This is a genomic window from Streptomyces sp. SAS_281 (assembly GCF_052542855.1).
This window is the reverse complement of record NZ_JBMNDO010000006.1, coordinates 1-110899: the sequence shown is the minus strand read 5'-3', so window position 1 is coordinate 110899 and position 110899 is coordinate 1. Positions and strand designations below refer to the sequence as shown.

At 72.9% G+C, this 110899-nt stretch carries 94 protein-coding genes and 2 pseudogenes; 46 read left to right on the top strand and 50 right to left on the bottom strand.

All coding sequences use genetic code 11. From position 1 onward, the window contains the following. Nucleotides 1–153: 153 nt before the first annotated feature. Nucleotides 154–1452: a DUF6986 family protein gene (locus tag ACN6LM_RS04485; RefSeq protein WP_445063946.1), complete on the top strand. Its 1299-nt coding sequence runs from the start codon at nucleotides 154–156 to the stop codon at nucleotides 1450–1452. A 9-nt stretch (nucleotides 1453–1461) separates the two neighbouring features. On the opposite strand, the gene ACN6LM_RS04480 is transcribed toward ACN6LM_RS04485, so the two are convergent. After that, nucleotides 1462–2490 (bottom strand): LacI family DNA-binding transcriptional regulator, encoded by a 1029-nt coding sequence (locus ACN6LM_RS04480; RefSeq protein WP_445063945.1) that lies wholly within the window; start codon nucleotides 2488–2490, stop codon nucleotides 1462–1464. A gap of 175 nt (nucleotides 2491–2665) precedes the next feature. Between ACN6LM_RS04480 and ACN6LM_RS04475 the strand changes: the two genes are divergently transcribed. Further along, the gene (locus ACN6LM_RS04475) at nucleotides 2666–3625 is read left to right on the top strand and encodes an ROK family protein (protein WP_445063944.1); all 960 of its coding nucleotides are present in this window, start codon (nucleotides 2666–2668) and stop codon (nucleotides 3623–3625) included. On the opposite strand, the gene ACN6LM_RS04470 is transcribed toward ACN6LM_RS04475, so the two are convergent. Continuing rightward, entirely contained in the window at nucleotides 3615–5651 is a 2037-nt protein-coding gene (locus ACN6LM_RS04470; RefSeq protein ID WP_445063943.1) for an NPCBM/NEW2 domain-containing protein, read from the bottom strand. The genes ACN6LM_RS04475 and ACN6LM_RS04470 overlap by 11 nt on opposite strands. Nucleotides 5652–5914: 263 nt before the next feature. Here ACN6LM_RS04470 and ACN6LM_RS04465 point away from each other — a divergent pair, with 263 nt between their 5' ends. From ACN6LM_RS04465 to ACN6LM_RS04455, 3 genes are read left to right on the top strand one after another with little or no spacing between them, the layout of a single operon-like run. Continuing rightward, the gene (locus ACN6LM_RS04465; protein WP_445063950.1) at nucleotides 5915–7204 is read left to right on the top strand and encodes an ABC transporter substrate-binding protein; all 1290 of its coding nucleotides are present in this window, start codon (nucleotides 5915–5917) and stop codon (nucleotides 7202–7204) included. A gap of 16 nt (nucleotides 7205–7220) precedes the next feature. Next, on the top strand, nucleotides 7221–8135 hold the full coding sequence (locus ACN6LM_RS04460) for a carbohydrate ABC transporter permease (protein ID WP_445063942.1): 915 nt from the start codon (nucleotides 7221–7223) through the stop codon (nucleotides 8133–8135). Next, nucleotides 8132–9046 (top strand): carbohydrate ABC transporter permease, encoded by a 915-nt coding sequence (locus ACN6LM_RS04455; RefSeq protein WP_445063941.1) that lies wholly within the window; start codon nucleotides 8132–8134, stop codon nucleotides 9044–9046. Before ACN6LM_RS04460 ends, ACN6LM_RS04455 begins: the two co-directional genes overlap by 4 nt. Before the next feature lie 41 nt (nucleotides 9047–9087). Here ACN6LM_RS04455 and ACN6LM_RS04450 read toward each other — a convergent pair whose 3' ends face one another. After that, nucleotides 9088–9645, bottom strand: a complete 558-nt coding sequence (locus ACN6LM_RS04450) for an excalibur calcium-binding domain-containing protein (RefSeq protein WP_445063940.1) — start codon at nucleotides 9643–9645, stop codon at nucleotides 9088–9090. 165 nt (nucleotides 9646–9810) lie between these two features. On the opposite strand from ACN6LM_RS04450, the gene ACN6LM_RS04445 reads away from it, so the two are divergent. Together ACN6LM_RS04445 and ACN6LM_RS04440 are read left to right on the top strand one after the other, a co-directional pair. Further along, nucleotides 9811–10077 carry a hypothetical protein gene (locus tag ACN6LM_RS04445; RefSeq protein ID WP_445063939.1) on the top strand — a complete coding sequence of 89 codons (267 nt, stop codon included), beginning with the start codon at nucleotides 9811–9813 and terminating at the stop codon, nucleotides 10075–10077. Between the two features lie 110 nt (nucleotides 10078–10187). Next, a complete protein-coding gene (locus ACN6LM_RS04440) occupies nucleotides 10188–11225 on the top strand; it encodes an NUDIX domain-containing protein (RefSeq protein WP_445063938.1) in 1038 nt (345 codons plus the stop codon). Here ACN6LM_RS04440 and ACN6LM_RS04435 read toward each other — a convergent pair. Together ACN6LM_RS04435 and ACN6LM_RS04430 are read right to left on the bottom strand one after the other, a co-directional pair. Further along, nucleotides 11184–11894, bottom strand: a complete 711-nt coding sequence (locus ACN6LM_RS04435; protein WP_445063937.1) for an MBL fold metallo-hydrolase — start codon at nucleotides 11892–11894, stop codon at nucleotides 11184–11186. The two genes, ACN6LM_RS04440 and ACN6LM_RS04435, sit on opposite strands and share 42 nt — an antisense overlap. Nucleotides 11895–11983: 89 nt before the next feature. Then, nucleotides 11984–13348 carry a dipeptidase gene (locus ACN6LM_RS04430; protein ID WP_445063936.1) on the bottom strand — a complete coding sequence of 455 codons (1365 nt, stop codon included), beginning with the start codon at nucleotides 13346–13348 and terminating at the stop codon, nucleotides 11984–11986. 184 nt (nucleotides 13349–13532) lie between these two features. Here ACN6LM_RS04430 and ACN6LM_RS04425 point away from each other — a divergent pair, with 184 nt between their 5' ends. Next, a complete protein-coding gene (locus ACN6LM_RS04425; protein ID WP_383300891.1) occupies nucleotides 13533–14747 on the top strand; it encodes a geranylgeranyl reductase family protein in 1215 nt (404 codons plus the stop codon). Here ACN6LM_RS04425 and ACN6LM_RS04420 read toward each other — a convergent pair. Continuing rightward, a complete protein-coding gene (locus tag ACN6LM_RS04420) occupies nucleotides 14744–15250 on the bottom strand; it encodes a nitroreductase/quinone reductase family protein (RefSeq protein WP_445063935.1) in 507 nt (168 codons plus the stop codon). The genes ACN6LM_RS04425 and ACN6LM_RS04420 overlap by 4 nt on opposite strands. Nucleotides 15251–15392: 142 nt before the next feature. Between ACN6LM_RS04420 and ACN6LM_RS04415 the strand changes: the two genes are divergently transcribed. Next, on the top strand, nucleotides 15393–16106 hold the full coding sequence (locus ACN6LM_RS04415; RefSeq protein WP_445063934.1) for a TetR/AcrR family transcriptional regulator: 714 nt from the start codon (nucleotides 15393–15395) through the stop codon (nucleotides 16104–16106). Between the two features lie 12 nt (nucleotides 16107–16118). Here the strand turns inward: ACN6LM_RS04415 and ACN6LM_RS04410 are convergent, their stop codons facing one another. The 3 genes and pseudogenes from ACN6LM_RS04410 to ACN6LM_RS04400 all read right to left on the bottom strand — a co-directional run bounded on the left by ACN6LM_RS04410 (nucleotide 16119) and on the right by ACN6LM_RS04400 (nucleotide 18525). Further along, nucleotides 16119–16874, bottom strand: a complete 756-nt coding sequence (locus ACN6LM_RS04410) for a maleylpyruvate isomerase family mycothiol-dependent enzyme (RefSeq protein ID WP_445063933.1) — start codon at nucleotides 16872–16874, stop codon at nucleotides 16119–16121. Between the two features lie 46 nt (nucleotides 16875–16920). Continuing rightward, nucleotides 16921–17286, bottom strand: a complete 366-nt coding sequence (locus tag ACN6LM_RS04405) for an SCO4225 family membrane protein (protein ID WP_445063932.1) — start codon at nucleotides 17284–17286, stop codon at nucleotides 16921–16923. Between the two features lie 79 nt (nucleotides 17287–17365). Further along, nucleotides 17366–18525: pseudogene (locus tag ACN6LM_RS04400) on the bottom strand (MFS transporter). Between the two features lie 251 nt (nucleotides 18526–18776). Between ACN6LM_RS04400 and ACN6LM_RS04395 the strand changes: the two are divergent. Next, entirely contained in the window at nucleotides 18777–19991 is a 1215-nt protein-coding gene (locus tag ACN6LM_RS04395; RefSeq protein ID WP_445063931.1) for an ROK family protein, read from the top strand. Between the two features lie 6 nt (nucleotides 19992–19997). On the opposite strand, the gene ACN6LM_RS04390 is transcribed toward ACN6LM_RS04395, so the two are convergent. From ACN6LM_RS04390 to ACN6LM_RS04365, 6 genes are all read right to left on the bottom strand, one after another. After that, entirely contained in the window at nucleotides 19998–20897 is a 900-nt protein-coding gene (locus ACN6LM_RS04390; RefSeq protein ID WP_445063930.1) for a phosphotriesterase family protein, read from the bottom strand. Next, entirely contained in the window at nucleotides 20891–21472 is a 582-nt protein-coding gene (locus ACN6LM_RS04385) for a DUF4865 family protein (RefSeq protein WP_445063929.1), read from the bottom strand. The genes ACN6LM_RS04390 and ACN6LM_RS04385 overlap by 7 nt, the downstream gene beginning before the upstream one ends. Nucleotides 21473–21482: 10 nt before the next feature. Next, nucleotides 21483–21881: a (R)-mandelonitrile lyase gene (locus ACN6LM_RS04380; RefSeq protein WP_445063928.1), complete on the bottom strand. Its 399-nt coding sequence runs from the start codon at nucleotides 21879–21881 to the stop codon at nucleotides 21483–21485. 30 nt (nucleotides 21882–21911) lie between these two features. Beyond that, nucleotides 21912–22472: a TetR/AcrR family transcriptional regulator gene (locus tag ACN6LM_RS04375; RefSeq protein ID WP_445063927.1), complete on the bottom strand. Its 561-nt coding sequence runs from the start codon at nucleotides 22470–22472 to the stop codon at nucleotides 21912–21914. Between the two features lie 96 nt (nucleotides 22473–22568). Then, nucleotides 22569–23087, bottom strand: a complete 519-nt coding sequence (locus tag ACN6LM_RS04370; protein WP_445063926.1) for an ATP-binding protein — start codon at nucleotides 23085–23087, stop codon at nucleotides 22569–22571. 187 nt (nucleotides 23088–23274) lie between these two features. After that, nucleotides 23275–23616 (bottom strand): hypothetical protein, encoded by a 342-nt coding sequence (locus ACN6LM_RS04365; protein WP_445063925.1) that lies wholly within the window; start codon nucleotides 23614–23616, stop codon nucleotides 23275–23277. Nucleotides 23617–23843: 227 nt separating this feature from the next. Between ACN6LM_RS04365 and cds1 the strand changes: the two genes are divergently transcribed. Further along, a complete protein-coding gene (cds1, locus tag ACN6LM_RS04360) occupies nucleotides 23844–24980 on the top strand; it encodes an L-cysteine desulfhydrase Cds1 (RefSeq protein WP_445063924.1) in 1137 nt (378 codons plus the stop codon). 4 nt (nucleotides 24981–24984) lie between these two features. Here the strand turns inward: cds1 and ACN6LM_RS04355 are convergent, their stop codons facing one another. Next, complete coding sequence (locus ACN6LM_RS04355) at nucleotides 24985–25437, bottom strand: SRPBCC family protein (RefSeq protein WP_445063923.1); 453 nt, start codon at nucleotides 25435–25437, stop codon at nucleotides 24985–24987. Between the two features lie 49 nt (nucleotides 25438–25486). Then, a complete protein-coding gene (locus tag ACN6LM_RS04350) occupies nucleotides 25487–26320 on the bottom strand; it encodes a DeoR/GlpR family DNA-binding transcription regulator (protein ID WP_445063922.1) in 834 nt (277 codons plus the stop codon). Between the two features lie 240 nt (nucleotides 26321–26560). Between ACN6LM_RS04350 and ACN6LM_RS04345 the strand changes: the two are divergent. Then, nucleotides 26561–28842 (top strand): annotated as a pseudogene (locus ACN6LM_RS04345) (hypothetical protein); the annotation flags it as partial. Here the strand turns inward: ACN6LM_RS04345 and ACN6LM_RS04340 are convergent. The 3 genes from ACN6LM_RS04340 to ACN6LM_RS04330 form a co-directional block, all read right to left on the bottom strand. After that, nucleotides 28815–31235: a right-handed parallel beta-helix repeat-containing protein gene (locus ACN6LM_RS04340; RefSeq protein ID WP_445063921.1), complete on the bottom strand. Its 2421-nt coding sequence runs from the start codon at nucleotides 31233–31235 to the stop codon at nucleotides 28815–28817. The pseudogene ACN6LM_RS04345 and the gene ACN6LM_RS04340 sit on opposite strands and share 28 nt — an antisense overlap. Nucleotides 31236–31470: 235 nt before the next feature. Then, entirely contained in the window at nucleotides 31471–32067 is a 597-nt protein-coding gene (locus ACN6LM_RS04335) for an Rv1733c family protein (protein WP_445063920.1), read from the bottom strand. A gap of 224 nt (nucleotides 32068–32291) precedes the next feature. Further along, nucleotides 32292–32768 carry a DUF6643 family protein gene (locus tag ACN6LM_RS04330; protein ID WP_445063919.1) on the bottom strand — a complete coding sequence of 159 codons (477 nt, stop codon included), beginning with the start codon at nucleotides 32766–32768 and terminating at the stop codon, nucleotides 32292–32294. A 727-nt stretch (nucleotides 32769–33495) separates the two neighbouring features. Between ACN6LM_RS04330 and ACN6LM_RS04325 the strand changes: the two genes are divergently transcribed. Both ACN6LM_RS04325 and ACN6LM_RS04320 read left to right on the top strand, forming a co-directional pair. Next, nucleotides 33496–34602, top strand: coding sequence for a DUF5954 family protein (locus ACN6LM_RS04325; protein ID WP_445063918.1), 1107 nt, complete (start codon nucleotides 33496–33498; stop codon nucleotides 34600–34602). 121 nt (nucleotides 34603–34723) lie between these two features. Further along, nucleotides 34724–36079 carry a TerD family protein gene (locus tag ACN6LM_RS04320; RefSeq protein WP_445063917.1) on the top strand — a complete coding sequence of 452 codons (1356 nt, stop codon included), beginning with the start codon at nucleotides 34724–34726 and terminating at the stop codon, nucleotides 36077–36079. A gap of 21 nt (nucleotides 36080–36100) precedes the next feature. Here the strand turns inward: ACN6LM_RS04320 and ACN6LM_RS04315 are convergent, their stop codons facing one another. Continuing rightward, nucleotides 36101–37273, bottom strand: coding sequence for a glycosyltransferase (locus ACN6LM_RS04315; protein WP_445063916.1), 1173 nt, complete (start codon nucleotides 37271–37273; stop codon nucleotides 36101–36103). A gap of 58 nt (nucleotides 37274–37331) precedes the next feature. Between ACN6LM_RS04315 and ACN6LM_RS04310 the strand changes: the two genes are divergently transcribed. Both ACN6LM_RS04310 and ACN6LM_RS04305 read left to right on the top strand, forming a co-directional pair. Further along, entirely contained in the window at nucleotides 37332–38114 is a 783-nt protein-coding gene (locus tag ACN6LM_RS04310; RefSeq protein ID WP_445063915.1) for a glutamate racemase, read from the top strand. 69 nt (nucleotides 38115–38183) lie between these two features. Continuing rightward, on the top strand, nucleotides 38184–38747 hold the full coding sequence (locus ACN6LM_RS04305; protein WP_018102770.1) for a hypothetical protein: 564 nt from the start codon (nucleotides 38184–38186) through the stop codon (nucleotides 38745–38747). On the opposite strand, the gene ACN6LM_RS04300 is transcribed toward ACN6LM_RS04305, so the two are convergent. Continuing rightward, nucleotides 38695–39807, bottom strand: coding sequence for an O-antigen ligase family protein (locus tag ACN6LM_RS04300; protein ID WP_445063914.1), 1113 nt, complete (start codon nucleotides 39805–39807; stop codon nucleotides 38695–38697). The two genes, ACN6LM_RS04305 and ACN6LM_RS04300, sit on opposite strands and share 53 nt — an antisense overlap. A 193-nt stretch (nucleotides 39808–40000) precedes the next feature. Between ACN6LM_RS04300 and lnt the strand changes: the two genes are divergently transcribed. Together lnt and ACN6LM_RS04290 are read left to right on the top strand one after the other, a co-directional pair. After that, the gene (gene lnt / locus ACN6LM_RS04295; RefSeq protein ID WP_445063913.1) at nucleotides 40001–41596 is read left to right on the top strand and encodes an apolipoprotein N-acyltransferase; all 1596 of its coding nucleotides are present in this window, start codon (nucleotides 40001–40003) and stop codon (nucleotides 41594–41596) included. A 29-nt stretch (nucleotides 41597–41625) separates the two neighbouring features. After that, complete coding sequence (locus ACN6LM_RS04290) at nucleotides 41626–42108, top strand: NUDIX hydrolase (RefSeq protein WP_445063912.1); 483 nt, start codon at nucleotides 41626–41628, stop codon at nucleotides 42106–42108. Nucleotides 42109–42162: 54 nt separating this feature from the next. Here ACN6LM_RS04290 and ACN6LM_RS04285 read toward each other — a convergent pair whose 3' ends face one another. The 4 genes from ACN6LM_RS04285 to ACN6LM_RS04270 form a co-directional block, all read right to left on the bottom strand. Then, nucleotides 42163–43548, bottom strand: coding sequence for an MFS transporter (locus tag ACN6LM_RS04285; RefSeq protein WP_445063911.1), 1386 nt, complete (start codon nucleotides 43546–43548; stop codon nucleotides 42163–42165). 497 nt (nucleotides 43549–44045) lie between these two features. Beyond that, entirely contained in the window at nucleotides 44046–45101 is a 1056-nt protein-coding gene (locus tag ACN6LM_RS04280) for a hypothetical protein (RefSeq protein WP_445063910.1), read from the bottom strand. Between the two features lie 30 nt (nucleotides 45102–45131). After that, on the bottom strand, nucleotides 45132–45638 hold the full coding sequence (locus ACN6LM_RS04275; protein WP_445063909.1) for a DNA/RNA non-specific endonuclease: 507 nt from the start codon (nucleotides 45636–45638) through the stop codon (nucleotides 45132–45134). Nucleotides 45639–45714: 76 nt separating this feature from the next. After that, entirely contained in the window at nucleotides 45715–46629 is a 915-nt protein-coding gene (locus tag ACN6LM_RS04270) for a LysR family transcriptional regulator (protein ID WP_445063908.1), read from the bottom strand. 73 nt (nucleotides 46630–46702) lie between these two features. Here ACN6LM_RS04270 and ACN6LM_RS04265 point away from each other — a divergent pair, with 73 nt between their 5' ends. Then, entirely contained in the window at nucleotides 46703–47650 is a 948-nt protein-coding gene (locus ACN6LM_RS04265) for a DMT family transporter (protein ID WP_445063907.1), read from the top strand. On the opposite strand, the gene ACN6LM_RS04260 is transcribed toward ACN6LM_RS04265, so the two are convergent. Both ACN6LM_RS04260 and ACN6LM_RS04255 read right to left on the bottom strand, forming a co-directional pair. Then, nucleotides 47541–47774, bottom strand: coding sequence for a molybdopterin-dependent oxidoreductase (locus ACN6LM_RS04260; protein WP_445063906.1), 234 nt, complete (start codon nucleotides 47772–47774; stop codon nucleotides 47541–47543). The two genes, ACN6LM_RS04265 and ACN6LM_RS04260, sit on opposite strands and share 110 nt — an antisense overlap. A 441-nt stretch (nucleotides 47775–48215) precedes the next feature. Then, nucleotides 48216–49130 carry an AraC family transcriptional regulator gene (locus ACN6LM_RS04255; RefSeq protein WP_445063905.1) on the bottom strand — a complete coding sequence of 305 codons (915 nt, stop codon included), beginning with the start codon at nucleotides 49128–49130 and terminating at the stop codon, nucleotides 48216–48218. Between the two features lie 142 nt (nucleotides 49131–49272). On the opposite strand from ACN6LM_RS04255, the gene ACN6LM_RS04250 reads away from it, so the two are divergent. Beyond that, nucleotides 49273–49683 (top strand): organic hydroperoxide resistance protein, encoded by a 411-nt coding sequence (locus ACN6LM_RS04250; protein WP_445063904.1) that lies wholly within the window; start codon nucleotides 49273–49275, stop codon nucleotides 49681–49683. Between the two features lie 578 nt (nucleotides 49684–50261). Here the strand turns inward: ACN6LM_RS04250 and ACN6LM_RS04245 are convergent. Then, entirely contained in the window at nucleotides 50262–50399 is a 138-nt protein-coding gene (locus ACN6LM_RS04245) for a hypothetical protein (RefSeq protein WP_445063951.1), read from the bottom strand. A gap of 180 nt (nucleotides 50400–50579) precedes the next feature. Between ACN6LM_RS04245 and ACN6LM_RS04240 the strand changes: the two genes are divergently transcribed. Then, on the top strand, nucleotides 50580–52055 hold the full coding sequence (locus ACN6LM_RS04240; protein WP_445063903.1) for a hypothetical protein: 1476 nt from the start codon (nucleotides 50580–50582) through the stop codon (nucleotides 52053–52055). Between the two features lie 437 nt (nucleotides 52056–52492). On the opposite strand, the gene ACN6LM_RS04235 is transcribed toward ACN6LM_RS04240, so the two are convergent. Beyond that, on the bottom strand, nucleotides 52493–53101 hold the full coding sequence (locus ACN6LM_RS04235; protein WP_445063902.1) for a TetR/AcrR family transcriptional regulator: 609 nt from the start codon (nucleotides 53099–53101) through the stop codon (nucleotides 52493–52495). A 246-nt stretch (nucleotides 53102–53347) separates the two neighbouring features. On the opposite strand from ACN6LM_RS04235, the gene ACN6LM_RS04230 reads away from it, so the two are divergent. Continuing rightward, on the top strand, nucleotides 53348–54835 hold the full coding sequence (locus ACN6LM_RS04230) for a DHA2 family efflux MFS transporter permease subunit (protein ID WP_445063901.1): 1488 nt from the start codon (nucleotides 53348–53350) through the stop codon (nucleotides 54833–54835). A gap of 93 nt (nucleotides 54836–54928) precedes the next feature. Continuing rightward, complete coding sequence (locus ACN6LM_RS04225) at nucleotides 54929–56938, top strand: acyl-CoA dehydrogenase family protein (protein ID WP_445063900.1); 2010 nt, start codon at nucleotides 54929–54931, stop codon at nucleotides 56936–56938. Here the strand turns inward: ACN6LM_RS04225 and ACN6LM_RS04220 are convergent. Next, complete coding sequence (locus ACN6LM_RS04220) at nucleotides 56935–57756, bottom strand: class I SAM-dependent methyltransferase (RefSeq protein ID WP_445063899.1); 822 nt, start codon at nucleotides 57754–57756, stop codon at nucleotides 56935–56937. The genes ACN6LM_RS04225 and ACN6LM_RS04220 overlap by 4 nt on opposite strands. A 75-nt stretch (nucleotides 57757–57831) precedes the next feature. Here ACN6LM_RS04220 and ACN6LM_RS04215 point away from each other — a divergent pair, with 75 nt between their 5' ends. Together ACN6LM_RS04215 and ACN6LM_RS04210 are read left to right on the top strand one after the other, a co-directional pair. After that, the gene (locus ACN6LM_RS04215; RefSeq protein WP_445063898.1) at nucleotides 57832–58425 is read left to right on the top strand and encodes a TetR/AcrR family transcriptional regulator; all 594 of its coding nucleotides are present in this window, start codon (nucleotides 57832–57834) and stop codon (nucleotides 58423–58425) included. 113 nt (nucleotides 58426–58538) lie between these two features. Continuing rightward, the gene (locus ACN6LM_RS04210) at nucleotides 58539–59201 is read left to right on the top strand and encodes a lysophospholipid acyltransferase family protein (protein WP_445063948.1); all 663 of its coding nucleotides are present in this window, start codon (nucleotides 58539–58541) and stop codon (nucleotides 59199–59201) included. Between the two features lie 10 nt (nucleotides 59202–59211). Here ACN6LM_RS04210 and dhbC read toward each other — a convergent pair whose 3' ends face one another. Continuing rightward, on the bottom strand, nucleotides 59212–60408 hold the full coding sequence (dhbC, locus tag ACN6LM_RS04205) for an isochorismate synthase DhbC (RefSeq protein ID WP_445063897.1): 1197 nt from the start codon (nucleotides 60406–60408) through the stop codon (nucleotides 59212–59214). 478 nt (nucleotides 60409–60886) lie between these two features. Here dhbC and ACN6LM_RS04200 point away from each other — a divergent pair, with 478 nt between their 5' ends. The 8 genes from ACN6LM_RS04200 (at nucleotide 60887) to ACN6LM_RS04165 (ending at nucleotide 77243) form a co-directional block, all read left to right on the top strand. Then, nucleotides 60887–61126 (top strand): phosphopantetheine-binding protein, encoded by a 240-nt coding sequence (locus ACN6LM_RS04200; RefSeq protein ID WP_445063896.1) that lies wholly within the window; start codon nucleotides 60887–60889, stop codon nucleotides 61124–61126. After that, nucleotides 61123–61992, top strand: coding sequence for a siderophore-interacting protein (locus ACN6LM_RS04195; protein WP_445063895.1), 870 nt, complete (start codon nucleotides 61123–61125; stop codon nucleotides 61990–61992). The genes ACN6LM_RS04200 and ACN6LM_RS04195 overlap by 4 nt, the downstream gene beginning before the upstream one ends. Nucleotides 61993–62087: 95 nt before the next feature. Next, nucleotides 62088–63089 carry an ABC transporter substrate-binding protein gene (locus tag ACN6LM_RS04190; protein ID WP_445063894.1) on the top strand — a complete coding sequence of 334 codons (1002 nt, stop codon included), beginning with the start codon at nucleotides 62088–62090 and terminating at the stop codon, nucleotides 63087–63089. Then, nucleotides 63086–64108 carry a FecCD family ABC transporter permease gene (locus ACN6LM_RS04185; RefSeq protein WP_445063893.1) on the top strand — a complete coding sequence of 341 codons (1023 nt, stop codon included), beginning with the start codon at nucleotides 63086–63088 and terminating at the stop codon, nucleotides 64106–64108. The genes ACN6LM_RS04190 and ACN6LM_RS04185 overlap by 4 nt, the downstream gene beginning before the upstream one ends. A 62-nt stretch (nucleotides 64109–64170) precedes the next feature. After that, nucleotides 64171–65100, top strand: a complete 930-nt coding sequence (locus ACN6LM_RS04180) for a FecCD family ABC transporter permease (protein ID WP_445063947.1) — start codon at nucleotides 64171–64173, stop codon at nucleotides 65098–65100. Next, nucleotides 65097–65882: an ABC transporter ATP-binding protein gene (locus tag ACN6LM_RS04175; protein ID WP_445063892.1), complete on the top strand. Its 786-nt coding sequence runs from the start codon at nucleotides 65097–65099 to the stop codon at nucleotides 65880–65882. Before ACN6LM_RS04180 ends, ACN6LM_RS04175 begins: the two co-directional genes overlap by 4 nt. A 1-nt stretch (nucleotide 65883) precedes the next feature. Beyond that, nucleotides 65884–75846, top strand: a complete 9963-nt coding sequence (locus tag ACN6LM_RS04170; RefSeq protein ID WP_445063891.1) for an amino acid adenylation domain-containing protein — start codon at nucleotides 65884–65886, stop codon at nucleotides 75844–75846. Beyond that, nucleotides 75843–77243, top strand: coding sequence for an MDR family MFS transporter (locus tag ACN6LM_RS04165; protein WP_445063890.1), 1401 nt, complete (start codon nucleotides 75843–75845; stop codon nucleotides 77241–77243). The genes ACN6LM_RS04170 and ACN6LM_RS04165 overlap by 4 nt, the downstream gene beginning before the upstream one ends. Nucleotides 77244–77310: 67 nt before the next feature. Here ACN6LM_RS04165 and ACN6LM_RS04160 read toward each other — a convergent pair whose 3' ends face one another. Continuing rightward, complete coding sequence (locus ACN6LM_RS04160) at nucleotides 77311–78258, bottom strand: methionyl-tRNA formyltransferase (protein WP_164401278.1); 948 nt, start codon at nucleotides 78256–78258, stop codon at nucleotides 77311–77313. 248 nt (nucleotides 78259–78506) lie between these two features. Between ACN6LM_RS04160 and ACN6LM_RS04155 the strand changes: the two genes are divergently transcribed. The 3 genes from ACN6LM_RS04155 (at nucleotide 78507) to ACN6LM_RS04145 (ending at nucleotide 80708) form a co-directional block, all read left to right on the top strand. Continuing rightward, nucleotides 78507–79859: a lysine N(6)-hydroxylase/L-ornithine N(5)-oxygenase family protein gene (locus ACN6LM_RS04155; RefSeq protein ID WP_445063889.1), complete on the top strand. Its 1353-nt coding sequence runs from the start codon at nucleotides 78507–78509 to the stop codon at nucleotides 79857–79859. Nucleotides 79860–79919: 60 nt separating this feature from the next. Further along, a complete protein-coding gene (locus ACN6LM_RS04150; protein ID WP_445063888.1) occupies nucleotides 79920–80132 on the top strand; it encodes an MbtH family protein in 213 nt (70 codons plus the stop codon). 78 nt (nucleotides 80133–80210) lie between these two features. Next, the gene (locus ACN6LM_RS04145; protein WP_445063887.1) at nucleotides 80211–80708 is read left to right on the top strand and encodes a GNAT family N-acetyltransferase; all 498 of its coding nucleotides are present in this window, start codon (nucleotides 80211–80213) and stop codon (nucleotides 80706–80708) included. Between the two features lie 39 nt (nucleotides 80709–80747). Here ACN6LM_RS04145 and argB read toward each other — a convergent pair whose 3' ends face one another. Then, the gene (argB, locus tag ACN6LM_RS04140; RefSeq protein WP_445063886.1) at nucleotides 80748–81590 is read right to left on the bottom strand and encodes an acetylglutamate kinase; all 843 of its coding nucleotides are present in this window, start codon (nucleotides 81588–81590) and stop codon (nucleotides 80748–80750) included. A gap of 96 nt (nucleotides 81591–81686) precedes the next feature. After that, nucleotides 81687–85061 carry a pyruvate carboxylase gene (locus ACN6LM_RS04135; protein WP_445063885.1) on the bottom strand — a complete coding sequence of 1125 codons (3375 nt, stop codon included), beginning with the start codon at nucleotides 85059–85061 and terminating at the stop codon, nucleotides 81687–81689. A 265-nt stretch (nucleotides 85062–85326) separates the two neighbouring features. On the opposite strand from ACN6LM_RS04135, the gene ACN6LM_RS04130 reads away from it, so the two are divergent. Next, nucleotides 85327–86076, top strand: a complete 750-nt coding sequence (locus ACN6LM_RS04130) for an IclR family transcriptional regulator (protein ID WP_445063884.1) — start codon at nucleotides 85327–85329, stop codon at nucleotides 86074–86076. 17 nt (nucleotides 86077–86093) lie between these two features. On the opposite strand, the gene ligD is transcribed toward ACN6LM_RS04130, so the two are convergent. The 6 genes from ligD to ACN6LM_RS04100 form a co-directional block, all read right to left on the bottom strand. After that, nucleotides 86094–87062, bottom strand: a complete 969-nt coding sequence (gene ligD, locus ACN6LM_RS04125; protein ID WP_445063883.1) for a non-homologous end-joining DNA ligase — start codon at nucleotides 87060–87062, stop codon at nucleotides 86094–86096. A gap of 43 nt (nucleotides 87063–87105) precedes the next feature. Beyond that, nucleotides 87106–87681: a hypothetical protein gene (locus tag ACN6LM_RS04120; RefSeq protein WP_445063882.1), complete on the bottom strand. Its 576-nt coding sequence runs from the start codon at nucleotides 87679–87681 to the stop codon at nucleotides 87106–87108. 3 nt (nucleotides 87682–87684) lie between these two features. Beyond that, a complete protein-coding gene (locus tag ACN6LM_RS04115; RefSeq protein WP_445063881.1) occupies nucleotides 87685–87945 on the bottom strand; it encodes a hypothetical protein in 261 nt (86 codons plus the stop codon). Between the two features lie 155 nt (nucleotides 87946–88100). Next, a complete protein-coding gene (locus ACN6LM_RS04110; RefSeq protein ID WP_445063880.1) occupies nucleotides 88101–88733 on the bottom strand; it encodes a class I SAM-dependent methyltransferase in 633 nt (210 codons plus the stop codon). Between the two features lie 89 nt (nucleotides 88734–88822). Next, nucleotides 88823–89557 (bottom strand): SDR family NAD(P)-dependent oxidoreductase, encoded by a 735-nt coding sequence (locus ACN6LM_RS04105; RefSeq protein WP_445063879.1) that lies wholly within the window; start codon nucleotides 89555–89557, stop codon nucleotides 88823–88825. A gap of 143 nt (nucleotides 89558–89700) precedes the next feature. Beyond that, nucleotides 89701–89868, bottom strand: a complete 168-nt coding sequence (locus ACN6LM_RS04100; RefSeq protein ID WP_164401256.1) for a DUF6381 family protein — start codon at nucleotides 89866–89868, stop codon at nucleotides 89701–89703. 149 nt (nucleotides 89869–90017) lie between these two features. Here ACN6LM_RS04100 and ACN6LM_RS04095 point away from each other — a divergent pair, with 149 nt between their 5' ends. Together ACN6LM_RS04095 and ACN6LM_RS04090 are read left to right on the top strand one after the other, a co-directional pair. After that, complete coding sequence (locus ACN6LM_RS04095) at nucleotides 90018–90704, top strand: ribonuclease H family protein (RefSeq protein WP_445063878.1); 687 nt, start codon at nucleotides 90018–90020, stop codon at nucleotides 90702–90704. A gap of 163 nt (nucleotides 90705–90867) precedes the next feature. After that, nucleotides 90868–91599, top strand: coding sequence for a CDP-alcohol phosphatidyltransferase family protein (locus tag ACN6LM_RS04090; RefSeq protein ID WP_445063877.1), 732 nt, complete (start codon nucleotides 90868–90870; stop codon nucleotides 91597–91599). Here ACN6LM_RS04090 and ACN6LM_RS04085 read toward each other — a convergent pair. Beyond that, nucleotides 91568–92014, bottom strand: a complete 447-nt coding sequence (locus ACN6LM_RS04085) for an adenylyltransferase/cytidyltransferase family protein (RefSeq protein ID WP_330237759.1) — start codon at nucleotides 92012–92014, stop codon at nucleotides 91568–91570. The two genes, ACN6LM_RS04090 and ACN6LM_RS04085, sit on opposite strands and share 32 nt — an antisense overlap. A gap of 152 nt (nucleotides 92015–92166) precedes the next feature. On the opposite strand from ACN6LM_RS04085, the gene ACN6LM_RS04080 reads away from it, so the two are divergent. Genes ACN6LM_RS04080 through ACN6LM_RS04070 form a run of 3 tightly spaced genes read left to right on the top strand, consistent with a single transcriptional unit; the run spans nucleotide 92167 to nucleotide 96400 of the window. Then, the gene (locus ACN6LM_RS04080) at nucleotides 92167–93432 is read left to right on the top strand and encodes a glycosyltransferase (RefSeq protein ID WP_445063876.1); all 1266 of its coding nucleotides are present in this window, start codon (nucleotides 92167–92169) and stop codon (nucleotides 93430–93432) included. Further along, complete coding sequence (locus tag ACN6LM_RS04075; protein ID WP_445063875.1) at nucleotides 93429–95165, top strand: lipopolysaccharide biosynthesis protein; 1737 nt, start codon at nucleotides 93429–93431, stop codon at nucleotides 95163–95165. The genes ACN6LM_RS04080 and ACN6LM_RS04075 overlap by 4 nt, the downstream gene beginning before the upstream one ends. Beyond that, the gene (locus tag ACN6LM_RS04070) at nucleotides 95162–96400 is read left to right on the top strand and encodes a hypothetical protein (protein ID WP_445063874.1); all 1239 of its coding nucleotides are present in this window, start codon (nucleotides 95162–95164) and stop codon (nucleotides 96398–96400) included. Before ACN6LM_RS04075 ends, ACN6LM_RS04070 begins: the two co-directional genes overlap by 4 nt. On the opposite strand, the gene ACN6LM_RS04065 is transcribed toward ACN6LM_RS04070, so the two are convergent. After that, the gene (locus tag ACN6LM_RS04065) at nucleotides 96375–97844 is read right to left on the bottom strand and encodes a hypothetical protein (RefSeq protein WP_445063873.1); all 1470 of its coding nucleotides are present in this window, start codon (nucleotides 97842–97844) and stop codon (nucleotides 96375–96377) included. The genes ACN6LM_RS04070 and ACN6LM_RS04065 overlap by 26 nt on opposite strands. 107 nt (nucleotides 97845–97951) lie before the next feature. Here ACN6LM_RS04065 and ACN6LM_RS04060 point away from each other — a divergent pair, with 107 nt between their 5' ends. Beyond that, the gene (locus ACN6LM_RS04060) at nucleotides 97952–99121 is read left to right on the top strand and encodes a glycosyltransferase (RefSeq protein WP_445063872.1); all 1170 of its coding nucleotides are present in this window, start codon (nucleotides 97952–97954) and stop codon (nucleotides 99119–99121) included. Here the strand turns inward: ACN6LM_RS04060 and ACN6LM_RS04055 are convergent. The 4 genes from ACN6LM_RS04055 to gmd form a co-directional block, all read right to left on the bottom strand. After that, nucleotides 99113–99940, bottom strand: coding sequence for a glycosyltransferase family 2 protein (locus ACN6LM_RS04055; protein ID WP_445063871.1), 828 nt, complete (start codon nucleotides 99938–99940; stop codon nucleotides 99113–99115). The genes ACN6LM_RS04060 and ACN6LM_RS04055 overlap by 9 nt on opposite strands. Then, nucleotides 99937–100647: a hypothetical protein gene (locus ACN6LM_RS04050; RefSeq protein WP_445063870.1), complete on the bottom strand. Its 711-nt coding sequence runs from the start codon at nucleotides 100645–100647 to the stop codon at nucleotides 99937–99939. The genes ACN6LM_RS04055 and ACN6LM_RS04050 overlap by 4 nt, the downstream gene beginning before the upstream one ends. Next, nucleotides 100644–102893: a LamG-like jellyroll fold domain-containing protein gene (locus ACN6LM_RS04045; protein WP_445063869.1), complete on the bottom strand. Its 2250-nt coding sequence runs from the start codon at nucleotides 102891–102893 to the stop codon at nucleotides 100644–100646. Before ACN6LM_RS04045 ends, ACN6LM_RS04050 begins: the two co-directional genes overlap by 4 nt. 129 nt (nucleotides 102894–103022) lie before the next feature. Beyond that, nucleotides 103023–104036 carry a GDP-mannose 4,6-dehydratase gene (gmd, locus tag ACN6LM_RS04040; RefSeq protein ID WP_445063868.1) on the bottom strand — a complete coding sequence of 338 codons (1014 nt, stop codon included), beginning with the start codon at nucleotides 104034–104036 and terminating at the stop codon, nucleotides 103023–103025. Nucleotides 104037–104148: 112 nt separating this feature from the next. Here gmd and ACN6LM_RS04035 point away from each other — a divergent pair, with 112 nt between their 5' ends. After that, on the top strand, nucleotides 104149–105126 hold the full coding sequence (locus ACN6LM_RS04035) for a GDP-L-fucose synthase family protein (protein ID WP_445063867.1): 978 nt from the start codon (nucleotides 104149–104151) through the stop codon (nucleotides 105124–105126). An 87-nt stretch (nucleotides 105127–105213) separates the two neighbouring features. Here ACN6LM_RS04035 and ACN6LM_RS04030 read toward each other — a convergent pair whose 3' ends face one another. Continuing rightward, nucleotides 105214–106710 carry a sugar transferase gene (locus ACN6LM_RS04030; RefSeq protein ID WP_445063866.1) on the bottom strand — a complete coding sequence of 499 codons (1497 nt, stop codon included), beginning with the start codon at nucleotides 106708–106710 and terminating at the stop codon, nucleotides 105214–105216. 423 nt (nucleotides 106711–107133) lie between these two features. Between ACN6LM_RS04030 and ACN6LM_RS04025 the strand changes: the two genes are divergently transcribed. Further along, on the top strand, nucleotides 107134–108396 hold the full coding sequence (locus tag ACN6LM_RS04025; RefSeq protein WP_445063865.1) for a D-arabinono-1,4-lactone oxidase: 1263 nt from the start codon (nucleotides 107134–107136) through the stop codon (nucleotides 108394–108396). Nucleotides 108397–108405: 9 nt separating this feature from the next. On the opposite strand, the gene ACN6LM_RS04020 is transcribed toward ACN6LM_RS04025, so the two are convergent. Together ACN6LM_RS04020 and ACN6LM_RS04015 are read right to left on the bottom strand one after the other, a co-directional pair. Beyond that, on the bottom strand, nucleotides 108406–109401 hold the full coding sequence (locus ACN6LM_RS04020; RefSeq protein WP_445063864.1) for an MASE1 domain-containing protein: 996 nt from the start codon (nucleotides 109399–109401) through the stop codon (nucleotides 108406–108408). A gap of 65 nt (nucleotides 109402–109466) precedes the next feature. Continuing rightward, nucleotides 109467–110300, bottom strand: a complete 834-nt coding sequence (locus ACN6LM_RS04015; protein WP_445063863.1) for a PP2C family protein-serine/threonine phosphatase — start codon at nucleotides 110298–110300, stop codon at nucleotides 109467–109469. Between the two features lie 167 nt (nucleotides 110301–110467). Between ACN6LM_RS04015 and ACN6LM_RS04010 the strand changes: the two genes are divergently transcribed. Beyond that, on the top strand, nucleotides 110468–110767 hold the full coding sequence (locus ACN6LM_RS04010) for a DUF1876 domain-containing protein (RefSeq protein ID WP_164404113.1): 300 nt from the start codon (nucleotides 110468–110470) through the stop codon (nucleotides 110765–110767). Nucleotides 110768–110899: the final 132 nt, after the last annotated feature.

Here is a 110899-nt window from a genome sequence, read left to right as displayed (position 1 = left end):
GATCTGTCCGCGTGCTCTTCCGATCTGAACGCACCGTGCGGCCCCGGGCCGTTCCCGGTCACCGTTGACTCGGATGCGACCGCCTTATAACTTCACTATACGGATTGTTGTTTCCGGGAAGCGGAAACAGCCCAAGCGTGGAGGGTGCGGACGATGGGTCAGCAGGAGAACGTGGCGACGAGCCTCGCCGGTGCGGTCAGCGACGGGATCAGCGCGTCCCTCGCCCCGGTGGACGCCGAACTCGCCCGCCGCTACCCGGGCGACCCCGGCACCCGCCAGCCCGTGCACACGGTCTACGTACCGGGCGACACCTTCACGGCAGGCACCCTGCGCACCTGGGGCGACGAGGCGCTGAAGGCGCTCGACGAGCACGCCCCCGACGCCGCGGCACTCGCCGAGGTGCTCGGCATCCCGGACGAGCTGGCCGGACCGGTCCACGACCGCGTCCGCGCCAAGCTGGAGCGCGAGCCGGTCGAAGACCTGAGGATCGACTTCGAGGACGGCTACGGACCCCGCTCCGACGCAGAGGAGGACGAGGCGGCCGCCCGCGCGGCCCGGCTCGTCTCGCAGGCGTACGCCGACGGCACCGCCGCCCCGTACATGGGCATCCGGATGAAGTGCATGGAAGCCGCCGTCCGGGACCGGGGCATCCGTACCACCGACGTCTTCCTCACCGGCCTCATGCGGGCGGGCGGACTCCCCGACGGGCTCGTCCTCACCCTTCCGAAGGTGACGTACCCCGAACAGGTCGCCGCCTTCGTCCAGCTCCTCGAAGCCTTCGAGCGGGCCCACGGGCTGCCGGACGGGCGCCTCGGCTTCGAGATCCAGATCGAGACCAGCCAGTCCATCCTGGCCGCCGACGGCACCGCGGCCGTGGCCCGCATGATCGACGCGGCCCAGGGGCGGGCCACCGGGCTGCACTACGGCACGTTCGACTACAGCGCCTGCGTCGGTGTCAGCGCCGCTTACCAGGCGAGCGACCACCCGGCCGCCGACCACGCCAAGGCCGTCATGCAGGTCGCCGCCGCCGGGACCGGCGTACGCGTCTCCGACGGCTCGACCAACGTCCTTCCCGTCGGCCCCACCCCTCAGGTCCACGAGGCGTGGCGGCTGCACTACGGCCTCACGCGGCGCGCCCTGGCCCGCGCCTACTACCAGGGCTGGGACATGCACCCGGGGCACCTGCCGACCCGGTACGCGGCCGTCTACACGTTCTACCGCGAGGGCCTGGAGCAGGCCGCCGCCCGGCTCGCCGCGTACGCGGCCAAGGCCGGCGGCGACGTGATGGACGAACCGGCCACCGCCAAGGCGCTCAGCGGCTACCTGCTGCGCGGTATCGACTGCGGCGCCCTGGACACCGGGGAGGTCGCGGAGCTGACCGGGCTGACCCGCGCGGACCTCGACGCCTTCGCCTCGCCCCGGCGCGGCACCCTGACGGTCACCGCGCCCTGAGGCCCTCCTTCAGGCCGGAGGGATCTCCCCCGAACCGCGGGCGATCAGACGGGTCGGGAGCACCACGCGGGCCGGGGGGTGACCGGCCCCGTCCAGGCGCCGGAAGAGGTGCTCGGCGGCGGTGCGGCCCGCCGCCGCCGGGTCCTGGGAGACGACGGTGATGCCGAGCAGGTCCGCGAGCTCGATGTCGTCGAACCCGACCAGGGCGACCGGCCGCTCCCGGTCCGCGAGGACGCGGACCACCGTCACGGTCACCCGGTTGTTGCCGGAGAAGAGCGCCGTCACCGGCTCCGGACCCGAGAGCATCGCCTCGGCGGCGGCGCGGACGCGGCCGGGGTCCGTGGAGCCCAGCGAGACCCAGGAGTCCTGGACGGTTGTCCCGGCCTCCGCCATGGCCGCGTGGTACCCGCGCAGTCGCTCGGTCGCGGTGTGGATGCGCGGCTGGTCACCGATGAAGCCGATACGGCGGTGGCCGTGCGCGATCAGATGGGCGACGCCCCCGCGGGCCCCGCCGAAGCTGTCCGAGAGCACCATGTCCGCCTGGATCTGCCCGGCCGGGCGGTCCACGAACACCGTCGCGACCCCGGCCTTGATCTCCGGCTCCAGATAGCGGTGGTCGTCCGCGGCCGGGATCACGATCAGGCCGTCGACCCGGCGCGCGCACAGTGCGAGGACCAGCTCCTCCTCGCGCTCCGGGTCCTCGGCGCTGGAACCGTTGATGAGCAGGGCCCCGTGCGCGCGGGCCACTTCCTCGACCGCGCGGCTCAGCGGCCCGTAGAAGGGGTCGGCCAGGTCCTCCAGGACCAGGCCGATGGAGGCGGTGCGGCCCTTGCGCAGCACCCGCGCGCTGTCGTTGCGGCGGAAGCCCAGCGCCTCGATGGCCTCCTGCACCCGGCGCTCCGTGTCCGGGGTGACCCCCGGCTCGCTGTTGACCACGCGGGAGACCGTCTTCAGGCCCACCCCGGCCCGGGCGGCCACGTCCTTCATGGTCGGCCGGTTGCCGTAACGGGGCTCGGGATGACGGGCGGTCTCGGCCACGGTGCGCTGTCCTGTCGTCGGTCGGGCGGTCCCGGCGGGCCACGGCGGCTGCCGTGGGGCTCCCGGAGGGTGTGGCGTCGAGCATAGGCCCTGGACAACGTTGTCAAGGGGATGGAGACTGGGCAGACTGTGCACCTGAGCCGCAGGTCCCGTCCACACACCCGGAGCCACACCGATGCAAACCGACCTCGTCGCCGCCCTGGACATCGGGGGGACCAAGATCGCCGGTGCGTTGGTGGACCGGGACGGCACGCTCGTGGCGCGCGCGCAGCGGCCGACGCCCGCCCGGGAGAGCGGCGCACGCGTCATGGAGGCGGTCGGCGGCGTCCTGGCCGATCTGGCCGCCTCCCCGTACTGGGGCGACGCGACGGCCGTGGGCATCGGAAGCGCGGGCCCGGTGGACGCCGCCGAGGGGACGGTCAGCCCGGTCAACGTGCCCGGCTGGCGGCGCTTCCCCCTCGTCGAGCGGGTCGCCGGCGCCACGGGCGGCCTCCCGGTCACGCTGGTCGGCGACGGCGTCGCGATCACCGCCGCGGAGCACTGGCTCGGCGCGGCGCGCGGTCATGACAACGCGCTGTGCATGGTGGTCTCGACCGGTGTGGGTGGCGGGCTCGTCCTCGGCGGCGCCCTGCACCCCGGTCCCAGCGGGAACGCCGGCCACATCGGGCACATCAGCGTGGACCTCGACGGCGACCTCTGCCCGTGCGGCGCGCGCGGTTGCGTCGAGCGCATCGCGAGCGGCCCCAACATCGCGCGCCGCGCGCTGGACGCCGGGTGGCGGCCCGGCCCGGACGGCGACGCGACAGCGGTCGGCGTCGCGGCCGCCGCGCGAGCCGGCGACCCGGTCGCCGTGGCCTCCTTCGAACGCGCCGCGCAGGCCCTGGCGGCGGGGATCGCCGCGACGGCGACCCTGGTCGAGATCGACATCGCGGTGATCGGCGGCGGGGTCGCCGGGGCGGGCGACCTCCTGTTCGCCCCGCTGCGCACGGCCCTGCGCCGGTACGCCACGCTGTCCTTCGTCCAGCACCTGACGGTGGTACCCGCGGTCATGGGCAACGACGCGGGCCTGGTCGGGGCGGCGGCGGCCGCGCTGGCCACCACCGCCCGGCCGCTCGCGGACCCGCTCAGCAGGTGATCCGCAGGTCCCCCCAGTCCGCGTGGTCCGAGTCGACGCCGTCGCCGGCGTCCGTGACCACCAGCCGGACGACCTGGGCCCCGGTCACGTCCGCCGAGAGGGGCTGCGGAGCCATCGCGTTGGTGAGGGTCCCGGTCGAGGCGGCCTTCTCCCCGTCCGCCCAGACCTCGAAGGTCACGCTGCCCTTGGTGCCCTTCTCGTCGTCCACTCCCACCTGCGCCGTCACGGTGCCGCACGCGCCGCCCGCGTAGTACTCGACGCTGCTCGCCGCGTGCGCGCCGAGCCCCTTGGCGTACACCTGGCCGCCGATGGTCAGCGGGTGGCCGTCGCCCGCGGCGCTCTCGCCGTTGCTGGTGTCCGTCTCGACGGGGCCGTAGCCGTTGGAGGCGCTGAGCTGCGGCAGGTCGCTGAGGTAGCCGCCGCCGGCCGGGGGCGCGACCACCACATGGGCCTGGAACGGGACGGTGGACCGGATCCGCTCGCCGGTGGGGGAGCCGTACCGGGCGGTGAGCGTCAGGTCGTAGCTGCCGGGGGCCGTTCCGGCGGGGGCCGTCACCCGCCACCGGGTGGCCAGCGCGCGGCCGGTGGACAGCGCGGCCGTCCGCGTCGCCGACGCGGCCTCCACCCGCCAGCCGGCCGGGCCGGTGAGCGCGGCGGACACCGTGAGCGCGGGCGTGCGGCCCAGGTCGGTGACCTCGGTCGTCAGCGCGGCGGTGCGGCCCGCCTCGATCAGCGGGCTGCCCTCCAGGGCGAGTTCGACGGCCGGCGGGTGCGCCGCCCACCGGTGGCCGGCGGCGACGCGCAGCAGCACGGTGCCGTGTGCGGGCACGGTCGCCGAGAGGGCGCCCGCCGTGTTGCGGGTGGTGTGCTCCCACAGGTCGCGGACGGTGTACCCGGAGGCGTGCGGCAGGCCCACCGCGGCGGCCGTGGTGGAGATCCGCTGCGCGCTGCCGGTCTCGTTGAACAGGGCCACGGCCCGGGAGCCGTCCTTCATCTCCTTGGCGACGACCCAGCGCCCGCCCTCGGAGGAGAGCACCTCTCCCTGCCGGCCCAGCGGGTCCTGGTCGACGGCGATGACCTCCTCGTTGGAGAGGATGTCGAACGTCTCCTGCGAGGCGGTGCGCAGGTCGGAGCCGATGAGCAGCGGCGCCGCCATCACCGACCACATCGAGAAGTGGGTGCGGTACTCGGTGTCCGTCATCCCGCCGTTGCCGACCTCCAGCATGTCGGGGTCGTTCCAGTGCCCGGGGCCGGCCGCGGCGGCGAGCGGGAGGTTCTGCTTCATGATCGACAGCATGCTGCCCCAGCTGTCGTTGATGTCGCCCGTGGTGCGCCAGAGATTGCCCAGTTCGGCCGCCCATTCCCAGGGTTTGTTCTGTCCCCATTCGCAAATGCTGTAGACGATGGGCCGGCCGGTCGCGACGAGAGCGTCCCGCATCGTCGTGTAGCGCTCCTTGGCGTCCACTCCCTGGTTGTTGCAGTTGTCGTACTTGAGGTAGTCGACGCCCCAGTCGGCGAACTGCCGGGCGTCGCTGTATTCATGGCCGAGCGCGCCGGGAAGACCCACGCTGTCGCAGGTCCTGGTGCCGGCACTGGTGTAGATCCCCAGCTTCAGGCCCTTCGCGTGCACATAGTCCGCGACCGCCTTGATGCCGTGCGGAAAGCGCACCGGATCGGCTACCAGCTTTCCTTCCGCATCGCGTTCCGGAACCGCCCAGCAGTCGTCGAGATTGACGTACTCGTACCCGGCGTCCTTCAGGCCCTTCTCCACGAAGATATCGGCGATTCCCTTGACCATCGCCTCGTCGAACTCGGCGCGGCAATGCGTGGAGTTCCAGTTGTTGAAGCCCATGGGCGGGGTGAGGGCCAGTCCGTTCGCGGCCCGGATCCCGGCGGCCGGTGCCGGTGCCGGGGCGTGCGCGGCGGCGGGAGCCACGACCCCCGCCGTACACAGGAGGCCGGCGGCCAGGGCTCCGAGGACTCTGGGGCGGATCGCTCGGGTGGGACGGCTTGGAAGATGACGCATCGTTACGTTCCTCCGTACTCGTGCCGGATCAGGCGGCGACATGCACACGCCAAGACGAGCGAATACGTTAGAGCGTGTTGAACTCTGTTGGAAGAGGGCACGTGCCCCGTCGACCACATCTCGTCAAAACCCTTGACTGCGCCCCTTGTTGGGGGTGTGATCCAAGCGCACGTTCGGTTGTGTTCGGTTGCCTTCCGGAGGACGGGCTCATGGCACACTCGTACAACAGATCGGATCTGCCCGGCAGCGTCGCGGGACATCGGATGTCCCGGCGGAGCCTGCTGCGAGGCGCGGCGCTCGGTGCCGGCGCGGTCACGCTTCCCGCCCTGCTCGCCGCGTGCGGCGGAGGCCCCGGCGGGGACGGCAAGACCATCACCCTGGGATCGAACGGGTCCGACCCCGTTCCCAAGAAGGCGTTCGCCGACGCTTTCAAGGCGTACGCCGAGCAGTCGGACGGCCGGAAGGTCGAGGTCAACACCGTCGACCACAACACCTTCCAGGAGAACATCAACCGCTATCTCCAGGGCAAGCCCGATGATGTCTTCATGTGGTTCGCCGGGTACCGCATGCAGTTCTTCGCGAAGAAGGGCCTGCTGTACGACATCAGCGACAACTGGCAGCACTACACGGGGTTCTCCGAGGCCCTGAAGGACCAGTCCACCGGCGAGGACGGCAAGCAGTACCTCACCCCGTACTACTACTATCCGTGGGCCGTCTTCCACCGGAAGAGCCTGTTCACGGAGCGCGGTTATCAGGTGCCCAAAACCCTTGACGAGTACGTGGCGCTCGCCAAGGAGATGAAGAAGGACAAGCTGGACCCCATCGCGTTCAGCGACAAGGACGGCTGGCCCGCCATGGGTACGTTCGACTACATCAATATGCGCACCAACGGATACGAATTCCACAAGAGCCTCATGGCCGGTGAGGAAGCCTGGACGGACAAGCGTGTCCGGGAGGTCTTCGACACCTGGCGGCGCCTCCTCCCGTACTGCCAGCCCGGCGCCAACGGCCGTACCTGGCAGGAGGCCGCCACCAGTCTCCAGAAGCGCGAGGCGGGCATGACCGTGCTCGGCCTGCCGCACCCCGGGCAGCAGTTCCCCAAGGACCAACAGGCCGACCTGGACTTCTTCCCGTTCCCCGTGATCAACCCCGAGCACGGCCAGGACGCCGTGGAAGCGCCCATCGACGGGTTCCTGCTCGCCAAGAAGTCCAAGAACCTGAAGAACAAGAAGACGCTGGAGAGCGCCAAGGACCTGCTGAAGTGGCTCGCCACCGGCAAGGCCGAGGACATCTACCTCAAGGGCGACCCCAACAACATCGCGGTCAGCGACGAGGCGGACACCTCCACGTACACCCCGATCCAGAAGAAGGCCGTCGCACTCGTCTCGGGAGCCAAGCAGATCTCGCAGTTCCTCGACCGCGACACCCGCCCGGACTTCGCGTCCACGGTCATGATCCCCGCGATCCAGAAGTTCATCAGCAGCCCCGGCGACGTGGACGGCCTGGTCAACGACATCGAACGGCAGAAGAAGTCCATCTTCGCCTCGGACTGAACCGGGAGTACCCACCGTGCCGTTCATCTCGGGGAGGCGCACCGGACGTCGGGGCACGCGGCGGTACACCCGTCGCGACCTGGTCGTGCTCGGTGTGCTGCTCGGTCTGCCCGTCCTGCTCGACCTCGCCATCGTCTGGGGCCCGACGCTGGCCTCCGTCGTCCTCTCGTTCACCAGCTGGGACGGGATCGGCGACATCGAGTGGGTCGGGACCCGCAACTACGTGAACCTGTTCACGAACTACCCGCAGTTCTGGCCGGCCGCCCGGCACAATCTTCTCTGGCTCGCCTTCCTCGGCCTCGTCGCCACCCCGTTCGGGCTGCTCCTGGCCGTGCTGATCGACCGGGGCGTGCGGTTCAGCCGGTTCTACCAGTCCACGCTGTACATGCCCGTCGTGCTCTCGCTCGCGGTGGTCGGCTTCATCGCCCAGCTCGTGTTCTCGCGGGACCAGGGCGCGCTCAACGCGGTCATCGGCGACACGGAGACCCCGACGGACTGGCTCGGCGATCCGGACCTCAACATCTGGATGGTCCTGCTGGCCGCCGCCTGGCGCCACACCGGCTATGTGATGATCCTCTACCTCGCCGGGCTCAAGGCCGTCGACCAGTCGCTCAAGGAGGCGGCGGCGATCGACGGGGCGAGCGAGGCGCAGACCTTCTTCCGCGTCGTCTTCCCGACCCTGCGGCCGGTCAACGTCATCGTCGGCGTGATCACCGTGATCGAGTCGCTGCGCGCCTTCGACATCGTGTACGCGGTCAACCACGGCCGCAACGGCCTCGAACTGCTGTCCGTGCTCGTCACCGACAACATCATCGGCGAGGCCAGCCGCATCGGCTTCGGCTCCGCGATCGCCGTCGTCCTGCTGGCGGTCTCCCTCGGATTCGTGGCGACATACCTGGTCCAGGAGCTCCGAGGGGAGAAAGACCGATGACCACCACGCAGCAGACCACCCGTGCGGTCCCGGCCGCCCCTGCCGGGGCCCGCCGTCGGCTCCGCCCGGGGCGACTCGGTGTGCACGCCTTCCTGATGACGGTCTCGCTGGCCTTCCTCGCCCCGCTGCTGCTCGCGGTGTACGCGTCCCTGCGGCCGTACGACGAGACCTCGGAGTACGGCTACTTCTCGCTGCCGCGCCATCTCTCCCTGGACTACTACCGGCAGGCGTTCACCGACTCCGGCATGACGAAGTACTTCGTCAACACCCTGATCATCGCGGTGCCGGGCGTCCTGATCACCCTGTTCCTCGCCTCGTTCGTGGCCTTCGCGCTCGCCCGGCTGAAGATGCGCGGCGGGCTGGTCCTGCTGATGCTCTTCACGGCGGGCAACCTGCTCCCGCAGCAGGTGATCGTCACCCCGCTGTACGTCGTCTTCAACCGGATCCCGCTGCCGTACTGGATGTCCGACTCGATGACGATGTTCGACTCCTTCTGGGCCGTCATCCTGGTGCAGATCGGCTTCCAGATCGGCTTCTGCGTCTTCGTCCTGGCCAACTTCATGCGCACCCTCCCGCCGGAGATCCTGGAGGCGGCCGTGGTGGACGGGGCGGGGGTGTGGACGCGGTTCTGGCGGATCACCCTGCCGCTGTGCCGCCCGGCGCTCGCCGCGCTGGGCACGCTCCAGTTCACCTGGATGTACAACGACTTCCTGTGGGCACTGGTCTTCATCTCCGACGGCGACAAACTGCCCATCACCTCCGCGCTGAACAACCTGCGCGGACAGTTCTTCACGGACTACAACCTGCTCGCCGCCGGCTCCGTGATCGTGGCGCTCCCGACCCTCGTCGTCTTCCTGCTGCTCCAGCGGCACTTCATCGCCGGACTCACGCTGGGGTCCGGAAAGGGGTGAGAGGGGTGCCCGGCGGAACGGCCGGGCACCGTCATCACGTCCTATTCGCAGGCCACGCCGTCCCCGTCGCGGTCGAGGTGCCGGCCGTACCCCGGGTCGCCCCGGTGGATCGGGGCCGCGCCGGCCGCGCGCACGGCGGTGCAGTTGGCGTAGTACGCGGAGCCGCCGCCTCCCGAGTTCCCGCCGCTCGAACCCGAATCGTCCGAAGCGGAGTCGTCGGAGCCGCCTGCGGGGGCCTCGGGCGCGACGGTGACCTTGACGGTCTTCGTCTTCGTGACCGTCGGCACCGCCTTGGGGCTCGCCGTGACCGTCTCGGTCACAGCGGGCTCCGGCGGGGGCGTGACCGACACCGTGGCGGTGACGGCCGGCGCGGGCGAGGACTTCGCCGCGGCCTCCGTCCGGCCCGAACCGGAATCCCCGCCCGCGGCGCCCATGCCCACACCGATGAGGAACAGGACGGCCGCCGCCGGGATGACGATTCGTTTCCTCGCCCAGCGGGGCGCGCCACCCCCGGGGGCGCCCGGTCCCCGGGGGCCGAACGGGGACGGCTGCGGCGGCGGCCCCCAGGGAGGCGGCTGTGGCGGAGGGTTGTGCGACATGTGACCCCCAGAAGTTGCGTGGAGGGACGACCGTAGCCGGGGCGCCGAACGCGTGGGAGGCCAATCCTCCGCAAGTGATGGAGTTGTGACCCTCATGTGAAGCCGGTGTCTCGCCACGGTCCGCGCGGGCCCGCCGTTGTCAGTGGCGGGTGCGATCCTGCGTGCATGGACGAGATCATGCGACGGCGGGTGTACGGCGCCGACCACGACGACCCCGACCCGGGCCCACGGCCCGGCCACGAGTACCGCGAACTGGTCGGCGGGCCGCTGGACGGACTGCTCCTCGACGTCACGGGGTGGACACCGGTGGCCCTCGCGGACGGCTCCGCCCTGGTCACCGAGATCGGCGCGTACGGACCGGGAGGCCGCGCGGAGTACGGGCCGCGCCCGGACGAGCCGGACAAGTGGGACTGGCGGGGCGATACGCCGTAGCCCGTGGACGGCCCCGTCGTCCCGTCCGCGCAACGCATCGCCTCGGGCGGGTTTTCGCGGCAGGGTGTTGCGGGCAAGCCACAGGGGGCTGCTACGGAAGAGGGGGAACCGTGATCGTCTGGATCAACGGTGCGTTCGGCGCCGGAAAGACCAGCGCCGCGCGTGAACTGATCGATCTGATCCCGAACAGCACCTTGTACGACCCGGAACTCACCGGGACGGGGCTCGGAAGCCTGCTGCCCCAGAAGAAACTGGCCGAGGTGACGGACTTCCAGGACCTGCCGATCTGGCGGCGCCTCGTGGTGGACACCGCCGCAGCGCTCCTCGCCGAGCTGGGCGGAGTCCTCGTCGTGCCGATGACCCTCCTGCGGCAGGAGTACCGCGACGAGATCTTCGGCGGCCTCGCCGCCCGGCGCATACCGGTGCGCCATGTGCTGCTCTCGCCCGAGGAAACGATCCTGCGCACCCGCATCGCCCACCGGGCGCAGTACCCGGGCGACGCGGAGGGTGTGGACCCGACCGGCCGCTGGGCGTACGACCGGATCGAGCCGTACCGATCGGCCCTCGGCTGGATCACCGGGGACGCCCACACCATCGACAACAGCGCGCTCACCCCGCGCGAGACGGCCGAGCGGATCGCGGAGGCGGTACGTACCGGCGCCGCCCCCGCCTGCGAGATCGTTCAGACCCCGGAGCCCACCGCGGAGACCGTCGCCTCCGGGGTGCTCCTCTTCGACGAGCACGACCGGTTCCTGCTCGTCGATCCCACGTACAAGCCCGGCTGGGAGTTCCCCGGCGGCGTCGTGGAGGCCGGCGAGGCCCCGGCCCAGGCCGGCATCCGGGAGGTGGCCGAGGAGATCGGCATCCAGCTCGAACGGGTGCCCAAGCTGCTCGTCATCGACTGGGAGGCGCCCGACCCGCCCGGGTACGGAGGTCTGCGCCTCCTCTTCGACGGCGGGCTGCTGCCCCGGGCGGACGCGGAACGACTGCTGCTCCCCGGCTCCGAGCTGCGCGGCTGGCGGTTCGTCACCGAGGCGGAGGCGGCCACCCTGCTGCCGCCCACCCGCTACGAGCGGCTGCGCTGGGCGCTGCGGGCCCGCGAACGCTCAGCCGTGCTCAACCTGGAGGCCGGTGTCCCCGTCGGCTGAGGCCCGCAGGACCGCGGCGGCGTCCTCGGTGAGGGGGTCGCCGTGGCCGAAGCAGACCGTGGCCGGCTCCAGCGCGGCCAGCCGCCGGAACGAGGCCACGGCCTGCTTCCGGTCGATGTTGAAGACGCCCAGCATCACCTGCCCCACCCCGGCCACGCAGTCGCCCGTGAACAGCACGCCGTGCCCAGGCAGATGCACACCGATGGAGCCGGGCGTGTGACCGGGGGAGTGGACCACCCGCGCCCCGCCCCCGAACGGCAGCACCGCCCCGTCGGACAGCTCGGTGTCGACCCGGGTCGCAGGCGCCGGGGGAACCGTCAGCGCGTGCTCGTACAGCGGGCGTTCCCAGTCCAGGAGCACCGGCTCCCCGACCTCCTCCTCGCCCCGGATCACCGGCGCGTCCAGCCGGTGCGCCAGAATCTCGGCACCGTGGCGGTCGGCCAGCTCCTGGGCGGCGCCGTAGTGGTCCCGGTGGCCGTGAGTGATGACGATCCGGGCGATGCCGGCGGGGTCGTGGCCGAGACCGCGCACCGCCTCCTCGATGGCGGGTGCCGCGTTCACGTCGCCCGCGTCGATCAGGGTCAGCTCCGTCCCGTCGCGCCAGAGGTACGCCTGGCCGATCGGGAAGCGGAACATGTGCAACTGCGGAAGCACTTCTACGAGATCCATGCGGCGAACGTAAGCGGCGGCGGACGGCCACCGCACGGATCTACGCTCTCGGCGAGCTTCGCTCAACGCGTAGCCGGCCCGACGAGGACTCAGACCGCCTTCGATGCCGCGTAGTTGCGCAGGAACAGGGCCTCGGTCACGGACAGCCGCTCCAGCTCGTCGGGCGACACGCTCTCGTTCACCGCGTGGATCTGCGCCTCCGGCTCGCTGAGCCCGATCAGCAGGATCTCCGCCTCCGGGTACAGCCCGGCCAGCGTGTTGCACAGCGGGATCGAGCCGCCCATGCCGGAGGACTGCATCTCCTGGCCCGGGTACGCGACCCGCATGGCGTCGGCCATCGCGGTGTACGCCGGGCTCCCGATGTCCGCGCGGAACGGCTGCCCCTGGCCGACCTGCTCGACCGAGACCTTCGCACCCCACGGGGCGTGCGCGAGAAGGTGCGCGGTCAGGAGCTTCGTGGCCTGCTCCGCGTCCTGGCCCGGCGGCACCCGCAGACTGATCTGCGCACGGGCGCTCGCCTGCACGGAGGGCGTCGCGCCGACCACGGCCGGGCAGTCGACGCCGATCACGGTGACGGCGGGCCGCGCCCAGATCCGGTCGGCGACCGTGCCGGTGCCGATGAGCCCGACCCCGTCGAGGACCTTGGCGTCCTTCCGGAACTCCTCCTCCGGGTACTGCAGTCCGTCCCACTCCTCGTCCGCGGTCAGGCCGTCGACCGTGGTCGAGCCGTCCTCGGCGCGCAGCGAGGCGAGCAGCTGGATCATCGCGGCGAGCGCGTCGGGCGCGGCGCCGCCGAACTGGCCCGAGTGGAGGTTGCCCTCCAGGGTGTCGAGCTGGACCCGCAGCATCGTCATGCCGCGCAGCGTCGAGGTGACGGTCGGCAGCCCCACCCGGAAGTTGCCGGTGTCACCGATCACGATGGTGTCGGCCGCCAGCAGCCCGGGGTGCGCCTCGGCGTACCGCTCCAGACCCCCGGTGCCCTGCTCCTCCGAACCCTCCACGATCACCTTGACCGAGACGGGGACCCCGCCGTCCGCCTTCAGCGCGCGCAGGGCGAGGAGATGCATGATGAAGCCGCCCTTGCAGTCGGCCGCCCCCCGGCCGAACCAGCGCCCGTCACGTTCCGTCAGCTCGAACGGCGGGGAGATCCAGGCGGCCTCGTCCAGCGGCGGCTGCACGTCGTAATGCGCGTAGAGCAGCACGGTCGGAGCGCCCGCCGGACCGGGCAGGAAGCCGTAGACGGACTGGGTGCCGTCCGGCGTGTCGAGCAGGGCCACGTCCTGGAAGCCGTCGGTGCGCAGGGCGGCGGCGACCCACTCGGCGGCGCCCTCGCACTCGCTCTTCGGATAGACCGCGGGGTCCGCCACCGACTGGAAGGCCACCAGCTCGGTCAGCTCCGCCTTGGCGCGGGGCATCAGTGAGGCGACGGTCTCGGGAATCGGATGGCCGGTCATGGGGCACGCTCCTGGTGGGTGCGACGTTATGTGTACGTTTCCGGTCACTCGCCCGCCTGGAGTGCGGCGTCGCGGGTACGTCGGAGACTCGGCCGATCCTCCCACAGCGGATCTCGGCCAGAACGCGCCGTAGGATGCCGTGAGCAGCTTGGGCCACTGGTCGGATCGGGAGCAGAAGCACATCGTGAGCAGCGAGAACGCAGACGCCGGACATGAGCACGAAGAGTCGTCCGTGTGGGACGTCGTCGTAGTCGGCGCCGGACCGGCGGGAGCCTCCGCGGCATACGCGGCGGCCGTCGCCGGCCGTAAGGTACTGCTCTTGGAGAAGGCGGAGCTGCCCCGTTACAAGACGTGCGGCGGCGGCATCATCGGATACTCGCGCGACGCGTTGCCGCCCGGGTTCGAACTGCCCCTGCGGGACCGGATCCACGCGGTCACCTTCTCGCTCAACGGCAGGCTGGCGCGCACCCGCCGCTCCAAGCGGATGCTCTTCGGCCTCATCAACCGCCCCGAGTTCGACGCGGGGCTCGTCGAGCAGGCGCAGAAGGCCGGGGCCGAACTGCGCACCGGCGCGACCGTCTCGCGGGTGGAGCAGCACGGCGCCGCGGTGCCCGACCGGCGCACGGTCGCGGTCGTGCTGTCCGGCGGCGAGACCGTCCTGGCCCGCGCGGTGGTCGGAGCCGACGGCAGCGCCGGGCGGATAGGAGCGCACGTCGGGGTGAAGCTCGACCAGGTCGACCTGGGCCTGGAGTCGGAAATCCCGGTGCCGCCCACCGTCGCGGAGGACTGGGCGGGCCGTGTCCTCATCGACTGGGGCCCGATGCCCGGCAGTTACGGCTGGGTCTTCCCCAAGGGCGACACCCTGACGGTCGGCGTGATCTCCGCGCGCGGCGACGGCGCCGGCACCAAGCGGTATCTGGAGGACTTCGTCGCACGGCTCGGCCTCGCCGGATTCGAGCCCAGGATCTCCTCGGGCCACCTGACGCGCTGCCGCAGCGAGGACTCGCCGCTCTCGCGCGGCCGGGTGCTGGTGTGCGGTGACGCGGCCGGGCTGCTGGAGCCGTGGACCCGCGAGGGAATCTCCTTCGCGCTGCGTTCGGGACGGCTCGCCGGTGAGTGGGCGGTACGCGTCGCCGAGGCGCACGACGCGGTGGACGCCCGCCGCCAGGCGCTCAACTACGCCTTCGCCATCAAGGCCGGTCTCGGTGTCGAGATGAGCGTGGGCCGGCGCATGCTGAAGCTGTTCGAGCGGCGCCCGGGCCTGCTGCACGCGGTTCTCACGGGTTTCCGCCCGGCATGGAACGCGTTCGCGGGTATCACGCGTGGCACGACCTCGCTGGCCGAGCTGGTCCGTTCGCACCCGCTGGCCCAGCGGGCGCTCTCGGCGATGGACCGTTAGAACGCCGGATTCCGAGGGCTGACGCGCCGTCCGGCGCTCCACCCCTCGTCGGCGATCCGGAAGACGGGGTGGTCCGGGCAGGCCGCCAGGATCTCGGCGTCCGTGGACTTCGCCGTGACGCCCCGGAAGTACTGGTCGACCTCCCAGCCCCACCGCTCCAGGTAGGTGCGGAGGACGGCCGCCTTGTGCGCGTCGTCCGCGATCTCCACGGCCGAGAAGGCCCGCGTCCGGCGGCCGCGGCGCAACTCCCCGCCGCCCGCCGCCCGCATGTTGCGCACCCACTGCGAGTGGCCGCGGGCGGAGACCAGGTACCCCACACCCTCGTATTGGTGCGGGTTGACCGGGACGCGCTGCATCCGGCCGCTCTTGCGGCCCCGCACCGACAGCTCCTGCGAGCCGAGCAGGCTGATTCCGTGCCGCGCGAGCCAGCCGACGAGGCTGTTGAAGCGGACGTTGAGCGGGCTGCCCTGCAGGTAGTACGGCTGCGTCTGCGACGGAGACATGGTGTGTGACCCCCACGGAGGAGAAAGCGTTTCCGAGAGCAGTGCTCTCGCTTGAGATCAGTGTGCAGGGAGCGTTGCTCAAAAGCAAGAGCACTGCTCTCGTTATTGGTCGCTGCTCTGCACGCATGGCAGACTGGGGCCCATGAGCGCTATCCGGGGAGCCAGGGAACGGGCCCGTATCGAGGTCACCGCCGCCATCAAGGACGAGGCGAGGAAACAGCTCGCCGCCGAGGGCGCGGCAAAGCTGTCGCTGCGCGCCGTCGCGCGCGAACTGGGCATGGCCTCCTCGGCCCTCTACCGCTACTTCCCCAGCCGGGACGACCTGCTGACCGCTCTGATCGTCGACGCGTACGACGCGGTCGGGGAGGCCGCCGAGCGTGCCCACCGCGCCGCCGCCGGGGAGCCCGGCCTCCCCGCCGCCGGTCTCACCCGCTGGGTCGCCGTCGGCTGCGCCGTACGCGACTGGGCACTGGCCCACCCCCACGAGTACGCGCTCATCTACGGCTCGCCCGTGCCCGGATACGCCGCCCCGCAGGACACCGTCGGCCCCGCGGCGCGCGTCGGCATGGTGCTCATCGCCATCGTGGAGGAGGCCCGCCGCGACGAGGGCCTGGCGCTTCCGCCGCTCCCGGACGAGCTGCGCCCGGAGGCCGAACGGCTCGCCGCGGACGTGGCTCCGGGGCTCGCTCCGGCGGTGGCCGCCCCGCTCGTCGCGGCCTGGGCGCAGCTGTTCGGGCTGATCTCCTTCGAGGTGTTCGGCCAGTTCAACCGGGTGGTGGAGGCCCGCGAGGTCTTCTTCCGCCAAGCGGTCACGGAACTGGCCCGCACAGTGGGCCTCCTGGGCCGGCGCGGCTGAGCCGGTACGGCGTCAGGACCAGGTGATCGAGGAGTTCTCGCGCCAGATCCGCGCCGGCTCCTCGTCGCCCGTCACCGTCAGGGCGGACAGCGGGAGCCGGTTCCACAGGGCGAGGTAGAGCGTCCCGGCCGGCGCGCTCAGCTCGCAGTCCACGGCCGATGCCCCGGCCGGTCCCTCCTCGCGCACCGCCGCCGGCGGCTCGGCGGACAGCCGTACGGTCCACGCCGTGTCCGTGTCCGTCGCCCGGACCCGCAGCGTGCGCGGGGTCCCGGTGCGCACCCGGCTCTTCGGACGGGCGTGCATCCCCCGCAGCAGTTCGTCGATGCCGTCCAGCGCGAAGGCGGGCGCGACGGCGGAGAGGCCGCCGCCGCGCGCGGACTCGGCGTCCACCCGGTGGATCGTCGTCTCATGGGCCTGGCGGCGGGCCCAGAAGGCGAGTGGCGAGGGCGCGGGGAGGAACGACCAGCACTCCACGTCCTGCGGCGCGTTCTCCAGTGCCTCCACCAGGAGCTGGTGCCCTTCGCGGAAGCGGGCCAGCAGCTCCGGTCCGTCCAGCTCCGGTTCGCCGCCGTCGGGGACGTACGAGGTGTGCCCCTCGCGTACGAAGGCGGCGGCCCAGGCGTGCACCATCGCGGTGTGCCTGAGCAGATCGCGCACCCGCCAGTCGGGACAGGTCGGCACCGGGGCCCCGGTGCCCGCCTCGCCGGCCGCGTCCGCCAGCAGGCGCCCTTCGGCGGCCAGGGCCGCTATGTGTTCCGTGATCTCCATGGCCCGGATTGTGCCACCCGGGCGCGCCCCGGAGAGGGCGGTCCGGTCAGGCACCCTGGGGACGGATCTTCCGGCGGGCGCCGCCGCGTACCAGCTGTACGAACCAGCCCAGCGCCAGCGACTGCACCAGCACGGACACCGTCAGCGCCAGGTACATGAACCAGGCGGGGCCGAAGGACTCCGCCCCGGCCGCCGAACTGCCGAGCAGGAACACGAAGACGGCCGGCGCCGCCAGCAGGAACAGCCAGACCCCGGCGAACGAGGCGTCCTCGTGGGCGATGAACAGGGTGTCCGCGGCGACCAGGACGGCCGCCGCGACAACCGCCCCCAGGTAGAGCAGGGACGCCGCGTTCCCGAAGGTGAGCCGGACGAGCGCGCGGCTCGTCCGCCGGCTGAGTGCGGGCCTGTTCATGGTGTGCTCCCCGTGGATGGCTGTTCCTCCATCGTGCGCGGGGGGAATCGTTCCTGCCTGAGTACCGCTACTCATCCGGTCAGGTGTGCGCCGCCTTGCGGGCGCCGTAGCCCAGGGCCGCCGCCGCGCCGGCCAGCACCGCCACCGTGGTCAGGGCCACCGGCAGCGAGAACCAGTCGGCCAGGAACCCGATCGCGGGCGGCCCGAGCAGCATGCCGCCGTACCCGAGCGTCGAGGCCGCCGCGACCCCGCCGGGTCCGGCCAGCTCGCCCGCCCGGCCGACCGCCACCGGGAAGATGTTGGCGAGGCCGATCCCGGTGACCGCGAAGCCGAGCAGCGCCAGCCAGGCCGTGGGGGCGAGCGCGCCCAGGAGCATCCCGGCGGCGGCCGTGGCGCCGCCCGCCACCAGCGTGCGGGTCTGCCCGAGCCGTTCGAGGAGGGCGGTGCCGCTGAGCCGGCCCGCCGTCATGGCCAGCGCGAACAGCGAGTATCCGGCGGCGGCCACCCCGGGACGGGCGTGCAGGTCCTGTTCCAGGTGGAGGGCGCCCCAGTCGGCCAGCGCGCCCTCGCCGTACGCGGTGCAGAGCGCGATCAGGCCGAACAGCAGCACCACCCTGCGCGCCCGCCCGGACAGCCGCTGCGCGGACCGGCCCGCGGGCGGGGCGTCCGCTGCGCGGACCGGCCCGCGGGCGGGGCGTCCGCCGGTTCCGGGGCCACGGGCGCCGGGTGACGCAGGAGGACCGGGCCCGCGAGTGCGGTGACGACCAGTCCGATCCCGGTCAGGAGGGAGAGGTGGACGGTGGGTGAGAGGCCGCCCGCGACGAGCCCGCCGAGCCCCGCGCCGAGCATCCCGCCGAGGCTGAACGCGGCGTGGAAGCTGGGCATCACGGGGCGGCGCAGAGCGGCGACCAGGTCCACCGCGGCGCTGTTCATCGCCACGTTCGCCCCGCCGTACGCGGCACCGAAGAGCAGGAGCACGAGCCCCAGCGACAGCGCCGAGTGCGTTCGGGCGGGCAGTGCGATGCTGAGGGAGAGGAGCACCGCGCAGACCACGGTCACCGCGTGGCTGCCGAACCGGCGGCAGAGCCGGCCGGTGAGCGTCATGGTGACCACGGCACCGGCGGAGACGCCGAGGAGTGCGAGGCCGAGGGTGGCGGCCGAGGCGCCGGTCTGGTGCTTGATGGCCGGGATGCGGACCACCCAGCCGGCGAAGAGGAACCCGTCGAGGGCGAAGAACACGGTCAGCGCGGTACGGAGACGGGCCGACGAGAGCGTGACGGTGTTGCCGCCAAGTCCCCCCGGGAGTGCCGTCCGCAGTTTGTTTAGTTGCGGCACAAACTCAGCATAGGGGCGGCCCGGCGGCCGGTGCAAGACCGCTGCCCCGACCGGCCCGAAGCGCTGGGCCCCGGAGTGCGCGGGGGCCCGTCACCCGGGGCACGTCGGCCACCACGGCGTCGGAGGAACCTCCGGATCATGGGAGACTCGCCCCCATGAACGGCAAGGCGACCACCACCCGGACGAAGTTGGAGAGGGGCCGCAGCGCGCTCGGACCCGCCCTGGAACTGGTCCACACCGGACGCGCGCCCACGCGTGCCGTCCTCACCTCCGAGCTGGGGGTCACCCGCGCGACGGCGGGCGCGGTCGCCGCGGAGCTGGAAGCCCTCGGTCTCATCCGGGTCGACTCCAGCCCCGGTTCGGCGGCGGGTTCGCAGGGCCGGCCCTCGCACCGGCTCGCCGTACGGGAGTCCGGCCCGGTGGCCGTCGCCGCCCAGGTGCACGCCGACGGCTTCCGCGCCGCGCTCGTCGGCCTCGGCGGCCGCCTCGTCGCGACCGCCCCCGGCTGCGTCACCATCACCGCCGATCCCGCCCAGGTCATCGGCGAAGTCGTGGACCACTGCGCACGGCTGCTCCGGGACAGCGGGCTGCGGTGCGTCGGGGCCGGGCTCGCGGTGCCGTCGGCGGTCGCCGAGCCGGAGGGCACCGCCCTCAACCCGCTCCACATCGCCTGGCCCGCCGGCGCCCCGGTCCGCGAGATCTTCGCCACCTGCGTACGCGAAGCGGGCATCGGGGGACCGGCGTTCACCGGCAACGACGTCAACCTCGCCGCGCTCGCCGAACACCGGCACGGCGCCGGGCGCGAGGCCCAGCACCTGCTGTGCGTCGCCACCGGGCACCGGGGCGTGGGCGGGGCGCTCGTTCTCGACGGCCGCCTGCACACCGGGAGTTCGGGGCTCGCCCTGGAGGTCGGCCACCTCACCGTCAACCCCGAGGGCCGCCCCTGCCATTGCGGGGGGCGCGGCTGCCTGGACGTCGAGACGGACCCGCTCGCCTTCCTCACCGCCGCCGGGCGCACCCCGGGCCCCGAGGAGTCGCTGCTCAAGCAGTCCGGGGACCTGTTGCGCAACGAGTACGGGGACCCGGCCGTGCGCACCGCCGCCGAGGAACTGATCGACCGGCTCGGACTGGGGCTCGCCGGTCTCGTCAACATCCTCAACCCGGACCGGATCATCCTCGGCGGGCTGCTCCGCGCCCTGCTCGACGCCGACCCGGAGCGGCTGCGGGCGGTCGTGGCCGACCGCAGTCTCTGGGGCCGCAGCGGGAGCGTGCCGATCCTGCCCTGCACCCTCGACCACAACAGCCTGGTCGGTGCGGCGGAACTGGCCTGGCAGCCGGTCCTGGACGATCCGCTGGTGGCGCTGGCCTGAAGCAGTTCAGACCCCCGGCGCCTCGAACGCGAACGCCCGCGCCGGATTCGCCACCAGTACCGCCTCCATGGCCTCGGCGCCCAGTACCTCCCCGAGACGGGGCCGCAGCCGGCGCAGCAGGTACGGCATGCCGGGGGTCTCCGGGACCGTCGTGTCACCGCCCAGCAGCAGCTGCCCGGTGAACCCCGCCCCGGCCAGCTCCGCCAGTTCCTCCGGCAGCCGCCAGTCCGTCGCGTGGTTGGCCCGTGACGGCCCGTCGAACGCCAGGAAGGCGCCCGCCCGCGCCGCCTCCCGCTGCACCGCCCCGTCCGGGGAGCGGCCGAGGTGGCCGAGGACCACCCGGTGCGGCGGGACGCCCAACTCGCCGCACAGCAGCTCCAGGACGTCGAGCGCGGCCGTGCCCAGCTCCAGGTGGACGGCGATCGGCGCCCCGGTGCGGTGATGGGCCCCGGCCGCCGCGGTCATGGTGAGCCGGGCGTGCGCGTCGAGCGTGTGGAAGGCGCCGGCCACCTTGATCAGGCCCGCACGCACCCCGGTGGCACCGATGCCCTCGGTGAGTTCGGCGACGAAGAGCGCGGCGAGATCGTCCTTGATGCGGTCCAGCAGTTCCGGCGGGTAGTGCGCAGCCTGGTGCAGCCCCGTGGCGGCGACCACGTGCGTGCCCGTCGTCCGGGACAGTGCGGCCAGGGCGTCGGCCCCGCGACCCATGCCGTGCGGCGTCCACTGCACGACGGCCCGGCCGCCCAGCGCGTGGAAGGCGCGGAGCCGGCCGGCCGCCGACACGGGGTCGTCCAGCTCCTGCCCGGGCAGCACCGGGCTGCGCAGGAAGAGGTGGTCGTGGGCGTCGCAGACCCCCAGCTGCCCGGGCGCGATGTCACCGAGGACGGTACGGACGACGGCTACCACTGGCGGCCCCGCGTGATCCGGTCCTGCTCGGGGCGGCTGAGGTGGAGCACCTGGAAGCGCTCGCCGGGCGCGGCCGGGGCGTCGTGGTCCCAGAGCGTGAAGTGCAGGAGCTCCCAGTGGTGCGGATCGGCCGCCAGCGCGGAGGCCACGGCGCCCGGCGATTTCGCGAGCCGGCGGCTTACCTCCAGGGCCGCTTCCACCGCCTCCGCCGGGGAGAGCGACGCCGGTACCGGCGAGCGGTGGCGGGTCGCCGAGCGGGGGAGTGCGGAGGACGCGGGCCCCTCCTCGTACGCGAGTCCGGTCCAGTGCCGTACCGCGGGGCGTCCGAAGTCCTGGACCACGCCCTGGAACCCGGAGCCCCAGAGGAAGGCGTTCATGCCTTCGGGCCGGGTCCAGAGGTAGAACGGCGCGTACTGGTTGACCGGGGAGTCCTCGCCCCGCTCCCGCATCAGATACGCCTTGAGCCCGAGGCCCGGGAAGTCGTCCAGGAGGTGCCCCCTGGTCGCCACCCGGTGGCGTATGACGCCCATGTCGTAATCGGCCGGCAGGGTGATCTCGTACTGCATGGCATGCATCGAGGGCTCCTCAGGACGCCGGGTAGTCGGCGACGACGGTGTCGGTGTGCCAGTGGATGGTGGAGCCGTCCCCGGCGGCCTCGACCGCGGCGAGATGGGTCATGAACGTGCGGGGGGACGCCCCGTGCCAGTGCCACTCGTCCGGCTCGATCCACACGGTGTCGCCGGCCCGGATCGTCTCGACCGGGCCGCCCCTGCGCTGCACCAGGCCCTCGCCCTCGGTGACGTGCAGGACCTGGCCGTGCGGGTGGGTGTGCCACGAGGTGTGGCCGCCCGGTGCGAAGTGCACGCTGAACATCCGCAGGCGGGAGGGCGGTTCGGGTGCGGCGATCTCGTCGAGCCACACCGTGCCGTTGAAGTGGTCGGAGGGACCCGATGCGGTGTCGGGGCGGTTCCTGGTGATGCGCATGTTGCGGCTGCTCCTGAAGCGGTCGATGGGTCAGGCGGGCGGGGCGAGCAGGCTGAGCAGTCCCCGTACGCCCGCGTCGAAGGCGTCCGTCGAACCCGAGGCGCGGGCCAGCACGTAGCCGCCCTGCACCGTCGCGACGATCGAGGCGGCGATGTCCTCGGGTACCAGGCCGGAGGTGAACTCACCCCGGTCGACGCCCTCGCGGACGATGCCGGAGAGCCTGCCGCGCAGCCAGGCGATGGTCTCGTCCACCGGCTCCCGCAGTTCGTCGCTCGCGATGATGTCCGGGTCCATGGTCAGCCGGCCCACCGGGCAGCCGCGCAGCACGTCGCGCTCCCGCAGCAGATAGGCCGAGATCCGCTCGTACGCCGATCCGGGCGCGTCGAGCACCGGCTCCGCGGCCTCCCGCAGCTCGTCGGCCGTGCGGCGGATGGCGGTGAGGGCCAGACCGGGTTTGCCGGTGAAGTGGTGGTACATGCTGCCCTGGCCCACCCCGGCGTGCCGCTGGATGGCCTTGGGGCTCATGCCCACGTAACCGCGCTCCCACAGGAGTTCCCGGGTGGCTTCGATCAGACGGTCCGGAGTGCTCATGCCCGGACTGTACATACTAGTAGGTACAGAACGGAAGCGGCTGTCGCGCATACAGGAGCGGGGCACCCCGGTCCGGGATGCCCCGCTCCTGTCGCGTCAGCCCACCACGGCCGACCGCGACGCCGAGGGCGGTGAACCGTCCAGACGCTTGAGGACGCTCAGATCGAACGGCCCATCGGTGGTCGCCCCGTACACCACATGGGACGGCGGGGCGAGCGGGGCCGGGGCGGGAAGCGTGAACCACACGACCTTCCCCGCGCCGCCCCGGGGGCGCACCCCCCAGCTCTCGCTGACCGCGGCGATCAGCGCGAGCCCGCGACCCGACGTACTGGAGTCGTCGGCCTCGCGCACGGTCGGCAGCCGTGGATCGTGGTCGTGGACGGACACCGTGAGCCGTTCGAGCAGCAACTCGATCTCGACGGTGCATGACTTGTCCGGCTGTGCGTGCCGGTGGACGTTGGTGAGGAGCTCGGTGACGCCCAGCGCTGTCTGGTCGATCAGGGAATCGAGATGCCAGTAGCGCAGTTGCGCCGAGATGATTCTGCGGACCTGACCGATCCGCGACGGCAGGGCCTGGAGCTCCACCGTGCAGTGCCTGCTTGGCTCGCTGATCACGGCTGCGACTCCCCGAAATAGGTCCGGAAGAAGACGGAGAAACGGATCCAGCACATGGCTCGCTGCTGAGTCCGGGCCGGCGGCCTGGATCACAGTGTCACCGCCGGTACACCATGAGTGACGTGACTCCAATGTCGCTCAGGGCATACGGCTCCGCAACTCGCGGTGTCCCCGCCCCCCACCGGACTCAGGAGCGGCGGCCTCCCGCGCTGTAGAGCGCCTCCAGGAACCGGTGCGAGGGGGCCGCGTCACCGGGTTTGCCGTCCGGCCGCCGCATCGTCAGCCGGTACCGCGTTCCGTTGACCCGCGCCACCGTGGCGTCCGCCCCCGCGAACCACGGTCTGCCCGCGCTCACCGTGCCCACCGGCGCGCTGTCGATCTCCCGCCCGTAACTCGTCAGGAGGGCCACCCGGCCGTCCTTCACGGTCACCTGCCCCGCCCTGGTGACCGAGCGGGCCCACCGGTCGATCCGCACACCGGTCGCACTGAACTCCGTCACACGCCTCGCGCCGAACTCCGTTTCCGACATGGCCTCTTCGCCCCCTTCGTCATGCCTCTGAGACGAAGTGTGCCCATCGCGGGGCGTGCACACCAGAGCGGGACGGTACGTAAACGGCGCATTCGGGCCGTGCGGGGGCGCGGGGGACCCGGCCGCGACACCAAGGCACTGCTATGGACCATCAAAGTCAACGTTTGTGCAGGTGGGGGGCATATCGTGGGCCCGCCGAGACCGGTCGTACGAGGAGAAGCGCGCAGATGGACACCACTGAGCACGGGCACGGCGGCGCAGCCGCGCCGACCGTCGACATCGACCGTTCGGATCCGGCCTACCGCGCCTGGCTCAAGGAGGCCGTCCGCAAGGTCCAGGCCGACGCCAACCGCTCCGCCGACACCCATCTGCTGCTCTTCCCGCTCCCGGAGAGCTGGGGCATCGACCTCTACCTCAAGGACGAGTCGACCCACCCCACCGGCAGCCTCAAGCACCGGCTGGCGCGTTCGCTCTTCCTCTACGGGCTCTGCAACGGCTGGATCAGACCGGGCAAACCGGTCATCGAGGCGTCGAGCGGTTCGACCGCCGTCTCGGAGGCGTACTTCGCCAAACTGATCGGCGTTCCGTTCATCGCCGTCATGCCCCGCACCACCAGCCCGGAGAAGTGCCGGCTCATCGAATTCCACGGCGGGCGCTGCCACTTCGTGGACGACTCGCGCCGGATGTACGAGGAATCGGCGCGGCTCGCCGCCGAGACCGGTGGCCATTACATGGACCAGTTCACCTACGCCGAGCGGGCCACCGACTGGCGGGGCAACAACAACATCGCGGAGTCCGTCTACCAGCAGCTGAGGCTCGAACGCTATCCCGAGCCCGCCTGGATCGTCGCCACCGCCGGCACCGGCGGCACCTCGGCGACCATCGCGCGCTATGTGCACTACATGCAGCACGACACCCGGATCTGCGTGCCCGACCCGGAGAACTCCTGCTTCTTCGACGGCTGGACCCACCACGACCCGCACGCCACCAGCGACTGCGGCTCCCGCATCGAGGGCATCGGCCGGCCCCGCATGGAGCCCAGCTTCGTCCCCGGCGCGATCGACCGGATGATGAAGGTCCCGGACGCGGCGAGCGTCGCCGCCGTGCGCGCCCTGGAACGCGCCATCGGGCGCAAGGCCGGCGGCTCCACCGGAACCGGTCTGTGGAGCGCCTTCAAACTGATCGCCGAGATGGTCGCCCGGGGCGAGCGGGGGAGCGTCGTCACCCTGATCTGCGACCCCGGCGACCGCTACCTCGACAAGTACTACTCCGACTCCTGGCTGGCCGCGCAGGGCCTCGACATCGCCCCGTACACCCGGACCATCGAGCGGTTCCTGGCCACCGGCGGCTGGCCGGAGGCGTGAACCCTCAGCCGTACCGGCCCGCCGGGCGGTCCAGCATGGCGTCGAGCACCCTGCCGAACACCCGCTTCCCGGCACCGGCCAGCACCGGGTCGGCCCAGCGCGGCAGCAGCCGTACGCTCAGCTCCTCCACCCACACCACATGGGAGCCGGCCCGGTTCGGATACACGTCGATGGACGCGCGGCCCCGTACCACCCGGCCGCGCTTCTCCAGCCGGCACATCCCCGCCCGGCTCCCGGCCGGTGGCGACCAGCGGACCACTTCCATCGGATCGTCGAACGCCAGCGGACCCACCCCGGTGCGCGCCACGAACACCGTCCCGACCCGGGTCGGCAGCCCCGTCGGCACCGTGATCGTGGTCAGCGGAACCTGCGCGGCATGCCGCTCCCAGTCCGTCACCCGGCGCCAGGACTCGGCTGCGGGCAAGGAGGTGAAACGCTCGATCCGGAACACGGCCACACCGAGATCCTAGGGCGTGGAGGCCTCGCCGCGAGCGGAGCGGAATGCCTCAGCCCTCAGCGGGCCCCTCGTCACCCGCCACCAGCAGCCCCGGCAGACGCTCCTCGATCTCCGCCCGCGCACCGGCGGGCAGCCCGGCGTCCGTGACGAGCGTGCTCACCTCGTCCAGCGAGGCGAACGAGCTGAGGCCCACCGTGCCCCACTTGGTGTGGTCGGCGACCACCACCACCCGGCGCGCCGACCGCACGAACCGGCGGTTCGTCTCCGCCTCCGCGAGATTCGGCGTGGACAGCCCCGCCTCCACCGAGATCCCGTGGACCCCGAGGAACAGCACGTCGAAGTGGAGCGCCGCGATCGCCCGGTCCGCGACCGGGCCGACCAGTGAATCGGACGGCGTACGCACCCCGCCGGTGAGGACGACGGTCGCCGCACCCGGCCGGCCGCCCGGAGCGCCGGGCCGCTGCGCCGCGTGGAACACGTCCGCGACCCGCACCGAATTCGTCACGACCGTCAGGTCCGGCACCTCCAGCAGGTGCTGGGCCAGCGCGTACGTCGTGGTGCCCCCGGACAGGGCGATCGCACTGCCGGGCACGGCCATCGCGGCGGCGGCCCGGGCGATGTCCTCCTTGGCGCTGAGCTCCAGCGTCGACTTCGCCTCGAAACCGGGCTCGTGCGTGCTCGCCTCGACCACCGGGACGGCACCGCCGTGCACCTTCTCGATCACACCCTGCCGGGCCAGCGCGTCCAGATCCCGGCGGACGGTCATGTCCGAGACGTTCAGCTTCCGGGTCAGCTCGTTGACCCGGACCCCGCCGCGCCGGCGCACCTCGTCAAGGATCAGCGCGCGCCGCTGCTCCGCGAGCAGATTCTGATTCTCGCTCAACGCCGGGCCTCGCCCTTCCGTCTGGCCGTACAGGAGTCCGTATCGACGGACTCATCCTGCCATGCGCGGTGTCGCCGGCCCCCGCCCGGGGGACATTCGTCAGTAACGGTGACCGGCCCTCAGCCGCCTTCCCCCTGCGAGAGCGAGACGCACGTGCCCCCTCCCACCCCTGCCCCGCGCAGCCCCGGTCCCGCGCTGGAATTACTGGTCCACGGCGTGGGCGGGACCACCCCCCAGGAAATGCTGGTCGACCCGCGCACGGTCCGGGTCACCGGCGACACCACCGCGGCCATCTACCGGCGCTCCACCGACATCGACGCCGAACAGCACCCCGAGAGGTACCGCGACAAGCCCATCGCCGAGGCGTACTGCTGGTCCAACCTCACCTCCGGCAACGGCTCCCGCGCGCTGTGGCTGCTGCTGCTCCCGTTCATGGTGATCAACCTCGCCCACTGGATGCGCCCCACCGCCCGGCGCCGCCCCCGCGCGATCCGGCTGTACGGCGTCCTCGTACGACTCGTCGCGCTCAGCCTCACCGTGCTCCTGACCGCCGCCGCCTGCGAGGTCGCCCTCGACCTCACCGCCTGGCAGTGCGCGGGCGTCGCCGCCTGCTCCGAGAAGCGCTCCTGGCTCGGCTTCCTCTCCGCCGAGCAGGGCGGCTGGTGGTCCCTGCCCGGCCGCCGCCTCGCACTGGCCGCGCTGGTGCCGACCGCGCTGGTCGGGCTGCTCTGGTTCCTGTCCAACCGCACCTGGAGCGCCTACGAGTCCCAGCGCCCGCTGACCGAGGCGGACCCGGACGACATGGAGGACGACGGTCCCGCGCCCGCGGCCCACCCGGTCCGCCCCGCGCTCGGACGGCCGGGATTCTGGTACGGGCGCCGCCTCGTCGCCCGGCTGCGCGCCGCCCACACCGCGGCCGGCTTCCTCACCGTCACCGCGGCCGTCACGGAGGCCGCCGCCCGCCACGACCGCGCCGTCCCGGGACCGGTCGCCCCGCTCCTCGGCCGGCTCATCGAAGGGGCCCTCGCCATCGGGCTCCTCGTCGTGATCTGGGTGGTCTGCCGCCGGGGCCGCAGCGAACGGCGCCTCGACAACCGGCTCGACCGGGCGGTCATCACCTGGCTGCCCGGCGCCGCGCTGGCCCTCCTCGTCCTCGCCGCCGTCCACGCCGCCTGGCCGCGCCCCGGCTGGACCTCGTCCGGGAGGCTTCCCGGCGACACCACGCTGTTCCGGGCGGTCACCGTCGCCGAGGGCATCCTGGTGGTCCTCCTCGCGGCGATCTCCCTCTACCTGTACCGGTGCTGCCCGGAGCCGCGCACCGTCCTGCGCGGACTCGGCGGACCGGCCGTCGCGATGCTCGCCTGTGCGCTCGGCGGCGTGATGACCGGCGGCGTCGCCCAGCGCGTCGCCGACTGGCTCGACGGACCCGGCAGCCCGGGCATGGGGCGCAGCGCGTTGATAGAGGGACCACCGGTGCTGCTCAGCTGGCAGGCGTCGGTCATCCCCGTCCTCCTCCTGCTCCTCCTGGTGCCGGGCGCCGTCCTCGGCGTACGGACCTGGCTGGCGGCCCGCAGGCTGGAACCCGTGGTCGACGCGGAGTACGGGGAGCCGTTCCCCGACCCGGCCCGGACCCAGCGGATCGCCCGCATCCGGGCCACGGCCGCGCTCACCGACTCGGCGCCCGGCATGGTGGGGATCGTCTCCGGAGCCACCCTGTTCCTGGGCGCGGGGGCGGTGGCCGGGTCCTGGGCCACCGGCGAGGTCCCCGGACTCGCGCTGGACGGCAGCGGCCCGTTCGTCGAATCGGTGGCCGAGGCGGCCCAGTCGACCGGCTCCTGGCTGATCGGCTTCGGCTTCCTCGTCTTCGTCGCCTGCGGGAGACGGGCCTACCGGGACGCGTCCGCCCGGCGCACGATCGGCATCCTCTGGGACGTCGGTACGTTCTGGCCGCGCGCCGCCCACCCCTTCGCCCCGCCCTGCTACGCGGAGCGCGCCGTGCCCGACCTGGCCTCCCGGATGTCCGGCTGGACCGGCCGCACCCGGGGCCGGCTCGTCATCTCCGGCCACTCCCAGGGCAGTGTCCTCGCGGCCGCCGCGGTCTGGCAGCTGCCCGCCCGCACCCGCTCCCGGGTCGCCCTGCTCACGTACGGATCGCCGATCGAACGGCTCTACGCCCGCTGGTTCCCGGCGTACTTCGGGGCCGGGCAGCTCCACGGGCTGCACCGCTCCGTGCACTGCTGGCGCAATCTGTGGCGGGCCACCGACCCCATCGGCGGCGAGATCCGGCTCGGCGAGGACTCCGGCCCCGAGGTCGACCGGGGCCCGCTCAAGGACCCGCTGGTCTACGGACGGACGCCCGAACACCCGCTGCCCGAGCCGGTGCTCGGCCACTCCGACTACCAGGCCGACCCCGTCTTCGCCGAGGAGCGCGCCGCCCTCCTGGAACGGCTCGCCCCCGTGCTGCCCCAGCAGGCGGAACCCGTCGGCGAGGACGTCAGGGCAGTTCCGGGAGGTCCTCCGGATACAGCAGAGTGAGGTCGTCCGTGCTCGGCTCCGCGAGCTGGGCGACCCGGCCGGCGTGCCGCTCGACCATCGACTCGAAGGTCTGGCGAGCGGTACGCCCGTTGCCGAAGGCCGCCCCCCTGGGCAGCTCCGCGAAGTACTTCAGCAGCGCCTCACCGGTGCCCGACGCCAGGTGGTACTCGTGCTCCTGGGACTGCTGCTCGACGATCCGCAGCAGCTCGGACGGCTCGTAGTCGCTGAACGTGATGGTCCGCGAGAAGCGGGACGCGACCCCGGGATTGACCGTCAGGAACCGCTCCATCTCCTGGGTGTACCCGGCGACGATGACCACCACAGCGTCCCGGTGGTCCTCCATCAGCTTCACCAGGGTGTCGATCGCCTCCCGGCCGAAGTCCCTTCCGGAGTCCTCGGGCGACAGCGCGTACGCCTCGTCCACGAACAGCACCCCGCCGCGCGCCCGGTCGAACGCCTCCTGCGTACGGATCGCCGTGGAGCCGATGTGCTCACCGACCAGGTCGACCCGGGACACCTCGACCAGATGGCCCCGCTCCAGCACCCCGAGCGCGGCCAGGATCTCGCCGTACAGCCGGGCCACCGTGGTCTTGCCGGTACCCGGGGAGCCGGTGAAGACCAGATGGCGGCGGACCGACGCGGCCTTGAGGCCCGCCTCCCGGCGCCTGCGCCCCACCTCGATCATGTCCGTGAGCGCCCGCACCTCCCGCTTGACGCTGTCCAGACCGACCAGCGCGTCGAGCTCGCCCAGGACCTCCCCCGAGGTGCGCACGGGCTCGGCGGGCGGCGCCGGTTCCACGGGGCGCGGGGCGGGGACGGTACCGAGCAGGCCGGGCGAGGTCTGCGTGGCCGTCAGGACCGGGGCCGGGGGAGTGGCGGTGCGCAGCCCGCTCTCGTCGCTCGTGCAGTCCTCCACGACCGGCCCGCTCCCCCCGCCGCCCTCCGGGCCGGTGCCCTCGGGGAACTCGTAACCGCCGCGCGCGCACCGCTCGGTGCGGCACCGGGTGAGCGTCGTCCGGCAGCCCTCCATCACATGGAAGCCGTACCCCTCGCTGCCGGTGACGCGGCAGCCGCTGAACGTCCCCCGGCCCTCGGCGGACACATAGAACCCGGCCTCGGCGGGAGAGGTCACCGTGCACCGCTCGATCACCGGGTCGGCGCCCTTGGTGACGATCACGCCCGTCTGCACGGCGTCGACGGTGCAGTTGTTCAGGGTGCCGCCGCTGCCGTGGTCGCGGAACCACGCGCCGGTCGACGCCTCCCGGATGCGGCAGTCGTCCAGCTGCGCGGTCGCCCCGTCGCTGACCGAGACGGCGGTGTTGCGGACCTGGGAGAGATCGCTGTCCACGACATCGGCGCGCGAGCCCCGGTCCAGGACGAACAGGGCGTCCGGCACGTCGTGGACCCGGCAGGAATCCAGTATCACCGTCGCCCCGTCGCTGACCCAGACTGCCGGGTAGTCGCCCGTACTGTCGTGGATCTCGCACTGGTTGGCGTCGACCCGGGTGCCGGGGTCCCACACCGAGAGCCCGTTGCGGCCGAAGCGGCGCACGGTCGAGCGGGTCAGCGTCAGCACCGCCCGCGAACGCAGATCCACCGCGTTCTCCGGGATGTCGTGGATGTCGCAGTCGGCGAGCGTCAGCACCGCGTCGGTGTCCAGCGTGACGCCGTCCGCCGAGGTGCGGTGCACCGTGCAGTCGGTGAGATGGGCGGAGGCGCGGGCCGTCACCTGGATCCCGCTGCCCTTGATCTCGTACACCTCGCAGCCCAGCGCCTCCAGGCCGCTGGCCTCGCCGGTGACGGACAGGCCCGCGCCCGAGGCGTGATGGACCCGGCAGCGCTCCAGCCGGGGGTGTCCGCCGTCGCGCACGGCGACCCCGGACTGCCCGGCCGAGACGATCTCGCACTCCTCGAACACCCCGCCCGCTCCGTCGAGCACGGCGATGCCGACGCCGGCCGGATTGTCGACGGTGCACCGGCGCACGGTGGGCCGGGCCGCGCCGCGCACCTCGACGCCCGCCGCCGAGCGGGTCACGATCCGCACGTCCGCTATCTCCGGTGCGCCGTCCTCGACGAGCACGGCCGGGGCCGCGGAGTCCTGCCCCTCCACATGGAGGTCCTGGACGACGGCGGAGGCGCGCAGCGTCAGCGGCACCCCGTCGGCGGGGGCGATGCGCACCGAGCCGACGGAGCCCTCGGGGCCGCGCAGCGTGACCGCGCGGGCGATGACCAGGTTCTCCCGGTAGGTGCCGGGCGCGACGGTGAGCACATCACCGTCCGCCGCCGCTTCGAGCGCCGCGGTGAGGGAGGCGTATTCGCCCGTGCGGCGCCGCCACCGCGATGTGCCGGTGTGCGTCACCTGGACCGTGCCCTGTGCCATGGCGCTGTCGTGCCCCCGCCTCGTGCGTGTGTGATGCCCGTGTCACCGGCCTCGCGGCAGCGACCAGCCGGGGTCCGCCTGCCGGAGAGCGACGGGCGGGCCGGTCCACCGTAGCGCGCGCGGACGCCGGGAGTTGACCCGATGCGCAGGTCCCGGAGCCTGCCGCCCGATCACGACCGTGTCTCCGTGCCGGACACCGCGCGGCCCCGGGGCCTGATCCAGCCCGGGACAGCCCTTAGCTGCCGGTGCCCGTCCTGCCCCAGTCCGGGCCGACCGCCGCCCACGCCCGGTCGATCCGTGCGTACCGGCGCCATGTCATGTGCCGGAGGATCAGGCGGCGGACGCACTCGATCAGCAGGGCGGACAGCATCGCGGCTCCGAAACCGGCGAGCGCGGCATGCGTGTGCGCCGTCGGTATGTCCATCGGCCGGAGCGTGGGGTCGCCCGCGCGGTCGGTCCAGATCCGGACCCGGGCTCCCGGCGCCGCGTTGCGCGAGGCGGTCGTCACCGTCGCCGTGCGGGCCGCGCCGTCCGGGGTGCGCCACCGGGCCACTACCTCGGTCCGCGTCAGGGCGGTGCCGGATGTCTCGGGGTCGGTGACATGACGGGCGCCGGCCACCCGCCGCACCACGACGGCCGTGGTGAGGTGACGGTCCGCCCGCTGGGCGCGCACCGACGTCTGGAGCGCCGCGTCCGTCCGGGCCCCGCACAGCCAGCCGACCGCCGGGGCCGCCAGCATCAGCATCAGGAACGCGGCCAGGGCCAGCCACGCCTCGCACCGGTCCGTCGCCCTGCGCAGCGGATTGTGCCGCCAACGCCAGACACCCGCCATCGCTCGCACAGTCCCCGCGCCCCCTTCCGCACCCGTCCCCACCCGGTACGGTGCCGTCCACACGCCGAGGCCGCGCGGTGTGGGCGGCCCACCGTGCTCAACGCGCGGCTCGCCCCCGCGAGTTCCCGGCGCCCCGGGCCGGCCGCGCGGAACGCGGAACGGCGCACGGCCCGTGTTGCCGGGCACCCCGCCCCGGGCCGTGCGCCGCCTGACGGGCGAAGGCTCTAGTAGCCCCGGCCGCCCTGGTAGGGCCGCCCGTACGGGTCCTCGTAAGGGGACTGCGCCGGGACGGGCCGGGGCGCGGCGGGGCGCATCGACTCGTAGCCCGACGTCGGCGCCGGGCGCTGCTGCTGCGGCGGGGGTGCCTGGTACATGCCGCGGCCACCGGCCGGCTGCTGCGGGATGTACGGGGCCGGTGCGTGCTGGAGCTGCGCGGGCTGCATCGGTGTGTAGCCCTGCTGCGCCGCCGGCTGGGGGTAGCCGTAGGACTGCTGGGGCTGGGAGGGGGCCGCGGGAAGCGCCGGCAGGGCCGACGGGAGCGCCGGCAGATAGCTGTTGCCGGTGTCGTAGGCGGCGGGCACTCGGATCGGTGCGATCTGAGGGGTGCCCCGCTCCGCGACGAGGGAGTCGTAGATCGGGGTGTCGGCAAACGACGGCGCGGCGTAGTAGCCGCCACCGTAGGTGGAGCGGGGGGAGGTCATGACACCTAAGTTAAGCCCACGATGTGCAGATTGGGGAGTCCCAATTTTGTGGTCATCGGATTTACCCTCGCGCTACCGGTCTGACCTGCTGAAACATCGTTGTCTTCCCAGGCCCGTACCCAGAGGAATCCCCCCTTGATTCGCCGCCGATCCATGCCTCGCATTCCGGTGCTCTTCGCGCCGGCGCTCACCGCATGCGCACCGGACTCGACCGCGCGGCCCGAATCCGGCCGCGCGGCGGTGAGTGACCCGCGACGGTGGGCAAGGGCCGCATACCCTCGACCGGCTTCCGCGGTTCGTGCGTCGCCTGCCCGATCACGGCGCTTCGATGGAAGAGGGGAGTGAACCCTCGTACGTGTCCGCCCGTCTCACCCCGTAGCGGTTCGCAGCGGTGGACCGGACCGCCGGCCGCGATCTCCGCCCCGCCACCTCGGTCGACGCCGAAACGTGGTCCGACGAACAGGGCCCCGTCGTACGCGTACGCCGGCGGACGCACTTCGCATCAGGCTCCGACATTCGCGCGTCACTCGAACTCACCTATTTCCAGAGCGCAATTCCCGTGAGCCGCCCACCGGGCGGCAATGAGGCACCCAGAGGAGAGAGGCCGGCCCCTGAGCCTCACCCCTCGTGCGCCGAAGGCGGCAAAACGGCGACTCCGGAAGGCACTTACGGTGGATGCTCCGGCGAAAGCCGCGTACACGCCGCCGGTTGACGCCAGCATTACGCCATGAACGAACACGGTGTGCGCCCCGCTTCCCGGCCGGTGCTGGTGAGGATCCCGGTGGAGCCCGTCGAGGCCGCCATCGAGGCCGACGCCTTCGACGCGGCATCGCGCAACAGACTGGCCGTCCGCGGCCCGCTGTTCGGCGTGGCGTCACGGTCCGAGGACGACGGAGACCGGTGGCAGGTTCTCGTCCCGATCACGAACAGCTGCCCCCAGCAGGCCAGGGACGATCTCCAGTCGAAGCTGTGGTTCCGGGCCAAGGACGAGGCGGAGACCGAGGCGGAGCGGCGGGCCCTGCTCGGCGCGGTCGCGCGGCTGGAGACCGGGAAGCCGTCCGAGGTCCACGTCCGCGGCACGTGCTACCGCGTGGTCCGGGCCGAGGAATACGCGGGACTGGACCCCGACGGAGGCTTCGAACTGCCGCGCCCCACCGACCCCGAGCCCGCCGCGCCCGACTGGACCCGCACCGCGGACACCCCCGGGGTCGACGCCGGACTGGTCCTGGACCCGGACGCGCCCGTGACACCCCTCCAGGCGGCGGAGATGCTGACCATGCGCTCCTTCGCGTACCAGGGGAGCAGATACCCCGGCGACGTCCTGCGTGACTCCGCGCGTGCCGTGGACACCCATCCCGATGTCCTGCTCCTGCCGGCGGCCTTCATGGTCGTGGAACGGACCGGCGACGAGCGGTGGGGTGTCGGCGGCGGCCTGCACGCCACCCCGCAGGACGCACGGCGCTCCCTGGACATCTCGCTGACCTGGCTCGGACCCCGTCAGGCGGGCACCATCCCCCTCACCGCCGGGACGGACGTGGACGCGCGCAGCGTCGTCGCCGAGGGCACCCACCCCGCGCTCGCCGAGTTGAGGGTCCTGGCCGAGGCGGCGGACCGGCTGCGCGCGGGCCGGGTCAACGAGGTCGAGGCAGGCGGCACCGCCTACCGGATCGCCCGCTCGCGGCGCCTGCTGCGCTGGGGGCCCGACGGCCCGGAGAGCCAACGGCCGTCCGACGTCACCATGGTGGAGCCGATGGCCCTCCACCCCCGCCTGGACGCGAACGGCGTCGTCCACAACGGCGAGGAGGGCACGCGGCCGGAGGACACCGCCACCTGACCCGGTGAGGAGGCGGCGGGCGCCGTGTCCACGAGCCCGGCGCCCGTACCCGCACCTCGGTGGGTCCCAGGGCGGGGCTGGCATTAGGTTGAGCCGGAAAGGTCTCGGAAGCGGACTCGTGATGGGGGCGAGCATGACCATGCAAAAGGGAACCAATGTCCCAGTGGCGGCCCAGGCCGTGCGTGTCGAACTGGGGTGGCGCACCGCCCCGGGGACACCCGATGTGGACGCCTCCGCGCTTCTCCTCCTCGGCTCGGGCAAGGTGCGCAACGACGGCGACTTCGTCTTCTACAACCAGCCGGCCCACTCCTCCGGCGCGGTGCGCCACGAGGGCAAGCGCAACGCCGGCGGCGCGGCGACCGACACCCTCGCCGTCGACCTGGCGCGGGTGGAACCGGCCATCGACCGCGTGGTGCTGGCCGCCTCGGCCGACGGCGGCACGTTCGGCCGGGTGAGCGGACTGTACGTACGCGTCCTGGACGCGTCGAACGGCGCCGAACTCGCCCGCTTCGAAAGCTCCGACGCCACCGTGGAGACGGCCTTCATCCTCGGTGAGCTCTACCGGCGGCAGGGCGCCTGGAAGTTCCGGGCGGTCGGCCAGGGCTACGGCTCCGGGCTCGAAGGGCTCGCCACGGACTTCGGCATCTCCGTGGACGAACCCCAGCAGCCGCACACGGCCCCCCAGCCCCAGCCGTCCCACCCGGCCACCCGGGTCACCGCCACCCCGCCGCCTCCGCAGTACCCGCAGCCGCAGCAGCCGACGCTCGCCGCACCCATGGCGCCCCCGATGGCCCCGCCCGTCCCCCCGGCCCCTCCGGCACCGCCCGTCACCCAGCCCGTCCGGCTGACCAAGGTGACGCTCACCAAGGAGGCGCCGTCCGTCTCGCTCACCAAGCAGGGCGGCACGTCCGGCGCCATGCGCGTCAACCTCAACTGGGAGGTGCGCAAGCAGTTCAAGGGCTGGGGCAGCAAGCTGGGCCGGGCCGTCGCCAACCACTCGGACCTCGACCTCGACCTCTGTGCCCTGTACGAGCTGACCGACGGCCGCAAGGGAGTCGTCCAGGCCCTGGGGAACGCCTTCGGCGCACTCCACCAGCCGCCCTTCATGCAGCTCGACGGCGACGACCGCACCGGTGCCGTCTCCACCGGCGAGAACCTGACGATCAACCTCGACCACAAGGCGCAGCTCCGCCGGGTCCTGATCTTCGTCACCATCTACGAGGGCGCCCGCAGCTTCGCCGACCTGCACGCCACCGTCACCCTCCAGCCCCAGCACGGCGCGCCGATCGACTTCTCGCTGGACGAGTGCACGGTCCCGTCGACCGTCTGCGCACTCGCGCTCATCACCAACACGGGGAACGACCTCACCGTGCAGCGCGAGGCCCGCTACCTGGTGCCGCAGCGCGGCGTCAGTCCGCAGCGCACCATCGACCACGCCTACGGCTGGGGCATGAACTGGACCCCGGGCCGCAAGTGACCCGGCCCGGATGCCACTGAGTCACTGATCCGGTGCGGCCTCGGGACGGGCGTACGTACGCCCCTTCCAGGCCGCACCGCGCCCCCGGTAGTGCTGCACCGCCGAATCGACGGTCATCAGCAGATACAGCAGCGCGGTGAACGGCAGCAGCGGGGCGAGCCACAGCGACTGCCGGTAGTAGGCGAGCATCGGCATGTACGTCCCCGCCATGACCGCCCACGCGAGGCCCCCGGCCCACGCAGCGACCGCGCCCCCGCCCAGCACCCCGGCGGCCAGAGTCACCGGCGGCGCGAGGTAGACGAGCGCCAGCCCGAGCACCGTGGCCAGCAGCACCAGCGGATTGTGCCGCAGCTGGGCGTACGCGCTCCGCGAGACCATCCGCCACAGATCGGCCAGGCACGGATACGGACGCACACTGTCCACCCGGTCCGCGAGCCCCAGCCAGATTCTGCCGCCCGAGCGCCGCACCACCCGGGCCAGCGACACGTCGTCGATGACCGCCTGCCGGATCGAGCCCGGCACCCCGGCCCGCACGGCCGCCGCCGTCCGCAGCAGCACACAGCCCCCCGCCGCGGCGGCCGTCCGCCCCCGCTTCCGGTTGATCCACCGGAACGGATAGAGCTGCGAGAAGAAGTAGACGAAGGCCGGCACGACGAGCCGCTCCCAGACGCTCGCCACCCGCAGCCGGGCCATCTGCGAGACCAGGTCGAAGCCGCCCGTCTCCGCCGCCGCCACCAGCTCCCGGAGGCTGTCCGGCTCGTGCGCGATGTCGGCGTCCGTGAGCAGCAGGTACTCTGGCTCCCGGGTCCGGGCCAGCGCGATCCCGTGGCGTACCGCCCAGAGCTTGCCCGTCCAGCCGGGCTCGGGCTCGCCCGGCGAGACCACGGTCACCGGCAGGCCCCCGTACCGCACGGACAGGGCACGGGCGACATCCCCCGTGCCGTCCTTGCTGCAGTCGTCCACGAGGAAGACCTCGGCGCTCCCCGGATAGTCCTGCGCCAGCAGCGACGGCAGGCTCACCGGCAGCATCGCGGCCTCGTCGCGCGCCGGCACGACGACGGCGACCGAGGGCCAGCGCTCCGGGGCCGCACGGCTCGGCAGCCGCTGGTCGGTGCGCCAGAAGAACCCCTGGCCCAGCAGCAGCCACACCCATGCGACAAGCGAACCCACGGCGATCCAGGCAACGGCGCTCATTGGCGGAAGTCTGCACCACTGAGCGGGGACCGCAAGGGCGGTCGACTATGGTGACCGGGTGAAGATCGCGCTCATGGACTCCGGAATCGGACTGCTCGCCGCCGCCGCCGCAGTACGCCGGCTGCGGCCGGACGCCGATCTGGTGCTCTCCTCGGACCCGGACAACATGCCCTGGGGCCGGGCCCCGGAGGGTGTCAAGGCCCACGCGCTCGCGGTGGCCCGGGCCGCCGCCGAGCACCGGCCCGACGCGCTGATCGTCGCCTGCAACACCGCCTCCGTGCACGCGCTGGAGCTGCTGCGCGCCGAGCTGGAACCGGGCCTGCCGGTCATCGGCACCGTCCCCGCGATCAAGCCCGCCGCCGCGGCCGGCGGCTCCGTCGCGATCTGGGCGACCCCGGCCACCACCGGCAGCCCGTACCAGCGCGGACTGATCCGCGAGTTCGCCGGGTCCGCCGCCGTGACCGAAGTGCCCTGCCCGGGCCTCGCCGACGCCGTGCAGTACGCGGACGAGGACGCCATCGACCGGGCGATCGCCGCCGCCGCCGCGCTCACCCCGCCCGACGTCCGGGCCGTCGTCCTGGGCTGCACCCACTACGAGCTCGTCGCCGAGCGCATCCGCGAGGCCGTCGGCGGCCCCGGCCGGCGCCCGGTCGCCCTGCACGGGTCCGCCGGAGCCGTCGCCGCCCAGGCGCTGCGCCGGATCGGCGCCGAACCCGCTCCGTCGGCCGAACCCTCCTCGTCCATCGCGGTCATCCTCAGCGGACGCGTCTCGGAGCTGCCGCAAGCCGCCCTGGCCTACGCGGAAGGGCGCGGACTGGCCGCCGTCGGCTCCGTCCACTGACCCACGGACGGCCGTCCCGGCGCGCTCGCGCCCGTCCCCCGACGCCCGTTCTTCAGTACGCTGCTCGGCATGAGGGAGCACCCCGGAGAACCGAAGCGCACCGGAACCGGCACCCACTCGCAGGTCTGGGTCGGCCGGGCCACCAACCGCACCCAGTGGGTCCTCGCGGCCCTGGGCGCCGCCTGCCTGGCTCTGGGCATCCAGCTCGCCGTCAGCTCCAACTGGACCTCCGGCATCGCTCCGCTGCTGATGTCGGTGATCGGCTGCGTCGCCGCCGGCCTGCTGATGCTGTTCGGCACCCTCGCCTTCGTGAACGTCGCCGTCCGCGTCGACGGCGACGCCCTGGAGGTGCGCTGCGGCCACATGGGGCTGCCGCGCCGCCGCATCCTGCTCACCCATGTGGTGGCCGCCGACTTCGCGCCCCATGTGAACCCCCGGCAGTGGGGCGGCTGGGGCTACCGCTGGCGCCCCGAGAAGGGCACGGCCGTCGTCGTGCGCCGGGGCGAGGGGCTGGTGCTGCGGCTCGGAGACGGCCGCACGTTCACCATCACGGTGGACGACGCCGAGGCGGGCGTACGGTTCATCCGGGCCCGGCTGCACCTGCCGTCCTCGGGCTTCCCGGCCGGGGCCTGATCCGGTCCTCCCCGTCCGCCCCGCCGTCCGGCCCGCAGGGCTCGCCCGCGCCGATCGGCCGCCTGGCCGACGCGAGCCCGGCCAGCAGCCCCGCCCCCGCCGTCACCGGTGTGAAGCTCAGCGCGTTGCCCACGCTCGCCAGCACGGCCAGCGCCGTGAGCGTCGCGCCCGCCGTCAGGACCACCGCCGTGGACCGGGGCGAGCGCCACAGCGCGTACAGCAGCCAGCCGAACGAGGCACCGAGCAGCACCACCCCGACGATTCCCTGCTCGGCGGCCTGCTGCCACGGCGCCGAGTGCGGTTTCCCGTCCGAGCCGAGGCTGTGCCCCACGGTCGGGCTCAGCTCGTCGAACCGGCCGGGGCCGATGCCGAGCACGGGGTGCCGGGCCGTCAGACGGGCGGCGTCCTGCCACAGCTCGACCCGGTTCCGGGTGAGCGGGCCCTCCAGCGAGACCGTGAGCCCCTCGGGCAGGACCTCCTCGGCCATGGCCCACGAGGTTCCGACGACCAGCCCGGCCACCAGCGCGAGGGCACCCAGCCCGAGCAGCCGGCGGCGCGTCAGGGCAGCGGCCAGCGAGCACACCAGCACCCCGAGCGCCGCCGCGAACCCGGCCACCGAACCCAGCGCGAGCGAGACGCCTGCGGTGCCCAGCGCCAGCAGCCGCAGGGCCGTACGCGGCACCCGCCGCCCGGCCCCCGCCGCCGCGCAGCACGCGCACCCGGCGGCGAGGACCAGCAGGGCCGCGGCGGCGCCGGTCTGCCCCGGCGCATGGTCCTCGGTGGCCGTCGCACCCGGCATGCCGTGCCGCCAGAGAAGGGCCAGGAGCAGGGCCGCCAGCGCGGCGCCGGTGGCGGTCGCGACCGGCAGCAGCGTGCCGCAGATGCGCCCGCAGGCGAAGCCCGCCGCGACGGCGAGCAGGGCGAGCAGCACCCCTTCGGGCCGGGTCTCCCGGCCCGCCGCGCTGATCAGCGACCACACCGCGCAGGCGGCGAGGATCAGCGCACCGGTGGCATCGGACGCGTTCCCCCGCTCGGACCCCCGCCGCACCGATTCAGCCATCACGTCCGCCCCCGGCCTGTGACCGTCCCGTACGCGAGGGCCGGAGCCGGCCCGTCGGCGGGGGACTGGCGCACAGGCTAACGGCCGCATCGGTCATATGGGCGGAAGATGCGGAGAAATGATGCGGTAGTCGGGATTCCGCCATCGGGACGGGGCTCCCGCGTGGCCGGGCGGTCACCGTAGACTCCGCCGGGTGAGCACCACCATCGCCCAGGTCGGCGAACCGCAGAGCCCTGCCCCCGCCCCCCGGACCGGCGGGCTGCCGAAGCGCCTCGTGCGGCCCGGGGCCGCCGTCCTCGCCGGTGTGATGCTGTACCTCAGCTTCCCGCCCCGCCCCCTGTGGTGGCTGGTTCTGCCCGGGTTCGCCCTGCTCGGCTGGGTGCTGTCCGAGCGCCGCGCCCGCGCCGCTTTCGGGCTCGGGCTGCTCGCGGGGCTCGGGTTCATGCTGCCCCTGCTGCACTGGACCGGCGAGGAGGTCGGCCCGGTCCCGTGGCTGGCCCTCGCCGCCGCCGAGGCGCTGTTCGTCGCGGTCGGCTGCATCGGCATCTCCGCCGTCTCCCGGCTCCCCGGCGGACCGCTGTGGGCGGCCGCGGTCTGGACGCTGGACGAGGCGGTCCGCGCGCGGGTGCCCTTCGGCGGCTTCCCCTGGGGCAAGATCGCCTTCGGCCAGGCGGACGGCGTCTTCCTGCCGCTCGCCGCGCTCGGCGGCACCCCGCTGCTCTCCTTCGCCGTGGTGCTCTGCGGCTTCGGCCTCTTCGAGGCGGTCCGCCGCTTCGCCCGCTACCGGTCCGCCGGTGAGCTCCGCCGCGGGGCCGCCGTCGTGGCGGCGGCGACCGTCCTCGTCCCCGTGGCCGCGGCCTTCGCCGCGCTGCCGCTCGTGGACGACTCGGCCGAGGACGGCACCGCGACCGTCGCCGCGATCCAGGGCAACGTGCCCCGCCTCGGCCTCGACTTCAACTCCCAGCGCCGCGCGGTCCTGGACAACCACGCCAAGCGTACGGAGCAGCTGGCCCGGGACGTGAAGGCCGGCAAGGTCCCGCAGCCGGACTTCGTCCTGTGGCCGGAGAACTCCTCCGACCTCGACCCCTACCGCAACCCGGACGCGCGGATCGTCATCGACGACGCCGTCAAGGCGATCGGGGCGCCGACCGTCATCGGCGCGGTGATCGAGCCCGACTCGGGCCCGCTGCGCAACACCCTCATTCAGTGGCAGCCGGACAAGGGCCCCGTCGCCACGTACGACAAGCGGCACATCCAGCCGTTCGGCGAGTACATGCCGATGCGCTCGTTCGTCCGCATCTTCAGCTCGGACGTCGACCGGGTGCGGCGCGACTTCGGCCCCGGCAAGAAGGTCGGCGTCTTCGACCTCGCGGGCACCTACACCGGGCTCGTCACCTGCTACGAGGCCGCGTTCGACGACGCCGTACGCGACACGGTCGAGCACGGAGCCCAGCTGATCGCCGTCCCCAGCAACAACGCCACCTTCGGCCGCAGCGAGATGACCTACCAGCAGCTCGCCATGTCCCGGGTGCGCGCCGTCGAGCACAGCCGGGCCGTCGTCGTCCCCGTCACCAGCGGCGTCAGCGCGATCATCCGCCCGGACGGCACGGTGGCCGAGAAGACGAAGATGTTCACCCCGGACGCCCTGGTCGACGAGGTGCCGCTGCGCTCCTCACTGACCCCCGCGACCCGGATGGGACCGCTGCCCGAGGGTGTCCTGATCCTGCTCGCGCTCGGCGCGCTGGGCTGGGCGGGCGCCCTGGCGGTGCGCGCCCGACGCCTCCGCTGAACGGGTGGCACGCCACGTAGGGTCGGCACATGGCCATTCCTGACTTCATCCGCGAGATCCGTGCCACCGCCGGGCAGCAGCTGCTCCTGCTGCCCGGCGTCACCGCCGTCGTCTTCGACGACGAGGGCAGAGTGCTCCTCGGCCGGCGCGCCGACACCGGCGAGTGGTCCGTGATCGGCGGCATCTCCGAGCCGGGCGAACAGCCCGCGACGACGGCGGAGCGCGAGGTGTACGAGGAGACCGCCGTGCGCTGCGTGGCGGAGCGGGTCGTCCTCACCCAGGCGCTGCCGCCCATCCAGTACGAGAACGGCGACCGCTGCCAGTTCCTCGACATCACCTTCCGCTGCCGCGCCACCGGCGGCACGGCCCGGGTCAACGACGACGAGTCGCTGGAGGTGGGCTGGTTCCCCGTGGACGCGCTGCCCGACCTGGCCGAGTTCGCGCTGCTGCGGATCAAGCAGGCGCTGAGCGACGGGCCCACCTGGTTCGAGTCCACCGCTCCGCAGCAGTAGACACGATGCGGGAGCCGGACGGACCGCCCGGCTCCCGCGCTTCCGGACTCCGGATCAGACGGTGTGCGCGGCGTCCCGGGGCGCCCCGGCCTCCGACCCGGACGTGGGCCCGGGCCCGACCTCGGCGAGGTCCCGGTGGCGGGTCTCCTTGGCGCAGACCAGGGCCAGCACCGTGAGGAGCGCGGCGGCGATCACGTACAGGGCGATGGGCGTCGAACTGTCGTAGTCGGCGAGCAGGGCCGTGGCGATGAGGGGCGCGGGCGCGCCCGCCGCGACGGACGAGAACTGCGCGCCGATCGACGCGCCCGAGTAGCGCATCCGGGTCGCGAACAGCTCCGAGAAGAACGCGGCCTGCGGCGCGTACATCGCCCCGTGGAAGAACAGCCCGACCGTGACGGCCAGCAGCAGGTTCCCGAAGCTCCGGGTGTCGATCAGCGCGAAGAACGGGAACATCCACAGCCCCACGCCGACCGCGCCCACCAGATAGACGGGCTTGCGCCCGACCCGGTCGGAGAGCGCGCCCCACAGCGGGATCACGGCGAAGTGGAAGGCCGACGCGATGAGCACCGCGTTGAGCGCCGTCTGCTTGCTCAGGTCCGCCGCGGTCGTCGCGTAGACGAGGATGAACGCGGTGATCACGTAGTAGCTGATGTTCTCCGCCATCCGCGCCCCCATGGCGACCAGCACGTCGCGCCAGTGGTGCCGCAGCACGGCCACGACCGGCATCTTCTCCGCGGCCCCCGAAGCGGCCTTCCGCTCGTCGGCGCGGGCCAGGGCCTCCTTGAACAGAGGTGACTCGTCGACAGAGAGACGTATCCACAGACCGATGATCACGAGCACACCGGACAGCAGGAACGGGACGCGCCATCCCCACGACTCGAACGCGGCGTCCGAGGTCAGCGCGGTCAGCGCCGACAGCACCCCGGTGGCCAGCAGCTGACCGGCCGGCGCACCGGTCTGCGGCCACGACGCCCAGAACCCGCGCCGCCGCGCGTCCCCGTGCTCCGACACCAGCAGCACGGCCCCGCCCCACTCACCGCCGAGCGCGAACCCCTGCACCAGCCGGAGCAGGGTGAGCAGCACGGGCGCCGCCACGCCGACGGTCGCGTGCGTCGGCAGCAGCCCGATCGCGAAGGTCGCCCCGCCCATCATCAGCAGACTCAGCACCAGCAGTTTCTTGCGCCCGAGCCGGTCGCCGTAGTGGCCGAACACCAGCGCCCCGATGGGCCGCGCCGCGAAGCCGACCGCGTAGGTCAGGAAGGACAGCAGCGTTCCGACGAGCGGTTCGGAGTCCGGGAAGAACAGTTTGTTGAAGACCAGTGCGGCCGCCGACCCGTACAGGAAGAAGTCGTACCACTCGATGGTGGTGCCGATGAGGCTGGCGGCGACGATGCGGCGGAGGTTGGAGGCGGGCGGGGGAGCGGATGCCGGTTCGGCCATGGGTACCACTTCCGGACAGTTGGCGGGGACGATTCCGTGTCGCCATACCGTAGGAAGGTGCAGGTCAGGGGCGTATGTGGTGGGACACCATAGTTGGTGTGGCAGGTGTGCGGGCCGCCGCTACGGGGTCCTGCTCGGGGGCTGAATCCGTCGGGTCGGGCGGGCCTGGACGGGGCTGCCCGAGTTGCACGTTTCGCCATAGTTCAGTGGGGCGGTGCTGACTCCCGTGCTGACTAAAAGCACACGTCATCACCCGTGCTCACCCCTCCCGTGCTGACTTGGTGCTGACTACGCTGTGTTGTGATCGGGCAATTGAGACTAAAGGGGCTGTCCTGCAAGTGCGGCTGGGAGATCCGGCCTCTGCTCGCCGACCGTCTCGTAACACGATCTTGTGACCCCACCTCAGGAGCACGTCAATACATTGCGCAGGGGCACCGCCGGCCGCCACGGTTCGGTAGGTGCGGCCGCGGCCGGCAGGTGCTCTTCTTCCGCACCGATCACTGGATCAGTTCGATGTGCGGATGGTCGGGGGATACCGGGCAGGTGTGCAGTTGCAGGTTGGAGCCGCGTGCGATGTCGAGCCCGGTGGGCTCCTGTGCTGTAGGCAGAGGGGGAGACGGCGTGAGGTTCGCCCGGTCCTCTTCAGGGGCCCAGCCCTGGGTGCCCGCATTCCATTCGGAGCCGGCGATGGTGAGCAGCGGGTCGGCTTCGGTTCCGCATTCCGGGCAGCGGCGGGGCATGGGGTCGGTGAGCCCCCAGCGGGTCCAACCGCCGATCTTCCAGCCGGGGGCGACGGACAGTTCGCTCGTGTAGAACTCGTCCGGAGCGGCCGAGTAGGCACTGTCCACCGCCGCTCCGGACGCCTGCCATCGGGACCAGTCGCGCAGTTCCTCCGACAGTTCCTTGCTCAGTTCCAGAGGGTGGGGGTATTCGGTGATCTCCTCCGGTGCGAGCAGACAGGGCTCCGGCAGGTAGCCGCGGAACTGCATCGCGGGCGGCTCGGGCGGTGCGTCGAGTACGTCGGTGATCTCGGCGGCGGAGCGCCAGCGCAGCACGGTCGTGGGGTTCGCCGGGTGGTCGAAGGGACACCAGAGGACCTGGAGCAGATCGGCCTCGGACTGCCCGGGCGGGCGCAGGCGGGGGATGTCGCGTACATACAGCTGGGCCAAGGGGAGCAGGGCGACGGGCCCTTCGGGCCACGGGCGTCCAGCCTTGATCCGCTTCGCGGTCACTGCTTCCTGGGGCGTGTACCGGGCGGCCAGGGGGAGGTTGGGGTCGCTGCACGGCCGCTCGGTCAGTTCCGCCCGGATACGCCGCTCCCACCGGATGTCGTCCGGTGAGAGGGCCGGGTTCCTGCCGTCCCACACGTGTGGCCCCGGGCAGTGGGGCCAGGGCTCGGGGGCGGGCCACAGGAGTGGTCCGCCGACGGAGCTGTCGCGCGGGGCCGGCGCCCCAGGCCGCGGGTGCAGCCGGGTCGCCGTGCGCGCCAGCGGAGCAAGTCGAGGGAAGAGCGCGGTCACGTCGAGCGGCCGCGGCGGTGTGGTGATGCTCATGCTTGCTCCGATAGCGCGAACTGACCTGAGTCAGTTCCCGAGGTTAGAACTCCCGGTATTTGCCGGGGTGTTGGGGATGTACTCGTCATCGAACGCCGGATGCGACCATCCGTTCGCACGCGCCAGCGTACCGGTCATCTTCACGCCCACGGGGATCGTGCTGTCGGCGCTCTCGTAGACGGGCGTCACCTCGTAGAAGATCGAGTCGTTCGGGCCGAAATCGTCAGATTTCAGCTCGTTGACCACTTCGATCTCATGCGTCCGCATGCTCGGTGTCCCCGTGTTCATCCCCACCTGCCAGCAGGGGGGGGTGAGGTTGGTCAGCCCACCGTCTTTGACTTGACCGGTGCCGCCGAACGTATTGGCGATCAGGTGGCATCGGGCGAGTCCGGCCGTCGGTACGCCGGGGAGTGCGGCGAAGTCCTTGGCATCCTGCCACCCGGTGATGTCCCCGTTGGCTGCGTCGCTGCCCTCGACGTACGGTTTGCCCAGGCAGGCCTGCGCGACGGCCGCCCGCTCGCCGGCCGGGCTCGACAAGTCCTTCTTTCCCGACGACCCCGTTTTCTCCGACGGCCGGTGGGCAAGCCGCGATCGAGATGGCCCACGGCGGACTTCAGTCGTCGAGGGCTGTGGTGAGGCGGTCGAGGATGTGCCGGATGCCGGGGCGCCGACCGGTTCCCGAGCGGTGGAGGGCGTGGACGCTCCGGTGGACCGGCACGCGCAGCGTGTGGATGCTGAGGTCGGGTCCGGGGGCCGGCAACGCCATGCGGGGGATGAGGGCGATCCCTGCGCGGCGGGCGACGAGCGCGGTCAGAACGGCGAAGTCGCCCGCCACCGCCACGGCTCGCGGGACGAATCCGGCGGCGCCGCAGGCGCGTTGGGTCATTTCGTGGCAGGTGGTATCGGGGCCGGGAAGCAGCCACGGGGCGTCGGCGAACCGGCGCAGGTCCGCCTGCGCACCGGGAGCGAGGCGGTGGTCGGCGGCGTCGTCGGGGTGCAGGACGAGATACACGGGTTCGTCGAAGAGGGCTGTGTGCTCGCAGCCCGCGGGGACCGGGCGGGGAAGCAGGCTGTAAGAGTGGGTGACCGCGATGTCGACCTCGCGGCGGCAGAGAGCGGCCTCCGCTGCCGGGGGCTCGTGTTCGACCAGGACTACGGCGGGCTCCTCCGGGCCGGGTGCCGTGCCGGGCGCGGGCCAGAGGCCGGGGATGATCGTGCGGGCGGCGGAAGCGAACGCCGCGATGCGGACCGTGCCGCGCTCGCCCTGCCGCAGTGACGCGAGATCCGACTCGGCGGCGGCGAGGTTGCCGAGGAGGACATGTGTGTGATCCACGAGGCGTTGCCCCGCGCCGGTGAGGTGAAGGGTACGGCCCCGCTTCTCCAGGAGTTGCACCCCCGCTTCTTTCTCCAGCACAGCCAGTTGCTGGGACACGGCCGGGCCGGTGAGGTGCAGGGCCCGGGCTGCGGCGGCGACCGTGCCGTGCGAGGCGAACTCGGCCAGCACACGGAGTCGGCGGACATCCAACAAGAAAGAGTTCCTATCTGATAAGCAAGAAAAAGATAAATAGACCTAAGGCATGCTACCCGGCAGAGTCAACAGGGTGAAGCTCAACAAGACCCTGCTCGCCCTCGCTGCCACCGTGCTGCTGTGGGCCACCGCCTACCCCGCGATCCGGGTGGCACTAGAGGGCTACGGACCCGCCCAGCTGTCCTTCCTCCGCCTCGCCGTCGCCTCCCTCGCCCTCGCGGCCGTCGCCCCGTCGCTGGGAGTGCGCCGCCCCGCGCGCGCCGATCTCTGGCGCATCGCCGTCGCCGGCGGTGCCGGGATGAGCGCCTACCAGCTGCTGTTGAACTGGGGAGAGGTTCATGTACCTGCGGGCACCGCCAGCCTGATCGTGGCCGCCGTCCCCGCGATGAGCGCCGTCCTCGCGGCCGGCTTCCTGGGCGAACGGCTCACCCCGGCCAAGGCCGGCGGGTCACTCGTCGCCCTCTCCGGCGCCGCCCTCATCGCCCTGTCCGGCAAGGAGAGCACATACACGGCGGCGGCGTGGGCCGTCCTCGCTGCCGCGTGCGGCCAGGCCGTCTACCACCTGACGATCAAGCCCCTGCTGCGCCGTTACACCGGGCTCGAAGTCGCCGCCTACGCGATGTGGGCCGGAACCGCTCTTCTCGTCCCCCTCGCTCCCAGTACCGTCCGGGCCGCGCTCGACGCCCCGGCCGGTGCGACCGCGGCGGTCGCCTTCCTCGGCCTTCTGCCCTCGGCCGCCGGGTTCGTCATCTGGGGCTACGCCGTCGCCCGGCTCAGCGTCACCGCCGCCACCGCCGCGCTCTACCTCGTCCCCGCAGTCACACTCGCCGTCTCTTACCTCTGGCTCGGCGAGCAGCCGCAGCCCCTCGCGGTTCTCGGCGGACTCATCACCATCGCCGGCCTCGCCCTTCTCAACAAGCGCCACAGGCGCACCAGGCACGCCAGCAGTACAGGTACGGGACGAGCAGGCGGGCCGGTCGGCCGTGTTCCGGCGAGAGGGCGAAGCCGTCGTAGGCGTTGACTACCCATGCCTTGCCGCCGGTGACGTCGTGAAGCGGCAGTCTGGTGGTGTAGCCGTCGTAGGACTCGGCGACGAGGTAGTCGGCGGCGGTGTCCACGCCGTCGGGGAGGGTGTCCAGGGACATGCCACGCCAGCGCGTGTGGAATTTCGATCACCGGGTGACGCAGTGGATGTCGACCGTGGGCTCCTGCTGCGGCAGTGCCATCATCTCGTCCCAGATCCAGGACCGGTCTGCCGCCCGTCTCGTCGGTGACCGTGAAGGTCCAGTCGACGGTCGACGGGTGCGGGGCGGGGCCGGACAACACCGGAAAGGACTCGGGGGGTACTGGGCGCCACCGTCCGGACAGCCCGGCCGCGGAGGGCGACGACGAACCCCTGCCGTAGGGCGCCAAGTGTCGGCGTACGGGTTGACGTGCACAAGCGTGTACGGGGAAACGTGCACAGCTCCAACGGTCTCGCGCCGGGGGGAACCTCGGATTGCGACCGTGGTGGACAGCGAGCGGTCAGCGGCAGATCAGGCTTGCGTCCAACAGGAGGCCGTCGACGTCAAGGTGTGCTCACCGGACTACCTCCGCGACTGCTGGCGGTACCGGCCGGGGGCCAAGCCGTACTCTCGTTTGAACGCTTTGGCGAAGGCGAATTCGGAGGTGTATCCGGTGCGCTGCGCGACGGTCTGTACCGGCTTGTCGCTGTCGCGCAGCAGTCGCGCCGCCAGCGTCATCCGCCACCAGGTCAGGTAGCCCAGCGGCGGTTTTCCGACCAGCGAGGTGAACCGGCGGGAGAAGGCCGCCCGCGACAGTCCGGCTTTCGCGCCCAGCGCTTCGACCGTCCACTGCCCGGCGGGTTCCTGGTGGATATGGCGCAGCGCTTCGGTGATGGCTGGATCGCGCAGCGTCGCGGCCCATCCGGTGGCCGGGCCGTCGTCGGTCTGCTCGTCGAGCCAGGCCCGCAGGATGTACAGCAGCATGATGTCCAGAAGGGCCGATACGACCGCTTCGGTTCCGTGGTCGGGGTTGGCGATCTCGTCGCCGAGCAGGTTGACGGCAGCATGGAGCGGCGTGCGGTGGCCGAGACGTGCCGGAAGGTGGATAACCTCGGGCAGTTCCTCGAACAGCGGATGCGGCCGGGTCTGGTCGAGCGTGTACGCGCCGCACAGCAGGACCGTCGTGGCCCCTTTGCCGTCCTCGGCGCTGGGCGCTATCTCCCGCAGGGACGCCGAGTGTGCGCCGGTCAGGGACGTCGACGGACTGTCGGCCAGAGCGTGCCCGCAGCCGTGCGGAAGACACACCACATCGCCCACGCTCAGGGCGATCGCGGCGCCCGTCGGCGGGATCAGCCAGCATGTCCCTTCCAGCACCACGTGGAAGCCGGTCCCGGAGAACGGCTCGGCCCGCACTCCCCACGGAGCGTGCTTGCGGATTTCAGTGGAGTGCGGGCGCCCCATACGCATGACGCCGATCGCATCGCTGAGCACATCCATCGTCAGATCGTATCGCGAGGCCGCTACACGCAAGACGTCCAGATATGAAACGGAGACGGTGAGCCATGGAGAGCGGCACCTGACCTCCATACGCTGAGTGCGCCAGACAGATTGACCGATCGGTCTACCAGAAGGGCAGCACATGAGCCTGTACACCGCCGTCGCGACCGCGACCGGCCGCGACGGCCGCGCCGTCAGTTCGGACAGCAAGTTGGACGTCGAGCTGGCCCTCCAGAAAGAGTTGGGCGGGACCGGAGAAGGCACCAACCCCGAGCAGCTCTTCGCGGCGGGCTACGCGGCCTGTTTCGCCACCTCCATGCAGCTGGTGGCGCAGAAGAAGGGGATCGACGTCTCGGGCATGTCGGTCACCGCCGAAGTCGGCCTCGTCCCCAACGGGCAGGGCGGCTACCAGCTCGAAGTCGGCCTGCGGACGAAGCTGCCGGACAGCCTGCCCCGAGAAGTCGGTCGCGCGCTCATCGAGGCCACCCACCAGGTTTGCCCGTACTCCAACGCCACGCGCGGCAACATCCCGGTCGAGCTGCTCGCCGAGTAACCGCCGCCCTCTGAGCGCCACCTGGACCGCAACCGCCAGTTGCGCGCGATCCAGGTGGCGTCGTCCTACCCGCCTGCCCCACGGCGCGGGCCGACGCCTATTGGTCTTGAGACCAGCTCATTTCGCACCGAGACCCCTGTGTACGTCCGGGCGTACCTGACTGTGCACGCGTGCCGGTGTCACGCCCCCGTCGCCGGGCCGTTGGTGCCGGAGCCAAGCACAAGCTGGTTTGTGTCAACCTCCGAGGTCGTCGACCATCTCTGTGCGAGCGTGCAGCCCCGACCATTGACGGCACCGAGGTCCGGGTGCGTGGTCCGGCCGTTGGGCGCAAGGACCGGGAGGATTTCATCTCCGGCAAGAACAAGCAGAACGCCGTCAGGTTCATGGTCGTTACGGACGCCGCAGGGAGGCTGCTTCTGCAGCCCGGCCGAGCCGGCCGGCCGTGCGGACATCGCGCACGCCCTGAGCGTTCGTTGGCATGCTCGCGTGCAGATCTGCGGTCTGAGTGCGCGAGCTCGTCCCCACCCCACAGCCGGCACGGGATTTCGTGGTGCTGGGTTGGTGCTGACTTCTGAGCGTCAAGGACCCGAACACGGCAGGTCGTAGCGCTGACCGGATGAGTTGTCGTACCACTCGATGGTGGTGCCGATGAGGCTGGCGGCGGCGATGCGCCGGAGGTGCGAGCGGGGCGGGGGAGTGGATGCTGCGTCGGCCATGGGTACCGCTTCCGGACGGTCGGCGGGGACGGGGACGTGTCGCCGTACCGTAGGAAGGTCCAGGTCAGGGGCGTATGTGGCGGGACACCACCCTTCGGCACGGGGGTGTGCGCGGGGCACCATGGAGCCGCGGCACCCACAGCCGGATGGCACGGCCGGGGGTGTGCGACGATCGCAGGCATGACACCCCCCGCGGCCCCGCTGCCGCCCGGCGCTTCCCCCGAAGGTGTGAACGGCGCCCCGGCCATGGCCGTGCTCGCGGCGCTGCTGGACCGCTCGGTGCTGCAGATCGCCGAGGCCGCGGCGGATGCCCGCTGGTACGACCGCGAAACGATCCGGGCGGCCTCCGACGTATGGGACAACAACCTCTTCCCGCTCTTCAGGGCCGCGCACTCGGCCCATCCGCGCAAGCGCGAACGGCGGGCGCTGGCCGCACTGAAGTGGATGGCCGGGATCAGTGAGCGCCGCCGCCGGTGGATGACGGAGCAGGCCGCGGTCGCCGGGTACGACATCGGCCCGCTGCTCTCCCAGATCGAGCCGTACGTCCCGGGCCGGGACCATCGCGGGCACGTCATGGCGCCGCTGCCCCGGGCGCTGACTGTCACGCGCGTCGAGGAACTGCTGCCCGACTACGACCTGGCGGCGGCCGAGGTCAGCCATCTGCGGGTGGAACGCGCCGGTGCGGACCTGACCGCACTGCTCCAACTGGCCGTTCCCCGCAGATTCGCCGTCGAGGAGGGCGGAGCCGTGGGCCCCGCCCTCCTGAACCTCGCGCTGGACCGCGTCACCGAGGCGGCCTTCGACCTGTCGGACACGCGGGGAGCGGTCCTGGACCCCCGGGCCGACGGGATCGCCGTATCCGTGGGGGCGGCCGGCCGCCTCCGCGCGGAAGCCGCCGAGTACTGGTGCGACGACCGTTCCTGGCACCGCTCCGCCGCCGGCCGGCGCGCCGACGCGGTGACTCCGCCCCGCGACCGCCGTTCGGCGCGGCCCGGTCCACCGCCCGACGACGGGAAGCTGGGGGCCGACGCGCATGCCGCCGCGGTGCTGCTGCGGCACGTCATGTGGGAGATCCGCACGGTGCGGTATCCCGGCGAAGCCGATCGGGTCCCCGTGCGCGCTCTGTGCCGGGCCGTCGAGGGGGCGGGGACCGCGGTCCTCGCCGCCGGCTCCGCCCCGCGCGCGGACCGGGAGGCGGCCTTCCGGGACCTGATCCGTTTCTGGGCCGACCGGGGCGGCCCGGGCCTCGCCCGCTCGCTCGCCGGCATCCTCAGGTCGAGCGCGGGCCGCGACGACCTCATCGAGGCCGACGAGGGCCCCGTACGAGCGCCCTCCCCGCTCGACGGGACGCCCCGGCTCCCGGAGCCGCCGCGCAGCGCCGCGCTCGTCATGGCAGCCTGGACGGCCGCCCGCGCCACCGGGCATCCCGCCGAGGCCCAGCTCCAACTGGCCCTCCCGGACCGGCCCGGTGCGCCGTGGCGCCTGCGCTGCCTCAGCTGCACTGCGCCCCACGGCTTCCGCCTCGCCGACGCCGCGTTCCAGGGCCCCGGTGCGCTCGCCCGTACGGGGAAGGCCACCGGTCCCAGCAGCCTCGGTCTGCACCGGGGCGCGCTGTACGTCGCCACGGAAGAGGGCTGGAGCGCGTCGGTCGGCTGACGGCGGGAGCGGCCCCGTACTCCTCGTCGGTGACCGGGGTCATCCAGTGCACGGCGTCGTGGCCGGCGTCCGCCTCGTCGAGGGCCAGGTGCACCACGAGGCGGGCCGGGGCCGCGCCGTGCCAAGCGTTCCTCGTCGGCCTCGAAGAGGACGCGGTCGCCCGGCCGGATGACTTCGACGGGTCCGCCGAGGCGCCGGTACAGAGCGACGCCTTCGGTGACGGAGACGGTCCGGCTCAGCGGGTGGCGATGCCAGTAGGTGCGGGCTCCGGACAGGGAGTGGCTGCCGCCCCCGGTCTCACGCTCACCGTTTACACGGCCGCACCCGGCTCGGCCCCCGAGCAGGCACTGCGTCTGCTCGCGTCGTGGAACGCCACCGGGCCCCGGCAACCGACACGGCGATCACCGGTCGGCTGACGGCGCGGGCCGCCGGCGCCGTCAGCCGGCCGCCGCGGAAGGGCTGTTCACCAGGCCGTCGCTCACCGGCCGCCGGGTGCCCGCGCCGTGCATGAAGACCGACGTGACGGCGGCGGCAGCGGGCTCCACGCCCAGCTTGGCGTGCAACGCCTGGCTCAACGCTCCTTGCAGGAGTGCGCTGTAGAGGTCGAGCAGCGTGTCGGGGCCGAGGTCCGTGCGCCAAGTGCCGTCGGCCGATCCGCGGACGAACAGCGCGGTGAGGGGCGCCATGAGCCGGCGGGTGGTCTCGTCGGCCACGGCGGGCTTGCCGTGGATGCGCATCAGGGCCTGGTACTTGGCGGCCTGGCCCATCGCGATCCGGCTCACCCGCGCCACCCCCTCGGGCACGGCGACGCGGTCCAGACGGGCGTCCGCCAGCTTGCCGATCAGTTCGGCGCACGCTTCCTGGGACAGGGCGTCCAGCAGGGTCTCGCGGCTGGGGAAGTGGCGGTACAGAGTGGTGCGGCCCACGCCGGCTGCCGCCGCGACGTCTGCCATGCTGACGCTCTCGCCCCGCCGGGCGAGCAGCATCGCTGCGGCGTCGAGGATCGCGACCGCCACGCGGTCGCGCAGGTGCACGTTTCTTGTCATCAATCAAAACGATACTGGCCCACAGGCGCTGGTACATTCATGTTCCACAACGGATCGCATGAATCCCGCCCGGTGAGCCGTCCGTCGTGGACCGCGCCTCGGTGGATCTCTGACCGCCCCGTGGAAGGGCGGATTCCGTATCCATGCCCGCCGGAGCGCACACCGTTGCCACCAGCCGGAGGTCACGGGGGGTGGACAGATCACGCGGGCCCTGGGCGGCCCCGCATCTTCTCCGAAAGGTGAGTAATGACCACGTCGCAAAAAATCGAGTCGAGCCCTCCCGGGGGAGGGGGCACCTCCAGCGACAAGCTGGACAGCAAGGTCCTCCTCGTGGCCGGAGTGGTCGTGCTCGGCGGGATCATGTCGATCCTGGACATCACCGTGGTCTCGGTCGGACTGCAGACCTTCCAGAAGGAGTTCCACGCGACCTCGGCCCAGGTCGCCTGGACCATGACCGGCTACACGCTGGCACTGGCGAGCGTCATCCCCCTCACCGGCTGGGCCGCCGACAGGTTCGGGACGAAACGTCTCTATCTGCTCGCGGTCGCGTTGTTCGCGGCCGGTTCGGCGCTGTGCGCCGCCGCCAACTCCTTGGAGATGCTGGTCGCGTTCCGGGTGATCCAGGGCCTGGGCGGCGGCATGCTGATGCCGCTCGGCATGACCATTCTGACGCGCGCGGCCGGCCCCGAGCGGGTCGGCCGGGTGATGGCCGTACTCGGCATTCCCATGCTCCTCGGACCCATCTTCGGCCCGATCCTGGGCGGTTGGCTGATCGACGTCGCCACCTGGCACTGGATCTTCCTGATCAACCTGCCGATCGGCGCGATCGCGCTCGTGTACGCGGCGCTCGTGCTGCCCAAGGACAACGTGGAGCCGTCCGAGACCTTCGACTGGGTGGGCGTGCTGCTGCTCTCGCCCGGCCTGGCGTCGTTCCTCTACGGCGTCTCCTCCATCCCGGAGACCGGCACCGTCTGGGCCACCAAGGTCCTCGTACCCGCGATCATCGGTCTGGTGCTCGTCGCCGCGTTCGTGCCCTGGGCGCTGCGGCCCGCCAACATCCACCCGCTGATCGATCTGCGGCTCTTCCAGAACCGCGACCTGAGCGTCGCCGTGATCGCCATGTCGCTGTTCGCCATGGCGTTCTTCGGTGCCAGCCTGCTGTTCCCGCTCTACTTCCAGCAGGTGCGCGGGGAGTCGGCGCTCGACTCGGGTCTCCTGCTCGCCCCGCAGGGCATCGGCGCGATGATCACCATGCCGATAGCCGGCATGCTCGCCGACCGCATCGGCCCCGGCAAGATCGTCATGACCGGCATCGCGGTCATCACCGTCGGCATGGGCATGTTCACGCAGCTCGCCGCCGACACGTCCTACGCGTACATCATCACGGCGCTCTTCATCATGGGCCTCGGCATGGGTGCCTCCATGATGCCGATCATGGCGTCGGCGCTGGCCACCCTGAGGGAGCACACGGTCGCCCGTGGCTCGACCCTGATGAACATCGTCCAGCAGGTCGCCGCCTCCATCGGCACCGCCCTGTTCTCGGTACTCCTCACCAACGGCCTGAAGGACATCACCGCGAGGACCCCCGGCGGCATCAAGGACCAGATGGGCGACGCGTTCGCCTCGGTGTTCCTGGTGGCGGCCGTCCTCATCGCCGTGTGCCTGATTCCGGCTCTGCTGCTGCCGCGCAGGAAGGTCAAGGCGGCGGACCCGACCGTGATGGTCGGCCACTGAGCGGACGGCATCGCCCGGCGGCGTTCTCGTGCCACCGGGGCGATCCGCCCACGACGGTCGCTTGACCGTGCCGGGGCGGGGTAGCGAAGGTGCATGGTCACTGAGAACACACCCGCCACCGGATACGTACAGCCCGAGGTCGACGTACCGGGGCTGACCCGGGTGCTCGACGGGGACTACGCCGGTATCCGCGATCTCGTCCGGAGCAACCTGGTGGCGTACGCCTCCGTACTGGAGGAGGCCGAGGAGCTCGGCTTGGAGGCGTATCGCGAGCGGGTGCGGGAGATCGTGGTGGAGATGGCCGCCACCGGGCAGACGGGGATGGGCTTTCCGGAGGAGTACGGCGGGGGCGGTGACGTCGGGGCGTCCATCGCGGCGTTCGAGACGCTCGCCTTCGGCGACCTGTCCGTGCTGGTGAAGGTGGGGGTGCAGTTCGGGCTCTTCGGCGGGGCGATCCTGCAGCTGGGCACCGAGCGTCACCACCGGGCCCATCTGCCGGACCTGATCACCGGGCGCCTGATGGGGTGCTTCGCGATGACCGAGACCGGGCACGGCTCCGACGTGCAGTCGCTCGGGACGGTGGCGCGGTACGACCCCGGTTCCCAGGAGTTCGTCCTGACCACCCCGGACGACGGGGCGTGCAAGGACTACATCGGCAATGCCGCCCGCCACGCGGAGCTCGCCGTCGTCTTCGCCCAGTTGGAGGTCGGCGGAAAGGCCGAGGGGGTGCACGCGTTCGTCGTACGGGTCCGGCAGGACGGCGAGGTGGTGCCCGGCGTCCGGATCGAGGACGACGGGCGCAAGATGGGCCTCAACGGCGTCGACAACGGCCGCATCCGGTTCGACGGGGTGCGGGTGGAGCGCGAGGCGCTGCTCAACAGGTTCGCCGACGTCACCGCCGAGGGCGTCTACGAGAGCCCGATCGAGAACCCCGGGCGGCGGTTCTTCACCATGCTCGGCACCCTCGTGCAGGGCCGGGTCAGCGTTGCCGGTGCCGGGGTCGGCGCGGCCAAGGTGGCCCTCGCGATCGCCACCAAGTACGCGGTGCGGCGTCGGCAGTTCGCGGCAGCCCCGGACGCGGACGAGCAACTGCTCCTCGACTACGGACTGCACCAGCGCCGCCTGCTGCCGCTTCTCGCCCGTACGTACGCACTGCACTTCGCCCAGGACGCCGTGCGTACCCAGTTGCACGACGTCTTCTCCGGCATCCGGGACGACGCCCGGGCTCGGCGCCTCCTGGAGTCCCGGGCCGCCGGCACCAAGGCGCTCGCCACCTGGCACGCCACCCGGGTCGTCCAGGAGTGCCGCGAGGCGTGCGGCGGCGCCGGCTACCTCAGCGTCAACCGGTTCGCCGCGCTCAAGGCCGACAGCGACATCTTCACCACGTTCGAGGGCGACAACCACGTCCTGCTCCAGCTCGTGGCCAAGGGCCTCCTCACCCATTACGCGAGTGAGTTCGAGGACCTGGACCAGCTCGGCACCGTCCGCCACGTCGCCGGGCTCGCCGTCGAGACGGTCCTGGAGAAGACCTCCGCCCACAAGCTGCTCGAACGGGTGCGGGACCTGCTGCCGGGCGGCGACGAGTGGGACCGCGAGGCCGGGCTGCTCGACCCGGAGTACCAGCTCGCCATGGTCCGCTTCCGCGAGGAGCACATGCTCGCCGGGGTGGCCCGCAGGCTCAAGCGCGGGATCGACGAGCACGAGGACCCCGGCGCCGTCTTCTCCCGGGTCCAGGACCACGTCATCGCCGTCGCCCGCGCGCACGTCGAGCGGCTCGTCCTCGAAGCGTTCACGGATCAGGTGCGCGCCCTGCCCGAGGGCGGCAACAAGGAGGCGCTGCGCCTGCTGTGCGACCTCTTCGCCCTCTCGGCCATCGAGGCGGACCGGGCCTGGTTCATGGAGCACGGCCGGCTGACCGTCCAGCGCTCCAAGGCGATCAGCCGAGAGGTGAACGAGCTCTGCCGCAAGGTCCGGCCGCTCGCGGTCGACCTCGTGGACGCCTGGGGCATCCCGGACGAGATGCTGCGCGCCCCGGACCTGGTGGGCCAGGGACTGTCCGGCGGATCGTCGCGGGCCCACGACTCTCCGCCGGACAGGGCCTAGCGTCCTTCGACGCGCACGGCGGTCGTCGCCAGGGTGACGTACGGCATGGTGAAGTGGCCGCCCAGCGCGTCGATGGCGTCGCCCACCGCCGTCAGGATCTGCGCCAGCCGGTCCGGGCGGAGCCGGGTGAGGCCCCCGGTGGTCGGGAGCAGGTCCAGCCACTGGTCCCGGGTGTAGCGGCGCTCCCAGTCGAACCGCCACTGCTCCGGCTCGTGGAAGTGCCCGGTCGCGCGGAGCTGTTCGGCGGTCCTCGCGTACCCCGCCCGGTACGCGTCCAGCGGTCGCCGCGCCGGCTGACCGCTGAACGGCGAGTCCGGGGCCACCCGGCGGAAGGCCGCCGCGAACGGCTCCGCCACCTCGGCGGGCGGTTCGAAGACGTGCCCGAAGACCGCCAGGCGCCCGCCCGGCCGCAGCACCCGGGCCGCCTTCCGGGCACCCACTGCCGGGTCCACCCAGTGCCACGACTGGGCAGCGGTCACCGCGTCGAACGTCCGGCCCGCCGGGTCCCACGCCTCGAAGGTCGCCACCTCGACCCCGACACCGTGCGCGCGGGCCAGGTCCGCCATCCGGGCGTCCGGTTCGACACCGAGTACCGCGCAGCCGGCCGCCCGGAACTGACGGGCCGCGATGCCGGTCCCGCAGCCGACGTCGAGCACGTCCGGTCCGGGGCTCCCGGCGACGACGCGGGCCACCAGGTCGTCGGGATAGGCGGGGCGGGCCTCGTCGTAACGCCGTGCGTCGGTGCCGAAGGACTCGGCGGTCCGGCGGGCGTGATGGGGCTGCGGCGGCCCGGGCTGCTCCCGCGGTAAAGTGGGCATGCGTTCACTTTAGTGGGCAAGTGCCCACATGCCAAGGTGGGGCAGGGACGCTCGGACGACATGAGGAGTGGGTACGTGCCGACCGGAGTGCACCTTCGCGACGCTCGGCAGCAGCTGTTCGACGCCGCCGAGCGCGTCCTGCTGCGGGACGGGCCGAACGGCCTGACCAGCAGGGCCGTCACCGACGAGGCGGGCTGCGCCAAGGGTGTCCTGCACCGGCACTTCGCCGACTTCGACGCCTTCCTCGCCGAGCTCGTGCTCGACCGGGCCGCGGATCTCGACACGCGGGCGCGGGCGCTGGGCGAGAGGGCCGGGACCGGCACCGTGGCGGGCAATCTCACCGACGCGCTGACCGCCCTCTTCGGGCCGGTGCCGGTCGCGATCATTCCGCTCATCACCTTCCGGGACGAGTTGCGCGCCCGCCTCAGGCAGGCGACCCCCGGGGGCGGCATCGCGATCCTCGCCCAGATCACGACCGCCGTCTCCGGCTACCTCACGGAGGAGCGCGCACGGGGCCGGGTGTCGGCCGGCGCGGACATCGACTCCCTCACGCTCACCCTCGTCGGGGGCGGGCACCTGCTGTTCGCGGACCGCGAGTCCGGGCCGCCGGACGCGGCGGCGGTCGGCAAGCTGGTGGCCGCGGCGATCGCGGACGCCGTACGGCGGTGACGTGCGGTCGGCGGAGCCGTCCGGATACCCATGGGGGATGAGTACCACCGCTCAGCCGGCCGGCCGTCCGGAGCGGAACGATGGAACTCCGCCCGAGCGAACCGGAGATGTCCATGATCAGCCGCCTTGCCGGTCAACTGGTGCCCGCCTTCGGGCGGTTGACGCTCAGCACCGAAACGGATGCCGCCCTGCCCCCGGCCGGCATCATCGCCGCCAACCACACCTCGCTCGCGGACCCCGCGATCGTCCTGGCGGCCCTGCGCCTCCTCGGCGCCCGGCCCGTCGTCCTGGCGGCCGCCGGGCTCTGGCGCGTCCCCGTGCTCGGCCGCGCCCTGGCGCGCGAGGGGCACATCCCCGTCCACCGCGGCGACCCCCGCGCGGGCCGGGCCGTCGTTCTCGCCCAGGAGGCGCTGGAACGGGGCCGGCACATCCTCATCTACGCGGAGGGCGGCCTTCCCGACCGCGGGGACGCCGCCGAAGCGGCGCCGGGTGTCTTCCACCGCGGCCTCGCCCGGCTCGCCCACCGCACCGGTGCGCCGGTCATCCCGCTGGGTCAGGCCGGGGCCCGCCGGGTCACCTCCGGCCCGGCCGCCAAGCAGCTCGCGGGCCTGGCGACCGCCCCGCTGCGGCGCCCCCGTCTGCACGTCCACGTCGGGCCGCCGCTGCGACTCGACGGTGACGGCCCGACGGCCACCGCACAGGCCCGCCTCGCCGTCACCGCCGCCTGGCGGACGGCGGCCGCCCGGCTGGGCGAGCCCGCCGCCCTCACCGCCTGACACGGAGGGTTCAGAGCTCGGCGCCCACCGCGCTCAGGAACGTGCGGAACTTGGCGGCCGTCTCGGCGGTCTCGGCCTCGGGCTCGGACGCGGCGACGACGCCCGCGCCGGCGTAGAGGCGCAGGGTGCGGTCCTCCGCCTCGGCGCAGCGGATGGTGACGACCCATTCCCCGTCGCCCCGCGCGTCGCCCCAGCCGACCACGCCCGTGAAGAAGCCCCGGTCGAACGGCTCGGTCTCGGTCAGTACCCGTCGGGCCGTCGCCGTCGGCGTGCCGCACACGGCCGGGGTGGGGTGCAGGGCGCAGGCCAGCGTGAGCGCGGAGGTGTCCGGGTCGGTCAGCGTGCCCGTGACCGTGGTGGACAGGTGCCACATGGTCGCGGTGCGGATCAGTGTCGGCCGGGGCGGCACGGACATGTCCGAGCAGTGCGGGGCGAGCGCCTGGTGCACGGCGTCCACGACGACGGCGTGCTCGTGGAGGTCCTTCGCGGACTCCAGGAGCGCGGCGGCGCGGCGGACGTCCTCCGCGAGGTCGTCGCTGCGCGGGGCGGAGCCCGCCAGGGGGTTGGCGACCAGCCGGCGGCCCCGGCGGGAGACGAGGAGTTCGGGGCTGGCGCCGATCAGGGTGCGGCCGGGGCCGGTGGGCAGCGCGAAGGTGTAGCCGGAAGGGTCGCGGCGGGCCAGGCGCTGGAGCATGGCGGGCACGTCCAGGGGTGTGGGCGAGCTGAGCTCCAGGGTGCGTGCGAGGACGACCTTGCTGAACTCGCCACGCCACATCCGCTCCACGGCCGAGGCCACGCCCTTCGCGTAGACCTCCGGTTCCGGGACCGGCCGGATCCGCCAGCCGGGGGAGGCCGCCCCCGGCGAGGGCAGGGCGATGAGGGGGTCGGAGGTGAGCGGCGGGCCGGTGCGCAGCGTGGCGGGCACGCTCAGGGCGGCCGGTTCCGTGTGGTCGAACGGGATCGCACCCATCACCACCGGCGACCGCTGTCCGGCGTCGGCGGCCTCCGCCAGGGTGTCCGCCACGCGCCGGTCCACCGGCTGCGCCCCGTGCGGGACTTGGAGTGCCGCGCCCCGGGCCAGCAGGGTGCGTCCGGGGGTGGCGAGGAAGCGGGCGCCGGGCGCGTAGGCGTCCAGGAGAGAGGTGGCCGCCCCGGTGGCCGGATGGGCCGCGGGTATGGGCGCGGCGACTCGGGATGCCGTCGACACGGGGACTCCGTTCTCGATGGCCCCGTGGGCGGGGCCAGGGATGAGGATGCGCTGAGGGGCTGCGCCGGTTCGGCGCGGCGGCATGCCTGCGGCGGGTCTTCACCCGGAGCAGCACCTACGGTAGGTTAGGTGAGGGTAACCTAAGTTGTGGCGTTCGCGCAGGAGGGCGGTGGGGTTCGAGCCATGGATCCGGCGCCCGAACTGCGCCTCGCGGCAGCCTGGTTGGCGGGTGGGGTGCCCGTGTCGCCCGTGCCGATGTTAGGTTAGCCTTGCCTGGGCCCGAGGGGGGCTGTGGTCGATTTCGTGACCCTTCGCCGCGGGCGCAGTGCCCCGTCAGCGGGCCGGGCCGCGCCCTCGCGCCCGTGAACGTCCCCGCTCCGGGCGGCTGTTCGCGCGCGCATCGTCGCGCCGGGCCCCGCAAGCACCGTCACTTCCGCTCCGACCCGTCGTCGGCGCCCACCCACCGAGGAGTACGTGGATGAGTCAGACCTTGTCGCCCGAACGTGTCAGGGCCGACATCGCGGAACTGCTGGGCTGTGAGCCCGGCGAGATCGCGTCCGACGAGAATCTGGTCGACCTCGGTCTCGACTCGATGCGGATCATGGTCCTGGTGGAGCGCTGGCGCGCGGCGGGGGCGACCGCGCTGGAGTTCCCCGACCTCTTCGAGCGGCCCGAACTCGGCCACTGGCAGGCCCTGCTGGCGGGTGGGGCCGCATGAGCCGCACCGACCACCGCGACCGCCACCTGGACCGGATCGCCGAGGTGCGCGCCGGGCTGCACGCCGAGAAGGTCGGCTATCCGATCGGCATCCGGGAGGCCGAGGTCGTGCGCACGGCCGCCGTCGGCGCGGGCCTGCTGCGGGTGACGCTGGGCGGCCCCGGGACCGAGGGGTTCGAGTCCCACGCGCCCGACGAGCACGTGAAACTGATCTTCCGGGAGCCGGACGGCACCCTGCGGCTGCCCGAGCGGAACGGGGCGATGCTGCGCTGGCCCAGGCCGCTGCCCACCTCGCGCGAGTACACCGTGCGCCGCTACGACCCCGTCGCCGGCGAGATCGACATCGACATCGCCGTCCACGAGGGCGGACTGGCCTCCGGCTGGGCGGGCCGGGCGCGGCCCGGCGACACCGTCCACGTCGCCGGACCGCCCGGCGGGCTGATCGTCCCGCACACCTACGACCGCTATCTGCTCGTCGGGGACCTCACCGCCCTGCCCGCCGTCGCGCGGTGGCTGGAAGAGCTGCCGCGGACCGCCCGGGGCTGGGTGTTCGCCGAAGTCGCGGACGCCGCCGAGGAGATCGGGCTCTCCGCGCCCGAAGGCGTCGAGGTGCACTGGCTGCACCGCGGCGACGCGCCCGCCGGCTCCGGTGACGCGCTGGCCCGGGCCGCGATGTCCGTCGTCGTGCCCGAGGGGGAGCGGGCGTACGTCTGGGTGGCCGGCGAGGCCGGGCAGATCAAGCCGCTGCGCCGCTGGGTCCGGGACGAACTCCGGCTGGACAAGGCCGACTACGACATCACCGGCTACTGGAAGCGGGGCGTCGCGGACTTCGACGAGGACGACCACGACCACGGTCACGAGCACTGATCCACCGCAGGACCGGATGGCGTGCCACCTGCGGGTTGTCCCCCGAAAGGCCGTCAAGTAAGGTGAGCCTTACCTAAGTAGCAAGGAGCTTCGGAATGTCCATACGCAGATCGTCCGGCCTGGTCGGCGCCGCCGCGCTGGCCCTCGTACTGGCCGGATGCGGGTCCTCCTCGGACGGCGGGTCGGACTCCGCCTCGGAGAAGACCGAGACCCGGGTGTTCACCGCGGACAACGGCAAGATCACGATCCCGGCGAACCCGAAGCGTGTGGTGGCCACCGGCTATGCCGTGCCCGCGCTGATCGAGGCCGACGCACCGCTGGTCGGCATCTCGTCGTGGAAGCGCGGCGAGCCGATGATGAACAAGGAAGACCTCGCCACCTACAAGAAGCTCACCAAGGTGGCGGGCGAGCAGGCGGCCGAGACCAACTACGAGGCCATCGCCGAGGCCGAGCCCGACCTGATCGTCATCGGTGTCCCGGCGCCCGTGCTCGGTGACATCGACATGAAGCGGCTGAAGTCCATCGCCCCCGTCGTGGCGATCGGCCCGAGCCTCCCGTCCGCCTGGCGCGACCTCTCCCGCAAGCAGGCCGACGCGGCCGGTGCACTGGAGCAGTTCGACGCCCAGAAGAAGGCGTACGACACCAAGGCCGCCGAACTGGCCGCGACGTACAAGGATGTTCTGCCGAAGCTGAAGCTCGGCCACGTCGGCGCGTACGGTGACGCCGCCAAGGGCACCTTCCAGCGCGAGTTCAACGGTTCCTGGGGCACCAACATCGCCGAGGACCTGGGCGCCACCTACTACGGCAAGGTCAAGAAGCCCGGCCCGGGCTCCCAGGCCGTCAGCGAGTACCCCTCCATCGAGGAACTGCCCGACGCCTTCCGCGAGGCCGACGCGCTGACCTACTCCGTCAGCGCCGACGGCAGCGTCCCGCCGTCCGTCCAGTACGTCCTGGACTCGAAGCTCTGGAAGAACCTGCCCGCCGTCAAGGCCGGCAAGGTCTACCCGTTCCGCTACACCGAGGCCGCCACCTACGGCGAGGCCCTGATGACCCTGGACGCGGTCGACCAGTCGCTCGCTCCGCTGCTGAAGCGGTGACCGTCGCGGGCCGCGCGTCCGAGGCGGCGGGGAACCGGCGGGCCGTCCCGCAGACCGCACTGCTCATCGGCGGACTGATCCTGCTGGCCGCTCTCGCCGTCCTCAGTATGGGCGTCGGGGCCCGCCACATCGCCCCCGGCGAAGTCGTGCGCGCACTGTTCGACCACCGGGGCACCGACGACCACGTCATCGTGCGGGACGTGCGGGCGCCGCGCGCGATGCTCGCCGTCGCCGTCGGCGCCGCCCTCGCCGTCTCGGGCGCGCTCATCCAGACGCTGGCCCGCAATCCGCTCGCCGAGCCCGGCATCCTCGGGGTCACCGCGGGTGCCGGGTTCGCCGTCACCATCGGGTCCGCGCTCGGCCTGGCCGCCGGCCAGGCCGGACAGCTCGGTTTCGCCGTGATCGGATCGGCGATCGCGGCGGTGCTCGTCGCCGCGGTCGGCCGCCGCTCACCGCTGCGCCTGGTGCTCACCGGGGTGGCGCTGACCGCGGTGCTGAGCGGCGTCTCGCTCGGCCTGCGGCTGATGCTCCCCGACACCTTCGACGTGTACCGATTCTGGTCCGTCGGCACGTTGGCCGGCCGAGAACAGGCTCCGCTCGCCTGGCCGTTGACCGCCATCGCGGTCTGCCTCGCCGCTGCGCTGCTGCTGAGCAGGGCCCTCAACGCCCTCACGCTCGGCGAGAACGTGGCGCACACCCTCGGCGCCCACGTCGGCCGCGTCCGGATCGTCACCCTCGTCCTCATCACCGTGCTCAGCGGGGCGGCGACGGCGGTGGCGGGACCCATCCTCTTCGTCGGGCTGATCGTGCCGCACCTCGCGCGCCGGCCGGCGTCCGGCTCCGTACCCTGGCTGATCGGCTACACGATGGTGCTCGGCCCGGTCCTGCTGCTCGCGGCCGACATGGCCTCCCGCGTCCTGCTCCCGACCGGCGAGGTCCCGGTGGCCATCGTGACCGCGTTCCTCGGCGGCCCCATGCTCATCTGGGCCGTCCGCCGCTACGGGGCGGGGGCGCTGTGAACCTGCGCGGACTGCGTGCCGAACGCCGCACGGTCGTACTCGTCGCGGTGCTCGTCGCCCTGATGCTGGGCCTCGGCCTGCTCGGGCTGTGTTACGGGGCGTCATGGTCCCCGCCCTCCCGGGTGTTCGCCGTCCTCACCGGCTCGGAGCACTCCGTGGTGATCCGGGACTGGCGGCTGCCGCGCGTGCTCGCCGGCGTCGTCTTCGGCCTGGCACTCGGCGTCGCGGGCGCCCTGTTCCAGAACCTCACCCGCAACCCCATGGGCAGCCCCGACGTCATCGGGCTCGACGCCGGCGCCTACACCGGCGCCCTCGTCGCCCTCACCGTGCTGTCCGGCACCTCCGCCCAGCTGGCCGTCGGCTCCGTGATCGGCGGGCTGGTCGTCGCCGCCGCCATCTACCTGCTCGCGCTCGGACACGGCTTCTCCGGACTCCGGCTGGTGGTCATCGGCATCGCCGTCAACGCGATGGTGACCGCGATCAACTCGTGGATCGTGCTCCGCGCCGAGCTGGAGGTGGCGATCGCCGCGGTCGGCTGGAGCGCCGGCTCCCTCAACGGCGTCGGGTGGGAGGACCTGGGCATCCCGTTCGCCGTCATCGCGGTGCTGCTGCTCCTGATGACCACCCGGGCCCACGCCATGCACCAGGCGGCGCTCGGCGACCCGGTCGCCGTGACCACCGGCGTCGGGCTCGGCCGGCTGCGGCTGCTGATGGTCCTGGTCGGCGTCGGCTGCACCGCCACGGTGACCGCCGTGGCCGGGCCCATCGCGTTCATCGCGCTGGCCGCGCCGCAGATCGGCCGCCGGCTCGCGGGCGCCGCCGGCATCCCGCTGCTCCCGGCCGCGCTGACCGGGGCGGTCCTGCTCCAGGGTGCCGACCTGGTGGCGCAGATGCTGCTGGCCCCGGTCGCGCTGCCCGTGGGCGTCGTGAGCACCGCGATCGGCGGTTGCTATCTGATCTGGCTGCTGACCAAGGAGGTGAGGCGCGCGTGACCGCACGCCTGACGGCGCGGGAGATCACCCTGCGCTACGGAGACCGCGTCGTGTCCACACGGCTCACCCTCGACATACCCGACGGTGCGTTCACCGCGATCGTCGGCCCCAACGCCTGCGGGAAGTCCACCCTGTTGAGCGCGCTCGTACGGTTGCTCAAACCGCACTCCGGGCGCGTGGAGTTCGACGGCCGCGAGGTCGGCGCGTTCGGCACCAAGGCGCTGGCCAGGCAGCTCGGCTTCCTGCCCCAGGACCCCACGGCGCCCGAGGACATCAAGGTCCGGCAGCTGGTGGCCCGGGGCCGCTTCCCGCACCAGTCGATGCTGGCCCTGTGGTCGGACGGCGACCAGGAGGCCGTCGACGGGGCGATGGCCGCCGCCGGTGTCGCGGACCTGGCGGACCGGCCCGTACAGGAACTGTCCGGCGGACAGCGGCAACGCGTCTGGATGGCGATGGTGCTCGCCCAGCAGACGCCCTACCTGCTGCTGGACGAACCCACCTCGTTCCTCGACATCACCCACCAGTACCAACTGCTCGGCCTGCTCGCCAGGCTGCGCAACGAGGGCCGCACCGTCGTCGCGGTCCTGCACGACATCAACCAGGCATGCCGGTTCGCCGATCACCTGGTGGCCATGAAGGCCGGCGAGGTGGTCGCCGAGGGCGACCCCGGCGACATCGTGGACGCCACGCTGATCAAGGACGTGTTCGACCTGCCCAGCGTCGTCGTCCCGGACCCCGTGACCGGCACTCCGATGGTCGTACCCACACTGCAAGGAGAGTAAGTTGACCACCGCGAGCGTGTCCCCGGACGGCCTCCTTCCCCTGACCGGCGCCCAACTCGGCATCTGGAACGCCCAGCGCCTCGAACCCGACTCGCCGTACTACGTGGTCGGCGATGTGATCGAGATATCCGGTGAAGGACCCGTCGACACGGACGCGCTCGCGCAGGCGGTCCGCGCCGCCACCGAGGAGGCCGAGAGCCTGCGGCTCAGGGTGTACGAGACGCCCGAGGGCCCACGCCAGGCCGTCGGCACCGGACCCGTCGCCCTCCCGCCGCTCGTCGACGTCAGCGCCGAGACCGACCCCGCCGCCGCGGCCCAGGCGCTGGTCGACGCCGAACGCGCCCGGCTCGCCGAGGCGTGCCGCGCCATGACGGACCGCCCGCTGTACTCCCGTACCGTCATCAGGCTCTCCGACCGCGAGGTCTGGTACACCCAGCTCGGCCACCACCTCGTCTTCGACGGCTACACCGCGGCCCTGCTCGCCCGCCGCACCGCCGCCCACTACACGGCCCTGGTCCGCCGCACCGAACCGCCCCGCTCCACCTTCGGCGCGTTCGCGGCGCTCGTCGCCGAGGACACCGCGTACCGCGAGAGCGACCGGGCCGCCGAGGACCGCGCGTACTGGGTCGAGCGCTTCACGCCGCTGCCCGACGTCGACGCCCACGACGGGCCCGGCACGGCCGGCGCGCCCGCCCGCACGCTCACCGCGCGGGCCGCCCTGAGCGCCGGGGAGACCGCCGCCCTGCGCGCCTTCGCGGACGCGGAGGGCGTCGCCTGGGGCGAGGCCCTGATCGCCTGCTACGCCGCCTTTCTGCACCGCGTGCTCGGCCGCACCGACGTCGTCTTCGCCCTGCCCCTGATGTGCCGGACCGGCTCCGTCGCGCTGCGCACGCCCGCCATGGCGGTCAACGTCCTGCCGATGCGGGTCACCGTGCGCGGCGACGACCGGCTCGGGGAGCTGAGCCGGCGCGTCGCCACCGCCATGCGCGAGATGCGCGACCACCAGCGCTACCGGGGCGAGGACCTGCCCCGCGACCTCGGCGTGCCCGGCGCCGGCGCGCTGCTGCACGGACGCGGCATCAACCTCAAGGCGTTCGACCTGACGCTCGACTTCGCCGGCGCGGCCGGCGTCATGCGCAACGTCGCGGGCGGCCCGCCCGAGGACATGGGCCTCAGCGTCCTGCCCACCCGCGACGGCGGGCTCCTGCTCGGCTTCGAGGTGGACGCCCGCGCCAAGGACCAGGCGGCCGTCGACAGCCTGATGACCGGGCTGCGCGCCCTGCTCGCCGGGCTCATCGAGGGTCTGCCCGTCGCCCGGATCGCGCTCACCGGCCAAGGGCTGCCCGCCGAATGGAGCCCGCCCGCCCTGCCCGGCACACCCCTCGACGTGCCCGCCGCCTTCGACGCGATGACCGCCGCCAGACCCGGGAACACCGCCCTGGTCTGCGGCGGCGAACGGCTGACCGCCGCCGGACTCGCCGACCGGGTGCACCGCGTGGCCCGCGCCCTGCGCGCCCGGAGCGTCGGCGCCGAGGACGTCGTCGCGCTCGCCCTGCCCCGCTCGGCCGACGCCGTCGTCGCCCTGCTCGCCGTCCTGGACGCGGGCGCCGCCTTCCTGCCGCTGGACGCCGCGCACCCGCCCGAGCGGCTGCGCGAACTCGTCGCGGACACCCGCCCGGTCCTCGTCCTCACCGACGGCACGGTCGGCGGACTGCCCTGGAAGACCCTCCTGGACGAGGCCGCGGACCTCTCCGGCGCCCCGTTGGGCACCGCCGAGCTCTCCCGGCCCCGCCACCCCGAGCACCTGGCCTACGTCATCCACACCTCTGGATCGACCGGCCGTCCCAAGGGCGTGCTCGGCCGCGCCGGCGGACTCGCCGCACTGCTGCACCACCAGCGGGCCACCGTCGTCGCGGAGGCCGAACGGGCCACCGGCCGCCGGCTGCGCGCCGCGCACACCTACTCCTTCGCCTTCGACTCCGCCTTCGAACACCTCATCTGGCTGCTCTGCGGGCACGAACTCCACGTGTACGACGCCGAGACGGCCCGTGACGCGGACGCCCTGCTCGCCGCGTACGCCCGCGACGGCATCGACATCATCGACACCACACCCTCGATGGCCGCCCCGCTCATCGACGCCGGCCTGCTCGACCTGCCCCCGGCACTGCTGCTCCTGGGCGGCGAGGCGACACCGCCCGCCCTGTGGCGCCGCGTCGCCGCGTCCGGGACCCCCGCGCGCAACATGTACGGGCCGACCGAGGCGACCGTGGACGCCACCACCGCCCGTATCGACGGCGGCGACCCGGTCATCGGACACCCGCTCGCCGGTACCCGGGTCCGCGTCCTGGACAGCGCCCTCCAGCCCGTCCCGCCCGGCACGGCCGGCGAACTCTACCTCGCCGGACCGCACCTGGCCCGCGGCTACCTCGGCCGGCCCGGAGCCACCGCCGAACGCTTCGTCGCCGACCCCTTCGGCGCCCCCGGCGACCGGATGTACCGCACCGGCGACCGGGCCCGGTGGCTGCCCGGCCGGGGCCTGGAGTACGGAGGCCGGGGCGACGGACAGGTCAAGATCCGCGGCCACCGGGTGGAGACCGGCGAGGTCGAGGAGGCGCTCGCCGCCCTGCCCGGGGTCACCGCGGCTGCCGCCCGGGTCCTGTCGTCCCGGCTCGTCGGCTACATCGTGTCCGCCTCCGTCACCGGGGACGAGGCACGCGCCCGGCTCACCGAGCGGCTGCCCGGCCACATGGTGCCCGCCGCCGTCCTGGTCCTCGGCGCCCTGCCGGTCACGCCCAACGGCAAGCTCGACCGCGCCGCCCTGCCCGCGCCCGCCCTGCCCGGCGGCGGCCGGGAACCGGGCACCGAACGCGAACGGCTGCTGTGCACCGTCCTCGCCGACGCGCTCGACGTCGAACGCGTGGGCGTGGACGACGACTTCTTCGCCCTCGGCGGCGACAGCATCACCGCGATCACCGTCAGCAGCCGGCTGCGCGCCCTCGGCCTCGGGCTTCGCCCCAAGGACCTGCTGGCCCGCCGCACCTTCGCCGCGCTCGCCGCCTCCGCCGAACTGCTCGACGGGGAGGCAGGGCCGGCGGACGAGCCGGTCGGCCCGGTGCCCGCCCCGCCCATCGTGCGCGCCCTGCTCGACCCGCACCCGGACATCGACACGGTCGCCGGGTACGCCCAGTGGACCGCCCTCTACGTGGACGCGCTCACCCCGGACCGGCTGACCCGGGGGGTGCAGACCGTCATCGACCACCACGACGCGCTGCGGCTGCGCGTGGCCGGCGAGCCGGAGATCCTGCCCCGGGGCACGGTCCGGGCAGCCGTCGAGGAGGTCACCGGCGAAGAGGTGACCGCCCTGGCCGGGCGGCTCGCCGGACAGCTCGACCCGCGCACCGGAGACCTGGTCCGCGCCGCCCTGCTGCGTACGGGCCACGGCGCACCGGACCGGCTGGTCGTCGTCGTTCACCACCTGGCCATGGACGGCGTGTCCTGGCGCGTCCTGCTGCCCGACCTGCACACCGCCTGCGCCGGCGGCGCCCTCGAACCCGCCGGCACCTCCTGGCGCCGGCACGCCCAAGCCCTCGCCGACCAGGGCAGGACCGGCGCCCGTCGCGGTGAACTCGCCCACTGGCGTGCGGCACTGGGATCCGCGTCCCGGCTCGGGGCGCGCCCCCTCGACCCCGTACGCGACACCTCGGCCACCGCCCGCCGCTCGGTCACGACCGCCTCGCCCGAGGCCACCGAGGCCCTGCTCACCACGCTGCCCGCCGCCTACCGGGCGGGCGTGGACGAGGTCCTGCTCGCCGCCCTCGTCCTCGCCCTGCGCGGCTGGGGCCTGCGCGGCGACACCGTCACCGTGACCATGGAGGGCCACGGGCGCGAACACCTCGACCTGGCCCGCACGGTGGGCTGGTTCACCAGCGAGTACCCCGTCCGCGTGCCCGCCTCCGACGACGTCCGCGCGACGCTGCGCGCGGCCAAGGAGGCCCGCCGCGCCGTCCCCGACAACGGCATCGGCTACGGGGTGCTGCGCCACCTCGACCCGGAGGCGGGCCCGGAACTGGGCGCGACACCGCCGCCGGACGTGCTGCTCAACTACCTGGGCAGGTTCGCCCCGTCGGCCGCCGACGGCTGGCGGCTCCCCGAGCACGACGCGTTCTCGGTGATCGAGCCCGACACCAAGTCCCTGGAACAGGTGCTGGCCCTCAACTGCTTCGTCCACGAGGGCGACACACCCCGGCTCGCCGTCGAGTGGACCGCCGCCGGCGAGGTCCTGGGCCCCGACGCCCTGGCCGCCCTCCAGGACTGCTGGGCCGCCGCGCTCGACGCGCTGGCCGCGCACGCCCTGCACACCACGGGCGGGCTCACCCCCTCCGACCTGCCGCTGGTGGCCCTCGACCAGGACGCCATCGACGCCCTGGAGCGCACCGGCCGGGTCAGCGACGTGCTGCCCGCCACCCCGCTCCAGCTCGGCCTGTCCTTCCACACCATGGTCCGCGACGAGACGGACACCGACGTCTACGTCGTCCAGGCCGTCACCACCCTGTCCGGGGAGCTGGATCCGGACCGGATGGCCCGCGCCGCCCATGAGCTGCTGCGCCGCCACCCCGCGCTCCGCGTCCACCTGGGCACCGTCGGGGACGAGGTGGTGCAGGTGGTTCCGGCCGACGTCGCGCTGGAATGGCGGCAGGACGACGACTTCGCCGAAGCGGCCCGCGCCGACCTGGCGCGCCCCTTCGATCCGGCGCGGCCGCCGCTCATCCGCTTCCTGCTCTCCCGGGTGGGGCCCGCCGAGCACAAGCTCGTCATCACCAACCACCACGCCCTGCTCGACGGCTGGTCGATGCCCATCGTCGGCCGCACCCTCCTCGCGATCTACGCGGAACTCGGCGGCGGGCCCGCCGCTCCCGTCTCCCCGCCCCTGTCGGAGTACTTCCACTGGCTGGCGGGCCGGGACCAGGAGGCGTCCGCCGCCGCCTGGCGCGAGGCGCTCGCGGGCGTCGAGGAGGCGACCCGGCTGGCCCCCGCCGGCCACGGGAACGCAGTGGAGCGGCCGGGCCGGGAGACCGTCGAGCTGGGCCGCGGGTTCAGCGACCGGCTGCGCGCCTTCGCCCGGGAGCAGGGGATCACCCTGACCACGGTCCTCCAGACGGCGTGGGGCCTGCTCCTGGGCAGGCTCACCGGCCGCCGGGACGTCGTGTTCGGCTGCCCGGTCTCCGGCCGGCCCGCCGAGGTCGACGGCGTCGAATCGATGATCGGCCAGCTCGGTACCACCGTCCCGGTCCGCGTCCGGTACGCCCCGGACCGCACGGTCACGGACCTCATGGCCCAGGTGCACGCGGAGAGCGTCGCCCTCGCCGAGCACCACCACATCGGACTGCCCGGCATCCAGCGGGAGGCGGGCGTCGGTGAACTCTTCGACACGATGCTCGTCATGGAGAACTTCCCGCTCTCCAGCCGCACCCGCACCCCGCTCGCCCCCGGGCTCGACCTCACCGGCGTCGACATCACGGACGCCACGCACTACGCCCTCACCGTCATCGTGATCCCGGGCGACGAGATCACCGTCGGCCTCGGCTACCAGCCAGGCGCGTTCGACCGGGACACCGTGCGCGACTACGGCCGCTGGCTGCGCAACCTGCTCCACGAGATCACCGAGGACCCGGACAGGGCCGCCGTCGCGCTGCCCGCCCTCGACGTCGGCGAGCGCGCCCGCATGCTGCGTACGGGCACCGCGATCGTCGCCGCGAAGGAACGCGGCCACTGGCTGGACGAGTTCGCCGGCTGGGTCCGGCGCAAGCCCGCCGGCGAGGCGCTGGTCTGCCGCGGCCGCAGCCTCTCGTACGAGGAACTCGACCGGCAGGCCAACCGCCTCGCGCACGCGCTCATCGCGCGGGGCGTCCGGCCCCAGGACCCCGTCGCCGTCCTCATCGGCCGGGACGTCGAGATGACCGTCGCCCTCTTCGGCGTCGCCAAGGCGGGCGCGGTGTACGTGCCGATGGACGCGGCCTACCCGCGCGAACGGCTCGCGTACATGTTCGACGACATCGCGCCGGCGGCCGTGGTCACGGCCGGCGCCGAACCGCCCGTCGACCGTGAGATCCCCGTCCTGCGCCTGGACGACCCGGGCACTCTCGCCTCCGCACCGGACACCGACCCGGTGGACGCCCGCGCCCGGCTCACCGACGACGCGCTCGCGTACGTCATCTACACCTCGGGCACCACCGGCCGCCCCAAGGGCGTCGGCGTCACCCACCGGGGTGTGCCCGATCTGATCGCCCTCCAGGAGGAGGTCGTCGGCGTCACCGAGCACGACCGCTATCTGCACTTCGCGTCGACCGGCTTCGACGTGGCGTTCTGGCAGACCATGGTGCCGCTGCTGTCCGGCGGTACGTCCGTCATCGCACCCGAGGAGGTGCGCGTACCCGGCGACGAACTCCTCGACTACATCGCGGAACACCGGGTCACCGGCGTGAACCTGCTCCCCTCGTTCCTCGCGGCCATGCCCGACGACCGCACCGTCGACCCCGACGTGCTCTTCGTCGTCGGCGCCGAACGGCTCGACCCGGAGCTCGCCCACCGCTGGGGCCGGGGCCGCCGGGCCCTCTTCAACGCCTACGGGCCCACCGAGGTCACCATCAACTCCACCACCTGGCACTACGACCCGGACGACGCCGGACCGCTGCCCATCGGCCGCCCCGACCCGAACGTCCGCGCCTACGTGCTCGACGGCGGACTCCAGCCCGTCGGCGTCGGCGTCACCGGCGAGCTCTACCTCGGCGGCCCGAGCGTGGCCCGCGGCTACCTCGGCCGCCCCGGCCTGACCTCCGGCGCGTTCGTCGCCGACCCGTACGGGCCGCCCGGCACCCGCATGTACCGCACGGGCGACCTGGTGCGGTGGCGGAACGACGGGCAGCTGGTCTTCCTCGGCCGCGCCGACCACCAGATCAAGGTGCGCGGCTTCCGCGTCGAGCTCGGGGAGATCGAGACCGCCCTCACCGCGCACCCCGACGTCCGCGCCTGCGCCGTCGTGATGCGCGAGGGCCGGCTCGTCGGCTACGTCATCCCGGCCGACGACGCCGACCTCGACACCGCCGGGGTGCGCGCACACCTGACCGAGCGGCTGCCCGACCACATGGTGCCGACCGCGTTCGTCCCGCTCGACCGGCTGCCGCTGAGCCCCAGCGGCAAGCTCGACGCCTCGGCGCTGCCCGCCCCCGCCACCGTCTCCGCCGCCCGGCGCGAGCCGGCCACCGAGGAGGAGGCGCTGCTGCTCGCCGTGTTCCGGGACGTCCTGGGCCGCGACGACATCGGCCCCGACGACAACTTCTTCGACGTCGGCGGCGACAGCATCGTCTCCCTCCAACTGGTCTCCCGGGTCCGCCGCCAGGGGCTCGGGCTGAGCCCGAAGGACGTGTTCGACGGCGAGACCGTCGCGGGCATCGCCGCCCGGGCCCGCGCCCTGGACGGCGAGGCCGCCCCGGCCGTCGGGGACGCCCCGCTGACCCCGGTCATGCGGGACCTGCTGCACCGCGCGGGGAAGGCCGCCGACGGCTTCTGCCAGTGGGTGGAGGTCTGCGTCCCGGCCGGTGGCGACGAGAAGAGCTGGCAGGTCGCTCTCGACGCACTGCTGGCCCGCCACGACGTGCTGCGCGCACGCCTCGGCGACGACGTGCTGCACATCCCGCCGGCCGGCGAACCGGCCGGCGCCGACGTCCTGACCCGCGTCCCGGCGAACGGCGACCCGCGGGCCGCCGCCGACGCGGCGACCGCCGCCGCGCGCGAGGCGATGGATCCGCGCACCGGACCGATGCTGCGCGCGGTCTGGGTGGACGCCGGGCCCGACCGCCCCGGCCGGCTCGTCCTGATCGCCCACCACCTGGTGGCCGACGGCGTCTCCTGGCGCATCCTCCTGGACGACCTCCGGCACGCCCACGACGGGGGAGAGCTGACCCGGCACGGGCAGTCCTTCCTCGGCTGGGCCCGCACCCTGCGCGAGGCCGACCGGCGCGCCGAACTCCCGCACTGGCGGCGGATGACCGCGACCGGGCCCCTCGCCCGGCCGCTCGACCCCGCCCGGGACACCGTGGACACCGCCGCACACCACGAGATCCGGCTCGACGCGGACACCACCCGCGCCCTGGTCACCACCCTGCCCGCCGCCCACCGCACCACCCCGGACGCCGTCCTGCTGACGGCGCTCGCCCAGGCGGTACGCGACTGGCGCGGCACCCCGGAACTGCTGGTCGCCCTGGAGAGCCACGGCCGGCCGCGCGAGGTCGACCTCTCCCAGACCGTCGGCTGGTTCACCGCGATCCACCCCGTCCGGCTCGACGCCTCCGACGACGTGCGGGCGGTCCGGGACCGGCTGCGCGCCCAGGGCGACGGCCTCGGCCACTCCATCCTCACCACGGCGGGCCTGCTCGACCCGGTCCGCCCGGAGCTCGCCTGGAACTACCTCGGCCAGTACCCCGGCGCCCCGGAGTCCGAGACGCCGTGGCAGCCCGCTCCGGACGCCGACCCGCTCGGCTCCGGCGGCTCCGGTCCGATGCCCCTGCCGTACAGCCTCATGGTCAACGCCCTGGTGCGCGACGACGCGCTCGGGGTGCGGATCACCTGGCCCCGGGCGCTGTTCACCGGCGCCGAGATCGAGGAACTGGCGGAGCGCCTGAGGGCGGCGCTGCTGCGGGTCGCCGCCGCTCCGGAGACCGTCGCGCTCGGGGACCGGCCGGTCGCGGCCGTACAGCCGCTCAGCCCGTTGCAGGAGGTGATGCTGCGGCACTCGCGCACCGAGCGCCCCGACCCGTACACCGTGCAGTCGGTGTTCACGCTCGCGGGCCCGCTCGACACCGGGGCGCTGCGCGGGGCCGGCGACGACCTGCTGGCCCGGCACCCCAACCTGGGCGCGGTGTTCCCCGCGTCGCTCGCGGTCGTCCCGGAGGCGCCCCGGCCCGATTTCCGGATCACGGACGCCCCGGCCGACGAGGTGCTGGCCGCCGACCTCGCCGAACCCTTCGACCTCGCGCGCGGCCCGCTCTACCGGATCACCGTGATCCGGCTCGGACCCGAGCGCGCCGACCTCGTCCTGACCAGCCATCACGCCCTCTCCGACGGCTGGTCCGCCCCGCGCATCCTCGGCGAACTCTTCGCCCTGTACACCGCGCGGACCGAGAACCGTGCGCACACCCTGCCGGCCCCCGTCCCGTTCGCGGACTACCTGGACTGGTGCGCGGAGCACGAGCCGGACCTCGATGCCTGGGCGGCCGAGCTGGAGGGGCTGCCCGAGGGCGACCACCTCGGCGGCGGCGCGAGCGGCCCGGCCTGGCAGGAGCCCGAGGTCATCACGTTCGACGCGGCGCTCGTGGCCGGGCTCACCCGGCTCGCCGCCCGGCGCGGACTGACCCCGAACACCCTGGTGCAGGGCGCCTGGTCGGTGCTGCTGGCCCGGCGCTCCGGACGGCCGGACGTCTGCTTCGGCGCCATGGTGTCGAGCCGGCCCCCGGCGCTCGACGGTGTGGAGGAGATCATCGGCCTGCTCGCCAACACCGTGCCGGTACGGGCCCGGCTCACCGGCACCCTGGCGGCCGCGCTCACCGACCTCCAGGCCCGCCAGCGCGAGCTGGTCGACCACCACCACGTGGCCCTGTCCGATCTGGAACGGCTCACCGGGCGGCGCAGGCTCTTCGACAGCATGGTGGTCTTCGAGAACTACCCCGTCGACCCGGACCGCCTGCGTGAACCCGCCCCCGGACTCACCGTGCTCGCCACGCGCTTCCGGGAGTCCACCCACCACCCCGCCACGCTCACCGTCATGCCGGACGGCGACGGCTGGACCGGTGTGCTCGCCCACCGGGCCGGCACGGACACCGACGGACTCGCGAGCCAACTGGTGGACCTGCTGCGGGACATGGAGCGGCACCTGGACGCCGATGTGCGCGGCCTCCTGGAGGACCGGTGACCACGGCGCCCGCCCCGCCCGCCGAGCGCGTGGACCGGGACCTGCTGCGGATCGCGTTCATCCTGGTCCTCGGCACGTTCATGGCCTCGCTCGACGCCACCATCGTCAGCGTCGGACTCGACCGCCTCACCGAGGAGTTCGGTGCGTCCGTCACCGAGATCCAGTGGGTTTCCAGCGCGTACCTGCTCGCCGTCGTCGCCGCCGTCCCCGCGTCCGGCTGGCTGGCCGGCCGCTTCGGCGGCCGGCGGGTCTGGCTCGCGGCGGTCGGCGCGTTCCTGGTCGGCTCGGTCCTGTGCGCCTCGGCCTGGTCGGCGACCAGCCTCATCGTGTTCCGAGTGATCCAGGGGCTCGGCGGCGGCCTGCTCCCCGCGACCGGGCAGGCGCTGCTCGCCCGGGTCGCGGGCCCCGGGCGCACCGGCAAGGTGATCAGCGTCGTCGCCGTGGTCCCGCTGCTCTCCCCGGTGTTCGGGCCGCTCGCCGGAGGCTCCGTGCTCGCGGTCGCGCCGTGGCCCTGGCTGTTCCTGGTCAATCTGCCGATCGGCGCGGCGGCGGTCCTGCTGGCCCGCCGTTACGTGCCCGTGGTGCCCCCGGCGTCGCGGCGGACGGCGTTCGACCTGCGCGGGGCGCTGCTGCTCTCACCGGGCCTCGCGGTGCTGGTGTACGGGCTGACCGAGGTCGCCCACGACCGCGCCGTCCCGGCCGCGACCGGGGTGGTCGCCGGGGTGGTCATGCTGGCCGCGTTCACCGTGCACGGGCTGCGCACCCGGTCCGTTCCGCTGGTCGACCCCCGGCTGTTCGCCCGGCCGCCGTTCGGGGCCGCCGCCCTCGCGCTGGTGGTGCTCGGGGCCTCGGTGTTCGGCACCACGTTCCTGCTGCCGCTGTACTTCCAGTCGGGCCGGGGGATGTCGGCCTGGGAGGCGGGGCTGCTGCTCGCCCCCCAGGGGCTGGGCGCGGCAGCCGGTTCGGTGCTCGTCGGCCGGACCATCAGCAAGGTCGCGCCGAGGACCCTGGTGGTGACCGGCATCGTGCTGATCGTCGCCGGGACCGCCCCGTTCACCTGGCTGGGGCACGGGGTCCCGGACGCGGTGATCGCCTCGGCGCTGGTGGTGCGGGGCTTCGGGATGTCGATGGTCGGGGCGCCCGTGATGAACATCGTCTACAGCCGGATCGAGCCCGAGCAGCTGCCCCGGGCGGCCGGAGCGCTCAACCTCCTCAACACCGTGGGCGGTTCGGTCGGCACGGCGGCGGTGGCGGTGATCCTGGAGAACCGGCTCGCCGCCACGGGCGCGGACACCCCCGCGGCCTTCGGTGCCACCTTCTGGTGGGTGCTCGGCTTCTGCCTGTTCGCCGCGGCTGCGGCGACGCGGCTGCCCCGTACGCGACCCCGGGAGGCGTGACACGTGGGCATGGGTGTGCCCCCGGGCCTCGGCTGATCCGAGGTCCGGGGGCGCACTCGTGCGGGAGTCAGGGGCGGCTGGTCAGGTAGCCGCCCATGGAGGTGAAGTACTCCGTCGCGGGCAGTTCGCGGCCGTCCTCGGTGCGGACCCGGGTGACGGCCAGCCCGTGGTTGCGGCCGGTGCGGGCGTCGGCGCCGGCGACGATGACCACGCCCTCGCCCTCGCGGTAGAAGATCCGGCCGGGCGTTCCGCCGTAGCGCCCCTCGGAGACCACGGCGGCCAGGATCTCGATCCGCTTGCCCCGGTGGAAGGCGAAGGCGCTGGGGTACGGGGCGGACTGGGCCCGAACCAGGCGTTCCAGGTCCTCGGCCGGCCAGGTCCAGTCGATCCGGATGTCCTCCTCTGCGCGCTTGTGGAAGAACGTGGCCTGCGAGCGGTCCTGGGGGGTGAACTCCGTCTGTCCGTCCGCGATCAGGGCCAGGGCCTTGGTCGTGACGGGGGCGATGAGGTCCACGGTCTTGTGGAAGAGGTCGGTGGCGGTGTCCCGGGGGCCGACCGGGACGGACTCCTGCCGCACGATGTCGCCGGCGTCCAGCTCGTCGTTCATCATGTGCGCGGTCACGCCCACCTCGCTCTCGCCGTTGATGAGGGCCCAGATGAGCGGCGAGAAGCCCGCGTACTTCGGCAGCAGTGAGTCGTGCACGTTCAGGGTGCCCCGGCGGGGGAGCGCGAAGATGCGCGGCGGGATCCACGTACGCCAGTTGTTGGCCACGATGACATCGGGGTCGGCCGCCTTCAGGCGCTCGTACAGCTCGTCGTCGTCCGGACGGTTGCGGATGAGGACCGGGACGCCGTGCTCCTCGGCGAGATCGGCGACGGAGTCGCTCCAGATCTTCTCGTAGGCGTGCTCGCTCCTGGGGTGGGTGACGACCAGCACCACGTCGTGCTCGGAGTCCAGGAGGGCTTGCAGGGTGCGGTGCCCCCAGGTCTGGTAACCGAACATGACGACCCGCATGGGGTTCCTCCTCCACGTAGAAACAGAACCTGGTTAGTAAAGCAAGGCTAACCTTATCTTGCAACGGAGGTGCGGGGTGCCCCAGTTGGGGCCGCCCGGGGCCGGAGGTGTCCGAATCGCACCTATCGACAAGCGTTGGCGAATTAGCTTAGGCTCACCTAAGTTCATCGGGTCGTCGTCTCGGCGTGCCCGTCCTTCGCCCGTTCCCCCGCATCCGACAGGCGGCTTCCCCGCACGATGGGAGTGACATGTCACAGGCTCGTCCTGGCGACGCAGCACCGGTCCACGACCTCATTGGCATCGGCTTCGGGCCGTCCAATGTGGCCATGGCGATCGCGATCAGCGAGCACAACGCGCGCTCCGGGACGCGGGAAGCGGTGACGGCCCAGTTCTTCGAGCAGCAACCGGCCTTCGGCTGGCACCGGGGCATGCTCATCGACGACGCCACCATGCAGGTCTCGTTCCTCAAGGACCTGGTGACACTCCGCAACCCGGCCAGTGAGTTCAGCTTCCTCTGCTACCTCAAGAGCAAGGGGCGCCTGATCGACTTCATCAACCACAAGAACCTCTTCCCGCTGCGGGTCGAGTTCCACGACTACTTCGAGTGGGCCGCCTCCCAGGTGGACGACCTCGTCTCCTACGACCACGAGGTCGTCGGGGTGACCCAGGTGGTCGAGGACGGCGTCGTCGAGCACCTGGACGTCACCGTCCGGTCGGGGGAGGGGCTCACGGTCCACCGCGCCCGCAACCTGGTCATCGGTACGGGCCTGCGCCCGCTGATGCCCGAGGGCGTCGAGCGCGGCGACCGCGTCTGGCACAACTCCGAACTGCTGAGCCGAGTGGGCGAACTGGACGGCACATCGCCCTCCCGCTTCGTCGTCGTCGGCGCCGGGCAGAGTGCTGCCGAGAACGTCGCCTATCTGCACCGCCGCTTCCCCGGCGCCGAGATATGCGCCGTCTTCACCCGCTACGGCTACAGCCCGGCCGACGACAGCGGCTTCGCCAACAAGATCTTCGACCCGGACGCGGTGGACGAGTTCTACGAGGCGCCCGAGAGCGTCAAGCGCCGGCTGATGGACTACCACGGGAACACCAACTACTCCGTGGTCGACATCGACTTGATCGATGAGCTGTACCGGCAGATGTACCAGGAGAAGGTGCTCGGCACCGAGCGGCTGCGCTTCCTCAACGTGTCCCGCCTCACCGAGGCCGTGGAGACCCCGGACAAGGTGCGCGCCACCGTGAAGTCCCTCGTCACCGGTGAGGAGACCGTGCTCGACGCGGACGTCGTGGTGTTCGCCACCGGTTACAGCCCGGCCGACCCCCTGGGCCTCCTGGGCGAGGCCGCCGAGTACTGCCTGCGCGACGAGGCGGGCCGGGTCCGCGTCGAGCGTGACTACCGCATCGCCACCGACGCCGCGCTGAACTGCGGTATCTACCTCCAGGGCGGTACGGAGCACACTCACGGCATCACCTCGGCGCTGCTCTCCAACACCGCGATCCGGGTCGGCGAGATCCTGGACTCGCTGCTGGACCGGAGCGTGAAGTCCACGCCGGACGAGGCCCGCTCACTCGCCGAAGGAACCGGCGGCGCCCGCTGAGGGCTGTCCCGAAAGTCCCACCTGAACCGACGCACACCCCGCCGAGGAGGCATCACCCGCATGAGCACCAATCCGTTCGACGACCCCGAAGGCCGCTTCCTGGTCCTGGTGAACGGCGAGGGCCAGCACTCCCTCTGGCCGTCCTTCGCGGACGTGCCGGCCGGATGGACCGTCGCGTTCGAGGAGAACACCCGGGACGCCTGCCTGGAGTACGTCGAGGCCCACTGGACCGACCTGCGGCCCCGGTCCCTCGCGGCATCGATGGACGCCTGACCTCAGCCTCCGGCGCGCTCCGGCGGGCCGAACCGCCGGGGCGCGTACCCGTGTCCCGGAAACCGAAGAGGGACCGCTTTGACCACGGCCGCACCGCGCCCCGCCCCACTGTCTCCGCCCCTCCCGCGCGTCCGGACCGCCGGGCCCGGCGACACCGCCGCGCTCGCCGGGCTGTCCCGGCCGTTCGCCCGCTCGGGCGCCCTGCGTGCACGCCCCGACTCCCTCTACGCGGCCCGCGCCGCCGAATTCCTCGTGGCCGTCGGGTCCGACGGCCGGATCGAGGGCTGCGTGGGCCTGCGGGTGTACGAGGAGGACGGGGGCCACGCGGGCGTCCTGTACAACTTCTGCGTGGCCGGGCACCGGCAGGGGCGCGGGGTCGGCGGCGCCCTCCTGCGGACCGCACTGGCCCTGGGCCGCACCCAGGCGCTCGGCGCCCTCTTCACCGCGACCACGGGGGACGGCCGGCTGTTCCGCCGGTACGGCTTCACGCCCGTGACGGCCCGTCAGGCGCCGCGCGCCTGGGCCGAATCCCTGGACCCCCGGCGCAACGCGCTGGTCCTGGGCCGCCCCCTCTGAGAACGGGGGCGCCGAGGGGCCCCGTGCCCCCCTCACGTGTCAGGCAGGGCTCACGACGTGGTCCTCGTCCGGCACCACCGTCGTGCCCCCGCCGTCCCCTCCGAGGACGCTCCGCAGCACCGCGTGCGGCACCCGGCCGTCCAGTACATCCGCCCGGCCGACCCCGCCCCGTACCGCCCGCAGGCAGCCCTCCATCTTGGGCAGCATCCCGCTCGCCAGGCCCGGCAGCAGCCCGTCCAGGGCGTCCGCCGTCAGGCGCCCGATCACCTCGGTGCTCGCCGGCCAGTCCGCGTACAGGCCCGCCACATCCGTCAGGACCACCAGCCGCCGCGCGCCGAGCGCCACGGCCAGCGCGGAGGCGGCGAGATCCGCGTTGACGTTGTAGACCTGCCCGTCCGCGCCCCGGGCCACCGGGGAGACCACCGGTATGTGACCCAGCGTCAGGAGGGCTCGCACCATGCCCGGGTTCACCTCCACGACGTCCCCGACCTGGCCGATGTCCACGGGTGCGCCGTCCACCTGGACGGGCCGCCGTACGGCCGTCATGGTGTGCGCGTCCTCGCCGGTCATGCCCACGGCGTACGGCCCGTGGTTGTTGATGTGACCCACCAGTTCACGCTGGACCCGGCCGGACAGGACCATGCGGACGACGTCCATGGTCTCCGCCGTGGTCACCCGCAGACCCGCCTCGAAGCGGCTCTCCAGTCCCAGGCGGTCGAGCATGGCGCTGATCTGCGGGCCGCCGCCGTGCACGACGACCGGGCGCAGGCCCGTGCGCCGCAACGCCACGACGTCCTCGGCGAAGGTCTGCTGCAGTTGCGCGTCGACCATGGCGTTGCCGCCGAACTTGATGACGACGACCGGTCCCGAATCCTCTTCCATTTAGCTTAGCCTAACCTTAATTGGCTCGGTCTTGGTCAAGAAGAGGCCCGGCGGCGGAGGAAGCTCCCCTCCGCCGGCGGGCGGCCCCGCGGGTGGTCAGCCGATCTCGATGAGCAGGTCGCCCGCCTCCACCTGCTGGACCCGGCCGATGGCCAGGCGGCGCACCGTACCGGCGGACTGGGCGGTGATCGACGCCTCCATCTTCATCGCCTCGATCGTGGCGACCGTCTGCCCGGCGGACACGGAAGCGCCCTCCTCCACCTGGAGCGTCACCACCCCGGCGAACGGTGCCGCGACATGCCCGGCGTTGGAACGGTCCGCCTTCTCCGCCGCCTTCACCTCGGTCGCCACCGACCTGTCCCGCACCGACACCGGCCGCAACTGCCCGTTGAGCGTGGCCAGTACGCTGCGGAAGCCGCGTTCGTCCGCCTCCGAGATGGCCTCCAGCTCGAACAGCAGCGTGACCCCGGGCTCCAGCTCGACCGGGTGCTCCGTCTCCGGCTCCAGTCCGTACAGGAAGTCCGGCGTCGGCAGCACCGACGTGTCGCCGTACGCCTCGCGGTGCGCGGTGAACTCCTTCGTCGGGCCGGGGAACAGCAACCGGTTCAGCGTCGCGCGCGGCGACTCGCGCAGCGCCTGGCGGTCCTCCTCCGACAGGTGCGGCGTCTGCGCCTTCGTGGGGCGGCCCTGGAGCGCCCGGGTGCGGAACGGCTCGGGCCAGCCGCCGGGCGGGTCGCCCAGCTCCCCGCGCAGGAACCCGATCACCGAGTCCGGCACGTCGAACTTCCCGGGGTCCGACTCGAAGTCCGCCGCCTCCACGCCGGCGCCCACCAGGTGCAGCGCCAGGTCCCCGACCACCTTCGAGGACGGGGTCACCTTCACCAGCCGGCCCAGCATCCGGTCGGCCGCCGCGTAGCAGTCCTCGATCAGCTCGAAGCGGTCGCCGAGGCCCAGGGCGATGGCCTGCTGCCGCAGGTTGGAGAGCTGGCCGCCCGGGATCTCGTGGTGGTAGATCCGGCCCGTCGGTGAGGCGAGCCCCGACTCGAACGGGGCGTACACCTTGCGGGTCGCCTCCCAGTACGGTTCCAGGTCGCCGACGGCCTGGAGGGAGAGGCCCGTCGCCCGCTCGGTGTGGTCCGTGGCCGCCACCAGCGCGGACAGCGGGGGCTGGCTGGTCGTCCCGGCCATCGAGGCGGCGGCCGCGTCCACCGCGTCCACCCCGGCGTCGATCGCGGCGATCAGCGTGCCCAGCTGGCCGCCCGCCGTGTCATGGGTGTGCAGGTGCACCGGCAGGTCGAACCGCTCGCGCAACGCGGTGACCAGGGTGCGCGCGGCCGGCGGACGCAGCAGCCCCGCCATGTCCTTGATCGCGAGCACATGGGCGCCCGCCTCCACGATCTGCTCGGCCAGCCGCAGGTAGTAGTCCAGCGTGTACAGGGTCTCGCCCGGGTCCGACAGATCGGCGGTGTAGCACAACGCCACCTCCGCGAGCGAGGTACCCGTGGCACGTACCGCGTCGATCGCCGGACGCATCTGCGACACGTCGTTGAGCGCGTCGAAGATGCGGAAGATGTCCATTCCGGCCGAGGCCGCCTCCGAGACGAACGCCTCGGTGACCTCCGTCGGGTACGGGGTGTAGCCCACCGTGTTGCGGCCGCGCAGCAGCATCTGCGTACAGATGTTGGGCACCGCCTCACGCAGCTTGACCAGCCGTTCCCACGGGTCCTCCGCGAGGAACCGCAGCGCCACGTCGTAGGTGGCCCCGCCCCAGCACTCCAGGCTCAGCAACTGGGGGACGGTGTGCGCCACATGCGGCGCCACCGCCAGCAGGTCCCGGGTACGCACCCGGGTGGCGAGCAGCGACTGATGGGCGTCGCGGAACGTGGTGTCCGTGACCGCGACCGCCGACTGGGCGCGCAGCTCGGCGGCGAAGCGCTCCGGACCCAGCTCCGCCAGGCGCTGCCGCGAACCCGGCGGCGGCGTGCCCGGCGGCAGCGCGGGCAGCTTGTCCGCCGGGTCGATGACCGAAGGGCGCAACCCGTACGGGCGGTTGACGGTGGTCTCCGCCAGATAGCTGAGCATCCGGCTGCCCCGGTCGGCCGAGGGGCGGGCCCGGATCAGCTCCGGGTGCTCGTCGATGAAGGACGTCGTGATGCGCCCCGCCCGGAACTCCGGGTGGTCGAGCACCGCGCCCAGGAACGGCAGATTGGTCGCCACCCCGCGGATACGGAACTCGGCGATCGCCCGTCGCGCACGGCGTGCCGCGTTGGCGAAGTCGTGGCCGTGGCAGGTGAGTTTGACCAGCATCGAGTCGAAGTGCGCCGACACCTCCGCACCCGTGTGGACGGTCCCGCCGTCCAGCCGCACACCCGGACCGCCGGGGGAGCGGTACGCGGAGATGGTGCCGGTGTCCGGACGGAAGCCGTTGACCGGGTCCTCCGTCGTGATGCGGCACTGCATCGCGGTGCCGTTGAGCGTGATGGTGTCCTGGGTCAGGCGCAGGTCGGGCAGCGTCATGCCCGCGGCGATGCGCAGCTGCGCGATCACCAGGTCGCGGCCGGTGACCTGCTCCGTCACGGTGTGCTCGACCTGGATGCGCGGGTTCATCTCGATGAAGACGTGGTTGCCGCGCTCGTCCACCAGGAATTCCACGGTGCCCGCGTTCACGTACCCGATGTGCCGGGCGAAGGAGACCGCGTCGGCGCAGATCCGCGCCCGCAGCTCCGGGTCCAGATTCGGGGCCGGAGCGATCTCGACCACCTTCTGGTGGCGGCGCTGGAGCGAGCAGTCCCGCTCGTACAGGTGCACCACATTGCCCTCGGCGTCGGCCAGGATCTGCACCTCGATATGGCGGGGATTGATCACCGCCTGCTCCAGGAACACCGTCGCGTCACCGAACGCGGACCGCGCCTCGCGCATCGCCGCGTCGATCGCCTCGCGCAGCTCACCGGCCTCCGCGACCCGCCGCATGCCGCGCCCGCCGCCCCCGGCGACCGCCTTCACGAAGACCGGGAAGCCGATCTCCTCCGAGGCCGCGACCAGGGCGTCCACGTCCTCGGACGGCTCGGAGGACTTCAGCACCGGCACGCCCGCCTCCCGGGCCGCCGCCACCGCCCGCGACTTGTTGCCCGTCAGGTTCAGCACCGACGCTGGGGGGCCGACGAAGGTGATGCCGGCCTCCGCGCACGCCGCCGCCAGGTCGGGGTTCTCCGAGAGGAAGCCGTAACCGGGGTAGATCGCGTCCGCCCCCGCCTTGCGGGCCGCCCTCACCACCTCGTCCACCGACAGATAGGCCCGCACCGGATGCCCCGGCTCACCGATCCGGTACGCCTCGTCCGCCTTGGCCCGGTGCAGCGAGTTGCGGTCCTCGTGCGGATACACGGCCACCGTGGAGATGCCCAGCTCGAAGGCCGCGCGGAACGCGCGGATCGCGATCTCCCCGCGGTTGGCGACCAATACCTTGTCGAACATCGGACTCCCCAGTCGTGTCGCGGGTGTGTGGCGTCGAGGACGGGCGGTACGGCACGGACACGCTGCTCCGCGTCGGAGACCGTACGGCGGTGGCGAGGTGCTCCGTGACCTGCCGGGTGCGGAGCGTTTCGACACCGTACCGGAGACTTCCCCCGAGATCGCGAGGGCAAAAGATGGCTTGCGTCACGCCCCAAAACGTCCCCCGGACGCAGTCCTGGCACCGGACGTTTTGCCGGTTCCCGGCGGCGGGGCCATGCTGGTGGGCATGGCCGACCATGCCGGCCCCGAACCCGTCGCCGCCGTCCGGCGCGCCCTCCGCCTGCTGGAGGCCGCGGGCGCCCACGGGGGCGGGGCCACCGCGCAGCAGCTGGCCCGGGAGGCGGGGCTTCCCCCGGCCACCGTGCACGGACTGCTGCCCCCGCTGGTCGGTGACGGCTACCTGAGGGAGCTGGAGGACCACACCTACGTCCTCGCCGGCGACGCCCCGGGCGGCGGCCCCGGCGAGCAGCCGGTGCCCGCGCGGGTACGGCCCGCCCTCACCGCCCTGCGCAACGATCTGTGGGCGGCCGCCTATCTGACGCTCTACGTGGACGGCGAGATCCGGGTCATGGAGATCGTGGACAGTGCCCGCACCCCGCGCGTGGACCTGTGGGTGGGTCTCGAGGAGGCCGGACATGCCACGGCGCTCGGCAAGACCGTGCTGAGGGAGCTGGACGACGAGGCACGGGCCGACTACTTCTCCCGGCACGATCTGACCGGTCTCACCCCCCGGACCATCACCCACCGGGACGAGCTGGTGCGGCAGCTCGACGGCTCGCCCGCGCCGGTGGTCATGGACCGCGAGGAGTACGTACGCGGCACCACCTGCGTGGCGGTCCCGGTGTACGGCGGCGAGCGGATCGGGTCCCTCGGCATCTCCTTCCGGTCCGACCGGATGTACCGGAGCTCCCAGGTCCGCGAGGAACTGCTGTCGGCCGCCGTCAGCGTGTCCCGCAGGCTCACGCTGCCCGGCTGACCCGCCCGCCCCGCCCTTCAGTCCAGCCGGGTCAGGTCCGGCCGCAGCCGCTGCCACACCGGATGGCGCAGCCGCCCCGCCGCCGTCCACTGCGAGGCGCTGACCTCCGCCACGAGCCGGGGCTCCACCCAGTGCGCCCCGGCCACGTCCACCGGCCCCGTGAACGGGGACTCCGGACGCGCGATCACCTCCAGGTACTCCCTCAGCTCGCCCAGCTCCCGGTCGGACATCCCCGACCCCACGGAGCCCGCGTACCGCAGGCCGCCCGGGTCGTCCGTCCCGACCAGCACCGCCCCGGGGACGCCCGGGGGAGCGCCCTTGCGCTGGGTCCAGCCGCCGATGACCACATCCAGCGTCTCGACCCGCTTGGTCTTGCGCCAGTCGGGTGAACGGAGACCCGGTGCGTACGGAGAGGAGAGCCGCTTGGCGACCACCCCCTCCAGGCCCCCGCGCACGACGGTCTCCCACGCCTTCCCGCCGTGCCCGCGGACATAGGACGGAACCGACCAGTGCGGTCCCGCGGACAGCAGCCCCGCCAGGACCGCGCGGCGCTCCTCGTAGCCCAGTGCCGACAGCGGCCGGCCGTCCAGGTACATCACGTCGAAGACCATCAGGTGCGCGGGGACGTCCAGAGCCAGGCGGGCGGCGCGGCGGGCGTTCAGGATGCCCATCCGGCGCTGGAGCAGCCCGAAGTCGGACTGCCCCGACGCGTCCAGCGCCACGATCTCGCCGTCCAGGACCGCGCTGCGGCCGCGCAGGACGTCGCCGAGGGCGTGCAGCTCCGGATAGGCCGGTGTGACGTCGTTGCGCGCCCGCGAGGTCAGCCGCAGGGTGCCGTCGCCCGGCGTCGCGACGACGCACCGGGCTCCGTCCCACTTCGCCTCGAAGGCCCACTCCGTGTCCGGTACGGGGAGCGGGCCGGGCACGGCCAGCATCGGTGCGATCCACAGGGGTGCCCCGGACGCGTCGGCGGGGGTGGGGGCCATAGCCTCCATGGTCGAACGGCCGGCCGCTCCTCGCAGTCCGAGCTCACGCCGCCCAGGCGGACAAGGTCAGCGTGCCCGCGAGAACCCGCCACAACGCCCAGGCGCCCGCGCGGCTCGCCGCGCCGCAGAGCACGTTCCGGGTGCAGTCCGTCTCCCGGTCCTGCCACGCGGCGACGTCCAGGTAGTGGAAGCCGAGCGAGCGGGTGAAGGTGAACCGGATGTGCAGTCCGACGCCCAGGTCGTGTCCGGGGAGCGTGGCGATCTGGAGGTGGTCGCCGGCGGCGGACTCCACGCGCACCGGATTGCCGCCGAGCAGATCGCAGGTGTCGCCCGTACGGACGCGGCCCGGGCAGCTCCCGCTCACCGGGAACAGCCGGAAGTTGTCCGTGAGCTGCCGGCGTACGGCCTCCGGCGTGGTGAACGGGTGGACGCCGAGCCCGTAGCCGTACCAGTACAGCAGGCGCCGGCCGTCGAGGCAGCGCTCGTGGTCCGGGTCGCACGCGGCCGTCCGCCCCGCCCCGGTGTCCGCGCGGACAGCCGGGGCGGCGAGCGCCAGGGCGAGGCACGGGGCCACCGCGAGCGCCAAGACGCGCCGGGCGGCCCGGCGCTCACGGGGCACGGCTCAGCCCGGTGACTCGTCCGGCACCGGATGCTCCGGGTGCACTCCGGCATTGCGGGCGGCGCCGCGCCCCGACCCGGACTCGTCGGGGTCGGGCAGGTCGTTCCGGCCGTCGTCCCCCTCGTGCCCGGCGGGTGGCGGGGCCGGCACGTCCATCGGGTCCTCGCCCTCCTGGACCTGCTGGTCGGGCATGTCCGCGGGCACCGGAGGGGGGCTCGGGGACGCGCCCTCGTGGACAGGGCCCTCTGGTCTGCGGTCCGTCATGGAAGATCCTCCGTCGTCGTCCCCGCGGGCAGGCGGCGGGGCATCGGTAGCCTCGCGGTGCCCGGGTACCCGCGGCGGGTCGGCCAACTCATTGTCGGCCGGTCGGGACCGCACGGCATTTCCGCCGGGCCCGCGACGACGGCGTACGGCCCCGCTCAGCGCACCCGGGCGAGCAGGAACATCTGCGGTTCGGGCACGGCGGCCGGGATGGCGGGCACGAACATCGTGCTCTCCCGGGACAGGACGGTGAACCCGGCGTCCTCCACCAGCGCGGCGAACGCGTCCTCGCCGAAGCTGGTCACCTGGACCGGCTGCCCCATGAACGTGCCGCTGACGCCCTCCACGTCGAACGGCACCGTCGCCACGGCCAGATGGCCCCCCGGCCGCAGCACCCGCGCGGCCAGGCGCAGCACGTCGGCCTGGTCCCCGCGTTCCATCTGCAGCAGCGCGAAGTACAGGCACACCGCGTCGAAGGAGTCGTCCTCCAGCGGGAGCGTACGGATGTCGGCGCAGCGGAACTCCGCCCCCGGCACCTGGCGCGAGGCGATGTCCACCATCACCGGCGAGACGTCGACCCCCAGTACCTCGTGCCCGGCGTCCACGAGGGTCTGCGCCGTCGGCCTGCCCGTACCGCTGCCCACGTCCAGTACGCGCCCGTGCGGCGGCAGCACCCCCAGAAGCCGTTCCAGCGAGGCGCGGTGCGTGGCCGAGGCGGCGAACGCCGCCTCGTAATCGGTGCCGAGAGCGTCGAACACGGCTGCGGCGGTGTGACCTCGTCCCGCTGACATGGCAGGCCCCTTCCTGTTCCGGTGCACCCACTTCTACTGCAACAGGCGCACCCCCGCCGCGGAACAGCCGTAATCCGGTGCGCCGCGCCTCAGCGCCCGCCCGCCACCCGGAGCACCGTCCCCGTCGCGTACGAGGCGTCCGGGGAGAGCAGCCAGGCGATGGCGCCCGCGATCTCGTCCGGTTCGCCGGGGCGGCCGAGCGGGGTGCCGGGGCCGAGCTTGTCGGGGCGGGCCGGGTCGGCGTGGAAGCCGGTACGGATGACGCCGGGGGCGACCGCGTTGACGCGGATGCCGGACGGGCCGACCTCCTTGGACAGGCCGACGGTCATCGTGTCGACGGCCCCCTTGGCGGCGGCGTAGTGCACGTACTCGCCGGGGCTGCCCAGCGTGGCGGCGGCCGACGACACGTTGACGATCGCCCCGCCGCCCGTCCGCGTCATGTCCCGCACCGCGCGGCGCGCGCAGAGCAGGTAGCCGAGGACGTTGACCTCCAGGGCGCGCCGCATGCCCGCCGCGTCGGCCTCGGCCAGCGGGCCGACCGGGCCGCTCATCCCCGCGTTGTTGACCAGGCCGGTGACCGGGCCCAGCTCCGCGGCCGCGGTGTCGAAGAGGCGGTCCACGTCCGTCTCGTCCGCCGTGTCCACCCGGACCGTCACGCAGCGCCGGCCCGTCCCGCGTACCGCCTCGGCGACCTGCTCCGCAGCGTCGGCGTCCGAACGGTAGGCCAGTGCGATGTCATGGCCCTGACCCGCCAGCCGGACGCAGACCGCCGCACCGATGCCGCGGCTTCCTCCGGTGACGACGGTGACGGGTTGACCGTTCATGGCAGGCCCCACTTTCCTCGTACTCGCGTGCGGAGCCATCGTAGGCGGGGGTGATCATCCGTCCCGGAGGGGGTCGGAACGCGGCGGTGGACTGCCACCCACTCATGGAAGGGTGACAGTCCACCGGTCTGTGCGCCCCGCTCTCACACGGGCAGGCCGTCCGGCCGCTCGCTCTGCTCCTGGAGCTTGCGTGCCTTCTCCTGGAGCCTTCGGCGCTGCTCCGGGTCGCTGGTGCGCTCCGCGGCCTCGGTCAGGTGGCGCGCCTTCTCGCGCATCTGCTGGGCGCGGTTCACCTCTCGTGCAACGCTCATCGTCACTCCTCGGGACGTAGGGGAGAGCGGGCCCCTTCAGAGAAGCAGCGGGCCGTCACCATCGCACGCCGAAGCATCACGCACCGTGAAGACCGCAGGTGGGGGGCGGGGGGACGGAACCGTCCCCCGGCGCTGGCATGATCGAGGGTATGAACGAGCGCATGATCGCCGCGTGTGACGGGGCGTCGAAGGGTAATCCGGGGCCGGCCGCCTGGGCCTATGTGGTGGCCGACGCCGAGGGGCGTCCCCAGCGGTGGGAGGCGGGGCCGCTCGGCACCGCCACCAACAACGTCGCCGAGCTCACCGCCCTCCAGGAGCTCCTGGAGTCCGTGGACCCCGCCGTGGCGCTCGAGGTCCGGATGGACTCGCAGTACGCGATGAACGCGGTCACCAAGTGGCTGCCCGGCTGGAAGCGCAACGGCTGGAAGACCTCGGCCGGCAAGCCCGTCGCCAACCGCGACCTGGTGACCCGGATCGACGCACTCCTCACCGGGCGCGCCGTGAGCTTCGTCTACGTCCCCGCCCACCAGGTGGACGGGGACCCGCTCAACGCGCTCGCGGACCAGGCCGCCAGCGAGGTCGCCGTCACCCAGAGCGCCGCCGGCACCGCGCACGGCTCGGCCACCCCCGTACCTGCGCCCTCCCGCGCCACCGAGGGCCGCCGCACCGGTGCGACGGCCCAGCGGACCGCTCCGCGCAAGACGGGGAGCGGGGCCACCATCCGGGCCAAGTTCGCCGGCCGCTGCCACTGCGGACGGCCGTACGCGGCCAAGGACATGATCGCGAAGAACGACCACGGCTGGGGCCACCCGGAGTGCCGCACCGCCTCCGCCTGAGCAACCGCTCCGGGCGGCCGTCAGCTGCCGACAGCTCACGCAGGCCCACCGGATGGGGCGATCTTCCCGCGCGGCGCACCTCCCCGTGCCATGATGCGGCTCCGGCGGCGCGCGGGGAGCGCCGCCGGGGGAGCGGTGGCGACACCGGGACGCTGGGGGGCGCATGGAAACCACGACGACGGTGCTCGGCCGGCTGCGCGGGGCGCAGAAGACGGCCAAGGGGGTGTCGCTCTACTCGCGGTACCTGAACCGCCCGGCCGGCCGGATCTTCGCCGCCGGCGCGTACCGGCTCGGCATGACGCCCAATCAGGTCACCCTGACCAGCGCGGTGTTCACTTTCGCCGCGATCGCCTGCGTGGCGCTGGTGCGCCCGGGGCCCTGGCCCGCGGTCCTGGTGTACCTCGGTCTCGCCGTGGGCTTCGCCCTCGACTCGGCCGACGGGCAGCTCGCCCGGCTGACGGGGCGCGGGGGGCCCGACGGCGAATGGCTGGACCATGTGGTCGACTGCGCCAAGATGATCCTCGTCCACACCGCCGTGCTGATCGCGTTCCACCGGTACTTCGACCTGCCCGGCGACGGCTGGCTGCTGCTGCCGCTCGGCTTCCTGTTCGTCGCCGTGCTGACCTTCTGCGCCGGGCTGCTGCGCGAACAGCTCGGCAGGGCGGCGGCGCACGGCACCGCCCGGGGGGCCGGACCAGCCGCGCCGCCGTCCCGGCTGCGGGCCGTGGCGCTGCTGCCCGCCGACTACGGGGTGTTCTGCCTGGTCTTCCTGCTGCTGGCCGACGAAACGGCGTTCCGGATCGGGTACGCCGTACTCGCCGCCGCGCACGCGCTGTTCCTCGTCCTCTTCCTGGGCAAGTGGTTCAGGGAGCTGAAAGCGCTCCGGGCGCACTGACGAGCGTGTCCAGAGCCCGGCGCAACTGGGTGCTGGAGGTGTGCACGGTGTACGGGAAGTACACCACCTCCACGCCCACCTCGGCGAAGTCGCGTTCGAGCTTCCTGCCCCTGTCGGTGTCCCGCCAGTCGTCTCCCTTGAAGATGACGTCGAACCTGACCTGCTGCCAGGTCTCGACCTTCTCCGGCACCGTCTCCACGAAGGCGGCGTCCACGTACCGCACGCTCCGCACGATCTCCAGCCGTTCCGGGAGCGGGATCACCGGGCGGTGTCCCTTGGCGAGCGTGGCCATCTCGTCGGAGACCACTCCCGCCACCAGGTAGTCGCACTGGCTGCGCGCATGACGAAGGATATTGAGGTGTCCCACATGGAACAGGTCGTAGACCCCCGGCGCGTAACCGACCCTGTGCACCATCCGTTCTCTCCCCCCACGGTGAACGCGATGTCCGCGATAGTCCAACGACCTTACTGTGAAGACCACTTGCGCATCTCATGAACGGATAAGCTCGCTTTTGGGGCTGTTCCTCGGTGGAACACAGACGGCTCCGGGGGGAAGGCGATCGCCCGATGGCAGACGAAGAGCAGCACCGCAGACCGTTCGAGCACCGCCGCCTGCTGGTGGTCTCCACCAACTACGCACCGGAGCTGACCGGCATCGGCCCGTACGCCGCCCAGCTCGCCGAGCACTGGGCCGCCTCCGGCGCCGACACCCACGTGCTCACGGGCATGCCGCACTACCCGGCCTGGCGGACCGACGCCGCGTACCGGGGCGTGTGGCGCACCGAGGAACGGCGTGCGGGCGTCACCGTGCACCGCAGGCGCCACTACGTGCCGCCCCGCCAGAGCGCGGTGCGCCGAGCCGCCTTCGAGGGCAGCGTCCTCGCGCACGGCCTCCTCGCGCCGCCCGCCGTCCGGCCCGACGCGGTGGTCTCCCAGATGCCCAGCCTCGCCGGCGGGGTCATCGGCGCCCGCCTCGCGCGACGCCACCGGGTGCCGTACATACCCGTCGTCCAGGACCTGATGGGCGCCGCCGCGGCCCAGAGCGGCATCCGCGGCGGGGACAGGGCGGCGGCCCTCGCCTCGAAGGCCGAGCGGTTCGCGCTGCGCGCCGCGACCCTCGTCGGCGTCATCCACGAGAGCTTCGTCCCCCGCGTCACCGCCTACGGGGTGGACCCCGGGCGCATCCGCACCGTCCCCAACTGGAGCCATGTGCACACCCCTTCGGCCGACCGCTCCGCGACCAGGGCCCGGCTCGGCTGGCGCGAGGACACACCCGTCGTCCTGCACTCCGGCAACATGGGACTCAAACAGGGCCTGGAGGTCCTGGTCGACGCGGCCCGCCTCGCCCCCGGGATCCGGATCGTCCTGATGGGCGACGGCAATCAGCGCGAGGCCCTCCGCGCCCGGGCCACGGGGCTGCCCAACCTCGACTTCCTGCCCCCGGCCGGCGCGGACGAGTTCACCGACATCCTGGCCTCCGCCGACGTCCTCGCCGTCACCCAGCGCGCCTCGGTGCTCGACATGAGCGTGCCGTCCAAGCTCACCTCGTACTTCGTGTCGGGACGCCCCGTCGTCGCCTCGGTGGCCGAGGAGGGCGGAACCGCCGACGAGGTGCGGCGCTCCGGCGCCGGGCTCCTCGTCGCGCCCGAGGACCCGGCAGCCGTGCTCGGCGCCGTCCGCAAACTGGTCGAGTCACCCGCCGAGGCCGACGCCCTCGGCGCCCACGGGCCGCGCTACGTGGCCCGCCACCTGGGCCGGGAAGCGGCGCTGGCCCGTTTCGACGCCCTGCTCACCGAGGCCCTGCGGGACGGCCGGGAAGGGCCACGCCGATGACCGAGCCGATCCGCACCCTGGACGAGCAGGACGAACCCGCCCTGCTCCGGGACCAGTTCCGCCAGCTCCTGCGCTACCGCGCGCTCCTCGTCACCGGTGTGCTCCTCGGCCTCCTCGGCAGCGGCTGGCTCGCTCTGAGCGGCGACGACACCTACGCGGCCACCGGCGAGGTGTCCGTACGCTCCGCCACCTCCGACCCCTTCGCCGCCGGCGCCTCCGCCGACAAGGGGATCAACATCGGCTCCGAACGCCAGACCGCCGTCAGTGACGCCGTGGGCACCATCGCGGCCGGTACGCTCGCGAAACAGGGCGACACCGTCGAGGTCGGCGCACTGCTCTCCGGACTCCAGGTCACCAACCCGCCCAACACCCTCGTCCTCAAGTTCGCCTACACCGGCCGCACCCCCGAGCGGGCCAGGGCCAGGGCCGAAGCCCTCGCCGAGGCGTACCTGGAGATACGCCGGGAGCGCACCGAGGACAGCATCGACAACATGATCGACGGCTACCGCGCCCAGCTCAAACCCCTCACCGAACAGCGCGACCGGCTCGCCGAGCAGGAGACCGGCACCAGCGGCGACGACGTCACCAGCGCACGCGCCAACCTCATCGTCGCCATCTCCGGGCTCAACCAGAAGATCTCCGAACTCCGCGCCCTGGACACCACGCCCGGCTACCTCAACAAGAAGCCCGTCGCTCCGCAGCACCCCACCGGGGCGGGGCTGCCGCTCCTCCTCGGACTCGGCGGCGTCGTCGGACTCGCCCTCGGGCTGCTGATGTCCTGGGTGCGCCTGGTCTTCGATCCGGCGGTCCGCTCCACCCGGGAACTCGTCCGCTCCCTGGGCGCGCCCCTGCTCGGCACCCTGCCCAGGGAACGCTCGACCGCCGGCACCCTCCTCGCGATCGGCCGCCCCGGCAGCAGGCTCGCCGAGGAGTACCGGGCGGTCGCCTTCCGGCTCGCCTACGACCCGTCCTTCGCGGAACGCCGCCGCCTCCTGGTCACCGCGCCCCGGGGCGACAACGACATGGCGCGGGCCGCCGCCGCCAACCTGGCCGCCGCCTTCGCCGAGATGGGCCGCGACGTCCTGCTGTTCGAGGCCGACCTGCGGACCCCGTCCCTGGCCGCCGACCTCGGCGCCGCCCACCCGGGCCGCAGCCCCCGCTGGGCGACGGGCAGCCAGGACCGGGGCTGGCCGTCCGACAGCCGGGCCAACGTCGACGTTCCGGGGTCGGGCGCGTTCACCCTGGTCGCGGGGCGCCGCACCGACAACGTGCCGCGCGCCCTGACCTCCGCCCCCGTCAGCCGCATCATCGCCGAGGGGGGCAGGCCCGGAGCGGTCGTCATCGTGCTCGCCCCGCCCGTCCTGTCGTACGCGGACGCCGTCGCACTCGTCGACCGCGTCGAAGGCGTCGTCATCGTCTGCCAACCGCGCGAGGTGCACCGCAGCGACCTCGAACGCATCCGCGAGATCATCGGCGCGGCGGGCGGCTCCGTCCTCGGCACCCTGCTCCACCCCGGCCACGGCCGGCGGGACCGGCGGGTCCGCGGGAAGTCCGGCGGTGACCGGCTTCCGGGACACCGCCCCTCGGGACAGGGGCCCACGGCCCCGGCCGGCAGGTACGGCGACCCCGATGTGGCCGGCCGCACCGGCGACCCCGCCGAGACGCTGGGACTGCGCACCGTGGACGGCGGCCACGGACGCGACGGCCACAACAGCGCCGCCGGACATCGATGAGAGCCCGTACCGCGATCGTCTGCTCGGTCGCGGACCAGGGGGTGGCGGCCCTCACCAACATCCTGGTGCTGGTGGCGGCCGCCCGGCTCTCGACCGTGGCCGGCTTCGCCCGCTTCTCCGCCGTCTACCTCGTCTTCACCGTGCTGCTCGGCGTCTCCGGCGCCTTCACGGGGCAGCCGCTCGTGCTGCGCAGGGGCGGCGGCGAGGACACCCGGGGCGCCTGCCGGTCCGCCCTCTGCCTCACCCTGCTCGCCGCCACCGCCCTCGGCGCTCTGCTCGCCGCCGTCTGCGTGGCGCTGCCCGGCTCCACGGCACGGGCCCTGATGACGCTGGGCCTGGTGCTGCCGGTGGTGCTGGGGCAGGACATCGCCCGTTACGCCTTCGCCACGCTGCACGCCCAGCATCTGGCCCTGGCCGCCGACACCCTCCGGCTGGTCTGCGTCATCGGCGCCCTGGCCGTACAGCCGCACGGGGCGCCGGCCGCCCGGCTGGTCGCCGTCTGGGGACTCTCCGCGCTCCCCGCGCTGCTGCTGTCGGCGGTCGCCCTGCACCGCAGGACCAGGGGGGCCCCGGTGGCGCTGAGGCCGATGCTCGCGAAGGGGCACCTCGGCCGGCGGTTCGTGGTCGAGTTCGGCGTGGGCAACGCCACCTCCCAGCTCTCCGTGCTCGGCCTCGGCGCCGTCGGCAACCCGCTCGTCGTCGGCGCCCTGCGCGGCGCCACCACGCTCTTCGGCCCGCTCAACGTGCTGTTCACCTCCGCCACCGGCTTCGGCCCCCCGCTCCTCGGGCGGCTCGCGACCGACCGGCTCCGGGTGCGCGCGACGGCCGCGCTGGCCGGCGTCCTGGCCCTGACGGCGGCCTCCTGGGCCACCGTCCTCGCCCTGCTGCCCGGCTCCGTGGGCCGCCACCTGCTCGGCGCGACCTGGCCCACGGCGGCGGCGCTCCTCCCGGCCACCGGCAGCCAGTACGCGGCGATGGCCGCCGGCACCTGCGGACTGCTGGCACTCCGGCTCCTCGACCCGCGCTCCACGCTCTCGATCCAGGTGGTGTTCTCGCTCGCCGCGGTCGCCTTCCTCGCCACCGGCTACGCGATCGGCGGGGTGACCGGGGCGGCCTGGGGCCTCTGCCTGGGTTCCGTCTGCAAGGCCGTCGCGACCTGGACCCGGGTGGTCCGGCTGAACCGGTCGGGCGCGCGGGCACCGGGGCGGATCAGCGCGGACGCCGCCCGGACCTGAAACTCGTCACCAGCGCCAGACACAGGGCCACGATCGCCAGCTTCCCCGCCGCCTGCAACAACGGACCGCGCAGCAGGATGAAGGTGTACCCGGCGACCAGCGGTGCCGCGATCGCCAGCACACTGCCGGGGCCCGGCCCGTCCCGTGAGACCGCCCGCGCGTAACGCCGGTCGGTGCGCGCGGCCCCGTACCCCGTCAGCGCCAGCCCGCCGACCAGGCCCACCACCCCGAAGTCGACCCACAGCTCCGCCCACAGCGGTGCGGAGAGGTTGGTCATGTTCATCCCCATCCACTGCCCGACGCGCACCCCGGTGTCCTCCGGCTTCCCGCTCCACACCGCCCTCGGCACGAAGAAGAACGCGGACCCCGCCAGCTGCCGCCCGTAGGTGTGCCCACGGGTACCGACCCAGGTGACCGTATTGGCGAACATCACCGTCTGGTCGTAGTCCTTCGTGGCCAGCGGCTCGAACACCGACGACGACTGGACCGGCCGGTACCCCTCGTCGTCGTACCGGAACCGGTCCGCGTACGGGAACAGCACCAGCGCCCCGATCACCCCGAGCGCCAGCACCGAGCGGTACATCGCCGCACTGCGCGGAAACGCCGTGAACAGCAGCGAGACCAGCACCGTCAGGAACCAGTAACGCGCGTTGGACACCGGATTGTTGACGATCAGGTTGACGACGGCCAGCGCGCACCACACCAGTACGGTGGAGGGCGAACGCCTGGCCCGGCGCGAGGTCACCAGCCTGCGCGTGTAGAACAGCAGCGCCAGCAGCGCGGGAACGGTGCCGAAGCCCTTCAGGAACGCCGAGCCCACATTCGACTCGCCGGACGCCACCCCGCTCTCGGCGACCGACGCGCTGATCTCCTGTCTGCTGGAGAAGAAGACCGCGGGCCCGCCCAGCTTCAGCACGTAGTACCCGCTCGCCGCCAACGCCACCAGCACCAGCAGTCGCAGCCGCACCGGGTGGGCGGTGGCACCGTGCCCGTCCCCGCGCGCCGTGCGGCGGCGGCGCAGCGGGCGCCGTGAAGCCAGCAGCGCCCCCAGGTCGAAGGCCGCGCACCCCACGAGCACCAGCGCCACGGCGGTCACCAGGTCGCCGCGCGGCCCGACCGCGGGCGTCGGCGTCTGGCCGATGACCACCTGCGCGAACGGCGCCACCCCCATCGCGATGTACACGAACATCCAGAAGACGCCCTGGAGGAGGCGCCGCCGCGTGGACAGGATCATCGTCGAGAGCCGCGCCCCCGAGTAACAGGTCAGGACGAGTTGCAACCAGTACGCGGTGTCCCGCACCCCGGTCCCGGGCTGGGCGGCGATCAGCGCGGGCAGGAAGCACACCAGGCCGAGGACGATCGGCACGGCCAGCGCACGCGACAACATCGCCCAGGACAGCGGGCGGGCGGGCGTGGACCGCACGCCCTCGTGCACGGATGCCATCAACTCCCCGTCTCCGAAGCTTGGTTGCGTGACTACACATTAACGAATCACCACACGTGAGGAGATGTGGCGACTAGTCTGGGCAGGGCCGGACGAGGGGGACCCTGGTGAAGATCCTGCACATCGTCACGCTGCACACCCCGGACCACGCCTTCGGCGGTCCGACCCGGGTGGCCCTGAACCTCTCCAAGGTCCAGCGCGCCGGGGGCGACGACGCCAGGATCATGGCGCTCGGTGACGGCTTCGACGGCCCGCTGCCGCACGAGGTGGAGGGCGTCCCCGTCCACCTCTTCCAGGCCCGCCACCTGCTGCCGGTGTTCGAGGTCAGCGGGATCACCTCGGCGGCCCTGCTGAGGACCGCGCACCGCATGATGCGCGGCGCCGACCTCGTCCACGTCCACCTGATGCGCGACCTGGTCACCCTGCCCGCCGCCCTGCTCGCGCTGGCCTCCGGCACACCCCTGGTCGTCCAGACCCACGGCATGGTCGACCCGACCGAGAAGCGCGTCGCCCAGCTGACCGACGTCCTGGGCGTACGCAAGGTGCTGCGCGGCGCCGACGCGGTGCTCCACCTCACCGAGGCCGAGCGCCTCGACGTCAACGCCGTCGCCGCCCCCGTGCCGCTCACCCGGACCGTGCGCCTGGTCAACGGGGTGCGCCCGCAGCCCTTCAAACCGTGCCGCGAGCCCGGCCGGCCGCCGACCGTGCTCTTCCTCGCCCGCATCCAGCAGCGCAAGCGCCCCGAGGACTTCGTCGCCGCGATGCCCGCCGTCCTGGCCGAGCACCCCGACGCCCGCTTCGTCCTCGCCGGTCCGGACACCGGTGCCCTGCCGGACACCCTCGGACTGGCGCGTCGCCTCGGTGTGACGGGCTCGCTGGACCACGTGGGGCCGCTCGGCCACGAGGAGGTGCTGGCGGCGGGCCGCGAGGCCGATGTGTACGTCCTGCCGTCCATCGAGGAACCCCTGGGCGTCTCGGTCCTGGAAGCGATGTCCGTCGGCACGCCCGCCGTCATCACCCGCACCTGCGGCCTGGGGCCCGATGTGGCGCGCGCCGGCGCCGGCCGGGTCATCGACAGCCGTGTCGGGGAGGACGCCGCCAACGCGGACAAGGTCGCGCGGGCGGTCCTGGAGCTGCTGGAGCCGGACGCCAACGCCGTGGCGGGCAAGGCGGCGTGGGAGCTGGTCAACGAGCACTTCACCATCGAGGTCGTCACCCGTACCCTCCGGCGGACCTACGAGGACGTGGTCCGCCGGAGGGCGAAGGCGTCAAGGTGACGGCCTGTCCCGCGACTTGAGGGCGATCTGCCACCGGTAGAAGCTCATCGCCAGGGCGAAGTCGAATCCGGCGCGCCCGTCGAGGAAGCCCCGCCGGTAGACGTACATATAGGCGAAGGACAGGAGCGGCTTGAACGGCGCCTTGTGGAACAGCTGCCCCTGCCGTGACTTGGCACGACGAACCTGCTCCTTGACCTCCGGATGGTGGTTGAGCCACGCCTCCCAGTCCGAGTAGCGGTTGTGCCGCTCGAACCAGGCGGTCACCGGGTCCAGGTCCTGGTGCTCGATCGGATGGCGCAGCGCCGCCGTGCTCTGTGCGACCGGCTGGTAGTGCCCCTCCACCTCTCCGATCCCCGGCGCCTCCAGATCGCCCACCTCCGGGTAGTGGCAGCGGGTCCGGTCGGTCAGGGAGCGTTTGCGGATGGTGTAGCCGTGCCGCAGCCGCTTCCCGGAGAACCAGTAGCCGAGCGGGATGTCGTACGCGGCCGGCTTCGGCGCTCCCGGATCGGCGAAGATCCCCCGCAGCTCGGCCAGCAGCCCCGGGCTCAGCCGCTCGTCCCCGTCGAGCAGCAGGATCCAGTCCAGATCCGTGCGCACCTGGTCCAGGCACCACTGCTTCTTCCGCGGGTGCCCGCCGTCCCAGGTGTACAGGACGACCTCGGCACCGCACTCGGCGGCGATCTTCGCCGTGTCGTCGGAGCTGTGCGAGTCCACGACGACCACCGCCTCGAAGTGGTCGATGACCGACCGCACGGCCTCCGCGATGTTGAGCCCCTCGTTCTTCGTGGGGATCGCCACGGCTATCGGCAGCTTGTTCATCCGTTGTCCCCTTCGGGCAGCCAGGCGTAGCAGCCTGTGGAGGTGAAGGCGAGCGCCGCCCCCGGAATCGTGAGCGCGGCCCGTTTCCCGTCGTGCGAGGAGCCGGAGGCCAGGACCTTCCCGCCGGGGCCGGTCACCTCCCAGGTGCAGTCCGCGGTGGGGGAGACGTTCCGGTAGCGGCCGGGCCGCAGCCCTGCGCCCCGGTGCACACCGTCGGCGTACCCGTGCGAGGCCCGCTCCACGAGGTCCTCGTGCCGGGGGCAGAGATGGGCGACGGCGGGCTGCGCGCCGGTGATCTCGCCCGTCACGACGGCGCCCACCGCCGTGTCGCGGTCCACCTTGACCAGGTAGTCGAGCCGGGCGCAGGTCTCCTGCCCGGTCTGCAGCACCGCCGCCGGGTCCGTCCCCACGGGCACCCGGTCGGTCAGGTACTCCTTCTGCTTCTTGGTGAACGTGCCGGTGGCGGGCGTCAGCCGGTCGGTGGGGATCTTGGGCGGCTCGCTGCCGCGGGAGGGCCGGGGGCCGGCGGACGCGGCCCCGGACGGCTCCGCGTCCGCCCCGGCCACGGGGCCGGAGGAGACGCCGGAGGGCGCCTCCGCCGCGTTGTCGCCCCCGTCCCCGCGCCCGTCACCGGAGGACGAGCCGCAGGCGGCCAGCGCCGCCGTCGCGAGAACGACGGCGGCACCGGCCAGGAAGGCGTTCCTCATCCGCTGTTCCTCAGCGCGTAGTGGGCACTGACCTGGGTGGCGGTCAGCGCGGCCGGGTAGACGGCGGTCTCGTCGATCTGGCCGGCGAAGAAGTTGCTCGTCGGCCGGTTCGGCCAGGTCGCGAGGTTGTCCCCGCCCACCCGCCAGTAGCCGGTGTAGTTCGCGCTCTTGGTGTACCGCGAGTTCGAGGCGCGCAGCTGCCCGTCCACGTACAGGGCCATGCCGCCCGAGCCCTGGGTGGCGACGACGTGGTGCCAGGCGCCGTCGTTGTACGCCCCGGTCGTGCTGACGGTCTGGCCGCCGTTGTTGGAGGTGCCGAACGTCAGACGCCCGTCGTTGAGCATGTACACGTGCTTGTCGTACTTGCCGCTCAGCTCCATGGTGTTGCTGCCGAAGCCGATGATCTTCCCTCCCCGGGTCGTCGTGGTCTTGATCCAGGTCTCCACGGAGAAGGCCGTGATCTGGGACCGGCTGCGGTTGCCGTACGCGTACTGGGTGGACCCGTTGAAGCCGATGGCGGTCGAGGGCCCGGCCACGGCCGCCGGGGTCTGCCGGTACGAGGGCGAGCCGCGCAGGAAGCCGTTGTCGAGCCCCGCCCCCGTGTCGGCGGCGAAGGTGGAGGTGCCCTCGTCGTAGCGCCAGTACAGGGTCGCCCCGTCGGAGAGCACCTTCGCCGGATAGCTCTCGGCCTTGGCGGCCACGGTCGCGCTCACCGCCGGCGACTTCGCGCTGGTGTTGGTGCCGTCGCTCGCGCTGATCCGGTACGTGTGGGTCTCACCGGGTGCGACGTCGGTGTCCGTCCACCGCAGCTGCGGACGGTCCCAGAACACGGAGTACCCCGTCGTCGTGCGGACCGGGGTGGATGCCCCGTCCTTGTAGATCCGGTACGTCAGCACCCCGTCGTCGGTGTCGAAACTGGTCTGCCAGTTCACGTCCACCTTGCCCGGGGCGACCGTGGAGACGCTGACGTTCGGCACCCAGGGCGCCCCCGTGTCCGGGCCGTCGGCGAACCGGGTGAGCCCCTGCTGCGCCTTGCTGTTGACCGTGGTGAACTCGCCGCCCACCCAGAGGTAGTGGTGGCCGCCCTTGTCGGTCTGCGCCATCACGCGCGGGCCGACCGGCTCGCCGATCCCGTCGTTGGTGTCCGGGAACCACGGCAGCAGCTTCGGGTCGTCCACCGACTGGGCCAGCAGATGCTTGCGCGGCTGGTCGGGGAACTCGCCCATGGACGCGCAGTCGTGCGCGTGACTGCCGCTGTAGAGCACCCCGTCGTGCACCAGCAGGGCCTGCGTGGCCCCCAGGCAGGTGTCGCGCCAGACCTGGTTGAACGTGGTGAGGTCGAGGGCGATCCGGCCGTCGAACACCCCGCCCCCGGTGCCCTCGTTGGCGGTGTAGAACTGCTTGGAATCGCTGGTGAGGTCCTGCACCGTGGAGGTGTTCGGGATGAAGCCCGGGTAGCTCTTGTCCAGGGCGCCGGTGGCGGCGTCCACCACCGCCAGCGCGTGCGAGGTGGTGCCGTTCACGGTGAAGAAGTCCCCGCCGAGCACCACGTGCTGCCCGTCCGGTGCGACCTCCACCGCCCGGCCCACCTCGTCCGCGTTCGCCGTCCACGGCTTCAGCGCGGCACCGGTGGTCACGGCGGCGAAGAAGTTGCGGGACTGCCCCGCCACGCTCTTGAAGTCGCCCCCCAGGTACACCGTGTCATCGGTGACCGAGAGCGCCCGCACGGTGGCCGAGACGGCGACCTTGAAGTTCTGGCGCGGGGTGCAGGTGGCGGTGTCGATGGCCGCGATGTTGCTGACGCCCACCCCGTTCACCGCCCCGAACTGCCCTCCCGCGTAGAGGGTTTCACCGTCCGGGGACAGGGCCAGCGCGCGTACGGTCGCGGTCCCCGAGGAGAGCGTGAACGACAGGGAGCAGCCGGTGGGCGCCCCCGTCGAGGTGTCGAACGCGGCGAAGTTCACCGCGGGCTGCTCGGAGGTCCCGGCCGCTGCCCCCGGCGGCCGTACGGTGGAGAAGGTGCCGCCCGCGTAGACCACACCGTCCTCGGACGCGGCCATCGACCAGACGATGCCGTTGGTCTGCCAGGTGGACAGGTCGTCCGCGGTGATCGAGATGGGCGCGGTGAGGGCGGCGGCCGGGGGACTGCCCGCGGCGGCGGCGCTCAGGGCGCCCGCGAGCAGGCCGAGCGCCGCGGCCGCGGCCCTCGTCCGGCCGCGTCGGCGCCCCGTGGTTCCGTTCATCATTCAGCTCCGAAGGTGAGAACGAGCTGCGGCCCGCTGGCCGCGGTCGAGTAGGCGGAGCCGGGGCCCCGCCCGAACCGGCGCGTGCGGCCCACCGTGTCACCGGTGGGAGTGGGGGCGCGCCGGAGCCTGTTACCGGTCCACGCGCACGGCGGCCCCCGCGAGTTCGTCGGAGAGCCGGCGCACATCGGCGTCGACCATGATCCGGGCCAGCTCCCGGGACCGTACCGCCGGTTTCCAGCCGAGCAGCTGACCCGCCTTCGAGGCGTCGCCGATCAGCGCGTCGACTTCGCTGGGCCGCTCGTACTTCGCGTCGTAGCGGACGTACTCGCGCCAGTCGAGGCCGGCGTGCTCGAAGGCGTACTCCAGGAACTGCCGGACGCTGACCCCCTCACCGGTCGCCACCACGTAGTCGTCAGGGGTGTCGCACTGGAGCATGCGCCACATCGCGTCCACGTACTCGGGGGCGTAACCCCAGTCGCGTACCGCGTCCAGATTGCCCAGGTGCAGCCGGTTCTGCAGGCCCGCCTTGATCCGGGCCACACCACGGGTGATCTTCCGGGTCACGAACGTCTCCCCGCGCCGGGGCGACTCATGGTTGAACAGGATGCCGTTCACCGCGAACATGCCGTACGCCTCACGGTAGTTGACCGTCGCCCAATACGAGTAGACCTTGGCGACGCTGTACGGGCTGCGCGGGTGGAACGGCGTCAGCTCGTTCTGCGGAGGCGGGCTCGCGCCGAACATCTCCGAGGAGGACGCCTGGTAGATCCGGGTGTCGATGCCACTGGCCCGGACCGCCTCCAGGAGCCGGATCGTGCCCAGACCGGTCACATCACCCGTGTACAGCGGCGCGTCGAAGGAGACCCGCACGTGCGACTGGGCGCCCAGGTTGTACACCTCGTCGGGCCGGATGTCCCGGAGCAGGTTCACCAGCGCGACCCCGTCGGCCAGATCCGCGTGGTGCAGCACGAAGGACCGGTGCTCCTGCTCCGGACCCTGGTAGATGTGGTCGATCCGCTCCGTGTTGAAGCTGGAGGAGCGGCGGATCAGGCCGTGGACCGTGTACCCCTTCTGGAGCAGCAGCTCCGACAGGTACGAACCGTCCTGTCCGGTCACCCCGGTGATGAGCGCGGTCTTCGCCACGTGTCCCCCTTCTGCGGTCGCCCGTAAGGCAGTTGGTCATGGAATATCAAGGTCTGAGTGATCCGGGATAAAACGTCACCGTTTCACCCGGCTGCTGGCACAATCCGAAAACATGACGACTGATCTCCCCGGCCCTCCCCGGGAACGAGTCCCGTCCCTGCTACGCCCCGGCGCCCGCGTGTTCGTGGCCGGCCACCGGGGCCTGGTGGGTTCGGCGGTGGTCCGCCGCCTCGCCGCCGACGGCCACGAGGTGATCACTCGCGGCCGCGACCGCCTCGATCTCCGGGACGCCGGGCGGACCGCCGCCTTCCTGCGCGGCATACGCCCGGACGCCGTGGTGCTGGCCGCCGCCCGGGTCGGCGGGATCATGGCCAACAGCACGCACCCCGTGCAGTTCATCGAGGACAACCTGCGCATACAGCTGAGCGTGATCGCGGGGGCGCACGCGGCCGGCACCGAGCGGCTGCTCTTCCTCGGCTCCTCGTGCATCTACCCGAAGCACGCCCCGCAGCCGATCCCCGAGAGTGCCCTGCTCACCGGGCCCCTGGAGTCCACCAACGAGGCGTACGCGCTGGCGAAGATCGCCGGCATCGTGCAGATCCAGTCCTACCGCCGCCAGTACGGTGCCTCCTACATCAGTGCCATGCCGACCAATCTCTACGGGCCGGGCGACAGCTTCGACCTGGAGACCTCCCACGTCCTGCCCGCCCTGATCCGCCGCTTCCACGAGGCCCGCGAGTCCGGCGCGCCGGCCGTCACGCTCTGGGGGTCCGGAAACCCCCGGCGCGAGTTCCTGCACGTGGACGACCTCGCCGCCGCCTGCGCACTCCTGCTGGAGCGCTACGACGACGACACACCCGTCAACATCGGCTGCGGCGACGACCTCACCATCCGCGAACTCGCCGCGCTGGTACGTGAGGTGACGGCCTATCAAGGGGACGTCCGCTGGGACACCGGCAAACCCGACGGCACCCCGCGCAAACTCCTCGACGTCACCCTGCTGTCCTCCCTCGGCTTCGCACCACGCATCCCTCTGAAGGAGGGCATCGCGGAGACGTACTCCTGGTGGCTCCGGCAGCGGGCCGCGTAGCCGCCCCCGCCCGGCCGGGCGGCCCGCCCCCGTCATCGGCGGGCGGCCGACCCGGCCCCTTCCCCCGGCAGTCATCCGCCCCCGTCCTCAGTACGCCCCGCGGCCGTCGGTGACGGCGCGCAGCGTCCGGGCCATGAGCCCCATGTCCATGGCCACCGACCAGTTGTCGACGTACCAGAGGTCGAGCGACACCGTCTCCTGCCACGAGAGGTCGGACCGGCCGCTGACCTGCCACAGGCCGGTCAGCCCCGGCTTCACCGCGAGCCTCCGCAACTCCCGCTCGTCGTACCGGGACACCTCGTCCGGCAGCGGAGGACGAGGGCCGACCAGGGACATGTCACCCTTGAGGACGTTGATGAGCTGGGGCAGTTCGTCCAGCGACGAGCGGCGCAGCAGGCGGCCGACACGGGTCACCCGGGGGTCCCGGCGCATCTTGAACATCGGGCCCTCGATCTCGTTCGCCTCGGCGAGCCCTGCCTTGTGCCGCTCGGCGTCCACCACCATCGTGCGGAACTTCCACATGACGAACGGGTGGTTGTGCTGGCCCTGGCGCACCTGCCGGTGGAAGACCGGGCCCGCCGAGGTGAACCGGACCGCCACCGCGATCAGCAGCAGCAGCGGGGCCAGGGCGACCAGCCCGCAGGCGGCCCCCGCCCGGTCCACCGCCCCCTTCAGGGCCGGCTGGAGCCCCCGGCGCAGCGGCGGCACGATGTGCAGCAGGGTGAGCCCGGCCGCCGACGAGGGCCGGATCCGGTCCGCGGCGGTCTCCGAGAGGTGCGAGAGCACCGACACTTCGAGCCCGCCGTCGTGCAGCCCCCAGGTCAGCCGCCGCAACCGCTCCTCGGCCAGTCCCGGGCCCGGGACCACCAGCGCGAGGTCCGCCTCGTGCGCGAAGGCCGCGCCGAGCACGGTCGAGGCGTCGTCCCCCTCGGGCACCGGAGCCAGCCGCCCCGGCACCGGGACCTCGCAGCTCAGCGCCGCCGCGCCCACCGGCAGCGCGGCCACCACGCGATAGCCGTGGTCCTCCCGCGAGGTGAGCAGCCGCACCGCCCGGTCCACCCCCGGGGCCTCGCCGACCACGAGCACCCGGCGCGCCGTCCGGCGCGTCCCGGACCGGGCCAGCCGGCACGCCCACGAGGTGCCCGCCGCGGCCGGGAGCCCGGGGATCAGGGCGACGACGGCCGCCGCCGGGTCGATGGGCGCGTCGAGGACGGTCCACAGCACCGCCAGCACACCGATGAGCAGCAACCAGTCCCCGGGCGTGGCCAGCGCCCCGGACGGGCGGCCCGGCACACGTAATACGTACCTGCCCCGCGCGGCCCGGACCGCGCACCACACCAGGGTGGCCGCGAACGCCCCGGCCAGCGCCTGGGGCTGCCCGCCGGCGCGGAGCACCAGCCAGGCGGGTAAACCGAGTCCGGCGGATTCGGCGCACACCGCCAGGGTCAGCAGGCCCGGGTGCCTGCCGGGCGCCCCGGCGCCGCGCTCGCGCCGTACGTCCGGGAGCTGCCGCGGCCGGCGGATGTCCCGGTCGTACGGCAGTCCTGAAGAGGTCCGCGGCCGTGGCGCCCCCGCCAGTCCCACGGGCCTCGGTATATCGGATTCGGGTAGCTCGACATGCCCCATGAACCCCCCAGTCACAGTCGCATCGCCACAAACGGGGCGCATCCGCCGATCCAGTGGACTGACGGACGCGCCCTCGCTCGGTGCACGATATCCACACACATGGCATTTCGCTGGAGTTCCGGTGAACTTCAGACAGGCGCGGTGATCCGGGACTCGTCCCGATCCGTACCGGATCTCAGGTTCTGTGCGCACCTGTTGGTATGTGTGACGTGCGTCAAACGGTTGGTGTGCGGATATGTACCTCGGTCGACAACTACCGTACGTGCTCGCGCGGTTGCGCGGGTGGTGTTCGGGCCGCTCGATTCCGGCGGCCGACGGGCGGTCTGGGAGAATGCGGTGTCGGGAGAACGTGCCCGGCCATGAGTGGAAGAGGGACGTACGGTGACCCCCGCGGAGAAGAACTGGGCCGGCAACATCACCTTCGGTGCGAAGCGGCTGTGCGTGCCGCGATCCGTCCGCGAACTACGCGAGACGGTCGCCGCCTCGGACGCCGTGCGCCCCCTGGGCACCCGGCACTCCTTCAACACCATCGCGGACACCTCCGGCGACCACGTGTCGCTCGCCGGGCTCCCGCGCGTGGTGGACATCGACGTCCCGGGGCGGTCGGTATCCCTGACCGCCGGACTCCGCTTCGGCGAGTTCGCCGCCGAACTGCACGAGCGCGGTCTCGCCCTCGCCAACCTGGGATCGCTCCCGCACATCTCCGTGGCCGGAGCCGTCGCGACCGGCACGCACGGCTCGGGTGTGGGAAACCGCTCACTGGCGGGCGCCGTGCGCGCCCTCTCCCTGGTGACGGCCGACGGAGGGACGCGCACCCTGCGGCGTGACGACGAGGACTTCGCCGGCGCGGTCGTCTCCCTCGGCGCGCTCGGCGTGGTGACCTCCCTCGACCTGGATCTCGTGCCCGCCTTCGACATACGGCAGTGGGTGTACGAGGACCTTCCCGAGGCCACCCTGACCGCGCGCTTCGACGAGGTGATGTCCGCCGCCTACAGCGTCAGCGTCTTCACGGACTGGCGCCCCGGCCCGGTCGGCCAGGTCTGGCTGAAGCAGCGGGTGGGCGAGGAGGGCGCGGCGGGCGCGATGCCCGCCGAGTGGCTGGGCGCACGGCTCGCCGACGGCCTCCGGCACCCGATCCCCGGGGTGCCCGCCGAGAACTGCACCCGGCAGCAGGGCGTGCCCGGCCCCTGGTACGCGCGGCTGCCCCACTTCCGGATGGAGTTCACCCCGAGCAACGGCGACGAGCTCCAGTCGGAGTACTTCGTGGCCCGCGCGGACGCCGCCGCCGCGTACGAGGCCCTGGCCCGGCTGCGCGACCGGATCGCCCCGGTGCTCCAGGTCTCCGAGCTCCGCACCGTCGCGGCGGACGACCTGTGGCTGAGCCCCGCCCACGGCCGGGACTCGGTGGCCTTCCACTTCACCTGGATCCCGGACGCGGCTGCCGTCGCGCCGGTGGTCGCGGGGATCGAGGAGGCCCTGGCCCCGTTCGGCGCCCGCCCGCACTGGGGCAAGGTCTTCTCCACGGCCCCGGAGGTGCTGCGCACGCTGTACCCGCGCTACGCGGACTTCGAGGCGCTGATGACCCGCTACGACCCGGAGGGCACCTTCCGCAACGCCTTCCTGGACCGGTGCTTCCGGCGCTGACCCGCGTGGTCAGCGGTTGCCGCGTTCGTCCTGGGCCCGGGACGGCCAGGCGGCGGCCGAGCGGCCCGGGGCGAGCTGGTCGACCACGTCGGCCAGTTCCTCGCAGGCGTGCTCGATGCGGTGCCGGATGTTCTGCTGCTCGGTGACGACGGCGGCCAGCAGGAGAGCGGTGAGGGCGACGGCGCCGTTCAGCACCGTGAGGTTGACCATCACTTCCACGATGGTGTGCCCCGTGAACGGCCCGGCCCCGTCCGTCCCCGCCATGATCGCCAGGACGGACACCAGCAGGGCGCACGGCGCGCTGCCCGCCAGCCGGAAGCGCAGGGCCGCCCAGATGACGATGGGGAACACCAGATAGAGCATCGACAGCGAGCTCCGGGTGGCGACCAGCGTTCCGGTGACCGCGACAACCAGCAGCACCACGGCCTCCGGCCAGCGGTCCGTGAGCCGGGGGAGCCGGACCCGGTCCAGCACGAGCATGACGGGTGTGACCACCAGGACCCCCATGACGTCCCCCGCCCACCACGCCGCCCAGACGGACCAGAAGCTGCCGGCGGGCAGCTTGCCGTCCGCCACGAGCATCGTCGTCCCGGCGGTCGCGCTGATCACCATGGCGGCCATCGCCCCGAGGAACACCAGGACGATGCCGTCGCGCAGCCGGTCCAGCTCCCTGCGGAAGCCGGCCCGTCGCAGCAGTGCGTACGCGCACAGGGGCGCGAGCGTGTTGCCCGCCGCGACGGCGAGCGTGGACGGCGTCACCGTGCCGCCGAGCATGCCCACGACGACAAGTGAGCCGATCGCGACCCCCGGCCATACGCTCGCCCCGGCATACAGCAGGCAGCCCAGCGCGATCCCGGTCGGCGGCCACAGCGGCGAGACCACCGCTCCCTCGACGGTCACCTCCCGCAGCAGCCCCAGGCGGGCCGACCCGTAGTAGGCGGCGGCGACACCCACGACACGCAGGACCGCCAGCAGGTGACGGCGGTTCCTCTCGCTGCGGATCACGGTTCTCATCAGACACCGGTGCCGAGGCCGGCGCCGTGTGACACGCACGAACGGGCGGGGCGCCGTCACCCTCCGCCGGAGGCGAAGCGCCCGTGGCGCAGGACGAGCACCGCGGCGTCGTCCTGGTGCCCCGTCCGCTCGGCGGTGCCCATGATCGCGTCGGCCAGCGCGTCGGCGTCCTCGCCCACCCGGGACCGTACGAGCCGCACCACCTCGTCCAGCCCCGCGTCCAGGGAGTACGAGGGGCCCTCGACCACCCCGTCGGTCAGCAGCACGAAGGCCCCTTCGCCACTGAGCGAGCGCGTGGTGACCGGATACCTCTCGCCCGACTGCACACCGAGCGGCAGCCCGCCCTCGTCGTCCGTGGTGCCCGCCCGGCCGTCGGCGGTGGCCCAGACGGCGGCCACATGCCCGGCCCGGGCGCTGCGCAGTTGCCCGGAGGCCGGGTCGAGACGTGCGAAGGTGCAGGTGGCGAGCAGCCCGGCGTCGGCGGCGAGCAACAGGTCGTTGGTACGGCTCACGACCTCGCCCGGGTCCTCCGCCGCGAGCGCGAACGCGCGCATCGCGATGCGGATCTGGCCCATGAAGGCGGCGGCCTCCACGTCGTGACCCTGCGCGTCCCCGATGGCGAACGCCAGCGCCCCGTCGGGGAGCACGAACCCGTCGTACCAGTCGCCGCCGATGTCCAGGCCACTGCGCGCCGGGGTGTACCGGGCGGCGGTCCGGAGACCCGGCAGCGACGGCAGGGCGGTGGGCAGCATCTCCCGCTGGAGCGCCTCGGCCAGTTCCACCCTGGCCTGGTGCAGTTCCACCTCGCGGCGGGCCCGGGAGGTGAGGTCGTGGAGGGTGGTGAGCAGTTCGTCGGAGCTGGCCGACCGGGAGGGACGACGCCGGTTCATGGGCCGCTCCGCGGGGAGGGGGGATGGCGAGCCGGGTGTCTGCATCCTATTTCGGCCGGGGACCGGCCGCAGTCCGGGCGGGCGGCGCCGGCCGACCGGGTGGATGCTGGAAGTGGACCCGTGCGGCGGCCCGCGCCCGCCGGCCGGTGCGGGCCGGGAGGTATGCGATGAACCGCACGCTGGAATGGACGGTGCGCGTCGAGCTCTCCGAGGAGGGCGGGACGACCAAGGCGGAAGCGGTGCTGGACACGGGCACCGCGAGACTCTCCGGCCAGGGGATCGCCCGGCTGAGTCCTCAGGACCCCGATGTCCCCACGATCGGCGACGAGGTCGCGGCGAGCCGTGCGATGCACGACGTCGCCGGGCAGCTGATGAGCGTGGCCGACCGGGCCATCGGCGAGTCCGGCGCCGGCCGGGCGGACGGCCCGGTGCCGCCGCCCTATGCCTGGTCGGACGCCACGGCCTGAGCGCGCGCCGCGGCCCGCCCCCGGGGAGGGGGTCCCGCCGCCGCCCCAGCCGAATCCGTACGCCCAGCAGCAGCCCTGGGGAGCCCCGCAGGGGTCCGTGCCCCAGCCGTGGGGGCCGCCGCCCGGCGGGCC

What these genes read in the sequence shown, in the direction of transcription:
- ACN6LM_RS04365 (WP_445063925.1), bottom strand. Translation starts at nt 23,616, where the DNA reads ATGTCGGAAACGGAGTTCGGCGCGAGGCGTGTGACGGAGTTCAGTGCG.
- ACN6LM_RS04245 (WP_445063951.1), bottom strand. Translation starts at nt 50,399, where the DNA reads ATGGCCGACGCAGCATCCACTCCCCCGCCCCGCTCGCACCTCCGGCGC.
- ACN6LM_RS04080 (WP_445063876.1), top strand. Translation starts at nt 92,167, where the DNA reads ATGGCAGACGAAGAGCAGCACCGCAGACCGTTCGAGCACCGCCGCCTG.
- ACN6LM_RS04235 (WP_445063902.1), bottom strand. Translation starts at nt 53,101, where the DNA reads ATGACAAGAAACGTGCACCTGCGCGACCGCGTGGCGGTCGCGATCCTC.
- ACN6LM_RS04100 (WP_164401256.1), bottom strand. Translation starts at nt 89,868, where the DNA reads ATGAGCGTTGCACGAGAGGTGAACCGCGCCCAGCAGATGCGCGAGAAG.
- ACN6LM_RS04210 (WP_445063948.1), top strand. Translation starts at nt 58,539, where the DNA reads ATGATCAGCCGCCTTGCCGGTCAACTGGTGCCCGCCTTCGGGCGGTTG.
- ACN6LM_RS04250 (WP_445063904.1), top strand. Translation starts at nt 49,273, where the DNA reads ATGAGCCTGTACACCGCCGTCGCGACCGCGACCGGCCGCGACGGCCGC.
- ACN6LM_RS04110 (WP_445063880.1), bottom strand. Translation starts at nt 88,733, where the DNA reads ATGTCAGCGGGACGAGGTCACACCGCCGCAGCCGTGTTCGACGCTCTC.
- ACN6LM_RS04180 (WP_445063947.1), top strand. Translation starts at nt 64,171, where the DNA reads ATGCTGGGCCTCGGCCTGCTCGGGCTGTGTTACGGGGCGTCATGGTCC.
- ACN6LM_RS04050 (WP_445063870.1), bottom strand. Translation starts at nt 100,647, where the DNA reads ATGAGGAACGCCTTCCTGGCCGGTGCCGCCGTCGTTCTCGCGACGGCG.
- ACN6LM_RS04330 (WP_445063919.1), bottom strand. Translation starts at nt 32,768, where the DNA reads ATGACCTCCCCCCGCTCCACCTACGGTGGCGGCTACTACGCCGCGCCG.
- ACN6LM_RS04075 (WP_445063875.1), top strand. Translation starts at nt 93,429, where the DNA reads ATGACCGAGCCGATCCGCACCCTGGACGAGCAGGACGAACCCGCCCTG.
- ACN6LM_RS04435 (WP_445063937.1), bottom strand. Translation starts at nt 11,894, where the DNA reads ATGGATCTCGTAGAAGTGCTTCCGCAGTTGCACATGTTCCGCTTCCCG.
- ACN6LM_RS04290 (WP_445063912.1), top strand. Translation starts at nt 41,626, where the DNA reads ATGGCCATTCCTGACTTCATCCGCGAGATCCGTGCCACCGCCGGGCAG.
- ACN6LM_RS04230 (WP_445063901.1), top strand. Translation starts at nt 53,348, where the DNA reads ATGACCACGTCGCAAAAAATCGAGTCGAGCCCTCCCGGGGGAGGGGGC.
- ACN6LM_RS04105 (WP_445063879.1), bottom strand. Translation starts at nt 89,557, where the DNA reads ATGAACGGTCAACCCGTCACCGTCGTCACCGGAGGAAGCCGCGGCATC.
- ACN6LM_RS04095 (WP_445063878.1), top strand. Translation starts at nt 90,018, where the DNA reads ATGAACGAGCGCATGATCGCCGCGTGTGACGGGGCGTCGAAGGGTAAT.
- ACN6LM_RS04015 (WP_445063863.1), bottom strand. Translation starts at nt 110,300, where the DNA reads ATGAACCGGCGTCGTCCCTCCCGGTCGGCCAGCTCCGACGAACTGCTC.
- ACN6LM_RS04255 (WP_445063905.1), bottom strand. Translation starts at nt 49,130, where the DNA reads ATGGATGTGCTCAGCGATGCGATCGGCGTCATGCGTATGGGGCGCCCG.
- ACN6LM_RS04325 (WP_445063918.1), top strand. Translation starts at nt 33,496, where the DNA reads ATGAACGAACACGGTGTGCGCCCCGCTTCCCGGCCGGTGCTGGTGAGG.
- ACN6LM_RS04130 (WP_445063884.1), top strand. Translation starts at nt 85,327, where the DNA reads ATGGCCGACCATGCCGGCCCCGAACCCGTCGCCGCCGTCCGGCGCGCC.
- ACN6LM_RS04070 (WP_445063874.1), top strand. Translation starts at nt 95,162, where the DNA reads ATGAGAGCCCGTACCGCGATCGTCTGCTCGGTCGCGGACCAGGGGGTG.
- argB (WP_445063886.1), bottom strand. Translation starts at nt 81,590, where the DNA reads ATGGAAGAGGATTCGGGACCGGTCGTCGTCATCAAGTTCGGCGGCAAC.
- ACN6LM_RS04430 (WP_445063936.1), bottom strand. Translation starts at nt 13,348, where the DNA reads ATGACCGGCCATCCGATTCCCGAGACCGTCGCCTCACTGATGCCCCGC.
- ACN6LM_RS04225 (WP_445063900.1), top strand. Translation starts at nt 54,929, where the DNA reads ATGGTCACTGAGAACACACCCGCCACCGGATACGTACAGCCCGAGGTC.
- cds1 (WP_445063924.1), top strand. Translation starts at nt 23,844, where the DNA reads ATGGACACCACTGAGCACGGGCACGGCGGCGCAGCCGCGCCGACCGTC.
- ACN6LM_RS04135 (WP_445063885.1), bottom strand. Translation starts at nt 85,061, where the DNA reads ATGTTCGACAAGGTATTGGTCGCCAACCGCGGGGAGATCGCGATCCGC.
- ACN6LM_RS04410 (WP_445063933.1), bottom strand. Translation starts at nt 16,874, where the DNA reads ATGGAGATCACGGAACACATAGCGGCCCTGGCCGCCGAAGGGCGCCTG.
- ACN6LM_RS04155 (WP_445063889.1), top strand. Translation starts at nt 78,507, where the DNA reads ATGTCACAGGCTCGTCCTGGCGACGCAGCACCGGTCCACGACCTCATT.
- ACN6LM_RS04055 (WP_445063871.1), bottom strand. Translation starts at nt 99,940, where the DNA reads ATGAACAAGCTGCCGATAGCCGTGGCGATCCCCACGAAGAACGAGGGG.
- ACN6LM_RS04035 (WP_445063867.1), top strand. Translation starts at nt 104,149, where the DNA reads ATGACGACTGATCTCCCCGGCCCTCCCCGGGAACGAGTCCCGTCCCTG.
- ACN6LM_RS04150 (WP_445063888.1), top strand. Translation starts at nt 79,920, where the DNA reads ATGAGCACCAATCCGTTCGACGACCCCGAAGGCCGCTTCCTGGTCCTG.
- ACN6LM_RS04320 (WP_445063917.1), top strand. Translation starts at nt 34,724, where the DNA reads ATGGGGGCGAGCATGACCATGCAAAAGGGAACCAATGTCCCAGTGGCG.
- ACN6LM_RS04340 (WP_445063921.1), bottom strand. Translation starts at nt 31,235, where the DNA reads ATGGCACAGGGCACGGTCCAGGTGACGCACACCGGCACATCGCGGTGG.
- ACN6LM_RS04455 (WP_445063941.1), top strand. Translation starts at nt 8,132, where the DNA reads ATGACCACCACGCAGCAGACCACCCGTGCGGTCCCGGCCGCCCCTGCC.
- ACN6LM_RS04380 (WP_445063928.1), bottom strand. Translation starts at nt 21,881, where the DNA reads ATGCGCATCACCAGGAACCGCCCCGACACCGCATCGGGTCCCTCCGAC.
- ACN6LM_RS04200 (WP_445063896.1), top strand. Translation starts at nt 60,887, where the DNA reads ATGAGTCAGACCTTGTCGCCCGAACGTGTCAGGGCCGACATCGCGGAA.
- ACN6LM_RS04385 (WP_445063929.1), bottom strand. Translation starts at nt 21,472, where the DNA reads ATGCATGCCATGCAGTACGAGATCACCCTGCCGGCCGATTACGACATG.
- ACN6LM_RS04065 (WP_445063873.1), bottom strand. Translation starts at nt 97,844, where the DNA reads ATGGCATCCGTGCACGAGGGCGTGCGGTCCACGCCCGCCCGCCCGCTG.
- ACN6LM_RS04085 (WP_330237759.1), bottom strand. Translation starts at nt 92,014, where the DNA reads ATGGTGCACAGGGTCGGTTACGCGCCGGGGGTCTACGACCTGTTCCAT.
- ACN6LM_RS04475 (WP_445063944.1), top strand. Translation starts at nt 2,666, where the DNA reads ATGCAAACCGACCTCGTCGCCGCCCTGGACATCGGGGGGACCAAGATC.
- ACN6LM_RS04445 (WP_445063939.1), top strand. Translation starts at nt 9,811, where the DNA reads ATGGACGAGATCATGCGACGGCGGGTGTACGGCGCCGACCACGACGAC.
- ACN6LM_RS04160 (WP_164401278.1), bottom strand. Translation starts at nt 78,258, where the DNA reads ATGCGGGTCGTCATGTTCGGTTACCAGACCTGGGGGCACCGCACCCTG.
- ACN6LM_RS04415 (WP_445063934.1), top strand. Translation starts at nt 15,393, where the DNA reads ATGAGCGCTATCCGGGGAGCCAGGGAACGGGCCCGTATCGAGGTCACC.
- ACN6LM_RS04420 (WP_445063935.1), bottom strand. Translation starts at nt 15,250, where the DNA reads ATGTCTCCGTCGCAGACGCAGCCGTACTACCTGCAGGGCAGCCCGCTC.
- ACN6LM_RS04450 (WP_445063940.1), bottom strand. Translation starts at nt 9,645, where the DNA reads ATGTCGCACAACCCTCCGCCACAGCCGCCTCCCTGGGGGCCGCCGCCG.
- ligD (WP_445063883.1), bottom strand. Translation starts at nt 87,062, where the DNA reads ATGGCCCCCACCCCCGCCGACGCGTCCGGGGCACCCCTGTGGATCGCA.
- ACN6LM_RS04260 (WP_445063906.1), bottom strand. Translation starts at nt 47,774, where the DNA reads ATGTCCCTGGACACCCTCCCCGACGGCGTGGACACCGCCGCCGACTAC.
- ACN6LM_RS04090 (WP_445063877.1), top strand. Translation starts at nt 90,868, where the DNA reads ATGGAAACCACGACGACGGTGCTCGGCCGGCTGCGCGGGGCGCAGAAG.
- ACN6LM_RS04315 (WP_445063916.1), bottom strand. Translation starts at nt 37,273, where the DNA reads ATGAGCGCCGTTGCCTGGATCGCCGTGGGTTCGCTTGTCGCATGGGTG.
- ACN6LM_RS04470 (WP_445063943.1), bottom strand. Translation starts at nt 5,651, where the DNA reads ATGCGTCATCTTCCAAGCCGTCCCACCCGAGCGATCCGCCCCAGAGTC.
- ACN6LM_RS04485 (WP_445063946.1), top strand. Translation starts at nt 154, where the DNA reads ATGGGTCAGCAGGAGAACGTGGCGACGAGCCTCGCCGGTGCGGTCAGC.
- ACN6LM_RS04195 (WP_445063895.1), top strand. Translation starts at nt 61,123, where the DNA reads ATGAGCCGCACCGACCACCGCGACCGCCACCTGGACCGGATCGCCGAG.
- ACN6LM_RS04285 (WP_445063911.1), bottom strand. Translation starts at nt 43,548, where the DNA reads ATGGCCGAACCGGCATCCGCTCCCCCGCCCGCCTCCAACCTCCGCCGC.
- ACN6LM_RS04010 (WP_164404113.1), top strand. Translation starts at nt 110,468, where the DNA reads ATGAACCGCACGCTGGAATGGACGGTGCGCGTCGAGCTCTCCGAGGAG.
- ACN6LM_RS04305 (WP_018102770.1), top strand. Translation starts at nt 38,184, where the DNA reads ATGAGGGAGCACCCCGGAGAACCGAAGCGCACCGGAACCGGCACCCAC.
- ACN6LM_RS04115 (WP_445063881.1), bottom strand. Translation starts at nt 87,945, where the DNA reads ATGACGGACCGCAGACCAGAGGGCCCTGTCCACGAGGGCGCGTCCCCG.
- ACN6LM_RS04280 (WP_445063910.1), bottom strand. Translation starts at nt 45,101, where the DNA reads ATGAGCATCACCACACCGCCGCGGCCGCTCGACGTGACCGCGCTCTTC.
- ACN6LM_RS04465 (WP_445063950.1), top strand. Translation starts at nt 5,915, where the DNA reads ATGTCCCGGCGGAGCCTGCTGCGAGGCGCGGCGCTCGGTGCCGGCGCG.
- ACN6LM_RS04405 (WP_445063932.1), bottom strand. Translation starts at nt 17,286, where the DNA reads ATGAACAGGCCCGCACTCAGCCGGCGGACGAGCCGCGCGCTCGTCCGG.
- ACN6LM_RS04190 (WP_445063894.1), top strand. Translation starts at nt 62,088, where the DNA reads ATGTCCATACGCAGATCGTCCGGCCTGGTCGGCGCCGCCGCGCTGGCC.
- ACN6LM_RS04240 (WP_445063903.1), top strand. Translation starts at nt 50,580, where the DNA reads ATGACACCCCCCGCGGCCCCGCTGCCGCCCGGCGCTTCCCCCGAAGGT.
- ACN6LM_RS04335 (WP_445063920.1), bottom strand. Translation starts at nt 32,067, where the DNA reads ATGGCGGGTGTCTGGCGTTGGCGGCACAATCCGCTGCGCAGGGCGACG.
- ACN6LM_RS04395 (WP_445063931.1), top strand. Translation starts at nt 18,777, where the DNA reads ATGAACGGCAAGGCGACCACCACCCGGACGAAGTTGGAGAGGGGCCGC.
- ACN6LM_RS04220 (WP_445063899.1), bottom strand. Translation starts at nt 57,756, where the DNA reads ATGCCCACTTTACCGCGGGAGCAGCCCGGGCCGCCGCAGCCCCATCAC.
- ACN6LM_RS04375 (WP_445063927.1), bottom strand. Translation starts at nt 22,472, where the DNA reads ATGAGCACTCCGGACCGTCTGATCGAAGCCACCCGGGAACTCCTGTGG.
- ACN6LM_RS04045 (WP_445063869.1), bottom strand. Translation starts at nt 102,893, where the DNA reads ATGATGAACGGAACCACGGGGCGCCGACGCGGCCGGACGAGGGCCGCG.
- ACN6LM_RS04300 (WP_445063914.1), bottom strand. Translation starts at nt 39,807, where the DNA reads ATGGCTGAATCGGTGCGGCGGGGGTCCGAGCGGGGGAACGCGTCCGAT.